Raw genomic sequence first — 109,997 nt, 5'->3', positions numbered from 1 at the left:
CTACTCAACCCAACGAGCTCTGCAATTGCTGCCTCGCGCGGGACTAGGGTAAGCTGGCGTCCAAGCCATACCCGTGCGACGGGCGGCTCAGAACAGGGAGGCACACAATGGCCAAGCAAAAGGCATCGAGGCCCGCATTGAAGACCGCGGTGAAGAAGCGGAGTGGCGCCAAGGCGGCGGCGCGATCCTCGGCGCGCAAGGCCGTGAAGGCGAAGGCGCGCACTGCTGCTGCGAAAAAGCCCGCACGTCCGAAGCAGCGCATCGCCGTCAGCCATCACCGCGAGGAAGACTTCAAGGCCGACGGCCTGCGCGCCTACGCGAAGTATCGCGATCTCGGCATCGGCGAGGCGACCCATGGCCTCGCGCAGGCGCATGTGATCCGCCTGCAAGGCCCCTGCAACCCGGCCGAGGTGTCCAAGCTCCACTATCACGACGTCGAATTCCAGATGGTCTACGTGCTCAAGGGCTGGGTGAAGACCTATATGGAAGGCCAGGGCGAGACCTTGATGCAGCAAGGCAGCGCCTGGACCCAGCCGCCGAAGATCAGGCACATGATCCTGGACTATTCGGACGACGTGGAGCTGCTGGAGGTGATCCTCCCCGCTGAGTTCAAGACGGTGGAGCTGAAGGCGTAAGCGACGCCTACCACCGCTCTCTATCGTCATGCCCGGGCTTGTCCCGAGCATCCACGTCTCGGCCGCAGCTAAGAACGTGGATGGCCGGGACGAGCCCGGCCATGACGGCAGCTTGTCAAGCCAACACCCCCACCACCGCTCCCATCAGACACGTCGTCAGCGTCCCCGACACGATCGACTTCAGACCCAGCGCGTTGATCTCCTCGCGCCGCTCCGGTGCCATCACCCCTAAGCCGCCGATCATGATGCCGAGGCTGGCGAAATTGGCGAAGCCGCACATCGCATAGAGCATGATCAGGCGTGAGCGCGGATCGAGCGTATCGGGCGGCAGCTTCGAGAAGTCGACATAGGCGATCAATTCGTTCAGCACGGTCTTGGTGCCCATCAGGCTGCCGGCAGTGATCGCCTGATCCCACGGCAGCCCCATCAGCCAGCACACCGGCGCCATGACGAGGCCGAGCAGCCGCTGCAGCGAGATCGCGGCCCCGCCGACGTGCGGGAGCAGGCCGAGCATTGCGTTGACGAGATAGACCAGCGCCACCAGCACCAGCAGCATCGCGACGATGTTGATCAGCAGCTCGATGCCCGCGCTGGTGCCTTTCACGATCGCGTCCATCGTGCTGGCGACCTCCATTTGCGGATCCTCCAGCGCGCCGCCGGTGCGCTTGTCGGAGGTTTCAGGGACCATGATCAGGCTGACCAGGATCGCCGCCGGCGCGCCGAGCACCGAGGCGATGACGAAATGTGCGGCGGCGTCGGGGATGAGCGGCGCCAACAGCGTCGCATAGAGCACCAGCACGGTGCCGGCGATGCCCGCCATGCCGCCGGTCATGACCAGGAACAATTCGCTGCGCGTCATCTGTGCCAGATACGGCCGCACGAACAGCGGCGCCTCGACCATGCCGAGGAAGATGTTGGCGGCCGTCGAAAGCCCGACCGCGCCGCCGACGCCCAGCGTGCGCTCCAAGAGCCAGGCCATGCCGCGGACGATCGGCGGCAGCACGCGCCAATAGAACAACAGCGTCGTGAGCACGCTCATGACCAGCACGATCGGCAGCGCCTGGAACGCCAGGATGAAGTCCGCGCCGGGCCTCTTCAGGTCGAAGGGGAGGGGTCCGCCGCCGATATAGCCGAACACGAAGGCGGAGCCCGCCCGCGAGGCCGCTGAGATCGCGCCGACCGCGTCGTTGATGGCGCCGAAGGCATGGGCGACGACCGGCAGCTTCAGCAGCACGAGGGCGGTGACGAAGGTCGCGGCTAGGCCGATCGCCGCCTGCCGCAGCGACACCGCGCGCCGATTCTCCGCCAGCGCGAAGGCGATCAGCAGCAATGCGAAAATGCCGAGTGCAGATTGCAGGCGCAGCATGATGTCCCAAGCCCCTCGATGATTATGGCTGCGCATGCGCTGCAAAGGCAATGCCGGGAGCAGCCGGGAACGACCAGTGTTGACAAGCGGGGTCACCTCGGCCACCCGGGGGCCTTCAATATCGAGGGAGCGGTCCGAGCGTGACAGAAGAGGCGATGCCAGAGCAGCCAATATCCGGACATCGACCGGTCACCGCCGGTGAGCTCCTCCGCCATCCCGCTTTCCTGTTCTTCCTGCTCTCGCGCAGCCTGTCGCGCTTCTCCAGCCAGATCGCGGCGGTCGCGATCGGTTGGCAGATCTACGATCTCACCGGCTCGGCGTTCGACCTCGGCATGGTTGGCCTCGTCCAGTTCCTGCCCACCGCGCTTCTGGTGTTCGTCGCCGGCCACGCCGCCGATCGCTACGAGCGCAAGCGCGTCGTCCAGCTATGCCAGCTGGTGGAGGCCGCGACCGCGCTCTATCTCGCTACAATTACCTATCTCGGCGCGGTCAGCGAGGTGCAGATCTTCATCGCGACTTTCCTGCTCGGGATCGCCGGCGCGTTCGAGAGCCCGACCACGGCGGCGCTGCTGCCGCTGATCGCGCCGCAGGGCTCGCTCCAGCGCGCCACTGCCGTCTCCAGCGGGGCGGCGCAGGTCGCGACCATCACGGGCCCCGCGCTCGGCGGCATCGCCTATGCGGTCGCCCCGCACCTTGCCTATGCCGTGATGGTCCTGTTCTGGGTCTTGGGGATGATCTTGACCGGCTTCATCCGCCCGCGCCCGCAGGCGATCGCGAGGGAGGGGATGGACTCCGACAACATCTTCGCCGGCGTCCGCTTCATTCGCAGCAACCCGGCGATCCTCGGCACCATCTCGCTCGATCTGTTCGCCGTGCTGTTCGGCGGCGTCACGGCGCTGCTGCCGATCTATGCCCGCGACATCCTCCAGACCGGCCCGGTCGGGTTAGGCGTGCTGCGCGCCGCGCCTGCGGTCGGTGCCTTGCTGATGACCATGGTGCTGGCGCGCCACGCCATCTCCCGGCATGTGGGCCTTCGCATGTTCCAGGCCGTGATCGTGTTCGGCCTCGCCACCATCGTGTTCGCGCTGTCGTCCTGGATGTGGCTGTCGGTGCTATCGCTCGCCGTTTTGGGGGCGGCCGATACGATCAGCGTCGTGATCCGCTTTTCGCTGGTGCAGCTGTCGACGCCCGACGAGATGCGCGGCCGGGTCGGCGCGGTGAACTTCCTGTTCATCAACGCCTCGAACCAGCTCGGCCAGTTCGAGAGCGGAGTGGCAGCCGCGCTGCTCGGCGCCATGCCTGCCGCCGTGCTCGGCGGCGTCGCCACCGTCGCAGTGGCGCTGCTCTGGATGAAGCTGTTTCCAGCCCTGCGCAAGGTGGAGAGCCTGGAGTAGGCCCTCCGCTCTCTCAACGTCATTGCGAGGTGCTCTTGCGACGAAGCAATCCAGAATCTCGCCGCATTTGGCAGCCTGGATTGCTTCGCTGCGCTCGCAATGACGATTGTTGAGATGGCGTGGAGACTTAACTTGCGTCACCCCCGCGGCCCGGCAGCAGCAGGCGCCTCTTGACGCCTACTGTGCATGGGGTTGTTTTCGCGCTTTTTGTTCAGCCCCGTCCGACGAACGGCATCTTGGTCGCCATCACCGTCATGGTCAGCACGTTGGCATCGAGCGGCAGGCTGGCCATGTAGGCGACGGCATCGCCGACCGCTTTCGCGTCCATGCGCGGCTCGTGCTTGGTGGTGCCGTCGGGCTGCAGCACGCCGGGGCCGTTGACCATGCGGTCGGTCATCGGGGTCGCGGCATTGCCGATGTCGACCTGGCCGACCGCGATGTCGTACATGCGGCCGTCGAGGTTGCTGGCCTTGGTGAGGCCGGTGATGGCGTGCTTGGTCGAGGTGTAGGCCGCCGAGAACGGCCGCGGCGCGTGCGCCGAGATCGAGCCGTTGTTGATGATGCGGCCGCCGCGCGGGGTCTGGTCCTTCATGATGCGGAAGGCGTGCTGGGTGCACAGGAACGGGCCGGTGAGGTTGGTGTTCACCACCGCCTGCCATTGCTCGAGGCTGAGGTCCTCGAAGTTGACGGCCGGCGCGCCCATGCCGGCATTGTTGAAGAGCACGTCGAGGCGGCCATAGGTCGCCTTCACCTTGTCGAACAGTGCGGCGATGGAGTCCGGCTTGGTCATGTCGGCGGTGACGCAGAGGCTTTTGCCCGCGGGGCCGAGCTTTGCCGTCTCCTCGAGCATGTCGAGCCGGCGGCCTGCGAGCACCACGGTGAAGCCGGTGTTCATCAGCGCCAGCGACGCCGCGCGGCCGACGCCGGTGCCGGCGCCCGTCACCAATGCGATCTTTTTCGCGTCACTCATCGTTTCCTGCCTTTTCTCTTCTGCTGTCAGGTTGTGGGTTCTTTGTCGTTCTTGTAGGGCGGGCGCGGAATGTTCTGATGCGCCGCGCGCAAGGCCGCCGACCAGCGCGAGCGCAGGTCGTGGAAATAGGGCTCGCCTGCCTCGATGCGATGGTTGAGATCGGCCTCGCAGGCTTCGTTGCGCACCACCAGCACGTCGATCGGCAGGCCGACGCCGAGATTCGAGCGCATCGTCGAGTCCATCGAGATCAGGCCGGTCTTCAGCGCCTCATAGAGCTCGACGTCGTAATGCATGGCACGGTCGAGCACCGGCTTGCCGTATTTGTGCTCGCCGATCTGCAGGTACGGCGTGTCGGTGGTGCACTCGATGAAATTGCCGGCGGTGTAGACCATGAACAGGCGCATCCGCGCGCCCTTGATCTGGCCGCCGAACAGGAAGGAGACGTCGAAGGACACGTCCTCGGATTTCAGCGCCGGTCCTTCGGTGGCATGCACCGCCCGGATCGCCCGGCCGATGCGCTGGGCGGCCTGGAACATGGTCGGCGCGTTCATCAGCGTCTCGATCTCGCCCGTATTGGGATCTTCGAGGCCCTCGGTCAGCGTCGACAGCACCGACTGGCTGATGGCGAGGTTGCCGGCACTGGCGATTGCCATGATGCGCTCGCCGGGCTTGGAGAAGATGTGCAGCTTGCGGAAGGTCGAGACGTTGTCGAGGCCGGCATTGGTGCGGGTATCGGCGATCATCACCAGACCGTCCCGAACCAGGATTCCGCAGCAATAGGTCATTTCCAGTCCCCGAACGCGTTTGCGCGGAATTACTAGCCAATTTCAGGGGCCGCTCCAACCCCCCGATTGGGTCCGTCATTCCGGGGCGCGCGCCAGCGCGAACCCGGAATCCATTGGGCCGCGGAGTTGGTGGATGAATGGATTCCGGGCTCGCGACTTCGTCGCGCCCCGGAATGACGAGGAAGCGGCTTAGCGCTCCGCTCCCACCTCAGTCCGCGGCATTCACCAGAAACGCCTCATCGACCGGCACGCCGAGCGCGGTGACCAGCCGGTTCGTCTCCGCGGCCATGCCGACGATGGCGAGCAGCTCGCCATATTCGGCCTCGCTCATGCCCTTGGCCCGTGCCGCAGCCGTGTGCGAGTGGATGCAATAGCTGCAGCCATGCGCGATCGACACCGCGACGTAGAGCATTTCCTTGACCTTCGGATCGAGCGCGCCGGGAGCCATCACCTCCTTGATGCTCTCCCAGGTCCGCCGCAGCGTCTTCGGATCATGCGCAAGCGCGCGCCAGAAATTGTTGACGAAGTCCGATTTCCGCACCCTGCGGATGTCGTCGAAAACGGCGCGCGCTTCAGTCGAGAGTTCATCGTCCGAAAGCAGTTTCACTGTCGCCATGGCTACCTCGCGGGTCTGATTTGACGCCGCAAATGTAGCACGCCGAATGTGTTCGGCTGGCGACTCCTAGCTCTGCCGCTGGGACTGCGATTGCGACTGCCCGCCGCGGCCGGCCTGTTCGACCTTCACCGCCACCGTCAGCGTTTCCGTGCCGCCGCCGTAGCGCGTGCCGCGCACCGGGGCCGCGCCGAGATAGTCGAGCCCGATCGCGAGGCGGACATGTGCGTCGGTGGCGCAGATGCTGTTGGCGGGATCGAAGCCGACCCAGCCGAGATCGGGCACGTAAGCCTCTGCCCAGGCATGGCCGGCGTCCTGGTGCACCGTGTCGTCCGCACGCAGGAAATGCCCGGAGACGAAGCGCGCCGGCACGCCGCCGGCGCGGGCGCAGGCGATGAAGATGTGCGCGTAATCCTGGCAGACCCCGCGCTTGAGCGTGAACGCCTCCGCTGCGGACGTGCCGCTGTTGGTCGGGTCCTCGTCGAACGTCATGTGATCGGCCACCTGCGTCATCAGCGTGTGCAGGAAGCCCAGCGTGTCGCTTTCGGCCTCGCTGCGCAACTGGCGCGCGACCGCCGTCATCGCCGGATTGACCGAGGTGAGGTCGGTGACGCGCAGGAACATGCCGGGGGGAAAACGCTCGTCGCTGCCGCGCAGCACGCCGCCGGTGTCGTGAGTCTCAATCAGCCCTTCGGCAATGATCTGGATGTCGCCGACCGGCCCGCAGGACAGCACGTGGGTGACGTTGCCGAACGCGTCCTCATGCATGTCGAGCTTGGTGTCGGTGGAGACGTCGATCTGCCATTCCGCGACGTATTGCCCGTCATGGCTGCCCGGCGTCATGCGCAGGATCTGGATCACGCTGGTGGCCGGCGGCTCGTAGCGATAGGTCGTGGTGTGCTGGATTCGCAGGCGCATGGTGGACCGTGTCGTTTGTTGTAAGGCGTGACTGCCGTCGCAAAGAAGCTCGTCGGGCGGGCTTGTCCCGGGCATCCACGTTCTTCCTCGTCGCGCAAAAGCAAGAACGTGGACGCCGGGACATCTAGCGCGAAGACGCGCTTCGCGCCCTTGCCCGGCCATGACAATATCCCCTGTCGTCAGTCGAGCGACATTAGATCAAATACTGCTTCGTGATGATTTCGCCCAGCCTGGAATTGTCCGCGATGAATTCCTGAATAAATTCATGCACGCCATGCTGGAAAATGTCGTTCATGTTGCTGTGTTCCAGCCGGTTGCGGATGCCGCGGGCGTGGCGCTGGGCCGGGCCCTGGCGGCCATAGGCGACGCCGATCTGGTCGAGGTTGCGCACGAGGTTGCCGTAGCAGCTGGCGAGCGAGCGCGGCAGCGTGTCGTTGAGGATCAACAGGTCCGCGATCAGCCAGGGCTTCAGCGTCTCGCGATAGACCCAATGATAGGCCGTCAGCGCCGAGACGGAGCGCAGGATCGAGCTCCACTGATAGAAATCGAGGGGCCCGCCGACATGCTCCTCCTCGGGCAGCAGCACGTGATACTTCACGTCGAGGATGCGCGCGGTGTTGTCGGCCCGCTCCAGGTGCACGCCCATGCGCGAGAACCAATAGGCGTCGTTGCGCAGCATGGTCCGATAGGCCGAGCCGTCGAAACGCAGCGAGGTCTCCTGCACGAAGCGCAGGAATTTTGCGAGGTCCTCGCGTGTCGAGGTGCCCTTGCTCCACACAGCCTGAAGCTCGATCCAGGCCGAGTTGATGGTGTCCCACATCTCGCTGGTGAGGGCCGTGCGCACCGAGCGCGAGTTCAGCCGCGCCGCTTCGATACAGTTTCGGATCGAGGACGGGTTGTTCTGGGAGAACGAGAGATACTCGACGACGTTGTGCTCGTTGGCTTCCTCATAGGCCTGATAGAAGCTCGCAGCGACCCCGGCCGTGAGCAGCGCCGAATCCCATTCATTGGTCTTGCCGATATAGGCGGCGGGAAGCGCGGTGACGCGCAGCGTCGCATCGATGGTGCGCGCGAGATATTCGGCCCGTTCGACGTAGCGGGCGAGCCAGTAGAGGTTTTCGGCGGTACGCGACAGCATCTCTCTACTCGTCCAGAATCCAGGTGTCCTTGGTGCCGCCGCCCTGGCTCGAGTTCACCACTAGGGAGCCTTCCTTGAGCGCGACGCGGGTGAGCCCGCCCGGCACGATGGTCGTGCTCTTGCTGCCCGTGAGCACGAAGGGGCGAAGATCGACGTGACGTGGAGCGAGGCCCGACGCCGTGCAGGTCGGGCAGGTCGAGAGCGCCAGGGTCGGCTGGGCGATGAAACCTTCCGGCTCGCGCTTGAGCTTGTCGCGGAACGCTTCGATCGTCGCCTTGGTCGCGGCGGGGCCGATCAGCATGCCGTAGCCGCCGGAGCCGTGCACTTCCTTGACGACGAGCTCGCTTAGATTGTCCAGCACATAAGCGAGGTCCTTTGGCTCGCGGCAGCGCCAGGTCGGCACGTTCTTCAGGATCGGCTGCTCGCCGAGATAGAATTTCACGATGTCGGGCATGTAGGAGTAGATCGCCTTGTCGTCGGCGATGCCGGTGCCGACGGCGTTGGCGAGCGTGATGTTGCCGGCCGCGTAGGCCGACATCAGTCCGGGCACGCCGAGCACCGAATCGGGACGGAAGGTGAGGGGATCGAGGAAGTCGTCGTCGACGCGCCGATAGATCACGTCGACCCGCTTCAGCCCTTCCGTCGTCCGCATGAACACTTCGTTGTTCTTGACGACGAGGTCGCGGCCTTCGACCAGCTCGATGCCGAGCTTGTCGGCGAGGAAGGAGTGCTCGTAATAGGCCGAATTGTAGACGCCCGGGGTGAGCAGGGCGACTGTCGGCTCGCCGGAGGCGCTTTGCGGCGCGACCGAGCGGAGCGCTGCGAGCAGCTCGTCCGGATAGCGCTCGACCGGCGCCACCCGGTGGCGGGCGAACAGATCCGGAAACAGCCGCATCATGATCTCGCGGTTTTCCAGCATGTAGGACACGCCCGACGGCGTGCGGGCGTTGTCCTCCAGCACGATGAAGTCCTCGGCGTCGACCCGGACGATGTCGATGCCGGCGATGTGCACGTAGACGTCGTGCGGCACCTGCTGGCCGTTCATCTCGGGCCGGAACACCGGGTTCTGGAAGATCAGATCGTCGGGCACGATGTCGGCGCGGAGGATGTCGCGGCCGTGATAGATGTCGCGCAGGAACATGTTGAGCGCGCGCACGCGTTGCTTCAGGCCCTTCTCCAGCCGCGCCCATTCCTTGCCGGACATGATCCGCGGAATCACATCGAAGGGGATCAGGCGCTCGGTGGACTCGGAATCGCCGTAGACCGCGAAGGTGATGCCGATCCGGCGAAACAGCAGCTCGGCTTCCTGGCGGCGATATTCGAGCGCCTCGGGAGGCGTCTCCTTGAGCCAGCGCGCCAGCTCCTGATAGGCGGGGCGGAGGTCCCCGCCGGGAATGTTCATTTCGTCAAACGCGACTGCCATAGATCCCGACTTGTCCCCCAGGCGTTGCGCCATGCGCCAGGTCGCGTCGGCCTTGATGAGACCGCAACGTCCTGTGGCCATGCGTCAACAGTGCATGACTTTCATGTGGTAGCAAGGGCCGGGCCAGCGCGATAAGCATGGAGAGGGGGCATTTGCCGGCGACGGCCGGCGGCGTGCCTGAAAAAATGGCTGAAGACTGCTTATTTCAGAAGCAAAACCGCGTGACTTCAACGCGTTACCTCGGCAAAGTCGGCGTCACAGGTGAGGGACTTAAGGCATGAGCGAGATCGTCACGGCGGGCATTCTGGTCATCGGAGACGAAATCCTGTCCGGCCGGACCAAGGACAAGAATATCGGCTTCATCGCCGAATACCTGACCAATATCGGCATCGACCTGAAGGAGGTCCGCATCGTCTCCGACGACGAGCCGGATATCATCGCTGCACTGGATGCATTGCGGCATCGCTACACCTACGTCTTCACCACGGGCGGCATCGGGCCGACCCATGACGACATCACCGCTGATGCCGTCGCCAAGGCGTTCGGCGTTGGCATCGATCATCATCCGGAAGTGGTCGCCCGCTTCCGCGAGCGCTGGAGCGAGCAGGACCTCAACGAGGCCCGGCTGCGCATGGCCCGCATCCCCGACGGCGCCGAGCTGATTCAGAGCGCGACCATCCTCGCCCCCGGCTTCAAGATCGGCAACGTCATCGTCATGGCCGGCGTGCCCTCGATCATGCAGGCGATGATGGACATCGTCTCGCCCAAGCTGAAGTCGGGCGTGCGCATGCTGTCGGACTCGGTCCGGGCCAATGCGCGCGAGGGCGACATCGGCGGGCCGCTGCGGGCGATCGCTGCCGCCCATCCCGACACCATCATCGGCAGCTATCCCTTCATGGACGAGGAGCAGAAGCCCAACACCAATCTGGTGGTGCGCTCGCGCGATCCCGAGAAGCTCGCGGCGGCAATGGCCGCGGTGAAGGAAATGCTGGCGGGATTGAACGTCAACCGCTAGCAGGGAATTGCCGGACGAGATTGCAGGAGACAGGCGATGGCTGGTGAAGCACCGGAACTGAGTGCGCAGGAGCGGGCGGGCAAGGCCTTCCCCGTCTCGTGGGACCAGTTCCACCGGGATTGCCGGGCGCTGACCTGGCGGCTCAACGAGGTCGGTCCGTTCCATGCGGTGATTGCGATCACCCGCGGCGGCCTGGTGCCCGCCGCGATCGTGGCGCGCGAGTTAGGGGTGCGCGTCATCGATACGGTCTGCGTCGCCAGCTACGACCACAACAAGCAGGGCGAGCTCCAGGTGCTCAAGGGCATTTCCGAGGCGACCATGACGCTCGGCGGCGGCACCGGGAAGGGCCTGTTGATCGTCGATGACCTCGTCGATACCGGCAAGACCGGCAGGATGGTGCGCGAGATGCTGCCCGATGCGCATTTCGCCACGGTCTATGCCAAGCCGATGGGACGCCCGCTGGTCGACACTTTCATCACGGAAGTGTCGCAGGACACCTGGATCTTCTTCCCCTGGGACACCGCGCTGTCCTACCACCCGCCGCTGCGCGACGGGGCGGCGTGACGGACACCGTCATTGCGAGCGAAGCGAAGCAACCCAGAAATGCATCCGCGGAGGCAGTCTGGATTGCTTCGTCGCGAAGGGCTCCTCGCAATGACGGGTTGAGACACCGATGCCCCTGCAAAACCGCGTCACACCCACCGGCGAGATCATCTCCACGCCGCATCGCGGTCTCTTCACCGGCAATCGGGGCATCATCCACGATCCCGCGACGAAGACGCTATTGAAGAAGCGCTGGTCGACGCCGGCCTGGATCACATGCCTGTGCGAATTCCGCGGCTGGCGGCGGCCGGTGATGGCGCGGCGGAGCTGGACCGAGCTGTTCTTTCTCGACGAAGCCACCGCCTTTGCTGCCGGACATCGCCCATGCTTCTTCTGCCGGCGTGACGATGCCAACCGGTTTCGCGCGGCATGGGAGAGGGGAAACGGCGCAAGCAAGGTGAGCGCAAAGTCGATGGACGCAAAGCTGCACCTGGAGCGTCTGGATCACGGCCGTAAGCGCCTGCACCCACTGCGAGGGCCGCTCGCGGACTTACCCGATGGCGTGATGGTGCAGCAGGGCGAGCAGAGCTATCTTGTGACGAAAGGCCGGCCGCTGCTTTGGTCGCCAGCCGGCTATGCCCGTACCGAGCACGAACTGTCGAGTGCGATGCTGCTGACGCCTCCATCCACATTACGGGCGTTCAGCGCCGGATATCGACCGGCGTTGCATCCGACCGCTCCGGACTAGCCGAGCGACCTGCGGATCACCGCCATCACCCCAGCCTCTCGCGCGCCAGCGCCGCGCCGGCGCCAAGCGCCACCAGCTTGGCCTCGGCGATCTCGCGCCGCATCGGCGCCATGCCGCAATTGGTGGTGGCGATGATGTTGCTCTTGGGCACGAATTGCGACACCGCCTCGATCACCTTCACGACGTCCTCGGCCGTCTCCACCGTGTCGCTGGCGACGTCGATGACACCGGCCTGCACGATCTTGTTCTTCAGCAGCGCGAGCAGGTCGAGCGGCACCTTGGAATTGCGGCACTCGATCGCGACCTGCTGGACCGGGCTCGCGTCGATGGCCGGAAAGATCTGCTCGTATTGCCGCCATTGGCTGCCGAGCGTCTCCTTCCAGTCCGTATTGGCCTTGATGCCGTAGCCGTAGCAGATGTGCACGGCGGTGGCGCAGGCGAGGCCCTGTGCGGCGCGCTCGAGCGCCTTGATGCCCCAATCGTTGACCTCGTCCATGTAGACGTTGAAGGCGGGCTCGTCGAACTGCACGAGATCGACGCCGTCGGCCTGCAAGGCCCTGGCTTCCTCGTTCAAGAGCTCGGCGAAGGCAAAGGCCATCTTGACCCTGTCGCCATAATAGCGGTCGGCAATGGTGTCGATGATCGTCATCGGGCCGGGCAGGGTGAATTTCAGCTGCTTCCTGGTGTGCGTGCGCGCGACGCGCGCCTCGAAGGCATGGACGCGGTCCTTCAGCCGCAGCGGGGCGACCACCTGCGGCACCATCGCCTTGTAGCGGTCTTTCCGGATGCCCATCTCGACCTTGTGGGCGAAATCGATGCCCTCGATCTTCTCCAGAAAGCCGTGCACGAAGTGCTGCCGGGCCTGCTCGCCTTCGGTGACGATGTCGATGCCGGCGTCCTCCTGGATCTTCAGCCAGATCAGCGTCGCGTCGCGCTTGGCGCGGAGCAACTCGTCCCCTTCAGACTTCCAGGGCGCCCAGAGCATGTTGGGCTCGGCGAGCCATTCCGGCTTCGGCAAGGAGCCGGCGATCGTGGTTGGAAACAGCATGGCGGCCCTCCCGGCGGGTTGTTGCGCCCCTTCCTGCCATGTCCTAACGTCGAGGTACAGAACAACAAAAGTCGTCATTGGCTGGCGGCAGCGATAGGGACGGCGCAAGGGAAGGCCCATGATCGACCTCTATTACGCGCCGACGCCGAACGGCTGGAAAATCTCGATCATGCTGGAGGAGCTCGAGCTTCCCTATCAGGTGATCCCCGTGAATATCCGCGCCGGCGAGCAGTTCAATCCTGAGTTCCTGGCGATCTCTCCGAACAACCGCATTCCCGCGATCGTTGATCACGAGCCCGCCGATGGCGGCGCGCCGTTCTCCGCGTTCGAGACCGGCGCGATCCTGATCTACCTCGCGGAGAAGACCGGACGCTTGCTGCCCGCCGATTGGCGCGGCCGCTCCAGCACGATCCAATGGGTGATGTGGCAGATGGCGGGCCTCGGGCCGATGCTCGGCCAGCACGGCCATTTCGCGCTCTATGCGGCCGAGAAGATCCCTTACGCAATCGAGCGCTATCGCGACGAGGCGGCGCGGCTCTACGGCGTGCTCGATCGCCAATTGGCCAGGACCGGCGCCTATGTCGCCGGCGACTATTCCATCGCCGACATCGCCTGCTTCCCCTGGACCATGACCCACAAGGCGCAGGGTTTTACGCTCGACGACTATCCCAATGTGAAACGCTGGTATGCCGAGGTCCGAGCAAGGCCGCAGGTGCAGGCGGGGCTAGCGATCGGAAAATTCGTGAAAGAGCCGTTCGACGAGGAATCACGCAAGATCATGTTCGGCCAGAGAGCTAAGGAAGTGTTGGGAAGGAAGTAGTGCCACATCCGTCATTCCGGGGCGCGACGAAGTCGCGAGCCCGGAATCCATCAGGCAGCGTAACGAGAGGCGAAATGGATTCCGGGCTCGCGCCCAAAGGCGGCGCGCCCCGGAATGACAGCAAAAAGGAACCCCCATGATCGAATTCTTCTTCGACTGCTCCAGCCCCTGGACCTATCTCGCCTTCCACAACATCCAGCCGCTCGCCAAGGAGTTCGGGGCCGACATCACCTGGCGGCCGATCCTGGTCGGCGGCATCTTCAACACGGTCAATCCGAGCGTTTACGCCCAGCGCGAGACGCCGGTGCCGCTGAAGGCGCGCTACATGAAGAAGGACCTCGCCGACTGGGCGCGTTCGGCGGGCCTTGCCATCAAGATGCCGCCGACGGTGTTTCCGGTGAACAGCGTCAAGGTGATGCGCGGCTGCCTCTGGCTCGGTCAGGACATGGTGCCGTTCGCGACATCAGTGTTCGAGGCCTATTGGGGCGAGGACAAGGACATCTCGCAGGACGCGGTGCTCGCGGAGATCTGCAGGAAGGTCGGCATCGACGAGCAAAAGTTCTTCGCCGGCATTGCCGAGCAGGGCATCAAGGACCAGCTCAAGGCCAACACCGAGGAGGTCATCGCACGCGGCGGCTTCGGCTCGCCGACGATCTTCGTGAACAAGAGCGACATGTATTTCGGCAATGATCGCCTGCCGCTGATCCGCGAAGCGCTTCAGCGCAGCAAGGCGAGCGCGGCCTGATGGTGCGCGCCGTCGTCTGCCGCGAGCTCGGCGCGCCCGAGCGTTTGCTGCTGGAGGAGTTTCCGCCCCGCGCGCTGAAGCCGGGCGAAGTGCGCGTCGCCATCCGCGCCGCCGGGCTGAACTTTCCCGACGTGCTGATGGCCGCCGGCGAATACCAGCTCAAGCCGGAGCTGCCGTTCACGCCGGGCATGGAAGCGGCCGGCGACGTCACCGAGGTGGCATCGGAGGCAAGCGGCGTTGCCGTCGGCGACAAGGTCATCGTGAAGATGCGCTTTGGTGCCTTCACGGATGAAGCGGTGGTCACGCCGTCGCAGCTCACTCCCATGCCGTCCACCTTCGACTATGCGGAGGCTGCGACCTATCTCGCCGGCCACGGCACGGCCTATCATGCGTTGATCGATCGCGGCCGGGTCACGCCCGGCGAGGTGCTGCTGGTCCACGGCGCCGGCGGCGGCGTCGGCCTTGCCGCCGTCGAGATCGGCAAGATGCTGGGCGCGACAGTGATTGCGACCGCCTCCAGCGACGAGAAGCTCGGAATCGCGAAATCGCGCGGCGCCGATCATCTCGTCCGCTACGACCGCGAGCCGTTCCGCGATGCCGTCAAGCGCATCACCGACGGCCGCGGCGCGGACGTCGTGTTCGATCCGGTCGGCGGCCAGGTTTTCGAAGATTCGATGCGCTGCATCGCCTGGGGCGCGCGGCTCCTGGTGATCGGCTTCACCGGCGGCATCGGCTCAGCCAAGACCAATCTCTTGCTCATCAAGGGCGCCAGCGTGCTCGGCGTACGCGCCGGCGAAGCGGTGCGGAAGAATCCTGCGCTCGGCGAGGTCCGCCTGAAGGCGCTGTTGCAATGGGCGGAGGAGGGCAAGCTGCGCCCCAACGTCTCGCACCGCCTGCCGCTTAAGGACTATGCGAAGGCGATGCGGTTGTTGCTCGACCGCAAGGCGATCGGACGCGTCGCGCTGGTGATGGAGTGACGGTGCCGTAGGGTGGGCAAAGGCGCCCTTGCGCCGTGCCCACCATCTCTCCCGATTGCAAAAAATGCGTGGGCACGCTTCGCTTTGCCCGCCCTACGAGAGCGCTATTTATACTCCCGCTCCGTCCACCAGGGGAAGTAATCCGGCATGTCGGTCGACACCTTGTTCTTGAAGTGCGCGGGACGCTTCTCCAGGAACGACACCACGCCCTCCTTGACGTCGTCCGAGCGGCCGCGGGCGTAGATGCCGCGGCTGTCGACCTTGTGGGCCTCCATGGGATCGTCGGCGCCCATCATGCGCCACATCATCTGGCGGATCAGCGCGACCGACACCGGCGCGGTCTTTGCCGCAAACTCCTTGGCGAGCGCTCGGGCGGTCGGCAGCAGATCATCGGGGGCCACGACCTTGCTGACGAGGCGGCCCGCAAGCGCTTCCTGCGCCGGGAAGACACGGCCAGAATAGCACCATTCCAGCGCCTGCGAGATGCCGACGATGCGCGGCAGGAACCAGCTCGAGGCCGCCTCGGGCACGATGCCGCGCTGGGAGAACACGAAGCCGAACCGCGCAGCCTCCGAGGCGATGCGGATATCCATTGCAAGCTGCATGGTGACGCCGATGCCGACGGCCGGGCCGTTCACCGCCGCGATCACGGGCTTGAGGCATTTGAAGATGCGCAACGTCACTTGGCCGCCGCCGTCACGCACCTGCGGGTCGCTATAGTCGACCTTGCCGTCGGCAAAACGCTTGACTGGCCCGCGCCGCGCGTCGCGATCGAACGTGTCGGCACCGGAGGAGAGATCGGCGCCCGCGCAAAAGCCGCGGCCGGCGCCGGTGACGATGATGGCGCGGACGTTATCATCCTTGTCGGCGGTGTCGAACGCGTCGATCAGTTCGGCTTGCATCTGCGCGTTGAAGGCGTTGAGCTTGTCGGGCCGGTTCAACGTGATGGTGAGGATCTGATCGGCGACCTCGTACTTGATCGTCTCATACGCCATGGTGGTTTCCTCTTCCTTGGTTCTTTGTCCGTCTGTCTAGCATGTCATTCCGGGGCGCGCGAAGCGCGAACCCGGAATCCATTTCTCCACACTCCTTGCGGATGAATGGATTCCGGGCTTGCGCCAAGAGGGCGCAACCCGGAATGACGACGGTGCGTTATTGGGCCGGCGGCGTCGGCCAGGGCCGCTGCGGGCCGCGCAGACCTTCGAAAGCCTTGGCCATGCCGAGCACGCCGATGTCGTCGAAGCGGCGGCCGACGATCTGCACGCCGATGGGGAAACCCTTGGCGTCGAAGCCGCCGTTGAGGGAGATCGCCGGGTTCTCCGACATATTCCACGGCACGGTATAGGCGATGTGCTCGAACGGCTTCATGGGATCGTTGGTCGGCGAGGCCCATTCCGCCGGGTAGTTCACGTTCGGCGCCGTCGGCGAGATCACATAGTCGAGCTCGCAGAACAACTTTGCCGCAGCCGCGCGGATCGCCATGGTCTGGTTGAAGCCGCGGATGACATCGACGCCCGAGAGCTTCGCCCCGGACTCGCCCCACTTGAAGATATAGGGCAGCACCTTGGCCTGCTCGGCCGGCGTCAGCTTGGACAGATCGTCCCACATCCGCGCGCGCCAGAAATTGTCGAGACCGTCGAGCATCTCGCGCGTGAGGATGCCCTCGACCTCGGTGACGACGCTGCCTGCGGACTCGAACGCCTTCGCGGCCTTCACCGCGACCTCGCGCACCGGCTTCTCCAGCGCCAGGCCGCAGCCGGGATCGAGCATCAACCCGATGCGCAGTTTTCGCGGAGATTTCTCCAGTCCCTTCCAGTTCAGCAGCTCGGCCGGCAGGCTCATGCCGTCGCGCCGGTCGGGCTTTGCGATCGCGCTCATCATCAGCGCGCAATCGTCGACCGTGCGGGTCATCGGGCCGGCGACACGGCCGACATAAGTGGGGTCGATCGGCACGCGGCCAAAACTCGGCTTCAGGCCGACGAGGCCGCACCAGCCGGCGGGCAGGCGGACCGAGCCGCCGATATCGGTGCCGAGATGCAACGGGCCATAGCCCGCTGCAGCCGCGGCCCCTGCGCCGGCACTGGAGCCGCCCGGGTTCTTGCTGAGATCCCACGGGTTGCGCGCGAGCGCATGGAACGAGGAGAGCCCGGAGGACAGCATGCCGTAATCGGGCATGGTGGTCTTGGCGAAGATGATGCTGCCGGCCTCACGCAGGCGCGCGGCGGGCGGCGCGTCCTTCTCGGCCGGCACGAGCTTGACGCTGGCTGCCCCCAGCGGCACCGGCACGCCCTTGGTCGCGATGTTGTCCTTCACCGTCACGGGCACGCCGTCGAGCGGGCCGGAGGGCTCGCCGCCGGTCCAGCGCGCGGTCGAGGCCTTTGCGGCCTCTCGCGCGCCGTCGGGGTCGAATGCATACAGCGCCTTCAGATGCGGTTCCCACGCCGCGACATGCGCGAGCACGTCCTCCAGCACCTCGCTCGGCGAGAACTGCTTGGCGCGATAGCCCGCGATCAGGTCGACCGCGGACAGATCGTGCAGCGAGGTGACCGCTTCCTCGACGCTCTTTTTATGCATTGCCACCCACCGGCATGCGCGTCTCGACGATGCGGGCGAACATGCTGGCGCCGATCGGCAGGATCTTGTCGTCGAGCACGAAGCCGGGATTGTGCACGGGCACCGAGCCGTCATGGCCGACCCAGAAGTAAGCGCCGGGGATCGTCTCCAGCATGTCGGCGAAATCCTCGCTGCCCATCTTCGGCTGGATGCGGGTGATCACGTTGGCGGGATCGACGATGGTGCGCGCGACCTCCTCGACCACCTTGGACTGCTCGACCTGGTTGACCAGAACGTTGAAGGTGTCGCGGATGTCGACGTCGATCACGCAACTATAGGCGCTTGCGATGCCGGCGCAGATGGTGCGGATGCGTTCGCTGACCAGGGCCCGAACCTCCTTCGAGAAGGTGCGGATGGTGCCGCACAGATGCGCGTCGCCCGGAATGACGTTGTAGGCGGAGCCCGCATGGATCTGGGTGATCGACACCACCGCGGCCTGCAGCGGCTCGACGTTGCGGCTGACGATGGTCTGGATCGCCTGCGCCAGCGTCGTTGCGATGACCACCGCGTCCTTGGAGCGCTCGGGCATCGCGCCATGTGCGCCGTAGCCGGTGATGCGCAGGTCGAAGAAGTCGGCACTGGCCATGGCCGGGCCGGGAAGGATCGCGATCTCGCCATGGTTGAGGTCGGGCGCGTTGTGCAGGCCGTAGAGCTCGTCGCAGGGAAATTTCTCGAACAACCCGTCCTTGATCATGGCGCGGGCGCCGCCGAGGCCTTCCTCGGCCGGCTGGAAGATCAGATGCACGGTGCCGTCGAAGTTCCGGGTCTCGGCGAGATAGCGCGCGGTGCCGAGCAGCATGGTGGTGTGGCCGTCATGGCCGCAGCCGTGGAAGCGGCCGGGGATCTTCGAGCTCCACTTCAGATTGGTGTTCTCTTCCATCGGCAGCGCGTCCATGTCGGCGCGCAGCCCGATGCGCTTGCTGCCGGTGCCCTTGCCCTTGATGACGCCGATCACGCCGGTGCCGCCGAGGCCGCGATGCACTTCGATGCCCCAGCTCTTCAGCTTGTCGGCGACGATGCCGGAGGTGCGCACTTCCTCGAAGCCGATCTCGGGATGGGCGTGGAGGTCGCGCCTGATTGCGGTGAGCTCGTCGGCGTAGCCGTCGATGCGATCGATCGTGGGCATTGTGGTCCTGTCCGGTTAGCGTGAGGGAGGCGTGAATACGGGGCCGTTCGGCTTGATGCGGATGCCCGGGCGCAGGCGCGTCCAGGGTAGCGAAGCGGTGTCGGCCGGCATCGCACCGGGCGCGGCACAGATCATCAGCTTCTCGGCGATCGGCTCGAAATCGGCGCGGAAATGCACCGAGCTCTTGTTGACCAGGATTTTCTGTTCGGTCGGCTCGATGCCGACATAGCGGTACATCGCCTGGTCGGCGAGCTGGGCCTTGTGCGAAGAGACGACGATGCGGACATCGCCGATGCGCAAGGCTGCGGACGGGCCCATCTCCATCTCGCGGCCGCCGTAATAGGGACCGGGCGCGATGAAGCGGCCGTCCGAGAGCTGCTCGACCACGAAGGTCTCGCGATAGGGCTCGTCGCCGGGGATGCCGGACTTGCCGCCGAGCGACAGCGTCACGGTGGCGCCGACGCCGGCTGCGTGCGCGGCCTTGGCCGATTCCGGATCGTAGATCGCGCCGGTTGCGGCACTCGCCTTGTTGCGCACCAGCGCGCGCAGCATGCCCGTGGTGTCGGAATCGCCGCCGGCGCCCGGATTGTCCTGGGTGTCGGCGATGATGATCGGCTTGCGCGCGCCCTTGGCAAGTTCCATGGCGTGGCGCACGCCGTCGTCGGGCGTCCAGATCTTGCCGTCGAAATCGTTCTCGTGGCTTTCGATCAGCTTCAGAAGCGCGTCGGCCGCACGATCGGCGTCGTGTTGCGTCTTGCCGTAGGCGAACACGCTGGGGCCGCAGTCGCGGAAATCGGCGGCGGGAAAGCCGGGCGCGAAAGAGAGGGTGGGAACGGCATCGCTCTCCAGCGCGGCGAGTCTTTCGTAGATGCCTTTGGTGGGCTGGTCGTTGGTGCATTGCCAGCTGATCGGGATCAGGAATGGCAATTGCCGGAAGGCCTTTGCGAAGCGCTGCTTCGTCTGCAGCAGCAGCGCGAGATGGCGCGCGCAGGCGCGGCCGGTCTCGGCCATGTCGACATGCGGATAGGTGCGGTAGGCGATCAGCGCGTCGGCATGCTCCATCATCTCGGGCGTGACGTTGGCGTGGAGATCGAGGCTGGTGACCAGCGGAACATCCTTACCGATGACGCGGCGCACGCGCGCCAAGATCTCGCCTTCGCCGTCGTCGAGATGCTCGGTCACCATCGCGCCGTGCAGGTCGAGATAGACGGCGTCGATCGGGCCGGCGGCGGCGATGCCGTCGACCATGACCTTCACGATGCGCTCGAATGCGTCTTCGGTGACATGCGCCGACGGGCTCGCGCCGCAGGCGATGGTCGGAATGAGTTCCCAGCGGTTCGCCTCGGCGCTGTCGACGAAACCGGCGAGCCCGACATTGATGCGGCGCATCACCTTCAACACGTCGGCACCTTCAGTCATCGCCGGCCAGCCGCCGCCATGCTGGAAGTCGGCGAATGTCGCCTTCGTCGGAGCGAAGGTGTTGGTCTCATGCAGGAAGCCGCCGACGGCAATACGTGTCATTCAGTTCAGGTCCAGCGTTGAAAAGTGCGCGACGTTAGCCTTGGCTCTGAGGAGAGGGCAAGGTGAGAGGCCATCGTGCCACGCATAGGGTCAGATCGATTTGGGAATGCTGCTCCGCCGTCATTCCGGGGCGCGCGTAGCGCGAGCCCGGAATCCATCGTGCGACAGAGTTCGCAGCCTGATGGATTCCGGGCTCATCGCTTCGCGATGCCCCGGAATGACGGCGGAGAGAGTTAAGCCGTGGCCCCCACGCCCTCGGCCACCGGCCTGAAGTTCGCAAAATCCCAACCCCGCCCGGGCGCCGCATCCAGCAGCGCCTTGGTGTAGGCCTCCTTAGGATGCGTCAGCACTTCGGCGGCCGGTCCCTGTTCGACGACGCGGCCGTGCTGCATCACCACGACCTCGTCGCAGATCTGGGCTGCGACGCGGAGGTCGTGGGTGATGAACAGGATGGCGATGCCGAGCCGCTTCTGGATCTCGTCGAGCAGCTCCAGCACCTGCGCCTGCACCGAGACGTCGAGCGCGGAGACCGCTTCATCCGCGACCAGCACGTCCGGATCGAGCGCGAGCGCCCGGGCGATCGCGATGCGCTGGCGCTGGCCGCCGGAGAATTGGTGCGGATAGCGCGACACCGCATCCGGCGGCAGGCCGACCAGCTCGAGCAACTCGCGCGCCCGCTTCATCGCGTCGGCGTGCGCCACGCCGTAATTGACCGGGCCTTCGGCGATGCTCTCGCCGACGGTGACGCGCGGATTGAGCGAACGATAGGGATCCTGGAATACGATCTGGATCTTCTGCCGATGCGGCTGCAACAGGCGGCGCGAGATGTCGGCGATCTCGCGGCCGGCGAGGCGCACGCCGCCGGAAGTCGGATCGATCAGGCGCACGATGCAGCGCGCAACCGTCGACTTGCCCGAGCCGCTTTCGCCGACGATGCCGAGCGTGCGGCCCTTGCGCAGGGTCAACGTGACCTTGTCGGCAGCGACGACCTCGCGGCCTTTGCCGAAGAAGGCGCGCTCCTTGTAGACCTTGCCGAGCTCGTTGGCCTCCAGCACCACGGGCTCGCGGGTTTCCTCGCGCGGCGGGCGCGGCACCAGGCTCGGCACCGAGGAGAGCAGGTTGCGGGTGTATTCCATGGTCGGATTGCGCAGCACGGTCTCGAGCGGACCGGTCTCGACCAGGCGGCCCTGCCGCATCACCGCGACGCGATCGGCAATCTCGGCCACCACGCCCATGTCGTGCGTGATGAACAGCACGGCGGTGCCGTGATCGCGCTGGAGCTCGCGGATCAGGGACAGGATCTGCTTCTGCGTGGTGACGTCGAGCGCGGTGGTCGGCTCGTCGGCAATGAGCAGCTTCGGCTCCAGCACCAGCGCCATCGCGATCATGATGCGCTGGCGTTGGCCGCCGGAGAGACGGTGCGGGTAGGAGGCGAAGATGCGCTCGACCTGGGGCAGGTGGACCTGCTCCATCATGTCGAGAATGCGCTTCCTGCGCGCTTTGGCATCGAGTTTGGTGTGTGCGCGGAGCACCTCGTCGATCTGGCGGCCGACCGGCACCACCGGATTGAGCGCGGTCATCGGCTCCTGGAAGATCATCGCCATCTTGGTCGCGCGGAGCTGGCGCAGGCGGCGGTCGGTGGCGGTGAGCAGCTCCTCGCCGACCAGCTTCACGCTGCCGCCGGTCGGCACCAGGGTGCCCTTCGGCAACAGGCCCATCGTGGTCAGCGAGGTCACCGACTTGCCCGAGCCGCTCTCGCCGACGAGGCACAGCGTCTCGCGCTCGCGCACCTGGATCGAGATGCCGTCGATGATGTTGGCGCCTTTCGGCTGCTTGCCGATGGAGACGACGAGATTGTTGATGTCGAGGATGGTGTCGGTCACGTCAATTCTCTCCGTCATTCCGGGGCGCGACAAAGTCGCGAGCCCGGAATCCATCGGGCCGCAGCACGCGTGGTGAAATGGATTCCGGGCTCGCGCTACGCGCGCCCCGGAATGACAACGCTACTCGCATCACTTCCCCTCCCGCTGCTTCATGCGCGGATCGAGGGCGTCGCGGGCGGCGTCGCCGATCAGGTTGATGCTGAGGATGGCGATGGAGAGCAGCAGGCCCGGCCAGAAGATCAGCGACGGCTTGATCTGGAAGTACTGGCGGCCCTCGGCCATGATGTTGCCCCAGGTCGGCGTCTCCGGCGAGATGCCGGCGCCGAGGAAGGAGAGGATCGCCTCGGTCAGGATGGCGCTGGCGCAGATATAGGTGCCCTGGACGATCAGCGGCGCGATCGTGTTCGGCATCAGGTGGCGCCACATGATCTTCGGCAGGCTCGAGCCGACCGAGATCGCGGCCTCGACGTAAGGCTCCTCGCGCGCCGACAGCACGACCGAGCGGACCAGGCGTGCAACGCGCGGAATCTCGGGGATCGTGATCGCGATCAGCACGGTCCAGAGGCTGGCGCCGGACAGCGACACCACGGCGATCGCGAGCAGGATGCTCGGCATTGCCATCAGGCCGTCCATGACGCGCATCATCACGGAATCGACCAGCTTGAAGAAGCCGGAGACGAGGCCGATCGCCAGCCCGATGGCGATCGACAGGATCGCCGCACCGATGCCGATCAGAAGCGAGATGCGGCCGCCATAGATCACGCGCGACAACACGTCGCGGCCGTAGGCGTCGGTGCCGAGCAGGAACTGTGCGGAAGATGGCTTGAGCCGCTGCGACGGGGCGAGCTGGATCGGATCATGCGGCGCGATCAGCGGCGCGAGGATCGAGACCACCACGATCAGCGCGAGCAGGCACGTCGCGGTGGCGATGATCGGGGTCGAGGTGAGGAATCCGAATCGCGGCCGCAGCGGCGACGTGATCGGAATGGAGGACTGGGGAAGGGTATCGACCGACATTTTGTTCTTGTCCTTGCCTCAGTACCGGATCCGGGGATCGAGCAGGGTGTAGGCGACGTCGATGAGAAGATTGACGACGACGTAGATCAGCGAGGTCAGCAGGATCATCGCCTGGATCACCGGATAGTCGCGCGCCAGCACCGCGTCGACGGTGAGACGCCCGATGCCGGGGATGTTGAACACGCTCTCGGTGACGACGACGCCGGAGATCAAGAGCGCAAAGCCGGTGCCGATCACGGTGATCACGGGCACGGCGGCGTTGCGCAGAGCATGGCGCATCATCACCGCAACCTCGTTGATGCCCTTCGCGCGCGCCGTTCGCACGTAGTCTTCGCCGAGCACGTCGAGCATCGCCGCACGCGTCATGCGCGCGATCAGTGCGACGTAGATGAAGGACAGCGCGCAGGTCGGCAGGATCATGCGCTCGAAGAACGGACCGAAGCCGTTGAAGATGCTACGGAAGCCCTGCACCGGCACCCAGCGCAGCTCGATCGCGAAGACCTGGATGAGGACATAGCCGACCACGAAAACCGGCACCGAGAAGCCGAGCACGGACAGACCCATCACGAAACGGTCGATCCAGGTGCCGTGCTTCCACGCCGCGATCACCCCCAAGGGAACTGCGACGATGACGGCGAGGATGATGGTGCACAGCGCGATCGAGATCGACGGCTCGACGCGCTGGCCGATCATCTTCATCACCGGCAAATTGGAGATCAGCGACGTCCCGAGGTCGCCGTGCAGCAGCTTGTTCACCCAGGTGACGAACTGCACGATCAGCGGCTCGTTGAGGCCGAGCGATTCGCGGATGCGCTCCAGCCGTTCCGGGGTCGCGTTGTCGCCGGCGAGGATCGCGGCGGGATCGCCGGGGGTGAGGCGGAGCAGGAGGAAAACGAACAGCGCGACCACGCCCATCACGGGCACGGCGGCGAGAATTCGGCGAAGGAGATATCCGAGCAAGTTGGATCCGTCAGTTTAGAGTCAAATTGGGCAGGCTCTTCGGCCAGCCTGCCATCAGCCTAACATTTCAGCAATTCCCGTGCCACGAGGGCCACAGTTTTTGCGGTGCAGCCAATCTTCGTAGGGTGGGCAAGGCGGAGCGTGCCCACCTGCTTTCGGTCGGGAAAACGGTGGGCACGGCGCTTTGCGCCTTTTGCCCACCTACGGGATCGCTTCGCGATCACTCCAGCGTCGCCAGCAGCCCCGCCATCAGCCGTCCTCGCTCAGCGAGACTCTCGACTTCGATATACTCTTCGAGCGTGTGGACATTGCCGCCGCGCACACCGAGGCCGTCGAGCGTGGGGATTCCCATCGCGCCGGTGAAGTTGCCGTCCGAGCCGCCGCCGGAGCTTGCATGCGGTAATTCCATGCCGAGAGATTTGGCAATGCCGCGGGCCTTCTCGTACAGTGCCATGGTGCCGGCATTGGGCTCCCAGACCGGCCGCGTCACGCCGCGCGTGACCTTGAAGCTGACGTCGTTGCTGGTGCCGGACAACGCCAGCATCCGCTCGACGCCGCGGTCGAGATCGGCCTGGCGCTTGGCCATGGAGAGCGCCTCGCCCGTCGCCGTGGTAGCAACGCAATTGACCCATTGGCCGCCATGCACGACGCCGACCGAGAAGGTGCAGTCCTCCGTCGTCATGGCGTCGATCGCGAGGATCTGTCGCGCCATCTCGCGGATCGCCGAGCGTCCCGAGGACAGCGTCGCGCCGGCGTGGCTCGGCCGGCCCGTCGCTTCGAGGTTGAAGCGTGCGATGGCGTAACGTCCGGTGGTGACGCCGTTGTCGGCGCGGCCGGGCTCCGGCACCAGCACGTATTTGTTGCGCGCGGCTTCCGCCTCGATGATGTCGCGCGTGGAGGGCGTGCCGACTTCCTCATCCGGCGTGAACAGCACGGTGATCGGCAATGGGGTCGTGAACGAGGCGCGTGCCAGCTGGCGGATGGCTTCCAGCGAGAGGTAGTTGCCGCCCTTCATGTCGTAGATGCCGGGGCCATAGCACTTGTTGCCCTCGCGCCGCCATTTCAGCTTCTCGATGGTGCCGACCGGGTGGACGGTATCCATGTGCCCGGCGATCAGGATGCCGGGCTCGCCCTGCTTCGGATGGGGGAAACGCGCGCGGATGACCCCGCCGAAGCCCTGGCGGCCGGCGATGCGCTCGATCGTCGCACCCATGATCGCCATATCTCGCGCTGCGATATCGAGCATGCGGTCCACGGCACCGGCATCCCAGGTGGGGCTTTCGCATTCGATCCAGCCGCGCAGGCCTTCGAGCATGGCCTCGGAATCAAAGGGAAGATTGGCAGGATTCATCTCAATGTCTCTCAAGCTTGGAAAGATGGAACGCGCATTGCATTGGCGCGGACGGGACAAGCGGAGGGTGTTGTAGAGCCAAACCGATCTTTGTGGAGCCCGTGCGCGCGCCGCAAGGGCTTGCACCGAAACCGGATTGACGCGCTTCACCCTGTCTGCAAGTCTCGAAAGACGAAGGCATTGCATGAGGTTAGTTCGCCCAACGAACGAACCTCATGCTCAACCAATAACCTGCCTTTGAACAGTTTCACGTCAGGAGAACTTTCTATGTTCCACTTCATGCGCCGGGGGCCTCGCGCGTTCGCCTCCACACTTGCGCTGTCGGTCGTCGCGCTTTCGACCGCGCTGGCCTCGCCGGTGCTCGCGGCCGGCAAGACTCTCACGGCGGTGCTGCATTCGGATTTGCGCATCATCGATCCGATCTTCACCACGGCCTACATCACGCGTGACCACGGCTACATGGTTTACGACACGCTGGTGGCCACCGACTCGAATTTCAAGGTCCAGCCGCAGATGGCGGACTGGAAGGTCTCCGACGACAAGCTCACCTACACGTTCACGCTGCGCGACGGCCTGAAGTGGCATGACGGTGCGCCGGTGACGGCGGAGGACTGCGTCGCTTCGCTGAAGCGCTGGGCTGCGGTCGACGGCATGGGACAGAAGCTCATGGACTTCACCGCCAGCATCGAGGCGACCGACCCCAAGACCATCACGCTGAAGCTGAAGGAGCCCTACGGCCTGGTGCTCGACTCCATCGGCAAGCCGTCCTCGCGCGTCGCCTTCATGATGCCGAAGCGCCTTGCGGAGACGCCGCCGGACAAGCAGATCCCCGAGCAGATCGGCTCTGGTCCGTTCAAGTTCGTGCAGGGCGAGTTCCAGCCCGGCGTGAAGGCGGTCTACGTCAAGAACACTGACTACGTGCCGCGCAAGGAGCCGGCGAGCTGGACCTCCGGCGGCAAGGTGGTGAAGGTGGACCGCGTCGAGTGGATCACCATGCCGGACTCGCAGACCGCGGTGAACGCGCTGCAGTCGGGCGACATCGATTTCATGGAGAACCTGCCGTTCGACATGCTGCCGGTGCTGGAAGGCAACAAGGAGCTCACCATCGAGGTCCTGAACAAGTTCGGCTTCCAGACGCTCGGCCGGATGAACTTCCTGCATCCGCCGTTCGACAACGTGAAGGTGCGGCGTGCTGCCTTGCTGGCCCTGAACCAGAAGGACGTGCTCGACGCGCTGGTCGGCAACGCCAAATATCAGAAGATCTGCGGCGCGTTCTTCATTTGCGACACGCCGCTCGCAACCGATGCGGGCTCCGAGACCCTGGTCAAGGGGAACGGCATGGCGCAAGCCAAGAAGGCGCTCGCCGAGTCCGGCTATGACGGCACGCCGATCGTCATCATGGCCCCTGGCGACGTCACGACGCTGAAGGCGCAGCCGATCGTTTCGGCCCAGCTGCTGCGCGAGGCCGGCTTCAAGGTCGACCTTCAGGCGACCGACTGGCAGACGGTGGTGAGCCGCCGCGCCAGCCAGAAGCCGCCGAAGGAAGGTGGCTGGAACATGTTCTTCACCAACTGGGTCGCGGCCGACGTGTCCAACCCGATCGCCAATCTCTCGATCGGCGGCCAGGGCAAGAAGGGCTGGTTCGGCTGGGCGGAGGACGCCAAGATCGAGCAGCTCAAGGACGCTTTCGTCCGCGCGGCCTCGGTCGACGATCAGAAGAAGATCGCCGCCGATATCCAGAAGCAGGCCTATGAGCAGGTGATCTACATTCCGCTGGGGCAGTATCTCATCCCGAGCGGCTGGCGCAAATCGCTGACGGGCGTGCTCGACGGCCCCGCGACGCCGGTGTTCTGGAACATCGACAAGAAGGAATAAAGCATGATCCGGAAAAGTGCGAAGCGGTTTTCCGGAAAGATCATGCGCAAACAACAACCTAAAGCGCGATGACGATCATCCGAATCTCATCGCGCTTTACGCGCCGCGCGCCTTGCATGTGAATACGAACGGCGCCGCAGTTTCCTGCGGCGCCGTTTTCTATGAGGCGGTCTGTGATCGCGCTCGTCTAGCAGTGGCTGTCGCGCAGCTGCTCGAGCCCTTCACTCACGAATGCCAAGCTCGAGTCCATTCGTTCATCGGAACGAGGCTGCGAAATCGGCTGTTCGATCTCGGACGCGGGCTGATCCGATCTGTTCTCTTGTTCCATCTCGCCAATCCTCTGAATTGCTGCAGTACAACATCGCGAGGGGCGGGAAGTTCCTAGCTGATCGGGCGATGATGCGGCCTGAACAGCCGCCCTTTCTCCACCACCAGCACGATCGCGAGCGCGGCGAGGGTGGATAGGAAAAAGCCGATCGAGAACGGCAGCAGCGTGCCGTCGAAGCTCTGCCCGATTGCCATGCCGACCACGATCCCGATCAGCGTGGTGATCGAGCCGTACAGCGAGGAGGCGGTGCCGGCGATGTGGCCCTGCGGTTCCATCGCCAGCGCGGTGAAGTTGGCGACCATCATGCCGAACGAGAACATCATCAGGGCCGACAGCACCATGAACAAGGCGAGCGGCAGCACGCCGAGGCTTTCCGTCAGCAGCATCACGCCGGCCACGGCCGTGTAGAGCGTCAGCGCGCCGTGCGAGATCACGCGCATGCCGAGCCGGCCGACCAGCCTCGCATTGAGGAAGCCGGCGATGGCTGTGCCGGCGGCAATCGCGGCGAAAGCCAGCGGGAAATATTGGCCGAGATGATAGATGCCGGTGAAGACCTGCTGGGCGCAGAAGACATAGGCGAACAGCGCGCCGATGACGCTGCCGGCGGCGGTGGCATAGCCGACGGTCTGGCGATGGGTCAGGGTCTGCCGGAATGCCGAGAGCACGTCGGAGGGCGCCAGCGACCTGCGCTTCGACTCGGGAAGCGTCTCGGGCAGCCGCAGCACGCACCATGCGAGCGCGAGCAGGCCGTAGAGCATCAGCACCACGAAGATGCCGCGCCACGCCGTCACCAGCAGCACCGCCTGTCCGAACGAGGGCGCGACCACGGGCACCGCGATGAAGATCATCATGGCGAGCGACATCACGCTCGCCATGCGGCGGCCGACATAGCAGTCGCGCACGATCGAGGTCGCGATCACGCGCGTCGCCGCGGTGCCGAGCCCCTGGAGCGCACGCGCCAGCAGCAGCGTCTCGAACGAGGGGGCAACGACCGCCAGCACGCTCGCCACCGCATAGACCGCCATGCCGCCGAGCAGCACCGGCCGGCGCCCAAAACGGTCCGACAGGGGACCCATGACGAACTGACCGGCGCCGAAGCCGATCAGGAAGGTCGACAGCACCAGTTGCAGATGGTTCTCGACGGGAATCTTGAAGGCGGCGCCGATATTGGGCAGCGCCGGCAGCATCATGTCCATCGCGAGCGGATTCAGCGCCATGATGGACGCGATCACGATGACGAATTCCGGAAAACCCATTGGGCGGTGTCCCGAGGACACCCAACCGTCGGCGTTGACGTCGGACAAGAAGCTTACCCCTGCAATCAAGCGAGTTATCTAGCCCCGATGCTGCGTTGCACAACCCATGTTTCGGGATGGCTGGCAGGCGGGGCAGGAGCGGTCAAAAACGGGTGAGGGCCCGTCGCCGGCCTGATGGCCATCCGCCGCGTCGCCGGAGGGCTGGGCCTGCAACCAGGGATTCACCATAAGATCGGGCGCGGCACGCCGGGGAGATGAATCGGCAACCCGTCCTGTCCATTGTGGTCGGACCGGCTGCCGCAACGGCGCCGCGAGAAGCCAAACAGGGTATCGCCCGTGTCCGACATATCAGGTGCAGCACGATGGTTGGCGCCTGCGGCCAAGGTTGCCAGGCGCAACGTCTGGCTTGCCGGCGTGGTCACGCTGACCGCGCTGCTGGTGCTCGGCAATCTCGCCAACGATGCCTCGCTCGACCTGCCGTATGGCTGGGACGTCCGGGTCAATTGCGCGGCGGTCGATGCACACGCCGAAGGGCTCGATCCCTACTTCGTCAAGAACCTCAAGGGCACCACTTATTCTTATCCCTATCTGCCGGTGACGCTGGACGCTTTCCGTCCCCTCTGCGCGGGCGGGGTTCTGCTCGATCATCACCGAAGCATCTTTCTCGTTCTCGCCGTGCTCTGCGCGCTGCTTCTGCCCGGCCTTGGCCGGACGCGTGCCAGCGCGCGCGATGCTGGCTTGAAGGTGCTCTGCGCGCTCGGCGCGTTCGTCGGTTTCGAATTCGTGGTGGCGTCGGGGAATTTTGCGCTGCTGAGCGGAGTGCTGACCGCGATCGCGCTGAAGCTCCTGCTTCGTCCGCTCGCGTCCGAACAGAATTCGAACTTTTCCTCGCGCCTCGCCGGTGCTGCGCTGCTCGGCCTCGTGACCTCGTTCAAGCTGGTGTTCGTCCCGGTGCTGGCGGCGCTCTATTTCCTGCCGCTGCCGCGTAGCCGCAAGCTGGCCTTGATCGCGGTGGCCGCGTTCGCCTTCGCGTTGCCGCTCGCGCTGTCGCGCTTGCTGTATCCCGATCTGTTCGCGAGCTGGCTGCTCGCGATCGCAGGACAAATTCCCGGTCAACATGCCGTCGGTCTCGTGGAGACCAATCCGTCGCTGTTGCTGCTGGCGCGCGACCTCATGGTCCAGGCCGGCTTCGGTGACGGCAAGCCGGCGATGTTGGCGGCCTATGCGTTCGCGGCGCTCGCGCTCGTGCTCGTGCCGTTCGCGCTGTCCGTCCTGCGCGCGGCCGCGAGCGGACCGGTGCGCGAAGGGGCATCGCTGCTGACGCAGCTCGATCGCTGGCTGATGGATCACCCGCGCACGGGCATGCGCATCACGGTGCTCGCCATGTTCGCGCTCTATCTCAGCTCGCCGCGTCTGAAGGAATATGCCTTCTTCGAGCTTGCGCTCTATGCCGCGATCCTCATCGTCGATCTTCCGCCCCTGGCGCTCGCCGCCTGTCTCGGCGTCGGCCTCGCCTTTCCGGCACTGGTCTCGCTTCTGGGCGCGCCGATCGAGGGCACCTTCATCCTCCTCGTCATCGCGCTGATCTGCTTCTGGATCGTGCTGCTCGATTTCCGCGCAGAGCCCGAGCGCCTCGAGCAAGGGTGATACAAGCTAGTGGTGCGGGCAGCCGGGGTCGAACCGGCACAGCGCTTGCGCACCGAGGGATTTTAAGTCCCTTGCGTCTACCAATTCCGCCATGCCCGCATGATCCAACGAGATCAAACACTTAAGTCCGTTCCGGCGGTCTGGAATTGGCGCGTTTCGCCGCCGGAGGGACGGTTCTTCCTTAAGCGAGCCGGGGGCACAAGGCAAAGCCTCAATCCGGACATCTGTTGCTGCTTTAGGCATTCTCAATCCACGGGGGCTATTCATTCGGCATGGCTGCTTCGTTTTCCTTTTCGCTGCGCGGCTTTGGCGCGCTGTTCGCGCTGCTTGCGGCTGGCCTCGCGCTGTCCGGCTGCGCCGGCGTGAGCGAGACGATCGCACCGGCTTTTGCCGATCCCGCCAAATACGAATTGTACGATTGCAAGCAGCTCGAGACCGAGCGCAAGGACCTCGCCAAGCGCACCGCCGATCTGCAGAGGCTGATGGAGAAGGCCGAGACCGGGGCCGGCGGCGCCGTCGTGTCCGAACTCGCTTATCGCAACGATTATATCGCCGTGCGCGGGCAGGTCCAATTGGCCGAGGATGCCTGGCGCCGCAACAGATGCCGGGAGACGCCGCCCGAGGCGCCGCCGCCTCCGGCATCGCCCGCGGCCAGCGCCAAATCCGCGTCGAAATCCGGCAAAGCGGCCCACTGAGGCATCCTGCCGGCGGCGCGCCGCATCAGGGCCGCCAGCCGTAGATCCAGTCCTGTCGCGCCAGCATGCGCTGCGGGCCGAGCGCGCGGATCGCAACATCGCGTGCGAGCGCGAGCGGCCCATTGAGATGATAGATGCGGCCCTGCTGCCGCGCGGTCCGCTGCACCCGCCGCACCCGCGCCTGCCGTGCCCGGCCGTATTGCGTCAGCGCGGCGGCAACCGCTTGGCTGCTCTCGGCGGCCTCCAGGCTCAAATGCCGGGCGAGCACGGCGGCATCCTCGATCGCCATGCCGGCCCCTTGGGCTGCGAACGGCAGCATCGCGTGCACGGCATCGCCGAGCAGCGCCACCGAACCCTTGCTCCAGGGGCAGCCGTCCGGCACGCCGAACAGCGCCCATTTGCGCCAGCTGTCGACCGCGGCGAGCAGCATCCGCGCCGCCGGCGGCCATCGTGGGCCGGCAAAGGCGTCCATCACCTCGCTGATATCGCCGGGCGTGCTCCAGCCCGGCCGGTTCCAGGTGCCCGGCAGCACCGCGACCACATTGATCTGGCGTCCGCCCGCAATGGGATAGGCGACCAGATGGGCGTTCGGTCCCATCCAGAGCTGCACCCGGCGCGCGGTATAGTCCTTCGGCAATTGCGTGGCATTGAGCGTGCCGCGCCAGGCGATCAGGCCGGAAAAGCGCGGCTGCACCTCGGGAAACAGATGCTGGCGCACCGTCGACCAGATGCCGTCGGCGCCGATCAGCGCGCTGGCGAGATCGCTGCGGCGGATCGTGCCGCTGCGATGGACTACGGTCAGGCCCTTGGCGTGAGGGGCGACGTCCTCGAAGGTCGCGCCCAGCTTCAGGTCGATGTCGGGATGCTCAGCGACGGCGCCGGCGAGGGCCGATTGCAGGTCGGCGCGGTGCACCACCCAATAGGGCGCCCCGGCGCGCAGCGAGGCGGCTTCGCCGAGCGGCATGCGCAGCAGCTCGCCGCCGGCGCGCGCGCTCATGATCGAGAGTGCTTCCGGGGTGACGGCGCGCAGCTTGAGGCGTTCGGTGAGGCCGAGCTCGACCAGCACGCGGCTGGCATTGGGCGAGAGCTGCAGGCCGGCGCCGACCTCCTCGAGGCGTTCGGCCTTCTCCAGCACGACGATGCGGAAGCCGCGGGCGGCGAGCGCGAGCGCGGCCGTCAGGCCACCGATGCCGGCACCGGCGACGACGATCGTTCGGGAGAGCGCCATCCCTTAACCGATGGACGCGGTCAGGCCACCTTGTCCTTCAGCACACATTCCGGCGGGCGGGCTTCGCCCGGCTTCAGGTCGGCCGCGAAGCGGTACAGCGTCGAGCAATAGGGGCAGATGATCTCGTTGTCGTTGCCGAGGTCGAGGAAGACGTGCGGATGGTCGAACGGAGGATTGGCGCCCACGCACATGAATTCTTGCGAGCCGATCTCGATGACGGGGACACCGGCATCGTTATGGAAGTGCGGGACGACATGGTCGGACATCGAAGTTCATCCTGGAGTGGCAATGGCGGCAGATACAATCACGAACTTACGCGGCATCTTTGAGGCGCTGCGGACCATACTGGCGGGTACAGGTGATTGCTAGTCCAGCGGAACCGAAAAGCTTCGCAAGCGCCCCATGCTCATCTGCTCATGCAAATTCGACACAATCTTGCGCCCCTAGAGAAGCCCTTCTTTCGTCGGGGACGTTGTGTCGCAATCTTGGCATACTATCTCTGTGGTTGCGTGAAACCGGGACGAAAGACGTAGTGTTCCGCGCAAGCGATCTCAGGGCATCCGGGCTTTTCCACATGAAGTGGCTGCGAATCAGTACGGCGTTGGCGGGAATGGCCGTGTGCGGCTTCGTGCTCGCGCAGGTGGCGCCGCATGCCCGCGAGGCCGGCGCGATCCTGGCCGCCCAGGATGATCCGGCCGCGCTCTCCGAGCTGAAGCTCGATGCACTGCTCCGGCACAACGACCGCCTGGTTCAGGACAATATCGAGGCCGCGCTCGCGGCCGGCGATGCCGATCTCGCCGACAGTTTCGTCACGCTGGCGCGCGAGCGCAACATCGCGCTCCCCGACGACCTCCTGAGCCGCGTCGCCGACGCGGTGAAAGCGGAGAATTCCACCGCGCATTTCGCCAAGCGCTTCGCCACGGGTCTCGTCACCGGCAACGCCGACGACGTCGCCAGCCTCTCTGGGACCGTGGCCGGCGATCTCTTCGTGTTCGGCGACATCAGGGACGTGGTGCGCGAGGGCAAGCATCTTGCCATGGGCGAGGACACCGACCGCCTCGTGCTCTCCCTTGCGGCGGCCGGCCTTGCGGTGACGGCGGCAACCTATGTCTCCGTCGGCGGTGCCGCGCCGGTGCGCGCAGGACTGACGCTGGTGAAGGATGCGCGCAAGCTCGGACGGCTCGGCGAGGGGCTCGCCGCATGGGCCGGCCGGTCCGCGCGCGAGGTGGTCGACGCGCCGATGCTGCGGAACGCGGTGGCATCGGGCTCGGTGCTGCGCCCTGGCCAGACCGTGAGCGCGATCAAGGCCGCGTTCCGGGCCGAGAAGGCCGGTGCGCTGGTCCGGCTCGGCAAGGACGTCACGCGCGTCGCCGGAAAGACCGGCACGCGCGGGGCCATGGATACGCTCCGCATCGCCGAGGGTCCCAAGGACGTCGCGCGCGCCGTGCGGCTTGCGGAAGCGCAAGGCGGCAAGACGCGCGCGATCATCAAGCTGCTCGGCCGCGGCGCGCTGCTGCTCGTCGGCGGCGCGTTCGATCTGGCGATGTGGCTGTTCGGCGCGGTCGTGACGCTGTTCGGCCTGCTCTCCTCCATCAAGGCGACCACCGAGCGCCTGACCCAGGCCTGGTGCGATCGCAGGCGGGCGCGGCGGCTGCGCCGCGCGCAGATGGCGGCCGACGCTGCTTTGGCTAACGCGGCCGCGACGGCCTGAGGCGCGATCCGCTTCGGGGAATTGTTTGAGCATGATGTTGCCGGAAAACCGCTGCACACTTTGCCGGATCGTGCTCTAAGATCGCGTCATTCCCCTCAACACCTCACGGAACTGCTGATGCCGAGCTTTCACAACGGCGCCGTTGAAATTGCCTATCTCGACGAAGGCGAGGGCGATCCGATCATCCTGGTGCACGGCTTTGCCTCCAGCAAGAACGTGAACTGGGTCTATCCGACCTGGGTATCGGAACTGCGCAAGAACGGACGCCGCGTCATCGCGCTCGACAATCGCGGCCACGGCGAGAGCGCAAAGCTCTACGAGCCCGCGCAATATTCTATACCCGTGATGGCGGGCGACGTGCTCGCACTGATGGATCATCTCGCCATTCCGCAGGCCGACATCATGGGCTATTCGATGGGCGGGCGGATGACGGCCTGGCTCTCCCTCAACGAGCCGCAGCGCCTGCGCTCGGCGATCCTCGGCGGCATCGGCATCGGCGGCCTGATCGAGGGCAGCGGTCCCGGCGAGAACGTCGCCAAAGCGCTGGAGGCGCCCGCGCTGGACGACGTCACCGATCCCGTCGGCCGCACCTTCCGCGCCTTTGCCGACCAGACCCGCTCCGACCGCCGCGCGCTCGCCGCGTGCCTGCGCGGCACGCGCGATCTCATGACAAGGCAAGAGGCCGCGCGCATCGAGGTGCCGGTGCTGATCGCAGTCGGCAGCGCCGACGATGTCGCAGGAAGTGCCAGCGCGCTCGGCGCGATCATACCGGGTTCCGAAGTGCTCGATATTCCCAATCGCGACCACATGCGCGCAGTCGGTGACAAGGTCTACAAGACCGGTGTGCTCGATTTTCTTTCACGCCGCGTCTGAGTCGGCAAATCCCTAGGACCTTTAGCTGAGTCTCTTGGCGCGCCTCAATGTCGGTGACGCCCGCTGCCTCACGCCACCTTGTCGCTGAACGCGGCGGGAAGCGTGTTGAGGAACGATATGACGCGCTGTGTGCGCAGGGGCGGGCGGCGGCCCGAGGTGCGCAGCATCCAAAGGGGTTCCCCAGGCGCGCGCCAGGGCGCCAGCACTTCGACCAGCCGGCCGGCGCGAAGGTCTTCGCCAACGAGCCACGATGGCCCCCAGCCGATCCCAAACCCATTCGCGATCAAGGCGAGCGAAGCGTGCGCGTCGTCGCAAATGTGCTTGGGTTTGGGCGTGACGCGAATGGGTCCTTTGCCGCGCGGATTGGCGAACCGCCAGGTCAGGATCTGACCGCTCGCGGGATTGCGGAAGCCGACGTGCTCGTGCGCGGAAAGCTCGAAGGGAGTGGCCGGCGCGCCGCGCGCCTTCAGATAAGCGGGCGAGGCGCAGGCGATCCAGGAGAACGTGCAAAGCCGCCGCGCCTGATGGCCGGGCGCGCGGTCGAGGGGCCCTGAGCGGATCGCGACGTCGACGCCTTCCGCCGCGAGATCGAGAATCTCGTTGCGGAATTTGACCTCGATCTCGATTTCCGGCCGTTCCCGCAGGAAGGCGGGCAGTCGCGGCAGGATGCAGGCGCGCGCGAACGAGGCGGGGGCGGTCACGCGCACCCGTCCGCCATCGTCGCGCGCGACTTCGCCGAGTGCGGATTGGACACGGGCGAGACTTTCGACCAACGCGCGTCCCGCCGTCATCAGCCTGTCGCCCTCTTCGGTCAGCGCCAACGAATGGGTGGAGCGATGCAAAAGCCGCAATCCGTGAGCCTGTTCGAAGCGGGCGACCGCCTTGGACATCGCCGATGTGGTCGTCCCCGCCCGCCGCGCGGCTTCGGCGAAGGAGCCCGCTTCGACGACGCGGACGAAGGCGAGGAGGCGCGAAAGGTCGGGAGGCAAAGTCGTTGTGGACATGAAGTCCACATAATCATGGCTATGAAGTCACTACAAGGGCCGGTCCCGAACGGCTAATTCGGAAGCGTCAGCACGCATTCTGCGGCGCTGGAAACGCGGGACGTCCGATGAACCCTATCGAAATCACCCTGCAAGCCCTCGACGCCGCCGAGCGTGCGATTCCGCCCGGCCAGCCGGTTTACATGCTCAATTTGCTGCGCTACCGCGCGCAGGCGCGTTACGAGGACGCCTTTGACGCCGCGCCCTGCTCGGGCCGCGAAGCCTTTCATGAACGCTACAGGCCGGCATTCCGGCGCCTTGCGGCCGGCAAGCCGATCGCGCCGATGTTTTCCGGGCCGATCCTCGCGAGCCTCGTCGGCTCGCCGGGCGAACGCTGGGACGAAGCGGCGCTCAATGAGTACGGTGACTTCGCCACCTTCCGCTCGATCGTCGACACCGAGACTTACAGGCGCGAAGTGGCGCCCCACCGGCACGCGGCGCTTGAGGATTTCCGGCTGTTCGCGCTCGCCAAGGCGATGTGAAACTATGGCGACAGTGCCAGGCGCCGTCGCTCAACGGCGTCACCGATCTCGGGCCCTATTGTTTCGGTGCTCTGATTTCCCGGACGGTGATTTCGGCCAGAGCGACAGCGTCAGTCACGCCGCGCATGTGAATGTCGATCATCCTCTTGGCGAGAAGATCACAGATCGGATCGCTTCGATCCACCACGTCGAGCTTGCGCAAGGCATGGTTGAAGGCGAGTTCAAGAACATGTTCCTGTTCGCGGGTGAGATCGACATTCGCAATCAGCCGTAGAATCGGCATGACGCTGCTCCCTGTTGGAGTAGGGCGGGAGCACAACCGGTCTCTCTGTCACCGATTGAAGCCACGGACCGGGCGGTGATGGAACACACTGTTCCTCAACGGCTTGGCAGTCAATGCCATCAGAGTGCCAAGCAAGCGATATTGCAACTAATCAGCAGGGCTGCGCTTTTGAGCTTCGAGGTAGTCGGCGCGCAAACGGTATTCTTCGGCGATCTCTAGCAGCGCAGCCTTGGTACGCCCGTCAGCCGACAGTGCTGCTTGCTCGCGGGCGGCATGTTCGAGGCGGCGGAATTCTCGGTCCATGCGAACAGCCTACCTGACCGAGACGGCTGCCGCATTAAACTGTGCAAATGTGTACACATCGTCCACTCCCTCAGGAGATTGGGAGCGATGAGGCTTCACCCCGATCTCATCCCGCCTTGCTGTCCTCGCCAAACCGCCGCGCCGCGGCCATCAGCACCACGAAGGTCGCGACCCACACCATGCGCGCGCCGTAGCGGTCGTGGGGGCCGGAGATCACGCCGCAGATGAACGCGTTGCCGAGCAGCGCCAGCGTCACGGTTGCCGCCAGCAGCGTCAGGTCGTCCAGCCGGCCGCTCGCCAGCGCATGGCCGAGCAGCGCCACCAGCGCCAGCATCGAGGCCAGCGCGACGGGGACATGCAGCCAGTTGAGATAATCGAAATCGACACCCCAGTTCTGCTGCCGCGCCGCGCGCATCGGCGCGGCCTGTGCGGGGATGTAGCGCTCGATGATGCCGCGGGTGTGCGGGATCCAGCCGTTGGTGCCTTCGCCGGTCGCCACGTGCAGCAATTGCTGGCCCATCGCGCGGAGTGCCGCGCCCGCCTGCCAGGCCGGATAATCCTTCAGCGACTGCACGACGATGGTGCCCATCTCCTCATTCATGCCTGCGAAACGGCCGAGCGTGTTGAACACGCTCTTGCCCCACAGGAATTCGTCGGCGCTCGCCGGCAGCTCGTTGCGGTAGGGACAAAGCTTGTAACGTTCGCGCGGGCAACGGTCGTTGAGATATTGCGCAACGATGCCGTCCTGCATCATGCGGCCGAAGGCGACGCCGTAGCCGCCGGGCGTCCAGGCCAGCTTGCCGGACAGCGCATAATTCGCCGACACCAGCATCAGGCCGCCCGCAACGATGGTGAGGCTCGCCTGCGCCAATCCCGCAATGGGCAGCCGTTTGCCCACGAACGGCCGCGCCATCCAACCCGCTGCGCAAAGTCCGAGCAGCACGCCGAGCGTCGCGCTGTGGGTCGCTGCGGCAAAGGCGGTGAAGACGAACAGCGAGATCTTCTCGAGCGCCGAGGTGCGGCTTGCGCCGATCACCAGCAGGAACAGCGACAGCACCGAGAGGCCGGCAAAGATGTCGGTGAGCAGCATGCTCGCAAGCCAGGGCAGCGCGGTCGACAGCATCAGGGAGAGACTGATCGCGACGAAGCGGAAGGTCTGCATCAAACCCAGCACGCGAAGCGTGAGCTGCAGCAGCCACAGCGTCGCCAGCGACTGGACCGCGAGGTTGATCCAGAAGCCGAAACCCTCGCCATAATGCAGATAGAGGCCGAACACCGTGGAGCGGCTGGGAACGAGATAGCCCTCGTACCAGCGCGCCAGATAGCCGCCGGTATCCCATTGCAACAGCGGATAGCCGTTCCAGAACGCCGGCGCGATCATCAGGAGGGGCAGGGCCACCGCCGCCAGGCGCAGCCAAAATGAGCCTGCGGCGCGCGCGCGCAGTTGATCGGTGGTGATGGTCAAATCGGCTCTGCCCCCGTTCGGATCATGCCCGCAATAACGGTTGGGGGCGAATTCACCAATAGTTTGACGCGGCCCGGCTTGAATTTGGCGAAACTCTGACCACCTTGAGCCGACCTTGCCGCTCGGGGCGTCAGAAGAAAGTCTTGTTTATCAATGCTTTGGCTTGCTCTCCGGGGCAAGGCACTGTTCACTCTCAGGCAAGCCCGTCAGGACTTTGTCGCCTAGACTGTGCTATAGAGCCAACAAAATCAGCCAATTCGAAAGAGCAGATCCCATGGCAGTGCATCAGGTCAATCCGGGAGGAAAGCTCGCATCGCTCGATCCGATCTGGGACCGGATCCGCAGCGAAGCGGAGGACATCGTCCGCCGCGAGCCGGAGCTTGCGACCTTCATCTATTCGTCGGTGCTGCATCACGGCCGACTGGAGGATTCGGTGGTCCACCGCGTCGCCGAGCGGCTCGATCATTCCGCGCTGTCGGGCGACCTGGTGCGTCAGGCCTATATGGACGCGCTGCGCGACGACCCCGATCTCGGCAACGCCTTCCGCGCCGACCTCGTGGCCGTCTACGACCGCGATCCCGCGACCTCGCGCTTCATCGATCCCTTGCTCTACTTCAAGGGCTTTCACGCCATCCAGACCCATCGCCTCGCGCACTGGCTCTATCTGAAGGGCCGCAAGGATTTTGCCTATTACCTTCAGAGCCGGTCCTCGGCGGTGTTCCAGACCGACATCAATCCCGCCGCGCGCATCGGCCGCGGCATCTTCCTCGACCACGCCACCGGTTTCGTCTGCGGCGAGACGGCTGTGATCGAGGACGACGTCTCGATCCTGCACGGCGTCACGCTCGGCGGCACCGGCAAGGAGAACGAGGACCGTCACCCCAAGATCCGCCACGGCGTCTTGATCGGCGCCGGCGCAAAAATCCTCGGCAATATCGAGATCGGCCATTGCGCGCGCATTGCCGCAGGCTCGGTCGTGGTCAAGCCAGTGCCGCACAACGTCACGGTCGCGGGCGTGCCGGCCAAGATCGTCGGCGAGGCCGGCTGCGCCGAGCCGTCGCGCACCATGGATCAGATGATCAACGCGATGGGGCTCTGAGAAGGCCTTGATGCTGCGAAGGGCCGGATTTTTCCGGCCCTTTTCCTCGCCAAATTCTTTGACAATTCGTGCTGGCGGTTCGCCGCATCTCGTCCTAAAACCCGCCGACCATTTTCGATCGGAGACTTGCCGTGGACGTCAAAGAAGTCAGAAAGTTAGATGCGTATCTGAAGCGCGTATTCGGCAATCCCAAGATCCGCGTCGTGCCGCGGCCGAAGAAGGACGATTCCGCCGAGGTCTATATCGGCGAGGAATTCATCGGCGTGCTCTTCGTCGACGACGAGGACGACGATCGCTCGTTCCAATTCCAGATGGCGATCCTCGAGGACGACCTGGTCGATCAGGAATAATTGTTGGCACGCCAGCGTCGCGAGCAAAGTGGAGCTTCGTAGCGTGTTGCGCTCTTCGTGTCTCGGACGCGCTGCAACGCTCTTAGCGTTGCAGCGCAGCGCCGGGACCCACAAGCTGCACACCGCAATCTCTGCACCATGGGCCCCGGCGCAGCAGCGCACCGTCGAAGAGACGCTGCGCCCCGTCCGGGGCACGCAGCGGAGCGTCCCAGAGGAGGACTGCCTGCCATGCGTCTTCAATTGCAGACTTCAACACTTCTGTAGCCGCTGCCACTGCTTGTTGTTTCAAGGCGACAGCCAGATCGAACCGGACGACAGATTCCACTGGTACAGACCATTTGACCAGACGACTGCGGCTTCGCAGGTGCAGCTTCGGTTTGCTTGCGCTCCGTGTCTCGCTTTTTGGCATCCTCGCGGGTCGCGACCGGCTTCTTGTCCTGCGCCTTCTCGCATTCATTGTCGTCGTTGATGCGATAGCCGGCGCGGCAGGTGATCTTCACGCAAGTATCGCCGTCCGCCTTGAAGCCGTGATTGCACACGAGCGGGCAGACGCGCCCCGGCTTGGCCTTGATGGCATCGAGCGCTTCGAAGCTCGCGAATTTGGCGTCGAACTTCGTGCCGGCATATTTGTTGAAGAGGCTGAGCGAACGCTGCGAGGTCGCATTCCAGTCGCCGTCCGCATTGCTCGCGAGGCATCCGACTCGACGGAGTTCTGACTGCACGAGTTTGGCCGTCTCCTGCGGCGACAGACTCGGCGCCGATTGAGCAGGGACCAGGGCCGCGACCTTCTGCTCAGCGTCACGCTGAGCCTTCTCTTTGGCGGCTAGCTCAGCCGCTGCCTTTTCGCTGGCGATTCTCTCGGCCAGCGCCTTCTCGGCAGCCTGCTTGTCGGCCAGCGCCTTGGCAGCTGCTTCTGCATCCTTCCTGCGCTGCTCGGCGGCCGCCGCTTTGGCCTCTTCGATCTGCTTGGCCTTCTCCGCGGCGATCCGAGCATCTTCGGCAGCCTTGGCCGCTGCTGCGGCTTTCTCCTGCTCGGCCTTCTTGGCCCGTTCGGCGGCAAGCTTTGCCTTCTCCTCCTCGGCCGCCCGCGCCTTCTCGGCCGCTGCAGCGCGGGCGTCTTCGGCGGAGATCCGGTTGAGTTGGGCCTTGGCGAGGTCGGTATAGAAGCCGCTCGGATAACGATTGAGGAACGCGGTCCAAACATCGCGCGTGCCGAGCTGGAGCGCCAGTTCGTAGTCGCGCCGGATGTCGCTGTCCGGGTTCGCCTGCGGTCCGGTCGCGACCGGCTTGGCCGGAACCAGGGCCACATCGTCGCCGCCGAGCGAGCCGTACACAAACGGCTCCTGCTTGTAGCCGGTATTCTTGAGCACGTCGTCGCGCACGAAGCCGAACGCCTTGCGCAGATCGAGCCCGGGCGTTGGCAGACGTTCGACGAGAGCCGCCGCGAACGGGCTGTTCTTGGAGTCGCCGTCGGACGCCGTCGAGCCCGCTTTCGCCGCGAACGCGATCATAGTGTTTGGGCTGGTCGGCTCGACCTTGGCGAGGCCGCGGCCGATGGCACGCGAGGCGATGGTACGCTTCATCGTCTTGGCAAACGGGTTGTCGCGACATGCATCGAGGATGATCAGGCGCAGCTGCTTTGCAGGTTCGACGGCGAACAGCGCGCGGTCCAGCGCGATCGTTTCGTCCAGCACGTCGCTGTCGGTCTCGAGCGTCGCGTCGGTCGGGATCAGATAGTTGACGCCGTCCAGTTCAATGCCATGACCGGCGTAATAAACCACCGCGACCCCAGCATCCCGCGCCTTGCCGCCGAAGTCACGCAGCGCCCGGCGCATCTCCGAACCGTTGAGGTCGAGCTTGATGTCGACGGTATCGAACCCGGCCTTCCTGAACATGCCGCCGACCAGGGTGGCATCGTTCGCGGGGTTCGCCAGCCGCGCCACGTTCTTGTAGGCCGAGTTGCCCATCACCAGCGCAACGCGCTTCTCGGCCAGCGCCGGGCCCGCTCCAGCCCAGATCGCAGCAATCAACAAAACAAACAGCCGAAGCCGCATTCCAGCCCCCGAATGCAATAGCGTCAGATTATTCGCAGCATGGCCAATCGCAATCTGTGCTCAGTGATATCAGTCACACATCCATGCGCCATCCGGGCAACCCCGTGCCACGCATCACGGTCATCATGCCCTGTTTTGGCCCGATGGGTCAATCATTATTCGAAAAAAACGAAAAGACTCGATGCTGCCCACGCTTGGCTACTGTGCATGGGGTTGTTTTCGACGTTTTGTTTTTGGAGGCTCCAGCCGACCCCGCTCAGCCCCGCGGCCCGCGCAGCTGCGCGGTCAGCCTCTCCATCACCTCCGCCACGTCGCGCCACTGCGACAGCCAGCTGCGTGGAAAGCGGAAGGTGAGGTCGGCGCCGCCGACGCGGCGCTCGGAGAGGCACATGCCGGGGGTGGCGGCATCGCGCGTGCAGCGCGCGGTGAGCGCGGGGCTCGCAGCCGAATAGAGGTCCTCGCTGCCGTAGGGCGTGTCGGTGCGGAACATGCGCATCGTCAGGCCGTCCGCTGGGCTTGCCGCGGCCGGGTCGAGATAGCGCGGATAGATCGTGGCCGTGCGCTGCTCGGGCGAGAGCGCATCGTGATGGGCCGCGATCGACAGGAAGATGCGGTCGATCGACTGCAGCGCCGCTTCCGCCGTGTCGGAGGTGACATGCTTGGGCGCGCCGGGCGGCTCCAGCGAGGGATAGAGGAAGTCGAGATCGATGCGCTCCTGCGGCCCCGAGTGCCGCTGGATCTTCATTCGGATCGCGGTTACCGGCAGGTTGAACAACGTGCCGCCGACGCTCACCGGCAGCTTGTCCGGCGCGTTCGCGCCCCGGCTGCCCCAGGTCGGCCACAGCAGATAGGCGACGAGCGCGACCGCAGCGACCGCCGCCACGCCGCCGAGCACGATCGGGACGACATGCGCCCGGGTGCGCGTGCGGGGGGACCTGAGGGGAGCTGCCGAGAACAATGTCATGAACTGCGCGAGGTCGACCGGAGGTCGGCCGATGGCCGACGAATCAGCGCGAATATGCCATGCGACGGCGCTTTCGCGCAGCGTTCCCGGCCGCTTGGATCGGGGACGGCCCCTGCACGGGACGGCCGGCCGCGTTAACCTTTCCTTAAGGATAATGTAGCGTTAACGGGCTCTGTTTGTCACAGGAAGGCACGCGCGTTGTGTAAGGGCGGAGCACTTCCGATGACACCTGAAGCTCTCAACACCTTCTTCTCGATCGGCATCGGTTTCGCGCTCGCGGGCGCGCTCGTGAACGGATACCAGGCGCTGGCGCAGCGGCCAGCCGGCTTCGGCCTGCTGCAGGACGGCGTGGCCCCGAAAACCTTCGCGGCGGTTCCCTTCCTGGTGTTCGCCGCGCCCTTCATCATCATGCGCAACACGCTGCGCGGCGTGCGGGTGGAAAGCCGCCGCATGGAATTCGTGATGATGGCAACCGTCATCGCCGCCTTTTGGAGCATGATGAGCGGCACCTTCTTCCTGATGACGCTGCGCGCCGCCGGCCTTCTGGTCTGATCCGAAGCACCTCGAGCGCGGCCGGCCCTTTGCGTCGCGGCTGCCGTTTGGCTATGCCAGTCGTCAACGCGACAGGAGACAGCCAATGGCCATCTACGAGCTCGACGGGCAGGCGCCCGACCTTCCCGCCGACGGCAATTATTTCATCGCCGAGACCGCGACCGTGATCGGCCGGGTGCGCTTGAAGCCGGGCGCGAGCGTCTGGTTCGGCGCGGTGCTGCGCGGCGACAATGAGTGGATCGAGGTCGGCGAGGGCGCCAACGTGCAGGACGGCTCGACCTGCCACACCGATCTCGGCTTTCCGCTTGTCATCGGCAGGAACTGCACGGTCGGCCACAACGTCATCCTGCACGGCTGCACCATTGAGGAGGGCGCGCTGATCGGCATGGGCTCGATCGTGATGAACGGGGCAAAGATCGGCCGCAACAGCATCGTCGGCGCGGGCTCCGTCATCACCGAGGGCAAGGAGTTCCCCGAACGCTCGCTGATCATCGGCTCGCCGGCCCGCGTGATCCGCACGCTCGACGACGCCCAGGTGCAGAAGATGGGGAGCGCGGCCCGGTTCTACGTGGCCAACGGTCCGCGCTTCAAGCAGGGCCTGAAGCGGATCGGCTGAACCTGCGCCCCGACGCCTCCAGCGAGGGGACTTCCCCATACCGTAAAAATACAGCCTGACGCTTTAATCCTCTGCTAGCGCGATCACGCTTATCATCCAGCGTTTTCAACCAAGAGGAGCGGCGCCATGGGAGCTGTGGCGCTGGAATCCGGTCTTGGGGCCGGAACCGAATTCTTGAAGAAATTGGTCCGTTTCGTGCGCGGCGCCGACACGCTGACCGTTGCGGAGAAGGTCTATAGCATTGCCGCCTTCCTCGCGATTGTCACCACTTTCCTGCTGGTGATGTCGGTCCAGTCGGTGCGCCTGCAGACGACGTATCGCCACCTGCATGCCACCTCCGCCGACGCGGCGGTCGGCGTCGGGCGCATCAACGCCCTGATCTACGCCGTCGTGATGGAATCGCGCGGCATCTACATGTCCGCCGATCGTGCCGCGATGAAGCAGTTCGCGGACGGGCTGGTGCGGCGCAACCGCGAGCTCGCCGAGGCCGTGAAGAGCATGGAGCGCACGGTGGGCGACGACGACGCCGAGCTGTTCTCGTCCTTCCGCCAGCGCATCCAGCAGTTCATCGACTTCCGCCAGGAGCTGGTGCGCCGCGGCGTCGAGATCAGCCCGGCCGCGGCCCGCGAGTGGGGCGACAACGACGCCAACCGCACCTTGCGCAGCAAGCTCAACAGCGATCTCGAAGCGCTCGAGCGCATCTACGAACAGCGCGCCAGCGAGGCGGACGAGCTCGCCGACAGCCACCGCTACGCAGCCGCCTATCTGTTCGCGCTGGGGCTCGCGGCGCTGATGCTGGCGGCGTTGAACGTCGTCGTCATGCGGAACTCGGTGGTCGGCGCGCTCGCCGATATCACGCAGGCCACCGACCGGATCGCGCAGGGCGACGTCAAGAGCGAGGTGCCGCATCTGCGCCGTCACGACGAGATCGGGCGCCTTGCACGCGCGGTACAGAATTTCCGTGACGCGGTGGCGCGCATCTTCGAGCTCGAGGAGCTCGAGCTCGGCACTGCGCAGGCGCGCGACGCGGCGATGACCGAGCGCGACAAGTTCAACGACAAGTACCAGGCCAAGAAGTGGCAGCTTTCGGCAGCGATCAACAACATGCCGCAGGGGCTGATCATGCTCGACGGCAAGGCCAATGTGGTCGCGATGAACGCCAATTACCGCAGGATCTACAATCTGCCTGAAACGATCCAGACCGGGTCGAGTCTCGAGGAGATCCTCCAGCACAGGGTCGAGAGCGGATTGTTCAGCGGCGACATCACGAAATACGTCGCGGCGGTGCTCGACCGCATCGCCAAACGCCAGCCGACGTCGTACGAGATCGCGCTGAACGACGGCCGCATTATCAAGATCTACGAGCGGCCGATGGACGGCGGCGGCTGGGTCTCGGTGCAGGAGGACGTCACGGAACAGCGCCACCGCGAACGCATTCTCGAACGGATGGAGCGCTTTCTCGCCACTATCATCGAGAACGTGGCCGAGGGCATCATCGCCAAGGACGCGCGCAATCTGCGCTACGTCTTCGTCAACAGGGCCGCCGAGAAGATGATCGGCATGTCGCGCGGCGAGATCATCGGCAAGACGGCACGGGAATTGTTCTCCGTGGAGGCTGCCGAATTGATCGAGCGGCGCGACCAGCAGTTGCTCGCACAGCGGCAGTAGCTCGAGCCGATCATCGACACCATCGACAATCCCGTCCGCGGGCGCCGCGTCATCTGCGCCCGCCGCATCCAGGTGGGGGGCGCCGGTGAGGAGTCCCACATGTTCGTGACCATGGTCGAGGATCGGACCGAACGGCCGGCGGCGGCGGCATAGCGGCCGGCGGCAGCTCGCATCTGCCGCGGGCTGCCGATGCTCGCGCGGAAGTGAGACAGTGTGGCTGTCACGAATGACCGACTGACGGTAGCTTGGTCCTGCTTTGAAGCGTGGAGCAACCTCCACGCGGAGGATCGAGTGATGTTACGCAGGATGATGATGACGGCGCTGGCCGTGGCGGCGGTCGGGCTGTCGGCGCCACAAAAGGCCGAGGCGGGCGGCGGTTTCGGACGTGGTGGAGGTTTTCACGGCGGTGGCTTCCATGGTGGCGGCTTCCATGGCTGGGGGCACCGTCATTGGCATGGCGGCGGCTTCTGGCCAGGGGTTGGGATCGGGGTAGGTCTCGCCGGCGCCGGCTACTACGGCGGTTATTACGGCTACGGCTACCCCTATTACGGCGGCCCCACCTATTATGGCGTCGGCTACAACGACGGTTATGGCGGCTGCTACGTCGTGCGCAAGCGCGTCATGACCCCGTCGGGATGGCGCTACCGCCAAGTCGACGTCTGCGAGTGAGGCGGAATAGCTGTTAAAAAACAAGGTCGTTGACGCAGTATACCGTCAACGACCTTGCCAGCCCCGGATATTGAAATCGGCTCACGCCATCCGGTAACGGCGAGCATCGCGCGGAATCATACCGGCGAATGTGATCCAGTTCACAAGTGGCGAAAATAAAGTTCCCGCACCGTGACCGGCTCAGCCGCCCGAGCGCTTGCGTGCGCTGGCGTGGCGGTGCCGCGCCGGTTTCCTGCGGGTAACCGATGGAGTCTCGACCTCGGTCGCCCGTGCACTGGCAAAGGACTGCCGCAAGCCGTCGATGGATTCGTTCAAGGCCGTGACCTGCTCCGACAGGCGCTTGGTGTCGGCCTGTTGCGCCGCCAGCAGCCGCTTCATCGTCTGAAGCTGGTCCTGCACCACCTGGAGCTGGTCGATCGATTCCTGCTGGGTCGCCTCCAGCCCCTTGGTCTTCTCGACCAGCTGCTCGGAGGCCTGGGCGGTGCGGGCCTGAAGCTGCCGCGAGGCCACCACCCGGTCACTCTCGGGGGCGGCGCCGGTATAGGCCCGCCAGATTGCGATCGACGTCACGCCCGCGATCAGCAGCAGGAGGGCTGCAGCAGTCAGCGCGATCGGCTGGGCGCCAAGGCGAAGGAGGGTGTTGGACGGCCTGTCCTGGGCGAGATCGATCATCGCTGACAAAACCCAAATTGAAACTTGGTGAGTGGCGAAGACCGGCAACCCAGAGGGGCCACCGGGGCGTCCCGAAAGCCTTACGTTTCGGCAAGGAATGGGACCAAAAAGAGGCTGAGCGGCAAAAAACCAGTGATCAGCGGCCCTTGCAGCCCGGGAGCGCCGCGCAGGGGGCAGGGATCAAGGCTGAAATTGCGAGAACGGCCCGGAATAGCTCTTTGCGCGCGGTGCCGCATAGGGCCCGAGCCGGGAGGTCTTCAGTCCAAGGCGCACCAGTGATTCCGTCAGCGTCACGGCGGCGGCGACGCCGTCGACCACGGGAAGGCCGTGCGCGGCGGCGAGCTCGCCTGCGAGATCGGCCATGCCGGCGCAGCCGAGCACGATCGCTTCTGCCCGGTCGTCACGGATGGCGGCGGTGATCTCCGCCGAGATCTTGCCGAGCGCATCAATGTTGCGCTCTTCCAGCGCCAGCACCGGGACCTCGGCGGCACGGACGCCGGCGCAGCGTTCGGCCAGGCCGTACTTCCGCAGATTGTGCTCAATCGGCACGATGGAGACGCCGAGCGTGGTCACCACGGCAAAGCGCGCCGCGATCAGGCTCGCGAGGTGGAAGCCGGCCTCGCCGATGCCGATCACCGGCGCTTTGGCGGCGGCACGCGCGGCATCCAGGCCGGTGTCGTCGAAGCAGGCGATGATGTGCGCGTCCGCGCCGTCGCGATCTGCCTCGCGGATGCAGCCGAGCATGCCGGGCACCGCGAAAGCTTCGTCGTAAAACCCCTCGATCGAGACCGGGCCCATCGCCGGCTGACGCGCATCGATCACGGTGCCCGCGAGGGCAACGCTGCGCGCGGCAGCGGCGATCTTCGCCGTCATCGACGCGGTTGTGTTGGGATTGACGACGTGAAGCCGCATCAGAACAGACGAGTCCTTATCTCAGACGAGTCCCTTGCCGGCGTCCGAGCCCTTGGCCGCCTGCCGCTTGTTGAGCACGTGAATGGTGCCGAGCGCAAGCGTGATGACCGTGAACGAGACCGCCGAGATCACGGTGCCGAGCGCGTAGATGTCGGGGTTGGTCACGGTGGTGGTGAGGCCTTGAAGATCCAGCGGCAACGTGTTCACGGCGCCGATCGCCTGGCTCGAGCGTGCGAGCTCGTCCCAGGACAGCGTGAAGCCGAACAGGCCGATGCCGATCACCGAGGGCAGGATGATCGGCAGCACGACATGGCGGAACGTCTGCCACGGTGTCGCGCCGAGATCGCGCGCGGCCTCTTCCAGCCGCGGATCGAAGCGGTTGAAGATCGCGAACATGATGAGCAGCCCGAACGGCAGTGTCCAGGTCAGGTGCGCGCCGAGCCCGGACGTCAGCAGGCCCATCGAGGTCTCGAAATTCTCGTTCCAATGCGCCTTGATCAGGTCGTCGATGATGCGGAACTCGAGCGAGATGCCGAGCGAGGTGATGATCGAGGGCACGATGAGGCTGGCGATCGCCGAGTAGAACAGGATGCTCTGCGCCTTGAACTTGCGTCGGAACGCCATGCCGGCGGCGACCGACAGCACGACGGTGACGATCATCACGACGATGCCGAGCAGCAGCGAGCGGCGGAAGGCGGCGCCGAGATCGACGATGCCGGTGCCCTGGAACAATTTCGCGATCCAGAAGGTCGATACGCCGTTCATCGGGAAGGTGAGGCCGCCCTGCGGCCCCTGGAACGACAGCACGTAGATCGCGATCATCGGCCCATAGAGAAACAGCACATAGGTCGCGAAGAAGATCGCGAGCACGTAGAACGAGCGGGGGCGTCCTTCCTTCATGCTCTAGAGCTCCTTCTTGATGTCGACGATGCGCGACATCATGGTGATGATCAGGAAGGTGATCGCGAGCAGGATCACGGCATTGGCCGCGGCGGCGGGGAATTGCAGCGCGTTGACCCGTGTCTCGATGATCTTGCCGGCGGCGGCGATCTGCTGGCCGCCCATCACGCCGATGGTGATGAAGTCGCCCATCACGATGGTGATGACGAAGATCGAGCCGATCACGATGCCGGGCTTGGCCAGCGGAATGATGACGTTGACGAGGGTCTGGAAACCGCTGGCGCCGGCATCATAGGCGGCCTCGATCAGCGACTTGTCGATGCGCACCATCGAGTTGAAGATCGGCACCACCATGAAGAAGGTGAAGAGGTGCACCAGTGCCAGCACCACGGAGAATTCGGAGAACAGCAGCCATTCCACGGGATGGTTGATCAGGCCCGTCTTCATCAGGCCGGTGTTCACGAGGCCGTTGCGGCCGAGCAGCGGGATCCAGGCGATCATGCGGATCACGTTGGAGGTCCAGAACGGGATCGTGCACAGCAGCGACAAGCCCATCTGCCAGGTCTTGGACTTGACGTGGAAGGCGAGGAAGTAGGCGACCCAGAAGCCGACGAAGAGGGTGATGGCCCAGACCAGGAAGCAGAGCTTCAGCGTCTTCAGATAGGTCTTGGCGATGGTGCAGAGCTCAGGGAGCTGCGCGATGCAGCCTTCGAACGTGTCGGTGTAGCCGCGGCCGGAGAAAGCCGGCAGCAGCTGGTATTCGTTATAGTCCCAGAACGAGACGATGACGACGAAGACGAGCGGAATGAGGAAGAACGCGAGAAGCACCAGCATCATCGGCCCGGCTTGGAGCCAGGAGATGAAGGACGGCGACAGGCGCGTCGGCTTTGCGGCGCGCGCTGTGCCCGACCCCGGGATCAAGCCCGGGGCTGCCTGTTGCAGGACTTCTTCCGACATGTCCGTTACGCCGCGATGAACTCGTTCCACTTGCGGACCATGTAGTCGTTCTCGTCCATCACGGCGTTCCAGCACGCGACCCCGCCCATGCGATCCTCGTAGGAGCCGCCGTCACGCACCGCGCCGGCCTTTTCCAGCAGCGATCCGTCGGGCGCCTTGATGTCCTTCTCGGCCGGCTTGCCTTCCATCCAGTAGGCCCATTCGTAGGGCTCCATGTGGGCCTTCGCGGTGGAGAGCACGGCGGAGTAATAGCCCTGGCGGTTGAGATAGGCGCCGGCAAAGCCCGACAGGAACCAGTTCACGAATTCATAGGCCCATTCGAGCTTGGCACCCGAGACGCCCTTGGATACGCAGAAGCCGGAAGCCCAGGACCGATACCCTTCCTTCAGCGGCTGGAAGGTGCAGGGGATGCCCATCGAGCGCACCTTGGTGACCGCCGGCGACCACATCGACTGAATCACGGTCTCGCCCGAGGCCATCAGGTTGACGCTCTCGTTGAAGTCCTTCCAGAAGGCGCGGAACTGGCCGGCCTTCTTGGCCTCGGTCATCACCTTCATGGTGAGATCGATCTCTTCCTTGGTCATGTTGCCCTTGTCGGCATATTTGTACTTGCCGGAGGCTTCCACGACCATGGCGGCATCCATGATGCCGATCGAGGGGATGTTGAGGATTGAAGCCTTGCCCTTGAATTCGGGGTTGAGCAGCTCGGCCCAGGTGCTGATCGGACGCTTGATCAGGTCGGGGCGGATGCCGAGCGTGTCCGCGTTGTAGACGGTCGGGATCAGCGTGACGAATTCGGTCGCCGACGTCGCGAACTTCTTGGAGTCCTTGCCTTCGAGATAGAGCACCTTCCAGGGCGCGGTGCCCTGGCCGCCGATCTTCTTGCCGCCGGGCGTCTCGCCCTTGGTGAAGACGGGCGTGATGTTGCCGAACTCCTTGATCTTCTTGGCGTCGAGCGCAAGGATGTTGCCCGACGGCACCAGCTTCTTCAGCGAGAAATATTCGGTATCCAGCACGTCGAAGGAATTCGGCTGGGTCATCACGCGTTTGGTGACGTCGTCCGTGGTTGCGGTGATGTATTCGATCTTGATGCCGGTGTCCTTCAGGCACTGCTTGGCGATGTCGTCGCCCTCGTTCACGGCCGTGCCGAGATAGCGCAGCACCTTCGCATCGGCCGACTTCACGTAGGGAAAGCCGGTGATCGCGCCGGAGCCGGCGGCGAGGCCGGCGAGACCCGCGGTGCCCTTCAATAGCGTGCGGCGGCTGACGCCGGTCTTCCTGGTCGTCTCGGTCATTTCGCTCACTCCTCTGTGTTGCGCATTTCCGTGGTGAAGGGTGCTATTGCAGGCGTTGCGCCTTGGCGGGATCCCAAGTCGCCAGCACGCGATCGCCCGGGCGGAACGGATGCACGTCGAAGGCGGCCTCGGGAACGTGGGAGAACAGGGCGGTGCCGTCGTCGAGCGTGAGCGATACGGCGATGTAGGAGCCCTGGTACTCGGTCTGGGTCAGCAGCGCCGGCGCGCCGAAGGCGCCGTCGACGAACGGCACGATGCCGAGCTGATCGGCGCGAACGGCGATGAGATTGCCGGCGTCGCTGAGCACGTTGTGGCCGCCGATGAATCGGGCCACGAATTCGGTGCGGGGACGATGGAAGATGTCGCGCGCCGTGCCCTGCTGCTCGATCCTGCCGTGGTTCATCACCACGATGTGGTCGGCGAGGGCCATCGCCTCTTCCTGGCCGTGGGTAACCTGGATGAAGCTGATGCCGAGCTCGCGCTGCAGCCGCTTCAGCTCGCCGCGCATCTTGACGCGCAGGAACGGATCGAGCGCCGAGAGCGGCTCGTCGAGCAGGAGGATCTGCGGCTCGGTGATCAGCGCGCGCGCGAGCGCTACGCGCTGCTGCTGGCCGCCCGAGAGCTGCGCCGGAAGACGGCCTGCATATTGGCTCATCGCGACCAGCTCGAGCAATTCGCCGGCGCGCTTGTGCCGCGTCGGCTTGTCGATGCCGCGCATCTTCAGGGCGAAGGCGACGTTGTCGAGCACGGTCAGGTGCGGAAACAGAGCGTAGGACTGGAACATCATCGCGGTGCCGCGCTTGGCGGGCTCGAGGTCAGTGACGTTCTGCGCGCCGAGGATGATGTCGCCTTCGCTGACCGCCTCGTGACCTGCGATCATGCGCAGCGTCGAGGTCTTGCCGCAGCCGGAGGGGCCGAGCAGGCAGCAATAGGTGCCGGCCGGGATCTTCAGGTTGACGTTGTCAACGGCCAGCGTGGCGTCGTAGCGCTTGGTGACGGCGACCAGTTCGAGAGCGGCGGGAATGGCCATGGCGTATCCGAGGAGGGGCGTTGCGTCCCGCCTCTCTCCGCAAGGTCCGTGCCAACAGCCCGCGACGATGCGAATCTTAAAAACTGTGCAGCGGAGTCAGATCGTTAGATCGATTCGGTCCCAATTTATCGGGCCGTCACCCGTGCAGCCAGCTGCACACAAAACGGGCGAAGATTGTATAAAGTTTCGCCTGTGATTGGATACAGCTCGTCGACTAACATTGCAGGCCGAACGTTCGTCGATCGAGCCCTCACAATCATGGCCGCCAAGACCCGCCAGAAATCCGATGCGCCAGATGCAAGCGATCGCGTCAGCCGTATCCGGGAGGGTGTGACTGCCGCGATCCTCGAGCATCGCCTGCTGCCCGGCACCAAGCTTGGGGAGGACGAGATCGGCGACATCTACGGCGCAAGCCGGACGCTGGTGCGCTCAGCGCTGCAGCAGCTTGCGCATGAGGGCATCGTCAACATCGAGAAGAATCGCGGCGCTTTCGTTGCGCGCCCGACGCCGGCTGATGCCCGCGAGGTGTTCGAGGCGCGGCGTCTGATCGAGCCCAGCATCGTGGACCGCGCCATTGACGCGGTCTCGCCGGCCTGGCTCGATCGCCTGCAGCACCATCTCACGGAAGAACGCGAGGCCGAGTTGCGCGGCGATGCCCGCGCCTCCGTCCGTCTGTCCGGCGAGTTTCATCGTCTCGTCGCCGAGATGAGCGGCCACAGCATCTATCTCGGCTTCCTGAAGGAGCTGATTGCGCGCTCCTCGCTCATCATCCTGCTCTACCGCCGTCACGACACGCCCGCGTGCGGCACCGATCACCACGCGGGGATCGCCGCCGCGATCCGCAAGCGCGACAAGGCGCGCGCCGGCGCCTTGATGCTGTCGCACCTGAACGAGATCGAGGCGGAGCTGTTCCTGAAGGATCCCGCCGCTGACGAACTGCGGCTGGCGGACGTGCTGGGGGCGTGAGAAGGGCGTCGCCAGCGCACGGGATCGGCGGGTCCGGACGCTATTGTGGCTCCAATCCGAGATTCTTGATCGACTCCAGCCAGACCGGCCCTTCTTTTTCGTAGAGGGCGACCGAGGATGCGCGGTCCATTGCCGGCGCATCGACCCCGAAGGCCTCCAGCAGCTTCTGGACACGCTCGGTCTTGCCGCCTTCGACCATGAGCTTGGCGAGCAGCTCGATCCGGTCGGGCGGCGTCGCAGCGGGCGCCACCAGGGTCGTGAAGCTGGTCAGCTGGAAGACCTTGCCGGTGACCCCCTGCTCGGTGAACGTCTTGGTGTCCGGCAGCTTCTTCATGCGAACCAGTGACGGAACAGCGATCGCGCGGCCAACGCCGGTATCAAGGACCGGAAGCGCGGCTTGGTAGCTGCCGGTCGCGGCCTGGATGACGCCGGCCGCCAAGTCCTGCCACATCGGCGCTTCGCCGCGGTAGTGCACGATGGAGATGTCGAGGTTATATTGGCGGTTGAGTTCGGCGATCGCGATGTGCGCGAACGAACCGATCCCATACGAGCCTGCCGTGACCTTGTTGCGGCGCGCATAGGCGACGAAATCTTCGATGGACTTTGCGCCGGTGGCGGAATGGACGACCAGCGGCAGATGACCCGATGGTGTCATCGCGACGATCGTGAAATCCTTGTCCGGATCGTAGGCGAGCGACTTCAGCAGCAGCCGGTTTCCGAGCAGGGTGGACGAGATCGTGTACATCAGCGTGTAACCGTCCGCCGGCGATTCCTTGACCGATTGCGCTGCCAGCGCGCCGCTCGCTCCCGTCTTGTTTTCGACGACGACCGGCTGTCCGAGCTTCTGAGAGATGTAATCGCCATAGGCGCGGGCGAACGCATCGGTGATGCCGCCGGCGGGCGTCGAGACGACGATCTTGATGGCTTTGGTCGGCCAGGCTTCGGCCGCGGACACGTCAGCCGTGGCCAGCACCAGGCCTGCAATTGCAGCGCCCAGCATTGCGACGAATGTCCTCACTTGCCCCTCCCGTTTTGTTGCGTCTTTGGGCGCCCTTTGGCCGCCGGGCAGAGACGTCACACGACCAGAGCCAAATAGAAACAACATTTCATTATGTGAAATGGCTAGCTCTTGGCGGCCGCGGACGGGCCGGCCGCAGCAAGCCTGGCGCTGAGCGTCTCGGCCAGTGCGGAGGCGACTTTCTTCATCTGAGGCACGAAGCGCCGGAGACCTTCCTCGGTGCTGACGGCCTCGCGCAGCATCATCACGTTCATGCTTGCGAACAGGCGGTTCGGAACAGCGACGGGAACGCCGATCGCCCAGACGGCGCCGCCGAAGATGCGGCGGCTGTAGCTCTCGTCCATCACTGCGAATCCGGCTTTCCGGATCGCGCGCAGCACCTTGGTGAGTTTGGCGGGATTGCGGGCGAGGTCGTTCCAGGGCTCCGGGCTGAGGGCAAGGCGCGCCGCGATGCGCTCCTGCTCGGCCGGTTCACAAAACGCCAAATAGGCGCGCCCCATCGAGGTGCCCAGCACGGGAAAGCGAAAACCCGGCGGACGGTAGAAGAGCAGCGAACCGCCGATCCGGGTCGTATGCGCGATCACCATGGATTCCTCGTCGAGCACGGCCACGTCCGAGGGCCACTGAATCTGTTGGCGAAACTTGTTGAGCATCGGTTCGGCGATACCGCCGATCCAATTGGGTTCGTCGTAGCCGGCGCTGAGCAGGAGCGCCCGTCCGGTCGGGGCATAGCTGGGCGGCTCGGCGCGCCGCACCACATATCCTTCATGCTCCAGCGTTTCGAGCATGCGGACGATTGTTGCCTTGTTGAGGCCCGTCGCCTTATGCAGCGAGCCTACGGTCGATTGCCGTTCCTGGTTGATGACGCGCAGGACCTCGAGGCCTCTCGACAACGCGATAACGGGACGGAACGAGGGCATGGCAGCTCTTTGTGAGGACCGTTCCGCTAGTCAATGATGCAATCGCCGGATCAGTCAACAGGCCCGACTCCCGGCCGGGAATTGGACGGTGCCGCATCGGCTCCTCAGCGACCGAGTTCGCTTTCGGCGGCAAGCTGCCCCTCTGCCGTGATCTCGTATTCGCCGTCGTGCTTGGTCATCCATCCTGACCTGACCATCTCTCGTGCAAGCTGTATCGAGCAGATCGGATGATTGCCGCCCGGGTGATACAGCCTATCGTTGCGGACGAGCAGGTGCCCGTACAATCGCGCCTGGCGCAGCGCCCTGCGCATCCCCGGTGATGGACTTTTCATGCCGGTTCAAGCGCGAGCGCGATGAAGGTTCCTAATGAATGCGGCCATCTCATCGGCGTTTCGTTCGATAGCGCACATAGGAACCGTCATTCTGCTGCATCGTTTGTTCTTCCGAGGAGTAGCGCCATGAATGTACGGGATGAGCACACGTGGTCCCTCTGGATGGACGTATCTGTCGCCGAAGCTCCGGTGCTGTCGAGTACGGTCGGCGTGGACGTTGCCGTGGTCGGCTCCGGAATAGCCGGGCTTTCGGTCGCATATGAACTTGCTTGCCATGGACGTTCGGTCGCAGTCTTCGATCGCGGCCGCATCGGCAGCGGGATGACGGCGCGCACCACGGCGCATCTGGCGACCGCGCTTGATGATGGTTATGATGCGTTTGTGCGAGTCCGCGGCCCTGACTGTGCGCGGCGTTACTATCAGAGCGTCGCTGCCGCGATCGATCGCGTCGAGGCCATCCAAGGCGCCGAGCACATCGATTGCGGTTTTAAGCGCGTCGATGGCTATTGGGTACTGGCATCCGAAACGTCCGCATCCGAGCTGGATAGTGAATTGGACTGCTGTCGCAAGCTGCAGATTCCTGTCGAAAATTGCATTAATCCGACACCATTCCATGACAGGGGTCAGACGCGTTCGCTGCGCTTTCCGCGCCAGGCGCGCCTGCATCCGACTAAATATCTCGCCGGTCTGGCGAGCGCACTGCAGCGCCGGGGCGCCCAGCTCTATGCTGACACCTGCGTCGAGAGCATCCAGCAACGCCAGGGTAGCATGGTCGTCACCACCGCCTCAGGCTACGAGGTTCACGCCGCCGACGTGGTGGTTGCGACCAACTCGCCCGTCAATGTTCAGGTGGCAATCCACACCAAGCAGGCGCCTTACCGCACTTATGCACTCGCCGCGAAGATTGCGGCCGGCGCCGTGGAGGATGCGCTCTACTGGGACACGCTCGATCCTTATCATTATGTCCGCCTCCACCCGTTGTCTGCCGACGAGGACATCGTGATCATCGGCGGCGAAGATCACAAGTCGGGTGAAGCGAATGATGGCGCACAGCGCCTTGACGCGCTTGAGCGCTGGGCGCGCGAGCGGTTGCCGGATTTGCGCGAGGTCACCCATCGGTGGTCGGGTCAGGTGCTGGAGCCGGTCGATTTCGCCGGCTTCATCGGCCGCAGCCCCGACGAGGAGCATGTATTCGTTGTCAGCGGCGACTCCGGGCAGGGGATCACCAACGGGCTCGTGGCCGGCATGCTGATCGCGGATCTCATCACCAGCGGCGCAAGTGCCTGGGAGGACGTCTACGCTCCGTCGCGGAAGATTCAAAGGAACATCGGCGAGTTCATCAGCGAGAACATCACCCCTATCAAGAATTTCGCGGAGTATCTCACCGCAAGTGAAATCGCGAGCGCTGAACAACTGCGGCCCGGCGAGGGGCGCCTCTTCCGAAGTGGCCTGAAGAAGATCGCGGCGTGCCGGGACCGAAGCGGACATTTGCATTTGCATTCGGCGAGCTGCACCCATTTGGGCTGCGTCGTGCACTGGAACTCGCTCGAGCAGTGCTGGGATTGCCCATGTCACGGATCGCAGTTTGCCCCCGATGGCACCGCGCTCAACGGCCCGGCGATTTCCCCGCTCGGCGAGGCTGAAAAGCCGGCCAATCTTGAAGCGGCAGAATGACCGGCATCGGTCGGCGTGTTGTGGTCAGGCTTTAACGGGGCTTGCCCTGACGGCTGCAGCTTATACGTGACGAGCTGCATGTGAATCATGACGCGCGGCGATCTGATGTGACTAGTCCTCGCAAACTGTACAGGCTATATCCTGTCGCCTTCTCATTGAACTGTCATGTTACCGCAAATGCTGAAGTCAGATGCTGCGCCGGCTCGCAAGACTCCGGGCGCGCCGGAAGCCAATTCTGCTGTTGGGAACACCAAGAGAACGCAGCTCCTCACCGGCTTCCCGGGGCAACGCGAGGAAGTCAGCGTGGAACCCGCGACGGTCGAGGAGCGCGCTGCCATTGAGCAGACGCCATCGCAGGACGTGACGCCCGCGCCGAGCCCAACCCAGCCCGCATCTCCCGTTGGCGAAATCGAGCTCAAGCTGCTCGTCGGTGCCGATCGCATGGCGCATTTCGGCGCAGCGCCCGTGATCGCGGCGAACGCACGCAACAAGGGCACGCGCAAACGTCTCAAATCCGTCTACTACGACACGCCCGAGCGGGCGCTTCGTCGTGCCGGCCTGAGCTTGCGCGTCCGCCAGAGCGGCACGCGTTTCGTGCAGACCGTGAAGACCGAGGTTGCGGACGATCCGTTGCGTCGCGGCGAATGGGAAGCAAGCGTGCCTTCGCTTGCGCCCGATCTCGCTTTGGCGATGCCGTTCATTCCGGAGAAGCTTCGCGAGCGACTCAAAGCGCAGCCGCTCGAAGCGGTGTTCACGGCCGATGTGCATCGGCACACGCGCATCATCGACTTGCCATCCGGCACGGTCGAGGTCGCCTGCGACCAGGGCGAGCTGACGGCCGGCGACCGGTCGGTTCCTGTCAGCGAGATCGAGCTGGAGCTGAAGAGCGGCAGCACGAGCGTGATCTACGAGATCGCCCTGCGCCTTGCGGAGCACGGAACGGTGAAGCCGTCCATCCGCAGCAAGTCGGCGCGCGGCTTCGATCTTGCCGCGGACCTGCCGCCGTCGGCTCGCCGGCCGCGCAAGCTTCGTCTCGATCCCTCCGTGACGCTCGACGAAGCCTTCGCGACCATCTTGCGCGCCTGCTTCCTTCACCTGCTGCAATCGCTGCCGGCGGCCGAGGACGGCCGCAATCCGGAAGGCGTGCATCAGCTGCGCGTCTCGCTGCGCCGGCTGCGATCCGCGCTCGATCTGATGCGATCGGTCGGCGCGCTCAGCAACCTCGAGGCGCTGCGCTCGGAGGCCAAATGGCTGGCGCAAGGCCTGTCTGCCGCGCGCGACTGGGACGTGTTCCTGCTCGCCACCTTGCCGGCGATCGCAAAAGCCTGTCCGTCGGTCGCGGGTTTCGATGCGCTTGGGCGGGCCGCGGCTCAGCGTCAGGCGGAAGCCTATCGCAGCGCCCGCCACGCGCTCGATGATCGCCGTTGCGCGCTCTTCCTGATCGGTCTTGGCGGTTGGATCGAGACGCGCGGCTGGCGCAACGGCGTTGCGCCGGAAGATCTCGGCCGGCTCGCCGAGCCCGCCATCAATTTCGCGCAGCGCGTCCTGTCGGAACAGCACGCGAAGGTGCTCAAGCGCGGCCGCCGCTTCAAGTCGCTGACGGTCGACGAACTGCACCGCGTGCGGCTCGCCACCAAGCGGCTGCGCTATCTCAGCGAGTTCCTGCTGCCGCTCTACGAGGATCGCAAGTCCGCACGAAAATTCGCGCGCCGGCTCGCCGGCTTGCAGGAGGAGCTCGGCGTCTTCAACGACATGGCGGTGACGGCCTCGTTGCTCGACGGGCTCGGCGCTGACGATCGCGACAGCACCATTGCGGCGGCCGCGATCGCCGGCTGGCAGGCGCGGGCATCGATCGGCATGCAGCAGGGCTTGCAGGATAGCTGGCGGGATTTCACCGCCGCGCGCGTGCCCTGGTCGCGCCAGGGCGAGCAGAGCTGATCGCGCTTTCCCAAAAAGTTGCGGCCAGCCATTGGGGGATGGCTGGCCGCGCGCGAACCGGTCTGGGACGGGGAGGGGTGGGGATGTGACCGGGTCGCGTAACCTGTTGTCTCGTTCCTATTGATCTTTCGCGCTGGCGGTGGAGACCGCCGGCTTGGTATCGCCCAGCGAGACCCAGACGTTGGAATCGCTCTGCGACTGGCGCTTGACGAAGCGGTAGCCGGTCTCCGTCCAGGCCAGGACGTTCTCGTTCTGATTGTCGAGAACAAACTCGCCCTTGTCGGTCTTCACCGTCAGCACCGCGTGCCCTTCGCCCTTCTTGTCGCGCACGACGGTGATGAGCAGGGCCTGGCGCGGCCAGCCGGCATCCATCAACATCTTGCGCTTCAACAGCACGTAGTCTTCACAGTCGCCGTAACCGTCCGTCGGCAGCGACCACTTCTCGATCACGCCCCAGTGCTCCTGGTCGGTCAAAGGCTTGACGGTCTCGTTGACCCAGCGATTGACCTTGACGAGGTCGCGCCATGCGGCCTGCGACATCACGATGTCGCGCGGCTGCAGCGGTGCGCCCTGGCACTGGGCAGCATTGTCCGCGCAGAACTCGACCCAGCCGATCGGCGCACGCGTGGTGTCGCCGAGGCTCGCGTAGAGCAGACGGCCTTCGCCGGCCTGCGCTGCCGCGCTGATCCCGAAGAGCATGGCGGCCAGCGCCAGTCCCTTCCCCCGTCCCCTGAAGTCAAACATTGCGGCCCCCGTTTCTTGTTGGGACCACATTTCGCACGGAGCTTTTGAGTTGCCGCTAAGTCGACCAAGTCAAGTCGAGACGAATGCAAGTAAAAGGCGCGGCAAATTCGATCTATACTTGAATAGAATTCGCGTAAAATTCGATATGACTGCAATTGATTCAAATTTTATCCATTAACGCGGAAACGCCGGGAGAAGCGTTGTTTGTGCTCATCTGCAGCCCCTCCGTTAACCGCTGGCCATTCGCCGCAGGACATGAAAAAGGCGGCGTCCGCATCGCGGAAGCCGCCTTCGAGCCTGGAAATATGGAGGTTTTCGCGTCTTTGCGCTTTACCGCGCGGTAACGCTCTCTTCGAGTGTCTCCGCCGGCTGCTCGTGCATGAACTCCAGCGCGAAGCCGTCCTCGAGGTTTCGGACCACGCGGCCCTGGACCCGGCCGAGCAGAACCGTCGATTTCAGCGGCGGACGGTTCTCGGCAGCGATCGCCGCGCCCGACAGCGAGAGGTCGATGATGCGGCAGGTCATCTTGGTGCCGTCCTCGAGCGTCAGCACCGCGATCGGGTTGCGCGGCACGATACGGTCGTGGCGGCGGTCCTCCGGCAGATTGAGGATGTCGCGGTTGGCGAGCCAGGTCAGCTGCGCGGCGAGCTTGTCGCGCTTGCGCGGCGTCGCACCGATGGTCATGGCGAAGCCGTTGTCGATGATCCGGGTGATCTTGCCCTCGACGCGGCCGATATGGTCGAGATAGGCGACCACGCGGTCGCCGACATTGCCGATGCCGGGGGCGAGCAAAGCGAGGCCGCCCGGCGACATGTTGATCACCTGGCAGGGGAATTCCCGGCGGTCCGGCAGCATGTAGCGGCCGAGTAGGTGCACCTTCACCCGCTGGAAGCGTCTGCGCTCCTCGGCGGCCGGAAGAAATTTTTTGTTCGCCAACGCCATTTCCAACACCCGACCCCCCGCCCGGGCGGAGTCCTTGCGACCCTAAGGTGCACAGGGTTAATGCCGCGTTAGGATCGGGCGCGCTGGACACGGACAGACGCGATGCGCTCGAAAAGCCACACCTTCAGGGGGGCTCGGCTTCCTCGCGGCGCGCCCATAAAGCAGGCACAGCAGCGCCAGCAGCACGGCGGCCGAGAGCCCGAGCGACCAGTGGATGCCGATCGCCGCGCCTGCGACCCCGACCGTGATGCCGCTGAAGGCCCGCATGCCGAGCCCGGCCATGTTGTAGAGGCCGACGACGCGGCCGCGGATGTCGTGCGGCGCATTGAGCTGCACCAGCGCCTGCGCCATGGTGTTGAAGGAGAGCTCGAAGAAGCCCGCGAAGAACAAGAGCGCGATCGCGACCGGATAGACCGGCACGAGCGCGAAGCCGAGCAGCGCTGCGCCCCACAGCATCGCGAGCAGGATGGCTGTGCGCGGCGTGCCCTTCAATCGTCCCCAGGATTCCAGCGCGATGGCGGCGAGCACTGCGCCGGCGGCGTCCGCCGCGAGCAGCACGCTGTAGGAGACGCCAGGATCGCCATGGCCGAGATCCCCGGCATAGCCCGGCATCTGGGCGTGATAGGCGTTGCCGATCATAAAGGAGGTGAGGCCGGCGAGCCACGTCATCGCCGACAGCACGGGCTGGGTGCCGATCGCGCGGATGGTGAGCACGATGTCGGCAAGCCCGCGCACGGCGAAGCGCCGCACTGCCACGCTCTTGTCCCGCACCGGGGCCCAGAACAGCCAGAGCAGCATCGGCAGATAGAACAGCGTGTTGAAGATGATGCCGTGCGAGGGACCGAGCGTCAGCATGATGAGCCCGCCGACCGCAGGTCCGACCAGGATGCCGAGATAGCGCGCCATCGCGTTCAGCCGCACCGCGCTCGGCAGATCGGCCGGGCCGACCAGGTCATAGAGCAGGAGCTGGTTCGGGGTCTGCCAGAGCACGCCGGCGCAGCCATGGATCACCAGAAGCAGCATCGCGTGCCACATCTGGATCGTGTCGGTCAGGAAGAAGAAGCCCCAACCGGCGGAGGCGACGATGAACAGCAGCATGCCGCACTGGATGATGCGGCGCGGATCGAACCGGTCGGCGAGGCCACCGACCGCGACGGAGAACAGCAGGAACGGCAGCCAGTGCGACAGCACGGCAAACCCGCCCAGCGTCGGCGAATGGAATTTCTGGAATACCACCCAATAGCTGATCACATGCTCGATATTGTCCGCCATCATCGCCAGCACGTAAGAGGCGAACTGGACACGGTAGGGCACGGACCTCATCGCCGCGAACGATCCGGACGCGGCCACGGGATTTTGGGGTAGGGGATTCACGGGATGACCTGAGGTGAGACTCGTGGCGAGTTACACGCTCGCCGGCCGGCGCTCAAGACAATTGGGCGTGCTGGAACAGCAGCCATGCACTCTTGCCACGAGGCCCGCGTTATCTGAGGTGCGAGCCTCGCGACTTCCGGCCTGCTCTCGTCGAGCCGCAGCAGTCGCCCCATGCAGGTGACGAAATTATTCGCTACGATCGTCTCCATGGTACAGAACAGTCTCTACGATCGGCCGGATCTCTATGACCTGATGGCTCCGCCAGATCCGATCCTAGAACGCTTCTATGTCGACATCGCGCGCGAACGCGGTGGCCGCATTCTCGATCTTGCCTGTGGGAGCGGTCGCCTGACCTTTCCATTGGCGCAGGCGGGTCTTGATGTCATTGGAGGCGATCTGTCTTCCGCGATGCTGGAGCGGGCGCGAGATCACGCCAGGGCGAACGCGGTTGAGCCCGGCTTCGTCGAATTGGACATGCGCGATTTCGATCTCGGCGGGCGGACTTTCGACACCATCATTGTCGCGATGAACTCGGTGCTGCATCTGCATAGCCCCGACGACTTCAAAGGCTTCTTCGGGTCGGTCGGCAGACACCTGTCGCCGCAGGGCCGTCTGGTGTTCGACGCCTTCCTGCCCAATATCGCCATGCTCAACACTGATCCCAACAAGCGCGAGTTGATCGGCACGGTGATCCACGATGGCCTTGGCGCGATCACCGTCGAGGAGACTGCGAGGTACGACCCGCTTACCCAGATCAGGCACGTGGATTGGTACTGGTCGAGCAAGACGGAGAAGGACTTTTGGCAAGCCGCCTTGCCGATGCGCAACGTCTTCCCGCAGGAGATGCCGTTGCTCGTGGCCTCGGGCGGCTTGCGCCTCATCGAGCGCTTCGGTGATTTCGATCGCAGTCAGCTGACGGCAGAAAGCATGCGGCAGATATGCGTCTGCGGTCTTTAGTCCTGTAGCCCGGATGGCGCCAACGGGTCGGCGCGAAGCGCCGCCCGATGACAGGCTCCGCGAAATCCGGGGGCCGCTTCCCCGTATTCCGCTACGCTCCATACGGGCTGCAAGGCCGCACCTTGGCACGAGCGCGCGTCTCACATACGCTTCGCCTCAGCCCGCACACAAATCATAACAAGCGGGCAGCGAGGAAACAGCCATGCAACAGATCCGCGTCTGCACCCACGCAGGGCCCGGCAGCGAGCCCGTCATCCGCACGGTGCCATGGCCGAAGATCGGCCGGAAAGCCGCGCTGATCAAGGTCGGCGCCTGCGGGGTTTGCGGCACCGATCTCCATATCCTCAAGGGGCACTGGCCGAAGCCGCTGCCCTGGCCGTTCACGCTGGGACACGAGCTCGGCGGCGTCATCGTCGAATGCGGCGACGAGTTCACCGAGGATTTCATGAGCAAGCCGCTCAAAGTTGGATCGAAAGTGATGATCCCGCCCTTGATGCCGTGCGGCCGCTGCTACTATTGCATCCACTATCCGCAAACCGCGAACAAATGCCTGACGCCGGTCTATTACGGCCGCTATCTCGGCTTCGACAAGGCGCCGCATTTGTGGGGCGGCTGGGCCGAATATGTCTATGTCGATCTCGACATGCTGCCGGGCACCAAGATCTACAAGCTGCCGGACGACATGTCGTTGCGCCTGGGTGCGCTGTCGGAGCCGCTGACGTCCTGCATTCGGGCCTTCAATCGTGCGACCCGCGCCGGCGGATTCAGCTGGGGCGACACTGTCGTGATCCAGGGCTCCGGCCCGATCGGCATTCTGGCGGTCGCGGCCGCCAGGGAGATGGGAGCAGGGCGCGTGATCTGCGTCGGCGCGCCGGAGGAGCCGCGGCTCAAGCTGGCGCGTGAGTTCGGCGCGGAGGCGACCGTGAACATCGAGGAGCTGAAGTCACCGCCGCATCGCATCGATCGCGTGCGAAAGATCGTCGGCGGCTTCGGCGCCGATCTCGTGATGGACTGCTCGGGACATCCGACCGCCGGCCCCGAAGGCATCGAGATGCTGCGCGACGGCGGCACCTATGTCGAGATGGGCCAGTTCACCGACACCGGCTCGATCGACACCTCCTGGCACCGCATCTGCACCAAGGATCTCAACGTGCTGGGATCCTGGGGCTTCACCGGCAATGATCTCCCGCTCGGCGTCGACATGCTCTACCGCACGCGTGACAAATATCCTTGGGCGAAGATGCAGACGATCTACCCGTTCACGGAAGCGGGCGTCGCGCAGGCGGTGAAGGACGCGATGGCGATGAAGACGGTGAAGTCGACCATCGTGCCGTGGCCGGAGCTGATGGAGTAGACGATGCCGTCCGCGCCTCACGATCTCGCGGCGTTCCTGGTCGAAGCCAAACGCCGCACCTATGCGGGTCTCGATGACGATGCGACCGTTGCTGCGCCGCTGCTTACCGGCTCCAAGCAGCTCGAGCATCACGTGCCGCCTTATGCCTATCGCGATATCTATTTCGGGATGGGCTTCTTCGTCGGGCAGGAGACCGTGTCGCGGGATGAACGCGTCATCTGGTCGATGAGCTACAGCGGCGGCGTTCGTGCGGAGATCACGGAGCGGGAGATCTTCCTCGCCATCTACAAATTCCTGCGCCAGGCGTTGCTGCGCGTCGGCGTCGAAGAGCCTTACCGGGGACCTCGCCTGTTCGAGCTGGACGGCATGGCGTACCGCAACGAGATCAAAGGGCGGTATCGATCGCTTCCACGGTGTGGAGACGATTGCCCGGCAGGATGGTACACCGCTTTATGAGCTGCGCTATGGTGGCGGCCTGCTGCGATAGATAAAATCCGTAGCCCGGGTGGAGCCGAGCGTAATCCGGGGACGCCCGTCCCGCATTCCGCTTTGCTCCATGCGGGCTAAAAGTCGGAGCCCGGAACGAGCGACGAAATGACCGACGAAAAGACACCCGAACCAGCCCGGCAATCGCCCTTCAACGCCATCCGCGCGATCGACTACACCGTCGTCTTCGTGCGCGACATGGCGGCGATGCGGCGCTTCTACGAGGACGTCCTCGCCTTTCCACTCTCGCGCGAGCTGTCGCCGAATTGGATCGAGTACAGCATCGGCAGCAACACGCTGGCGCTGGCAAGGCCGAGCCGCACCGCCGGCGATGCACCGACGCCAACGGGCAGCGCCTCGCTGCAGCTGGCCTTCAAGGTCTCTGCGGCCGAGGTCGACGCGTGCGCCGATGAACTCGTGCGGCAAGGCGTGGCGCTGCTGTCGCCGCCGACGAACCAGCCCTTCGGCCATCGCACGCTGTTCTTCCGCGATCCCGACGGCAATCTGCTGGAGATCTACGCGGAGATCTGAGAGATTCTATTTGACGTATCCGGACAACATGGCGTGCGCCCAGTCCGGGCGGTTGTTGGCTAGCGCGCGCGCCGAGGCGGCCTCCCAATCGTATTCGAGCGCCAGGAGCTCAACCTGCCAGCCCCTTTTGCCCTTGGTGAGGATCGCGTAGCGGGCGTGAGGCGAGCGGTGTTCCAGTTTCGCGGCAAAGGGAATGTCGGCGAAGACCGGGCATCCGACGCTGCCGGGATTGAGCACCAGACATTCGCGCGGTCCGTGAACGACGGCCGGGCGGTGGCTATGGCCACACAGCACCACGCGTGCCGCCGGCTCGCTCGCAAGGCGTGCCTCCAGCACGTCGCGGCGTGCCGGCACGAAGCGGCCGTCGTCGAGCGCGTCCTCCAGCAGGCACGCCGTATCGCTCTCGGGCGTGCCATGGCAGGCCAGGATGCCGTCGTCCAGCCGCAGCTGGGAGGGCAGGTTGTGAAGCGCGCGGCGCTGCTCCGCAGTCAATGCGTTGCGCGCAAACAGACCTGCCGGCGAGAGCTTGTCATCCGGAAACTCCTCGATCCAGCGATCATGATTTCCACGAACCGTCGGCAACGCCAGCGATTGGAGGAATTCGAACGTTTCCCTCGGCCACAACGGGCTGGTGACGCAGTCGCCGAGGTTGACTATCCGATCGACGCCCCGCGTCTTGATATCCGCCAGCACCGCCTCCAGCGCGGCGAGATTGCCGTGGATGTCGGAAATGACCGCCAATCGCATCTTTATTCCCCATATCGCCAGACGTGAGCGTGGCTCGGCTATAGGCCGATCCCACCGCGCCAAGGTTAATCGAGCTGGCCGCAAAAATCCGCTGCAAGCTTCAGGCGCGGCTCGCCGTCAAGCCATGCATCACGGCTATGGTGATTTCCGGGCGCTTGGCGTAAAGAGCGCCCAGATCAAATCAGCGTGCGGTCGGGCCGTTTGCCGCGCACGCAGCTCGGGGCGCCGGTTCACCGTTTGCGCGCCTGAATCAAACAAGGTTTCCCATCTCGTGTCTCTTCCGGCCCTGACCCCGCCGCTCGCCCGCGCTTTGGCCGAGCGGAACTATGATTCACTGACGCCCGTCCAGCTCGCGGTGCTCGCCCATGAAGCCACCGGCCGCGACCTCCTGGTCTCGGCCCAGACCGGTTCCGGCAAGACCGTCGCTTACGGCTTGGCCATCGCAAAGAACATCCTCGATGACGCCGAGCAGTTCGCACCAGCGGCCGCGCCGCTCGCCTTGATCGTGGCGCCGACCCGCGAACTCGCGCTCCAGGTTCAGCGCGAGCTGGCCTGGCTCTATGGGCATGCCGGCGGGCGTGTCGTCTCTTGCGTTGGCGGCATGGATCCGCGGCGCGAGCAGCGCGAGCTCGCCGCCGGCGCGCATATCGTCGTCGGCACCCCCGGGCGTCTGTGCGATCATCTGCGGCGCGGCCGTCTCGACATTTCCGAGCTCGCCGCGGTTGTGCTCGACGAAGCCGACGAGATGCTCAATCTCGGCTTTCGCGAGGACATGGAATTCATCCTCGAGACCACGCCGCAGACGCGCCGCACCTTGCTGTTCTCGGCGACGTTTCCGCGCGGCATCGTCGCGCTGGCGCGGCAATATCAGCGCGACGCCTTCCGGATCGAGGTCGCCGGCGACGAGGGCGGCCACGCCGATATCGAATACCGCGCGATCCGCATCGCGCCCGCCGACGTCGAGCATGCCGTCGTCAACGTGCTGCGCTTCTACGAGGCGCCGAGCGCGCTGGTGTTCTGCAGCACGCGCGATGCCGTCAGGCATTTGCAAGCCGCGCTCCTGGAGCGCGGCTTCTCTGTGGTCGCGCTGTCGGGTGAATTGACGCAGAACGAACGCACCCTGGCGCTGCAGTCGCTACGCGACGGCCGCGCCCGCGTCTGCGTCGCGACCGACGTTGCCGCCCGCGGCATCGACCTGCCGAGCCTCGACCTCGTCATTCATGCCGATTTGCCCAACGACGCCGAGGTCCTGCAGCATCGCTCGGGCCGCACCGGGCGTGCGGGCCGGAAGGGGACGAGCGTCCTGCTGGTGCCGCCCGCGCGGCGGCGGCGCGCCGAGCTGCTGCTCGATCTCGCAGGGGTCGACGCGGTCTGGGGCACGGCGCCGCAGGCGGAAGACATCCGCAAGCTCGATCATGCGCGCATGAAGGACGTGCTGTTCACGGAGGAGACTGGTCCTGACGATCTGGCTTTGGCGCAATCGCTATTGGCCGAGCGCTCGGCCGAGGACATCGCCGCCGCGCTCGCGCGGCTTTATCGCGCGCGGCTGCCGTCGCCCGAGGACATCATCGATCCCGGCGAGCGAAGCGGCAGGCCGGAACGCGGGCGTGATAGGTCCGAACAGGGCGAGGACCGCGCCAAGCCGCGGTCGAAGGCTGGGAAATCCTCGAAGCACGTCATGGCGGATGGCAGCGTCTGGTTTCGCGCCGCCATCGGGCGCCGCAAGAACGCGGAAGCGCGCTGGCTGCTGCCGATGATCTGTCGCCGCGGCGGCATCGACAAGCGCGACATCGGCGCCATCAGGATCATGGACACCACCACCGAGTTCGAGATTTCCCAGCGGGTCGCCGAATCCTTTGCGGCAAAGATCAAGCGTCCCGACAAGGAAGACAGCATCCGGATCGAGCCGATGACGGATGCGCCTCACCGGCAAGAAGCTCCTCAGGAGCGCCCCCGCGCGCCGCAGCGCGAGGCCGGCGCTCATCATGAACGGCGCGAGGATCGCCCGCGCGAGGCAGCCGGATTCAAGCCGCGCAGCAAGCCTCACGGCGAGCGCGCGCCGAAACTCGGCGATGCGCGTTCTTTCGCAAAGAAAAAGAAGCATAAGAACAAGCCCGGCCATGCAGAGCCTTCGGTCACGCCGTGGCCTGCGAAGGGCGCGCCCGGAAAAAATGCGAAGAAGAAGCGTCGGGGCTGATCTGCCGCTTTCCGGCCCCGGCCAGACTAACGCCGCCGAAGGCTCGCGCGGTGCGCTATGGCGCAACAAAGCGGCAAGAGCGGCGCCTGCGGCGAGTCGTCGCTTGAATCGAATTTAATCGAGTCGAGAGTCTGAAAGCGAACTGAAGGTCCGATCCTGGTTGGTCATAGTTGGCATCGGCAGGGGGGCGAGAGCAGCTCATCAGCAGCATCCCTCCATTTTGAGAGTAGGGGCACTGGTTTCCCGGTGCGGCCCGCACCCGGGAGCTTTTGAGAGTCTTCAATCCAACATCTGGTTTCGCGTGAAAGGATGGAATGACGATGCATGATGCCAATGTGAAAGCCGAGGCGAATGCCACTCCCGCGGGTGGGAATGGTGGTGCAAGGCTCAAGTTCGACGTGCCGTTTTTCAATATCCAGGAGATCTTCGGCGATCTTGCCGAGCAGGGCGCCGCGCGGGCCAAGGCAAATCTCGAGCAGATGAAGGCGGCTTCCGAGGAGATCACCGACGCTTTCCACGAAGCCTGTGCGACCAATGCCATGCGTGCCGCCGACTACGGCACCAAGGTCATCGAAATATCGAAAGTCAATACCAGCTCCACCCTGGAATTCCTGTCCCAGCTCGCCGATGCGAGATCGTTTGCGGATGTCGTGAACCTCTCCACCACCCACAGCCGCAGGACCTTTGAAATGGCTTCCGGGCATAACCGGGAGCTTTGGGACCTTGCCCAGAAGGTTGCGACCGAGACGGCCGAGCCGATCAAGAAGAGCTTCAACCGGGTTCTGCACAGGGCAGCTTGAATCGAGGCTATCGGCCGCGTGAATCGGCGGACGAGCGTCTTCGCCAGAAGAGACGCCGTCCGGCTGATGGCGGCGACGCCTTTCCGTGAAGGGATGCCGAGCTGGAGGAAATCAGATGGGTATGGTGATGATCAAGTGCCCGGAAACCGGCCGAGCCATTTCGACCGGCATCGAGATGGACCGCGAACGATTTCGGTGCAGTGCAGTGTTCTTCTCTCGCACCTATTGCGGGATGTGTGCGGCAACGCACGAGTGGTTTGCCAAGGAGGCCTGGGTCTGCGAAACGGGAAGTCCGGGGGCAGGCAGTCGTTCCGCGCGGGAGCGGCGTGAAGCCGCCTGACGGCGTCCTGCGAAGCAATCCGATCAATTTTGCCCGGGGACGGGCATTACGTCGCGGCGAGGTCGCGCAGCATGTAGGTCGCGCCGTCGCCGTAGGATGCGAGCTTTGCGTGCAACTCGGCGTCCGCCGTCACGGTCCGAAAGCCGACGCGTTCCCATAGCGGCGGCGTGCCGTAGACCGAGACCAGCGCGAGCGTTCTGATGCGTGATGCACGCGCCAGCTTCTCGATATCGGCGACATAAGCGCGCACGCCGCCGCCGCGGAACCCCGGCAATACGGCGACGTCGTGGATGTAGAGACAGTCGGCGCGATCGGGCAATGCTTGCAGAAAGCCGTCGAGCGGCGGAATCTGGTGCCGCATCCAGGGATGCGCCAGCCCGTAGCCGGCGATGCCCTGGTCCGTATCGAGCACGCTGCAGCCGTCCGGGCAAAGCCTGATCTTCTCCGCCAGCACCTCTTCGCGTTCGGGCAACGCCGGATGGATGCGTGCCGCAATCGCGCTGATCGCAGGAAGGTCGGAGGCGCGCGCGGGACGCCAATGCGGCTTGCTCATGTCGATCCGTCATTCGTGGTGTCCTTCCAGTCTATTCCGCCGCGGCGATGCGCGCAGCGGGAAAGATCCTGGCGGTCGTTATCGCGGATATTCCAGCTGCATCGCCACGAAGTCGGCCGTGCGTGCTCCGTAGCGCGTCTCGATCGCGCGCAGCGTTTCGTCCAGCGCCCGCGCCGGCGGCGAGGCGCCGGAATCCGGCACGGCCTGCTCCGCCGGCCAGCTCCCGGCAATGCGGTCCGGCAGGATGCGAAGACCGCTGCGGCTGGTCCGCGCCTCTGCCGTGGCGGCGAAGGTGAGGGCGCGCGAGCGGTAGGTGCGCGACCACGCATCGGCGATCAGGGCGAGCGAGACCTCGTCGACATCAGGCGTCAACGCGATGCCGAGTTGCTCGCGCTTCCAGAATGCGAGCGTGTTTGCGATCGCCGTCAGCGCGAAGGGGCGCGTGAAGCTGAACGCGTCGCTGCGGTGGCGTGCGTCCCATCGCGCAAGGCCGATGTCGCCGGCGACCGCCTCGGCCTTGGCGCGGCCGGCGATCGCCTCGATCAAGGTGAGGGCCATCGGCATGGATGCGGTGATGCCAGTGGTCGTCGCGACGCCCTGGTCGACGACCAGCCTGCGGTCCGCCGCGTAGCGGATCGTCGAATGCTTCTTCAGATCGCCCACGGAATACCAATGCGTCGTGGCCCGCTTGCCGTCGAGCAGCCCGGTGTTGGCAACAACCGTGGCACCGACGCACACGCCGATCACGATCGCGCCCTTGCCGGCTTGGCTCCTGATCCAGTGCAAGACCGTTGCGTCGTCGTCGCGGCTCATCGCCGGCACGATGACGTAGTCGGCGCCGTCGGGGTGCGCGGCATCGAACTCGGCGATGGTCGCATGCGGCTGCACCTTGAGGGCGGGATAGAGCGTGACGGGCCCTGGCTGCGTCGACAAGGTGAGGACGTCGGCAATGTCGGCGCGGGCGAGAATGCCGTAGGGCATCAGGTAATCGGTGGTCTCGCTCATGTCGTTGATGCCGACGATGGCGATTAAGGGGCGCTTGCGTTTCGGCGGTTTCAGCGCCGCCAGGGTCGATTCGGTTTCGTCTCTGGAAATCGCAGGCGCGGGTCCCGAGGCTGGCGCGGCGGGCAGCAGGAGCAGCCAGGTCGCGCCGATCCCTGCCAGCAATGTCATGCCGCCGAGGGCAGTCCACGCCAGATTGCGCCAGCTCATCATGATGTCACCCGCTCGTCTCACGCGGCGCGGAAGCTATCCGGTCGCATCGACATCAGGAATGACGCAAATCCGGCAAAAACGGTCATGCCGCGCGGCGATCCATCGCAGGATCGCCGCACGTCTGCAGGGGCTCTATCGCAGCCCCTCATACACCATCAGCCCGCGCGCGATCTGCAATTTGCGGATGGCGCGCGGCAGGAGTTTCTCCGGCTGGTGCAGGTAGCGCCAGGAAGTGAGGGTGAAGGCGGACAACGTGCCGCATTCGTCGTCGAACGGCGCGAGCACGCCGGTGACGCTGACCGGCGTATGCGGGCGGGCGTTGAAGGGCAGCAGCAGGAGCTCGAGATGCGCCTTGCTGCCGTCCTCGCGCGCGGCGGTGACGCCGGCGATCGCGCCCAGCGTCTCGTCGGCGACGATCGTCGTGATTTCCTCGATCTCGCTGCGGCTTGCTTCTGTGAACAGCGCCGCAAAGCTGCGGTCCTTGAGGTCGGTTCCTGCGAGCGCGCAGACGCGCGTGCCGGCGACGCGGAACGGGAAGCCGAGGTTCGGCTCGCAGGACAGCACGAAGATGTCGCCGAGCAGGCCGCGGACCGCGGCCGGGTCGATGTCGGCCCGGTCAGGAGCCCGTGCAGTGCCGCGCTTCTTGTCCCAATACGCGAAGAACGCGCGGCTCGACGGATGTTTCATGACTGAACGCTCGCCCCGGGGGTGCAACCTCGAAGGGACAGACTTGTCCCGCTTCAGTGCACCCGCGATCCCTTCTGTTGTTGTGCAGGAGGGGATTTGCAGCGTCCATGCCGCCGGCGCGTTTTCAGGCTTCTTGGGCCGGCCTTTACGTCGTTAACGTTAAATTAACTATGCGCTTCGTGCCGGCCGCACGCCTGCTATGGTGACCGCGGTCGCAAGCCTCGCCGCTTTTCTCCAGGTTCTCGGCGGGGCCTGTACAGGGCGTCAAACAGTTTGGTCACGGGCCGCGGGGAGGGGTGGGGATACGCCTTATCTCTCCGGCCACCGGAAGACCGACACGGACAGGCAGGGCTTCGGCCCTGCCTTTTCCTTTTGTGCACTTGCGCAGGGACGGCAAAGGCGCCTATCTCCAAGTCTGTCGCCCCGATGTCGCCCGAAAGCGAAGCTGCCTTGGATTCCCCGCAAGATTCGTCGCCGCAAGGTCCTGAGCCGGGCCGGCCGGCCGTCGTGGAGGCTCCGCACGAGCCGATCCTGACGCTGCCTCCGGCGCTGACCGCCTATATCCTGCTGCTGGCGGTGATCCATCTGCACGTGCTGCTACCGCCCGAGCTCGAGAACTGGACCATCGACGTCTTCGGCTTCATCCCGAAGCGCTACGATTCCTCGCTGCTCAATCTGCAGATCCCGGGCGGGGCGGGGGCGAAGGTCTGGACCTTCGTCACCTATTCGCTGCTGCACGCCAATCTCACCCATCTCGGCTTCAACGTGCTGTGGCTCTTGCCGTTCGGCAGCGCGTTGGCGCGGCGTTTCGGCATCGTCAGGTTCTTCGTCTTCCTGGCCGTGACGGCGGCGGCCGGCGCGCTCGCCCATCTCATCACCCATGAGCATGCGGTGGCGCCGATGATCGGCGCCTCGGCCTCAGTGTCGGGCGCGATGGCAGCCGCAATCCGCTTTGCCTTCGTCCGCGGCAGCTTCCTGTCGTTCAGCCGATCGGATGCCGATACCGCCGCGAAAGTTCCGGCGCTGCCGCTGTCCCGCGCGCTCCGCGACGGGCGGGTGGTCGGCTTCCTCGCCGTGTGGTTCGGCATCAACATCATCTTCGGCGTGGGCGCGATCGGGGTCGATGCGGAAACCACGAGCGTGGCCTGGCAGGCGCATATCGGCGGCTTCTTCGCCGGCCTGTTGTTGTTCGCGCTGTTCGATCCCGTGCCGCGCGTGCGAAGCGATGCTGCGGATGCGTCATCACGGGACGTTTCAGATCGTATCTGAAGCGGCGCTTGCGACGCGGCCCGAATTCATCCATCATTCCCGCGAAGAATGTTCCGAAGCGACACGTCCTTAGCGACGATGCTTCGCAAAGCGCACGAGCGTGAAACCGGCGCTGTAACTGTTAGTTGAAGACTCGCGAACAAGTCCGAACCGCCAAAGGCGGACGGCTCGGATTCAGGGAGGCGACGATGACGGTACGTTCCATTCTGAACACCAAGGGCCACCAGATCATGAGCGTCGAGCCCGATGCCAAGCTGGCGGACGCGATCAAGCTGCTCGGCGAGAAGAAGATCGGCGCGGTGCTGGTGATGAGTCAGAGCCGGCTCGAGGGCATCCTGTCGGAGCGCGACATTGTGCGCGTGCTCGGCGAGCGCGGCGCCGGCGTGCTGGAGGCGCCGGTCTCGGAGGTGATGACCCGCAAGGTCGTGACCTGCAAGGAGACCGACACCGTCGCCGAGCTCATGGAGATGATGACGACCGGCAAGTTCCGTCATCTGCCCGTGATCGACAACGGCAAGGTGGTCGGCCTGATCTCGATCGGCGACATCGTCAAGCGCCGCGTCCAGGAATACGAGAGCGAGCAGGAAGCCCTGCGCGACTACATCAAGACTGCCTGATCAGGCCAAGTCTCCCGCTTTCGGCTCGTCCGCTTTCGGCGCGATGCCCGCGGGCGCCGGCGCCAGCACGTGGATCGCCTCCTGGATGGACTCCAGTGCACGCTCCGCAGCGCGCGTGCCATGTGCGATCAGGTCTTCGGAGCGGTGGAAGTCGAACCAGCCGAACTGACCGACCCGCGGCGTGATCAGCATGTCGGGCGGATCGCCGGCGAGACGGGCGCGGGTGATGCGGTCCTGCATGATGTTGAAGGCGTCCACCATCACCGAGGAGATGCCGGGCCGGCCGTTACCGCCGAAGAACTCGCGCTTCATCGTCTTCTCGGGCGAGAACAGGCGCGGGAAGCGCCGCTTCGCCGTCGGCTCCTCGGCCACCGGTACGACCGGGGCGGGCACTGCGCCGTGCGAATAGATCGTGGTGGAATGGGTGAAGATGTCGCTGGAAAGATTTGCGGCGATGACGATTTCGGCGCCGAGCGCGCGGGCGGCCGAGACCGGTACCGGGTTCACCAGCGCGCCGTCGACCAGCCAACGGTCGCCGATCAGCACGGGCGCGAAGATGCCGGGCAGGGCGTAGGACGCGCGCATGGCATCGACCACGCGGCCGCGCGTCAGCCAGATCTCGTGGCCGGTGCGAACTTCGGTCGCGACGCTCGCGAACTTGATGGGCAGATCCTCGATCAGGATCTGCCCGATCGCCTCCTCGAGCCGGGTCGCGAGCTTCTCGCCACCGAGCAGGCCGGAACCGTTGAGACGGATATCGAGATAGCCGAGAATGTTGCGCATCCCTTGCAGGCTGCGTCCCCATTCCTCGAACGTATCGAGCCGGCCGGCCGCGTGGAGGCCGCCGACCACGGCGCCGATGGACGTGCCGACCACGACATCGGGCACGATTCCATTGGCAATCAGGGTCCTCAGGATTCCGATATGGGCAAAGCCGCGCGCCGCGCCGCCGCCGAGGGCAAGGCCGATCACCGGCCGGCGGATGCTGCCCAGGCCAACTTTTTCGCCGACTTTTTCGCCCACTTTCTCGCCGTTCGAGCCGTTCGCGCCCCGGCCTTTCAATCTGTCCAGCACCGAAACTCTCCTACGCCGGGCCAGCCCGCATCGTCAGACTAGGCATCGCACTTGCGCTTCGCCATATCAGGCGCGAAGCATGGTTTATGCCGCTTTGGAAAGGGCACGGGGCAGGAATATGGCGAGGGCCGGTTGCCACGGGACTAATCACGCAGCCGTCTGCCGGTTCCACCGAAGGTCCAGGGCCGTATTTCCTGGGGTTTCAGAGGCTTGAATTTGCCGCGTTTTCGGTGAAAAGCAGGAAGCATGACACGCGGGGGTGACGGCATCGGCGGATGGCGGCGCAGCGGCAGGCTGCTGCCGGCGCTCGTCCTTGCCGTATGCCTCTTTACTTCCGGCCGAAATGCCGCCCAGGCGCAGCTTTTCTCGGATCGTCCGCCGCCGGTACCGCCGGCCTCGGTGCCCGACCCAGGCAACGCTGTCAGCCTGGCGCCGCCCTCCGGGCTGGGCGCGGGACCGCCAAGCCTGCCGCCGACCCTGATGCAGCCGGCGACCCCGAGCATGCCACCGCCCGCTGTCTCGACCGTGCCGCCCGCCGCCCCGCTGAATGCGGCCGTGCCCGGACAGGGCGTGCTGTCGCTGACGGCGAAGTACGGCAAGGACTCGGCCCCGATCACCAGCGGCCTGGTCTGGCGCGTGTTTGCCGACCGGCCCGACGAGAACGGCACCTTCAAGCTGATCCGCGAGGACCGCAGCGGGACGCCGAACATCGTGCTGCCGCCCGGCAATTATGTCGTCCACGTCGCCTTCGGCCTCGTCAGCGCGGTGCGCACCGTCAGCCTGAAGTCCGAGACCAATCGCGAATCCTTCGTGCTGCCGGCCGGCGGCCTGCGCATCGAGGGCCGCGTCGGCACCAGCCGCATTCCGCAGAACCAGATTTCATTCGCGATCTACAAGGGCAGCCAATTCGAATCCGGCGAGCGCGCTTCCCTGGTGCCGAACGTCGCCGCCGGCGACGTCGTGCTGATCCCGGAGGGCACCTATTACATCGTCTCCAACTACGGCGATGCCAATTCGGTGGTGCGCTCGGACATCCGCGTCCAGGCCGGCAAGCTCACCGACGTCACCATCACCCACCGCGCCGCCGTCATCACGCTCAAGCTGGTCAGCGACAGGGGCGGCGAGGCGCTCGCCAACACCGCCTGGTCGGTGCTGACCCCCGGCGGCGACGTCATCAAGGAATCGATCGGCGCGTTCCCGCGCGTCGTGCTGTCCGAAGGCGAGTACCGCGCCATCGCCAAGAATGAGGGCAAGGTCTACGAGCGCGGATTCAACGTCGTCAACGGCGTCGACGGCGAAGTCGAGGTCATCGCGCGCTAAGGGCAGCCGGCGGCGAGAGGCTCCGGCACGACGATTCTCATCGCGCGCACGGATGTGCATCTTCTGTTACCGTCACCGTCAGTGGGTTTCTGCCAGGTAACCTCGGACCCATCTCTGTGTTCTGTTGTGACCACCGGTAGCGTCATCATTACGTGCAGGGGCCAGCAAACACCGGCGGCATCGGCTTATTCCAGCAGCAGCGCGTCTTGCTTACGATCGTGGACGGTACGTATTTCCGATAATCAATTTTATTCTCTTTCCATCCTGCTGCGCTATATGTCTGGCGTCCGTCCAATGGGGGAAGCCGGAGCAGGCTCATGCCTTGCAGGACCGGCATGGAGCAGGGGACCAGGCTTGTCGACATGTTCGAAGTGATCCTCACCAGGCGCAAGCGGTTCGGCTGGCGGTGGCAGGTGTGCGACCAGTCCGGCAAGATATTTGCCGACGGCTTCGAGCGCACGCGCCCGTCCGCCAAATATCAGGGCGAACGCGCGTTGTTCTTCCTGCTGTCCCAGGCCTATTTGCGCAACCGCTCGGCGGCCTCCAGCGAGGATTAGCGGGGTAGGCCACCATCCCTTGCGTTGCCCGACGGGCAAAACACGCGAGTGCTAGGTCAACGCACGCAACCGAAAATATTCCGCTTTACCGAAATTCGGAAATCGCGTATGTGTCGCGCAACCTGGCCCAAGGAAGAGGGACGTATCGCGATCGTCACGAACGCGGGCCGGGGGGCGGTGGACGCTGATGGCGTTGGCGCGAAAGGGTTTGCAGGGCGGAGAGCCGTGAGCAAAGACCTCGCGCATACGACCAGTGTCATCGGCGTACCGCAAAATCGTGTGGTCCTGGCGCCCGGGGTCTGTGCGCCAAGTCTTGTGGTGATGTGGTTGCCCGACCGGGCCCACGCGTCAGCCATCCGCAAGGCGACGGGGGCAATAGTGCATCGCTCCCCGGGGAGAGCACGACATAAGCCGTAAAGCCACTGCGCAGCGAAGGCCGGATGTTTGGCTTCACCTGTATGCCGCTGTGCAAATTCTTCGTTGCCACCTTTCGCACAGTGGACCGTGGGTGCCCGGCCGGCACCCGGTCTTCCCTGCGCCCTCTTTCAATTGAGGCTGAGCGAGAAGCAAAGCTCGGGCGAGAAATGCCGCGAGGATGCGGAAGCGTGTCTGCAAGCGAAATGCGAATTGAAGAACGGCGCTGCCCACCACACACTCCGTCATTGCGAGAGCAGCGAAGCAATCCAGGAAGGCATCCGCGGAAAGATTCTGGATTGCTTCGCTGCGCTCACGGTGTTGAGGCAGGTGCGCGCCAAAGCTCCGCTCTCGGGCCCGGCTCTGCGCCGCATCGCTTGCGCGCCGCGCTGTGTCCGGGACACGAGAGCAGCTTCGCGCAACCGTCACAGTCTCTAACGCCCACTAACCAACACCTGACTTAAAACTGTCATAATCGCTGAATGGAACCCGCGCCTGCGCGCTTTTTACACGTCGTTAAGCGCGCCTGCATTGGATGCGGCGGGAAAGTGCGTTGGGGACTGCAATGACTGCCGCGAAGAAGATGCCGGGAAAACCGGCCGCCGAAATGTTCGACGACATCCCGGTGCTTCAGCGCAAATGGCGTGCGGCGTTGAAGCCGGGCGAGCGGTTGCCGCGTTACGAGGACGTCATGCTCGGCAGTCTCGGACGGCTCGCCGACCACATCGCGCTCTTGAAGAACGATGGCGTGCTCGAACTGTCGCGCAGCGGACGCTACGTGCAGAAATGGCTCGGCGAGGAGCGCTGGGACATTCCCCTAGCCGAGCTGTCGCCCGATTGCGCCACGGCGCTGTCGGAAGCGGCGGCGAGCGCGCTGGCGGCCGGACGGCCGCACCGGGCGAGCGCGCATTGCGTGCGCGACGGCATGGTCAGGACCTACGACGTGCTGGCGCTGCCGACGTCCTCGCGCTGGGGCGCGACGCTGATCGGCGCCTATGTCAACGAGCGCGGCGCGCAATACAATCTCCTCGACGCCATCTTTTCCGCGACCGACGACGCCGTGGTCTCGCTGGCGACGCTGCGCGATGCCGCCGGCAAGCCGTTCGACCTTCAGGTCGTGCACCACAACAAGAGCGCGGGTGAGCTGCTGAAGGTTGCAGGCGCAAGCCTGTTGTGGCGGCGGATCGGCGAAGGCGGCACGCTGCTGGCTTTCCCCGAGGTGATGGAATTCCTGCTCAAGGCCGTCTCGGGCAGCCGCTGCGAGCAGCTCGAGCTGGAGAGCGAGGGACGCTACCTCAGGCTCAGCGCCACGGCCTTTGCCGACGTGGTCTCGCTGACCATCTCCGATGTCACCGTCCTGAAGCGGCGCGATGCCTCGTTCCGCCTCCTGTTCGACAACAATCCAATGCCGATGTGGGTGTTCGACGCAGAGACCAAGGAGTTCCTCAGCGTCAACGACGCCGCGGTCCAGCATTACGGCTACAGCCGCGCGACCTTCCTGCGCATGAAGCTGCACGAGATATGGCCGGAGGACGAGTGGGACAGCCACGCCGCGGCGCTGGAGCGCCTCGGCGACGCCTACCACTCCTCGCGCAATTGGCGACACTTGCGCGCCGACGGGAGCGAGATCGAGGTGCTCACCTTCGGCCGTCGCGTCGCCTTCGACGAGCGCGACGGCTATCTGGTGGCGGTGGTCGACATCACCGAACGACGGCAAGGCCGAAGCGCGCATCGCCTATATGGCCCATCATGACGGGCTCACCGACCTGCCGAACCGCGAGCACTTCCAGGAGCGCCTGAAGCAGGCGCTGGACCAGGCCGCGGGAAAACGGGTCGGCGTGCTCTACATCGACCTCGACCTGTTCAAGAACATCAACGATTCCTTCGGTCATCCGGTGGGCGATCGCCTGTTGAAGCAGGTCGCAGAGCGCCTGACCATAGCGGTCCGCGGCACCAATCTCGCCGCGCGGCTCGGCGGCGATGAGTTCGCCGTCATCTTGGCTGCCGACGTCTCGCCGAACGAGGCCAGCGCCTGTGCCTCCCTGCTGATCGACATGCTCAAGGCGCCTTACGACGTCGACGGACAGGAGATGGTGATCGGCGCCAGCGTCGGCATCGCGCTGTCGCCGGGCGATGGCACCACGCCGGAAGAGTTGATGCGCAATGCCGACATGGCGCTGTACCGGGCCAAGGCCGACGGCGGCGGCGTGCACCACTTCTTCGAGCGTGAGATGGACCTCCAGGCGCAGAGGCGCCGCGACATGGAGCTGGATCTGCGCCGGGCATTCGCCAACGGCGAGTTCGAGCTGCACTATCAACCGCTGGTGTCGATCGCCTCCGACCGCATCTCCGGCTTCGAGTCGCTGCTGCGCTGGCGTCATCCGGACAAGGGCATGATCTCGCCCGCGGAGTTCATCCCCGTCGCCGAAGACATCGGCCTGATCACCCAGCTCGGCGAATGGGTGCTGCGCGAAGCCTGCACCGAGGCGGTGAAATGGCCCGTCGACGTCAAGGTCGCCGTTAACCTGTCGCCGGCACAATTCCGCAGCCGCAACCTGGTCCAGGTCGTGATCTCGGCCCTAGCGCAGTCCGGCCTGTCGCCGAAGCGGCTCGAGCTCGAGATCACTGAGTCGATTTTCCTGGCCGAGACCGACGCCAATGTCGCCACCTTGCACCAGTTGCGCGAGCTCGGCGTCGGCATTTCCATGGACGATTTCGGCACCGGCTATTCCAGCCTGAGCTATCTCCGCAGCTTTCCCTTCGACAAGATCAAGATCGACCGCTCCTTCGTCAAGGATCTGGCTGAGCGGCCCGACTGCGGTGCGATCGTGCGCGCGATCTCGGGTTTGGGGCGCAGCCTCAACATCACCACGACCGCGGAAGGCGTCGAGACTGAGGATCAGCTCGACTGGCTGCGCGCGGAAGGCTGCAACGAGGTGCAGGGATTTCTGTTCAGCGCCGCGCGGCCGGCGGCCGAGATCGGAAAGCTCCTCGCCGATTTCGGCCAGCGCACCTCACGGGCGGCGTAATGCGGGCGGATAGCAATCGTAGACCAGCGCCTTGAACGCGGGGGTGATGCGGCCGCGCTCGTTCTGGGTCTGCTGCATCATGACGTAGACCATGTCGAGCTTGGGATCGACGCCGAAATAGGTGCCGCTCCCCGAGTCCCATTTCAATTCGCCGAGCGAGCCCGGCGGCGGCGGTTTTGCATTGCCGGGATCGGTGCGCACCGCAAGGCCGTAGCCGTAGCCGAAGCCGTCGCCTGGAAAATAGAAATAGTCGCGTCCGACGCCGGAGCCCGGCCCGATCTGATCGGTCGTCATGGCCTTGAACGCGGCGGGGCTGAGATAGCGTCTGCCATCGAGCTCGCCGCCGTTGAGCAGCATCTGCGAGAAGCGCTGATAGTCGGTGATGGTCGAGAGCAGGCCGCCGCCGCCCGACTGCCATTCTGGATGGTCCAGGCGGTCGCGCTCGCCGGCGAGCAGGATTGAGTCGCTCGGCAGCGGCCGCGCCATCCGCGCCAGCTCGTCCTCGGTCGCGAGCGTAAATTTGGTGCTGTTCATGCCGAGCGGATCGAAGACGCGTGCTTTCAGGAAGTCGTACAGCGTCTGGCCCGAGATGATCTCGATGACGCTGCCGAGCACGTCGGTGGAATGGCCGTAGCGCCACAGCGTTCCGGGCTGCCGCGCCAGCGGCAGCTTGGCGATGCGATCGGCGAATTCCCTGTTGTCGAAATGGCCCGCGAAAATGTTGGCCATCTTGTAGGCGTGCTCGACCCATTCGCTGCCGATGTAATCGTAGCTGATGCCCGAAGTATGCCGCAGCAGATCCTCGATGTTGACGGGGCGGTCCGGTGGGTCGAGGTCCAGCTCGACCGTGCCGCCGGGCAGGGTCACCTCGCGGCCCACCTTGGTCTCGGCGAACAGCGGGACGTATTTCGACACGGGGTCGGTCAGCGCAAGCTTGCCGTCGTCGATCAGCATCATCGCGCCAAGGCACGTGATCGGCTTGGTCATGGAGTGGATGGCAAAGATCGTGTCCGGCGTCATCGCGACGCCGCTCCTGGTGTCGCGCACACCGAAGCACTTCAGGTAGACCGGCTTGCCGTGCTGCTGAACGAGGATCACCGCGCCCGGCAGCCGGCCGCTTGCCACCTCATTGTCGAAGTACGCCGTGATGCGGTCAAGGCCGTCGGGCGAGGGGGCGGGGATGTCCGCGGCCCGGCTTCGCGCCATCGTGCCGGCGAGCATCGCGGCCCCGACCAGAAATTCACGGCGTCTCATCCGCACCTTCCTCCCTCGGCGGGATCAAAGCCGCAAGAGGCTCGATGCGTCAACACAACATCGATTAAAATCGCGTCACGACGTCCGAAAGTGACGGGCGCGGACGGTCCTCGTTCGGCTTGGTCGGCGTGCCGATATGAATGAAGCCGGCGAGCTTCTCATCCGGCTTGAGGCCGAGGCCGTCGAGCACGTCGCGGTCGAAAGAGAACCAGCCGGTCAGCCAGCAGGCGCCGTAGCCGAGTGCGGTGGCGGCGGTGACGATGTTCATGGCGCTGGCGCCCGCCGACAATTCCTGCTCGAACGCCGGCACCTTCGGATGCGGCTTGGTGAAGCTGACGATGCCGATCACCAATGGCGCGTCCATCAGGCGCTTGCGCTCGGTCTCGACGTCGGCCGCCGGCGCGCCCGGATTCTTCCTGGCGAAGACCCGCGCGATCACCTCGCCGGCACGTAGCCGGGCCTCGCCCTCGAAGATGATGAAGCGCCAGGGCGCGAGCTTGCCGTGATCCGGCACGCGCGCCCCAATGGTGAGGATGGTCTCGAGCTCGGCCGCCGACGGGCCGGGCCCCGTCATCTCGCGCGGCTTGACCGAGCGGCGGGTCTTCAGGAGTTCGATGGCATCGGGCACTGCGATATCCTCTTCAAATGGTCGGCGGGCGTGCCATGCCGAGATAAGCATGCACGCCCGCAACCGGAAGCGAATTTAGATCGATTTCAGGGCTCAGACGGCGCCGCGCGCCCGCTTCACGTCCGGCGGCGTCGCCTCGTCGACCAGGGCGGCGATCGCCTCGGCCGTGGTCATCACTTTCTGGCCGTCGCTGCCGAGCCGGCGGACCGAGACGGAGTGCGTCTCGGCCTCTTTCTTGCCGACCACGAGCAGGGCCGGGATCTTGGCCAGCGAGTGCTCACGGACCTTGTAGTTGATCTTTTCGTTGCGCAGGTCGATCTCGACCCGAAGCCCGGCGCGGCGCGCCTGCTCAAGCACCACCTTGGCGTATTCGTCGCCTTCCGAGGTGATGGTCGTGACCAGCGCCTGCACCGGCGCGAGCCAGAGCGGGAAATTGCCGGCATAGTGTTCGATCAGGATGCCGATATAGCGCTCCATCGAGCCGCAGATCGCGCGGTGCACCATCACCGGCGGTTTCTTGCCGCCGTCATGGTCGATGTAGAACGCGCCGAACCGCTCCGGCAGGTTGAAGTCGACCTGTGTGGTGCCGCACTGCCAGTCGCGGCCGATGGCATCGCGCAGAACGTATTCGAACTTCGGCCCATAGAACGCGCCTTCGCCCGGATTGATCTCGGTCTTGATGTGATTGTTCTGCGACTGGATCTCGCGCAGCACCGTCGCCATCACGCGCTCGGCGTGATCCCACATCGCATCGGTGCCGACGCGTTTCTCCGGCCGGGTCGAGAGCTTCACCGTGAGGTCGCCGGTGAAGCCGAAATCGGCATAGGTCGACAGGATCAGATCGTTGATCTTCAGGCATTCCTCGGCGAGCTGATCCTCGGTGCAGAAGATGTGCGCGTCGTCCTGGGTGAAGCCGCGCACGCGCATCAGGCCGTGCATGGCGCCGGAGGGCTCGTAGCGGTGCACCACGCCGAACTCGGCGAGGCGCAAGGGCAGGTCGCGGTAGCTCTTCAGGCCGTGCTTGAAGATCTGGACGTGACCGGGGCAGTTCATCGGCTTGAGCGCGAACCAGCGCTTGTCCTCGGCCTCGTCGCCGGCCGATTGCGCCGCGAACATGTTCTCGCGATACCAGCCCCAATGGCCCGAGGTCTCCCACAGCACCTTGTCGAGGATCTGCGGCGCGTTGACCTCGTTGTAGTCGCCGGAGAGGCGCCGGCGCATATAGGCGATCAGCTGCTGGAAGATGGTCCAGCCCTTCGGATGCCAGAACACGACGCCCGGACCTTCCTCCTGGAAGTGGAAGAGGTCGAGCTCGCGCCCGAGCTTGCGATGGTCGCGCTTCTCGGCTTCCTCGATCTGCTTCAGGTAAGCGTCGAGGTCCTCCTGCTTGGCGAAGGCTGTGCCGTAAATGCGCGTCAGCATCGGGTTGTTGGAATCGCCGCGCCAATAAGCGCCGGCCACCTTCATCAGCTTGAAGGCGCCTCCGACCTTGCCGGTCGAGGTCATGTGCGGACCGCGGCACAGGTCGAACCAGTCGCCCTGGTAGTAGATCTTGATCGGCTCGGTGCCGGGAATGGCGTCGACCAGTTCGACCTTGAAGGCCTCGCCCTTGTCGCGGAACACCTGCTTGGTCTTTTCGCGGTCCCAGACTTCCTTGGTGAAAGGCTTGTCGCGCGCGATGATCTCGCGCATCTTCTTCTCGATCGCGGCAAAGTCTTCCGGCGTGAACGGCTCGTTGCGGAAGAAGTCGTAATAGAAGCCGTTCTCGATCACGGGGCCGATCGTGACCTGGGTTCCCGGCCACAGCGTCTGCACCGCTTCCGCCAGCACGTGTGCGCAGTCGTGCCGGATCAATTCGAGCGCGCGCGGGTCGTCGCGATTGACGAGCTCGATTCCAGCGTCGGCCTCGATCGGATCGTTGAGATCGGCAAGCGTGCCGTCGAGCGCCATGGCGACCGTGCGCTTGGCCAGCGACGGCGAGATGCCCTTGGCGATATCGAGGCCGGTGATGCCCTTGTCGAACTGGCGCTTGGCGCCGTCGGGGAAGGTGAGGGTGACTTTGGCAGCGGGGGTCACGGGCTTCAAATTGGAGAGGCTGTACTGGAAGCCGGACTCGGATTTGGGCTGGTCGGACATTGCTTTTCTCCTGGGGCTCACTCCTGCGAACGAGCGCAGGTAAGCGGGAACGAGCGATATATCAGGCGATTCGGCCTGCGCAATCCGGCATTTCCAAGAAAGTGGCGCGCAAAACCGGGGGCGGAGCCCGCAACTATTTGACGTTGTACCCTTTAACCGGTCGCAGGCCGCCGCTACATGCGTTTGCATGAAAAGCGCCCCAGCCGCCGGCCGTTTCGCGCCAACCGCCCTGATGCTCGGCAATCTCGTGACCGGCTGCTCGGTCTTGGCACCGGCGGGCATGCTGCCGGAATTGTCGGCAGGGCTTGGGATCAGCATCCACGCGGCCGGGCTCCTGATCACCTTCGGCGCGGTGACGCTGTGCGTCGGCTCGCCGCTGACGGCGTGGCTGACCAGCCGCATCGAACGGCGGATCCTGCTCGCCACGACGCTGGCGGTGCTCGCACTCGGCAATCTCGCCTCCGCGTTTGCGCCCGATTACACCAGCCTGCTGATCATTCGGCTCGCGATGCTCGCAGTCGGCTCGCTCTATACGCCGCAGGCGGCCGGCACGGCTGCGCTGATCGTGCCGGCGGAACGGCGCGGCAGCACAATTGCGTACCTCTTCCTCGGCTGGTCGCTCGCAGCCGCCGTCGGCCTGCCGCTCATCACCTTTATCGCCAGCCGCTACGGCTGGCGCGCGGCCTATGGCGGGGTCGGCGCGCTCGGCTGCGTCAGCTTGCTGCTGTTGCTGCTGCGTCTGCCGGCGGGCCTGCAGGGCGCACCGGTCGATCTGAAGACATGGGCCGCCGTCGGCCGAAGCAGGACGATCCTGCTGCTGCTTGCGATCACGATGCTGCAAATGTCGGGGCAGTTCGTCATATTCACCTATATGGCGCCGCTGCTCAACAAGCTCACTGGCGCCGGTCCCGATGCGATCGGCTTGGTCTTCGCGCTGTACGGGATCTGCGGCTTCCTCGGCGTCGTCGTCGCCACCCGCATCGTCGACACTGCGGGGCCCTATCGCACCTCGTTGCTGTTCACCTGCCTGCTGCTTGCCGGGATGAGCGGGTGGGCGCTCGGCGCCGGCTCGCTCGTCATGATGGCGGGCGCGGTGACGATCTGGGGCCTTGGCTTCGCCTCGACCAACTCGATGCAGCAGGTGCGGCTGGTCGCGGCTGCGCCGCCGCTGGCATCGGCCACCGTCGCGCTCAACACGTCGGTTCTCTATATCGGCCAGGCGGTCGGCTCCGCCGTCGGCGGGCTGCTGTTTGCCCGCGAACTTCTGCACGCGCTCGGCTTCGTCGCGGTCGGTTTCGTCGTGCTGGCACTGATCCTGGTGGTCGTGACCCGGCCCCGGCGGGCGGCTGCCGCCACCGCCTGAACGCAGCAGGTCGTGCGCGCAAGGCGCTTGGCAAACCTCGCGCGGGAGCGGTAGAAGGCCGGCGTGGGGATCAAAGAGAGTTGACTGAGATGAGGATGATTCTGGCGGTTGCCGCGGTGCTCTATTCAGCCTCCGCATTTGCGCAGACCGAGAAGCCACCCATGGTGGGGGACAAGCCGCTGGTGCAGGTCAAGCCGAAAGGCGCCAAGGAGGCTGTCGCCGCTCCAAAGGGCAAGCCGCAATCGATCGCGATCCGCCTCCAGGCCTGCCTCGAAATCGACGACGGCACCAAGGATCGCCTCAACTGCTACGACGCGGTGATCCCGCCGGCGCCGAAGCCGAAGCCGGCCAAGGCCAAGGGCTATGCCGACTGCCGCTTCTTCAAGGAAGAGGACGAGCGGCTGGCCTGCTTCAACGGCTTTGCCGAGAGCATTCCGAAGCTGCCCAGGAACTGATATTGGGAACTGATATCTAGACCTGATATCGGCCGGGCTAGGGATTTGTGGAGGCGACGCGCGTCAGCGCGAGCGACGGCGTCGCCGCCATCTTCACCAGCACGTCCTTGAGCGGATCGCGCGTCCAAGCGCGGGTGACATAGTCGCGATGGGTGATGCCCTCGCCGGTCTCCACGAATACCACGCTGCCGGGTCGTAGCGGCCCATCCATGTCCTCGGCGACGCTGATGCCCTTCTGGCGGAGCATGCTCATCAGCTCGCGGTCGCGCCGCGCGGTGTGGCGGGTGTAGGCGCTGACGAAGAAGCCGGAACGGTGGCTCTCGATCCAGGACGCGAATTTGTCCATCTCGCCATAGACGGCATCGAGCAGCACCACGCCGCGCACGCGGTCGCTGATGCCGCCGACCTCGAGGCTCCACGCCGTCGGCAGGAAGCCGCCGCTATAGCCGACGATCACGATCGGCATGTTGGCGAAGGCGCGCGCGCTGTTGGGATCGCCGGTGAGGCGCGCAAGATGGTCGGCCGATTCCGCCATGAAGCGCTTGAAGCCACCCGGCTGCCAGAATTTTCCGGCGCTGGAATCGGCGGCGTCGACCGCCATCTGCGGCGCAAGCAGGATCGCATTGGCGCCGGAATCGGTGACCTGTTTCGGCACCATTTGCCGGTCGCGGACGTCGCGCTCGAGCGTTGCGCCATTGCCGTGGAAGAACACCACGATCACGCCCGGCTTGCGCAGGTCGAAATGCTCGGGCACGTGCACCAGCACGCGGCTGTCGCTGTAGGTCTCGTCCTGCCAGTAGACGCGGCCGGAATAGCTGCGGTGGCCGCGGCGGTCGCCTTTGGAAATGTTGAGGAAGGGCGCATCGGAGGCGGGGTTGTTGCCGAAATAGGGAAAGGCCGACGACTTCATGCTGACGAGTGTCGTCAGATCCTCGCGGGCGGGGCGCTTGTACGGGACTTGCGGCTCGAGCGAGGCCACCTTGTAGGGCGCCTGCTCCGGTATTGGTCGCTGGACCGCGCTCTTGGGCGAGAAGTCCGACATCTGCCGTTGTAGGAAGCTTTCACTCGCCGAGGGAAAGCGTTCCTTGAACTGCGGGGCAGGGAAGCGGTCCTCGAAGGTGTCGCCGCTTGCCACGCGCGCGTTCGAGCTCTGCGAATTGGTCTTGGCGACCACCTGGACATTCGCCTGGGAGTTCGCCGCCAGCGCCGCCGGATCCGGCGCCTTGCCGCATTGAACCAGCGTCAGCGACAACGGCACCATGACTGAGATCAGACCGGCCCGGAGCGCACGATCATGCCGACCGGACATTGTCCGATCGGCACGATCATCAGCTCTCAGTTTAGGAGCGGCCCCGGCCATCCACCCATGACCCCAAAGTCACGACCCAAGTCTTACGTCCCAGGTCACACGTCCAAGTCACACGTCCATCGGCAAAGTTGAAACAATTGAGCCGACTGGCGTTTAGGCGACGTTAAGCGTCCGGAGAAACTTCCCCACATCCGGAACGCTCGAAAGGACCATGCAATCGTGTCCTGATTGTGGGGGAGCGGAACGGACAATCCCGGGTGCATCCAGAGACATCGTCCAAGGAAGCGCCTAGGCGGTGGTTTGGTACCTACCTCCGTTGCCTCATTTAACCCTTGTTAACCCTGCTTGAATTGACTGGGCCAAAGTGCACCATGGGCCCATTAGGCGAAGCGCCTGAGATTAAGGACCCCGATGACGGCATCAGATGCGGGTACCCCGCCCTGGACGGACCGGCTGACCGGGAGGGGGGCCGGGGTCTCCGTTCCGGTCGCCACCGCCATCGTCGTCGCCGACATGATCGGGGTCGGCGTCTTCACCAGCCTCGGCTTCCAGGTCAAGGACATCCCGTCCGGCTTCTCGATCCTGCTGCTCTGGACGGTCGGCGGCGTCGTCGCGCTGTGCGGTGTGTTCGCGTACAGCGAGTTGGGCGCGATGTTTCCGCGCTCGAGCGGCGAGTACAATTTCCTCGGCCGCGCCTATCACCCGGCCTTCGGCTTCCTCGCCGGCTGGGTGTCGGCCACGGTCGGCTTCGCGGCGCCGGTCGCGCTCGCCGCGATGGCGTTCGGGGAATATGCCAAGTCGGTCGTACCCGATCTGCCGGCGATTCCGCTCGCCATCGGCGTGGTGTGGCTGGTTTCGCTGGTGCAACTGACCGGCGTCAGGCACTCATCCACGTTCCAGTTGATCTCGACCGTTCTCAAGGTCGTGCTGATCGTCGCCTTCCTGGTCGCCGGCTTCGTCATCGCCGTGCCGCAGCCGATCAGCTTCACGCCGCAGCCCGGCGATATCGCCCATATCGTCAGTGCGCCGTTCGCCATCGGGCTCGTCTTCGTGATGTATTCGTTCTCGGGCTGGAATGCCGCCACCTACATCATCGGCGAGATGAAGACGCCGCAGCGGAACCTGCCGCGTGCGCTGCTCGCGGGCACGCTGATCGTGCTCGTGCTGTATGTCGCGCTGAACGCGGTATTTCTCCATTCGACGCCGGTCAGCGCGCTCGCCGGCCAGCTCGACGTCGCCAGTGTCGCCGGCACCGCCATCTTCGGCAGTCTCGGCGGTCGGATCGTCGGCGCCATGATTTGCTTCGGTCTGATCTCTTCGATCAGTGCGATGATGTGGATCGGCCCGCGCGTGATGATGACGATGGGAGAGGACATTCCCGCCTTGCGCGTTTTCTCCAAGCGGTCGGTGAGCGGCGCGCCGGCCTATGCCATCCTGTTCCAACTGGCCATCGCCAATCTTCTGCTGTTCACGCGCAGCTTCGAGGCGGTGCTCGATTTCATCCAGTTCGCGCTGTTGTTCTGCTCGTTCTTCACGGTCGCCGGCGTCATCAAGCTGCGGATCACCGATCCCGATCTGCCGCGGCCCTATCGCGCCTGGGGATACCCGTTCACGCCGCTCGTGTTTCTGCTCGTGACCGCGTTCATGATGTACTACCTTCTGACGGAGCGGCCGCTTCAGTCGCTGTCGGGAATGCTCGTCATGCTCTCCGGCCTTTTGATTTACGCTGTTTTCCGCAGGCGGCCCGTCGTCGCTGCCGCATCACCGCATCGCGAATAGACATGCTCCGCCCCCTGAGAATTGCGGCCGTCGCTTTCGTCCTCCTGGCTGCGGCCGTCTCGTCCGCGCGTGCCGCAGACGTCACCTTCGATGACACGGCGCGCTTCCTTGCGGGCATGCAGCCTTCGGCGGACTCGCCGCTGGTGCCGCTCACCAGGGACCCGGCCTGGCAGCGTCACGCCAAATTCTTGGACGGCGCCTTCGCTCAGCTCGAGCAGCGTCAGCTCTCGAAGATCCGCAGCTGGGCCGACCTCAATCTGGCCGCGCCCCGACCGACCATGTTCTATTTGTTCAGCGGCCCCGATTTCCTCTACGCCAACGCCTTCCATTCCAAGGCCAGCACCTACGTGCTCGGCGCGCTGGAGCCGGTCGGCGCGGTGCCCGATTTGACGCGGCTGCCGCGCGGTTCGGTCGGCGCTGCGCTCTATAACGTCGAACGCGCGCTTGGCTCGATCCTGAGCTTCTCGTTCTTCATCACCAAGCAGATGAAGGTCGACCTGAGCGCCAACCAGGTCAACGGCACCCTGCCGATCCTCTATGTCTTCCTCGCCCGCTCCGGCAAGACCATCCGCAACGTCGAGATGGTCGCGCTCGACGACAAGGGCGGGCTACATGTCGGTGGCGACAATCCCGGACGGAACGTGACGCGCGGCGTCCGCATCAGCTTTGCCGGCAGCGACGGGGAAGCGCGTACGCTGTATTATTTCGCAACCGACCTCTCAAATTCCGGCGCACGTGCCACGGGCTTCCTGAAATTCTGCGAGACGCTCGGGCCCGGCAACAGCCTGCTCAAGAGTGCGTCCTACCTGTTGCACTCCGGCAATTTCACCGTCGCACGCGACTGGTTGCTCGCCAACAGCGCCACCATCATCCAGGACGATTCCGGCATTCCGCTTGCGAACTACAATGCGCGGCAATGGCGGTTCTTCCCGTTCGGCCGCTATCTCGGCCCCATCGACGAATTCCCCGGCCGCTACCAGGAGCGCTACGCCGAGCTGTTCACGCGCGCCCAGCCGATCGATTTCGGCGTGGGCTATCGCTGGCGCATGCGTGAATCGAATTTGCTGCTGGCGGTGAAGGTGCCGGGCAGCGAGGCCGCACCGGCTGCAGAGACCACTTCGGCCGCCGAGCCGGCGCCAAAGCCGCCGCGCCCGAAGCGGCTACGACCGCCGGAGTCGATCCCTCCGTCACAGGGACGGTTCTACTGGTTCCGGTGACTACCAATGCACGCTCTGGCTCGGCACGATGAACGTCGTCGTGCTCGGCTGTGTTGCAAGGCTCCTCTCAAGATACCAGCCTGAGCCGAGGACGAGCGCAAGCAAAGCGATGATGGCGAGCAGGTCGATGGTTCTTGGATCGTGTGCCCTGTGATCGAGATTCGGACCGGGCTTGATGTGAAAATGCGGGCTGATTTTCCAGCGCATTGTTGTTTCCTCCCGTGGGGAGCATCAAAACAACGCGGGCGGAAAGTCTAAGGTTCCGGTCAGGGCGGCGCTGTTCAGAGCACCGCAGGTCAGGACGCGTTAACTCCGCGCCAGCGGCCATAGCGCCATGGGAGATACCAGCGTGCGCCTTTGGGCGCCGTGAGAGGCACGTTGTCGATGCCGGACGTGCCGAAGGGATGGCAACGGAGCAGGCGCGCGAGCGTCATCCAGCCGCCGGCCCACAGCCCGAACCGTTCGATTGCCTCATCGCCATAGACGGAGCAGGTCGGCAGGTGCCGGCAATTGTAACCGACCAGAGGTGACAGCGTGTGGCGATACAGCCAGATCAGTGCACGGCCGAATCTGCGCGGCAGCCGGAGCACACCATCGACGGAACTGGAACAATGCTCGCAAGCTGAATGCTTCATGTGCGTTGTGCTGCGAGGTTGAGCGAAGCTTTGCCCGGTTCCGGTGCAGGGAACCATAAGTTGTTGTTTCCACGCCATATTTTGCGTGTTTTTTGGGAGCAGTGCAGCAAGTATCTGTGGACGATCTGTATTCGCCCGGATACCATTTTTATGACGGTCGTGTGTAGAAACATACGCCTGTATGATGGACTCAGGTAGCGCCACCGGGGATTGTTTGGGGACCTTGGGGCTTTGGGGCTTGGGGAAGGAACCAGATTGAGACTTCTGAACTCCCTTAAACTTCGCGGCTGGTTGCTGGTGGGAACCGCCGTCTGCGGAGTCGCGCTGGCTGGCGCCGTCGCAACATTCGGATCGTCGGCTCGCGCCGGCGCTGCCCTCGAAGAGCGCAAGCTGCCGATGAAGTTCAGCTGGGTCGCCTGCGAACCGAATTGCCGCGGCTGGATCAGCGCGGTCGGCATCATCACCGCCGATACGCCCAAAGAATTCGAAGAGTTTTCGCGCGGCCGCCAGCTCGGCGGCGCCACCGTAGTGCTCGATTCCAGCGGCGGCTCCGTCAATGACGCGATCACGCTCGGCCGGCGCTTCCGCAATCTCGGGCTTTTGACCACGGTCGGCGTGAGCCTCCGCGGCGGGCCGTCGACACGACCGGCCGTCGCGCCGGAAGCGTATTGCGAATCCATGTGCGCGTTCCTGCTGCTGGCCGGCAAGAAGCGTTACGTGCCGAAAGCCGCTCATGTCCGGGTTCACCAGATCTGGATGGGCGACCGCGCCGATGATGCCAAGGCGGCGAGTTATAGCGCGCAGGACCTGATGATCGTGGAGCGCGACATCGGCCGCCTCGCCAAATACACCTTCGATATGGGTGGCGCCGGGGATCTGTTGTCGCTTGCGCTCAGCGTCCCGCCTTGGGAGGACCTGCACGAACTCGATGCCGGCGAGCTCAAGCTCACCAATCTGGTTACGACCGATCTCGTGGCTGACGTGCTCCCGCACGTGGATATCTCGGCGCCGGCAATGGCGGAGCTTGCACCGAAGACGCAGGCGAGGTTCGGCGCGGAACCGGAGCAGGCTTCCAAGTCGACCAAGACGGCGGAAGCCCTAGTGCCGACCGGTAGTGTTGCCACACCGGCTGCTGCGGCGGCGCCGAAGTAAGCTCTTAAATCTCGGCAGTCATCCCGGGGCGCGCGTCAGCGCGAACCTTGGTGAGCAAGTACGTACCTGGGGTGCGCAAGTTCGCCCCGGAATGACGGAGAGGGGGTCAGCCTTGCGCTGCGGCCGGCTGCTTGGTTCTGGCCTCGATCTGGCCGATGGCATCAACCACGGCATCGAAGGTGAGAAGCGTCGAGGCATGGCGCGCCTTGTAGTCGCGGACCGGCTCGAGGAACTTGATCTCCTCCCATTTTCCTTGAGGAGGCGCACCATTCTCCTTCAGCATCTTGCGAACGGTTTCGCGTAACTCACGGAGTTCGCTCGCAGTCGAGCCGACCACGTGACTTGCCATGATGGATGAAGAGGCCTGGCCCAAGGCGCAGGCCTTCACGTCATGGGCGAAGTCGGTGACGGTATCCCCGTTCATCTTGAGATCGACCTTCACGGTCGAGCCGCACAGCTTGGAATGGGCGGTGGCGGAGGCATCGGGGTCCGCCAACCGTCCGAGCCGCGGAATATTCCCGGCCAGCTCGATGATCCGCTTGTTGTAAATGTCGTTCAGCATTTGATGGAGTCCAACGCGTCCACACCCGCTTCCAGGCCGGATCGGCCTTGGCGGGCGCCGCCCACGGTCCTATATAGGGGCGGAACTGGTGGAAAAACAGTCCAGCGGAGCGGTGGCGGTGATCCAGATCTGCGCTGCCGGCGTTGTGACCTTGGGACTTTTGCACCGAAACTGTTCTGTTCAGGCGTCCGGCGGCTTGGCCGCCCCGTCTGCCGGTGACACTCCGGCCGTTAGGCCGTCGAACGGAGAAGATATGGACGCTGCAATCAAATCCATCCGCCCGGGCAAGCCCTCCGACCGGCAGCCCGAGAGCCGCCCGGCCGAGCTTGATCCTGCCGAATTCCTCGCGGCCGCCGTCCGCGCCGACCAGCCGCGCCCCGCGCGCGCCGAGGCGGAAGCGGCGGTGAAGACGCTGCTCGCCTATATCGGCGAGAATACCGAGCGCGAGGGCCTGCTCGACACGCCGCGCCGCGTCGTCGAGGCTTTCGACGAGCTCTATCAGGGCTACCACCAGTGCCCGGCCGAGGTGCTCGACCGCACCTTCGGCGAGACGGCGGGCTATGACGATTTCGTCCTGGTGCGCGACATCGAGTTCACCTCGCAATGCGAGCACCACATGATGCCGTTCTACGGCAAGGCGCACATCGCCTATACGCCGGTGGAGCGCGTCGTCGGCCTGTCCAAGCTCGCCCGCCTGACCGACATTTTCGCCCGCCGGCTCCAGACCCAGGAGCACCTGACCGCGCAGATCGCCGCCGCGATCGACGAGGTCCTCAAGCCTCGCGGCGTTGCCGTGCTGATCGAGGCCGAGCATACCTGCATGTCGGTGCGCGGCGTCGCCAAGCATGGCGCCTCTACTTTCACCAGCCGCTTCACCGGCATGTTCCGCGACAATCCGGCGGAGCAGGCCCGTTTCCTGTCCCTGGTGCGAGGCACGACGCGCTGACCTCGCGACAAACCGGCGAGAGTTGCTGTGTCCGCTCATTCCCATGAGATCGAGGAGGGCCTCGCCTTCCTGCCCAGATTTGATGCCGCTGGCCTCGTGACGGTCGTCGCCACCGACGTCGCCACCGGCGACGTGCTGATGGTCGCGCACATGAACGAGGAGGCGCTGCGCAAGACCATTGCGACCGGCGAAGCCTGGTATTTCAGCCGCTCGCGCAATGCGTTGTGGCGAAAAGGTGAGACGTCGGGTCAGACCCAGCGCGTGGTCGAGATGCGCACCGATTGCGATCAGGATGCGGTCTGGATCCGCATCGAGCAGATCGGCGCGGCCTGCCATACCGGCCGGCGGTCGTGCTTCTACCGCAAGGTCGAGGCCGAGGGCGGGGGAGCGAGATTGGTCTTCACTGAGGCGGACCGGCTGTTCGATCCGAACGACGTTTACAGGAAGTAGCAGCCTGTCATTCCGGGTTCGCGCTGTCGCATGCCCCGGAATGACGCGGAGCGTCAGTTAACCCCGCCTTAACCATACCTGTCCCACGGTGAGACGATGGGCGCCGAATTGCCGGCGTCGCTCAGCGCCGCGCGGGGCGGGCCCTCCACCATGTCGATCGACAGTTTCAGTGCCACGCAGACGGCCGGCCTTGATCCGTCGCGCGCGCGTGTCGCCGGTGCGATCAAGCAGGCCTCGAACGTCACAGGCGTCAGCTTCCAGTACATGCTGACCACGGCCAAGATGGAATCGGACTTCAATCCGACGGCCGCCGCCACCACCTCGTCCGCGCAGGGGCTCTACCAGTTCATCGACCAGACCTGGCTCGGCACGGTGAAGGAAGCGGGTGCCCAACTCGGCTATGGCAGCTACGCCGACGCCATCACCAGGACGTCATCGGGGACCTACACCGTCGACGATCCCGTCAAGAAGCGGTCGATCATGAAGCTGCGCGACGATCCCGAAGCCGCTTCCGCCATGGCCGCAGCGCTGACGCAGTCGAACAGCTTCAAGCTCACCGGCCTGCTCGGGCGCAGGCCGAGCGACAGCGAACTCTACATGGCCCATTTCATGGGCGTCCGCGGCGCGGCGAAATTGATCGCCAATGCCGAGGACAATCCGCAAGCCGTCGGCGCGCGGCTGTTTCCCAACGCGGCGGCCGCCAACCGCCCGATCTTCTACGCCAAGGACGGCCGCGCCCGCAGCGTCTCGGAGGTCTATTCAGTCCTGGACAGCCGCTATGCCAGCGCGGCCAATTCAAAGGTAACCCGCAGCGCGATGGCGATGTATGGCGCCACGCCTTCGACCACGCAGGTCGCGAGTGCCAATGCAGTGGTGCCCACTGCGCCTGTCGTGGACAACGCCGCCTATCTCCAGACCTTCCCGAATGCCCGCACAGTGACGCCCGTCAGCGCGACGTCGTCGACACATGTCGCGGACAATCCGACGGGCACGCCGGTGTTTCGTTCGATCTATCAACCCGGCGATGCCACGCAGCCGGTCTCGACCACGGTGCAGAAACTATGGGGCAACAATGCCTCGCTCACCTCGGTCGCAGCGGCGACGCCGGACGTGCGGCCGCCGCAACCGCTCGATCTCTTCAGTGATCGCAGCGGCACGTTCTCGAGCTAGCCGAGATCTCGTGTCCCGGACGCGCTGCGGCGCAGAGCCAGGACCCATGCAACAAAGCTGCTCTCGATCATCTGGGCCCCGGCTCAGCAGCGCATCACTTGCGTGCTGCGCTACGTCCGGGGCACTCCTGCCAAGCGGCTTGGTTCCCTTAACAAATCATCAACAAAACCAGCCAGTTATGGTGAACGCTTTGTTAAGCGTCGTGGTTTATTTTGTATTGCAGGTGACGAGCCGTCATCATTTTCGTTTGTTGTGTAGCCCGAAGCAGCATGATTGTTCGGCAGTTCATTCATTGGATCAGGACGGCACCCGCGGGCGAGCGGGCCGAGGCAACACGGGCGCTGGCCCGGGCCTGGCTGATCTCGGACCTTTCTGCAGACGATCGCATCGCCGCCGAAGGCGCGCTTCTGATGCTGCTCGACGATGCCTCGCCGCTGGTGCGGCAGGCGATGGCCGAAGCTTTTGCCCGCAGCCTCGATGCGCCGGCCGCAATCGTGCGGGCGCTGTCAGCCGATCAGCCGACGGTCGCGCTGCCGGTGCTCGAACATTCCCCGCTCTTGATCGACGCCGATCTCGTCGACATCGTCGCGACCGGCGGCGAGGAGGTGCAATGCGCAGTCGCCCGCCGCATCGCATTGCCGGTGTCGGTGTGCGCCGCGATCGCCGAAGTCGGCTGCGCGGCTGCCGCGCTGGAGCTGATCGAGAATCCCCATGCCGAGCTCGCCCCGTTCTCCTGGGACCGGATCGTCGAGCGTCACGGTCATCTCGCCGCGATCCGCGAGGCGATGCTGGTGCTGGAGGATCTGCCGGCCGCAACGCGTGCTGCACTGGTGGCAAAGCTCTCCGAGACGCTGGCGCAATTCGTCGTGGCACGGAATTGGCTGAGCGCCGAGCGCGCGGACCGCATCACCATCGAGGCGCGCGATCGCTCCACCATGAACATCGCGGCGCGCTCGCGCGGCGATGACATGCAGGGCCTGGTCCGGCATTTGCGCGTCACCGGCCAGCTGACCGCGGGCCTGATCCTGCGCGCACTACTGTCCGGCAATCTGGGCTTGTTCGATGCGGCACTCGCCGAGCTCGCCGATCTGCCGCTCGCGCGCGTCTCGGCGCTGCTGCACGAGCGCGGCGGCAACAGCGTGCACGCGCTGCTCCGTCGCGCCGGGCTTCCGGAGGCGACATTTGCGGCGTTCCAGGTCGCGCTCGATGCCTGCCACGAGCAGGGCTTCGTCGACAGCGACGACGGCGCGGTGCGGCTGCGCCGGCGCATGGTCGAACGCGTGCTCACCCATTGCGAATCCGATCGCGGCGCCACCGAGCCGCTGATGGTCCTGCTGCGCCGCTTCGCTACCGAGTCCGCGCGCGAAGAGGCACGACTGTTCTGCGACGAGCTCGTCGCGGATGATGTGGTCGATCCGCTCTATGACGATCTGATTGCGGCGTAGTTCGAAGCTCGCGACAAGGCGGGCCGGAAGAGACAGGCTCCGACATTGCGAGCGCAGCGAAGCAATCCAGAATCCCTCCGCGGGGACAGTCTGGATTGCTTCGCTGCGCTCGCAATGACGAGAGATAGTGAAGCCTTATTCCCCCGGCGCGATGCTCGGCGCCAGGATCACCTCGAGATGCTCGGGGCGGTCGCGGTTGACGTGGGCAAGATAATCGTCGGCGACCTTGCGCAGGCGGCGGCTGAGCTCGGCCGAGACGCTGATCCTGTCCAGCCTGGTGTTCTCGTGTACGATGGCGAGAATGGCGTTGATGTGGTGCGTGAACAGCTCGGCCGGCACCTTGTCCAGGTCAGGCGCGTGCTCGATGACGCGGCACAGGCTTTCGGCGATGCCTGCGGCTGAAGGAAAGCCGAATGTCGCCGCATCGCCCTTGATGTCATGCGCGGCGTGAAACAGCTCGTCGCGCAGTTTCTTCGTGAAGCCGTCGTTCTGCACGGCGGTCCAGGCGGCGGACAGTCGCTGGACCTCGATCACCATCCAGTCCTTGAACTCGCCGGAGAGGCGCGCGAGCGCCTGCTCGGCGCGGCCGACCGGGTCGTCCAGGTCTTTTTCCTCGACGCGGCGCAGGACCTTGCGCAGCGGATTGGGCTGCGTGATGACCTGGTGCGTGGCGAAGGCCTTGACCTCGATGTCCTTTGCGCTGTTCTTCGCCATGATGCCTGCCTCGTCTGAAGCGGTTGCGCTAGATGGTGGAGCGGGCCTTGTCGAGCAGCGAGGGCTGCTGCAGCACCTCGTGCTTTTCGCCGACGCGGCGCTCCGGGCCCATATAGGCGGAGTTGGTGTTGCGGCGCCGGTCGGGGCCGAAATAGGTCTTGGTCTTGATGAAGGGGCGGGGATTGGCGACGACGTTGAGGATGCGCTGATAGAGCCCCTTGGCCGAGATCGGCTTGGCCAGAAATTCGGTGACGCCGGCATCGCGCGCGACCGTGACGCGACGTTTCTCCGAATGTCCGGTCAGCATGATGATCGGTGCATAGGGATTGCCCTTGGATTCCGGCTGCCGGATCATCTGCGCGAGCTCGAGCCCGTCGAAGATCGGCATGGCCCAGTCGGTGATGACGATGTCGGGCACGTAATGGCTGTACATTTCGAGCGCCGTGGCGCCGTCCTCGGCCTCATAGACCTCGCGCGCGCCGAACGAATGCAGCAGCGTCCGCAGGATGCGGCGCATGTGCGGATTGTCGTCGCAGACGAGGAAGCGCAGCTTGTTGAAGTCGATACGGAACATGACGCCCGGGCCAAAAGCGGGTCAACCTTCGTTAACCATATCGTGCCGGGAGTTAACGAAGGGTTGCGGCCCGGGGGTGGGGCGGCAGGACGCTCAGTAGCCGAACTGCTCCCGCAGGATACGCTCTTCCAGGCTGTGGCCAGGGTCGAACAGCATCCGCATCGAGATGCTCTTGTCCGAAAGCACTTCGACGCGCCGGACCCTGCGCACCTCCTCGTGGTCGGCGACCGCTGCGACGGGGCGCTTGTCGTCTTCCAGCACCTCGATCACGACATAGGCGGTATTGGGCAGGAGGGCGCCGCGCCAGCGCCGCGGCCGGAAGGCGCTGATTGGCGTCAGCGCCAGCAGGGCGGCGTTGATTGGGAGGATGGGTCCTTGGGCGGAGAGGTTATAGGCCGTCGAGCCTGCCGGCGTCGCGACGATAATGCCATCGGCGATCAGCTCCGGCATGCGTTCGCGCTCGTCGATAAGTATCCGCAAGCGCGCCGCCTGGGAGGTCTGGCGGAACAGGTAGACCTCGTTGATGGCATGGTGCAGGTGAACGCGGTCGTTGACGTCGGTCGCGCGCATCAGGAGCGGATTGATCTCGGATTCATGCGCCGTCTCGAGCCGTTGGCGCAGATCGTGCGTCGAGTACTCGTTCATCAGGAAGCCGACCGTGCCGCGGTGCATGCCGTAGATCGGCTTTCCCGTACGCATATGGTGGTGCAGGGTCTGGAGCATCAGCCCGTCGCCGCCGAGTGCGACGACCACGTCGGCCTCGTCAGGATCGCAATTGCCATAGTCCCTGGTCAGCTGGCCAAAGGCGGCCTGCGCCTCGTTGCTCGGGCTGGCGACGAAGGCGATCCGGTCGTATCGCGCAGGCTTGGTCATGGCTTCTCGGCAGGGCCGCTGGGTCGAGGAAGGTTCCGCCGGGCTCGTCTATACGAGGTAGGCCCGTATTGTCGAGGATGACCGCCCACCAAAGCTAATGGGGACGGTCCAACCGGACTTAAGCACAGAACCGGGCAATTTGAACCCGGCCGGCCGCTTCAGGGCCCGCACCGCCAATGATTCCCCAAACCGTCGTAATTTGGCGCTAGCTTTCTGACTCCCCGGCGGTCACGGCCGGACACGGAGGATGATCATGGTCACGACTTTGCCGGCGCTCCGCCTCGCGGGCCTGGTGTTGGCGGTGTCGGCTTTCGCGTTCGCCGGCCTTGCACACGCAGATGATGCGCCGCAGCCGCGCTCCGAGGCGGCCGCGCCGGCCGGACAGAAGGGTGGGCGCGGCGGTGCCGCGCAAGGCGCGCCGCAGACGTCGTCGTCCGCGGCCGAGCCGCACCGTCTGCCGCCGGATTCGACCACGAAGCAGACGCTCGATCTGCCCGGCCGGACCCTCAACTTCACGGCCACCGCCGGGTCGATCCGCGTGTTCGATGGCAAAGGCGAGCCGTTGGCCGACATCGCCTATACGTCCTACCAGCTCGACAGTGCCGAGCGCGCCACGCGTCCGGTGACGTTCCTGTTCAACGGCGGGCCCGGTGCGTCCTCGGCCTGGCTTCAGTTCGGCGCGGCCGGGCCATGGCGGTTGCCGCTCGATGGCGAGGCCCTGTCGCCGTCGGCCTCGCCCGAGGTGAAGCCGAACGCGGAGACCTGGCTCGACTTCACCGATCTCGTCTTCATCGACCCCGTCAGCACCGGCTACAGCCGCTTCGTGGCGAGCGGCGAGGATGCCCGCAAATCGTTCTACTCCGTCGATGGCGACGCCAACTCGATCGCGCTCGTGATCCGCCGCTGGCTCGAAAAGCACGAGCGGCTGACTTCGCCGAAATACGTCGCCGGCGAAAGCTATGGCGGCATTCGCGGCCCCAAGGTCTTGCGCCAGTTGCAGCTCCAGCACGGCGTCGGCGTCAGGGGCTTGATCCTGGTCTCGCCGCTCTTGGATTTCCGCGAGTTCACCGGCACGAGCCTCCTGCAGTATGTCGCGACGCTGCCGAGCTACGTGGCAGTGGCGCGCGAAGCCAAACGTCCGGTCAAGCGCGCCGACCTCGCCGACGTCGAGGCTTATGCGCGCGGCGAATTCCTGACCGATCTCGTCAGGGGCGAGGCGGACAAGGAGGCAACGACGCGTCTGGCCGACAAGGTCGCCGAACTCACCGGCATCGACCAGGCGGTGAGCCGCCGCCTCGCCGGCCGCTTCGACGTCGGTGAATTCCGCCGCGAGTTCGACCGCAAGAACGGCAAGGTGACCGGACGCTACGATGCCTCGGTGCGCGGCTTCGATCCCTATCCGGATTCGAGCAGCTCGCGCTTCGGCGATCCCTCCGGCGATGCGCTCCAGGCACCGCTGACGAGCGCCGCGGTCGACGTGCTCTCGCGCAAGCTCAACTGGCGGCCCGGCGGCTCATATGAAGTCCTGAACGGTGCTGTCGAAGGGCAATGGGATTTCGGCCGCGGCATCAACCCGCCGCAATCGGTCTCCGATCTGCGCCAGATCCTCGCCACCGATGCGAAGCTGAACGTGCTGGTCACGCACGGCCTGTTCGATCTCGCCACGCCCTATTTCGCAACGAGGCGGGTGCTCGACCAGTTGCCGGCCTTCGTGACGCAGCGCGTGAAGTTCGTGGTCTATCCCGGCGGCCACATGTTCTATTCGCGCGACGGATCGCGGCAGGCGTTCCGAAGCGAGGTCGAGGCGCTCATTCGGGAGTAGGCCGGCGCTTGCGCGGCGGATACCGGCGCGCGATCTCGCGTGCGACGACTTTTTTTGGCTTCACGTTCGCGCCGGCAATCCAGATGTCGCTGACCTTGCCGCGCTTGTCACGGACCCGGCGCACCGGCTCGCCGTGGCTGGAATAGCCGGCAGCCCAGGCGAGCTTGCCGGTGTCGCGGCCGGTCACTTCGATTTCGGCGGCATCCATAAACGGGTTGTTGAACTGCGGGTTGGCGACGAGCACGCGGTTGCCGGCGGGGACGAGATCGGTCGCGCCCCAGATCGTCCACCAGCGCCCGGTCCAGTCGCGCACGCGCCGGTCGGGGGCGCCGCGGGTCTGGAAGACGCGCAGGATCTGCATCGCGCCGTCCATCCAGAACGGCGCCGCGCCGTCGATCGAGTTGCTGAGGATGCTGATTGCAAGCTCGCAAGCGGGAATGGAGCAGGTCCGCGAGATATAGCCCTGGAAGCCGCCGCCATGGCCGAACCAGTCCCAGCCGTCGGTCTTGCCGGCATTGACGCCCAAGCCGTAATAGGCCTCGAAGCTCTGCGGGATGCGCCAATGGTTTCGCGTCATCTCGCGGCGGCTGGCGACCGACAGCACGCTCTTCTTCGCGTTGGGCGCCAGCTGCGCGAAGAAGCGGGCGGTGTCGGCGGCGGTGGCGACGAAGCCTGCGGCAGATGCCATTGCATGGGCGGGATTGTCACCCGGGATCACGCAGCGCTCGCCAAACGGCACTCTTCGCGTGTGGCCGCGCGCGAAGGCTGCGCCCTTGGGAAGCGGTGCGTCCGGCTCGGTCTCGCGCAGGCCGGCCGGCGCAATGATCTCGCGCTTGATCCAGACGGAGTAGGGCTCCTTCGCAACAGCCTCGATCACGAGGCCGAGCAGGCCAAAGCCGTGATTAGAATATTTGAAGCGTGTGCCGGGGTCGATCGCGGTCGGCAGCTTCAATTCTGCAAGCAGCTCCTTGGCATCGAGATAGGGGCGGCTGTCGATGAACTGGCCGGAATCGGCGCCGTCTCGCGTCAGCCCCGCGCTGTGCGACAGCACTTGCGCGATCGTGGTCTCGGCGACGCGCGGATCGAGGCCGCCGACATATCGGCCGACATGGTCGTCGAGCCGGAGCTTGCCCTGCTCGCGCAGCTTCATGATGCCAGCCGAGGTGAAGCTCTTGGAGTGCGAGGCGATGCGGAAGCGATGGCGCGGGGTGAGCTTCTCGCCCGTGTCGAGATTGGCGAGGCCGAACGCATGCTCGGCGACGACCTCGCCGCGATGGGCGAAAGCCACGATGAGGCCCGGCTGCTGGATCGTCGTCAGCTGGTATTCGATCCAGGAGCCGATGTAGTCGATCGCGGATCGCAGCCACGTGTCCATTGCGCTACCGGTTTGCGAGGGAGGTCGGTGCGAAAGGCTAGCCGAGAAAGCAGAACGGGCACAACCTGAAAGGTTGTGCCCGTTTGCGTCGTTCGAAGATGCGATGACTCCAGTCTATGCCTTCAGTAGACGAGCGTCGCGCCGGTCGGCTTGTCGAGCGCTTCGGCCAGCGAGCGATATTCCGAGCTGCCGGTGCCGGCGAGCGAGGCGATCTTGTCGAGGTGGTATTGCGCCTGCTCGCGGTTGCCCTGCTCGAGCTGCCAGAGGCCGTAATATTGCCAGGTGCGGACGTGGTTCGGATCGTCCTTCAGCGCCAGCTCATAATAGGCCTTCGACGACTGGTAGTCGCCGAGCTTGCGATAGGAGTAGCCGATCAGGTTGGCGACGTCCGCGACGTCGTTGCGCTTGAGCGACTTCAGCTGGCCGATCGCGCCCCTGTAATCGTGCTTGTCGTAGATCGCGGCGTAGGCGGTGCGGTAGGCCGCGAGGAATTTGGGGTCGCTGACGGAAGAGCTCTTCTTCTTGCCCTTCTTGGTCGAGGTGTCCGATTTCGGCGGCGACGAAGGGTCGTCGCCGGCGGCGGCATACGCGCTGGACAGCACCGGCGCGGCCGCCAGTGTCATGGCGACGAGTCCCGGCACAACGAGCATTGAGAGTTTGCGCATCTAAGTTCTCCGGTATGGAACGTGGCGATCCTACACGATTGCCCGAAGACCGGAACACCTCTCGGGCAAAAACATTCCCGCGTCGCACGATCTATTCGCCCGGCCGTGGATGACAAACGTGTCATCGAGGTGAACGGAAGCCTGCAAAGGGCTTCAGACTGGGTTCAGTGCCCCCCGCTTATGTTCCTTCCCACGATCGATGGGGGCGAGAGGGCGCCGCCTGATGATCCTTCCAAGAGGAGACCACCATGTTGAAGACCATTTCTGCAGCCTTGCTCGCAACCTCCGTGATCGCAGCCCCGGCGTTCGCCGCCGAGGCCGGCAAGACCACCACAGCCGCGCCGGTGATCAAGGCCGACCAGAGCCAGACCAAGGCGGCGACCACTGCCGCAAAACCGGAAGCCGGCGTCAAGGCCGACGCCAAGACGGACGCCAAGACCGACGCCAAGACGGACGTGAAGACGACGGACTCGAAGGCTTCCGATGTCAAGACGGACGCCAAGGTGGATGGCAAGTCGAAGGCAATGGACGCCAATGCCGCGGTCACCACCGACGAGCACAAGAGCGTGAGCAAGCATCGCCATCACGACAAGCGGGTCACGGCCAAGGAGTCGCAGAAGGCGCAGCCGGATGTGACCAAGCCCGCGACGTCTGATAAGCGCAACTGACGACTGATCCCGCGCGGCGGCATCCCTGGTATTGCCCGCCGCCGCGCGCGGACGTCAGGCCTGGCCCGTTGCCACGCCTCGGGCGGAAGCCCGAGATGTCGGCGGCTGGCCGGTGCGCTGTTTGCGCCGCTGCAAGCGAATTCCCTTCATCCCGGCTTGGGGCTAGAACGTCTCCTGATCTGTTCGAGCGGAGAGCGGGGCCTGTGGGGCGATTGGCGAGATGTGCGGTGATCCTGGCGTTGCCGCTGGCGCTTGCGGCATGTTTCGGCAGCGACAGTGACCGTCCGACTTTCATGGGCGGGACCCAGGCCGGCGGGCCGCAGCCGTTTCCCGAAAATTTCCGGAACGACACGGTGGCGTTGATGCGGGCCTATCTCAACAATCCGGTCGGCGTGCGCAATGCCGCCATGGCCGAGCCGGTACAGCGCGAGGTCGGCGGCCGGCAGTTCTATGTGAGCTGCCTGCACTTCACCCCGCGCGAGACGGATGGGAGCTACAAGGGCATGCGCGAGCGGGCCGTTATCTTCGTCAACGGCCGGGCGGACCGCGTGGTCGACCAGACCAGCGATCTCTGCGCCGGTGCGGTTTACGCACCGTTTCCGGAACTGGAAAAGATGACGCGGTAGCGCAAAGGCAGCCTTCATCGCCCAGTGTTAGGCAGAAGCAGCCGGAGCCGCGGGATCACATTTCGGCGAGCTTTGAACGGGGTGGTTTAGACTTGCGACAAATCGTGGCGGCGGCCTTGCGCAGCCGAATTGACGGAACAAATTCGTGTTGTTGCCACGCCGTCACAGTCACGAACGATCAACGTTCCGGCATTGCCGCGAAGCAACCCAATTCACGCCACGTTGTTTCCCGAGTGTCGTAATGAAAGAACGGGGATGATCATGAAGTCGATCTTGCTGGGTGCAGCAGCTCTGCTGGCGCTGGTTGCGCCGGCCGCAGCGGCCGACATGCAGCCGCGCGCCTACACCAAGGCTCCGGTCACGCCGCCGCAGGTGATCTATAACTGGACCGGTTTCTATATCGGCGGCCATGTCGGCGGCGCGTTTGCGGGCGACAACACCTTCCAGTCGAGCGACGCGCGTTTCCTGGGCGGCGTGCAGGGCGGCTTCGACTACCAGTTCGCGCCCAACTGGGTGGTGGGTATCGAGGCCCAGTATTCTTGGCTGCCGACCAACAACAATGGCGCCATCTTCCCGCTGGGCACGCAGGTGACATCCAACACCGACCAGATCGGGTCGGTGACCGGTCGCATCGGTTACACCTGGGGACCGACGCTGCTTTACGCCAAGGGCGGTTATGCCTGGCGGAATAACGGCCTTGGCGTGAACATCGCCGGGGTGCCGCAGGCCTTCACCACCACCGGCAACAACAAGGACGGCTATACGGTCGGCGCCGGCCTCGAATACATGTTCGCGCCAAACTGGTCGGCCAAGGCCGAGTACCAGTATTACAATTTCGGCAGCACCACCTTCACCTCCGGCCCGGCTGACATCGTTGGCGTTCGTGGCCGGGAGGACGAGCATACCGTCAAGGCCGGGGTGAACTATCGCTTCGGCTGGGGCGGCCCGGCCGCCTCGCGGTACTGACGGTCAGCGCCGACCCAAGACCTGAAGATCCAAGACCTTAAAATCGAAGACCTGACAAAGGCCGGCTCCGCCGGCCTTTCGTCTGCCGGCCTCCCGCCTCCGGCGCCTGTTTCTTTGCATTCCGTGAACCATTTGGCGCGTCATTTGCTTGCAAACGATGCTGGCGCGCCTTCTCACGCGCGTCATGGGGCTGGCGTAAAGCAAAAATAATTTTTGCGGTTTACGGAACTCGCGCTCCGGAACGCGTTATATGACAATTACCGGGCAGGTGGGACGACGGACATGCGTATCTTGGTGTCGGCAGTGGTGCTCTCGTGCTTCGGCTGCCTGCCGTGCTCTGCACAGACAATCCTCAGATCCGAGCCTCTGATGTTGGCACCGTACGAAGTTGCCTTCGTCAAGGACGCTTCATGTCCGTCGGGCAAGGTCATGAAGGTCACCGGCGCCATCCGCGGGCTGCACCGCCGCAAGGCCTGCGTGACTATGCCGGGCGAGCAGGCCTCGCTTGTGGCGGCCACCCCCTGAGCTTTCGCTCCGGCTCCGTGCCGGAGCTCAGGAATTCAGCTCGAGCTCCATTCTGGATTGCCGATCGGCCTCCGCCTTGTTCTTGGCGGGGTCCTCGCCTTGAGCTGCCTGGCACGGCTCGATCTTGTAATCGTTGTCGAGCACCCGGCGCGGTCCCGGCCGCTCATCGTCCGCCGTCACGTCCACGACGAGACCACTCCGCTCGGCGAGCTTCCAGACGTCGGCCTCGCTTGGATAGGACTTGCTGATTTGGGCGTCATTGCAGAAGAGGGCGTAGGGCATGCATCCCGACTCCAGGAATGCCCGTTAACGAGCTTACGGGGGGAGGGTTCCGGCCACCCGCCCGATCACGCGCCCGTGATCGTCGTGGACGGCCCTTGAGTCCTTAACGAGTCCTGAATCCCGGAAAAAAGAATCCTTGGGACTCTTCGGCCGGAATCAGCGGATGTTTTCGGCCATGACGAGCGACCTGAACACATCCTGCGGGCACATGCTCCTGCCGCTCACGCTGGCGCTGTTCGGCGCCTGCGCGGCCAATCTCTGGCTGGTCTGGTCGTGGTTGTAGGGTCCTGGCTGTAGGTCCCTGGCCGGGCCTTATTTTTCGGCCGGTGGACCTGAAGCGTCGCGGATGGCTGCACGCAATTTGGTCAGGGTCGCCGCGCAATATTCCTCACGTTCGCGCTCGAAGCGCTCCTGGTGCTTGCGGAAATTGGCGATGCGGGCCTGCATCTCGGCACGGAATTCGCCGCTCGTCCGCGTCGGCAGAGGCGCGGGCCGCGGCGGAAGGGGGGCTTGCGGCGGTTCGATCTCGACGGTGACCGCCTCCACGGTGACGATCTCCATCGCGACGGCCGGGCCGGATGCGGGCGCCTCCGGCTGAAGGACGTCATCCTTCCTGCCGGTCACCGATTGGACGAAAGCCAGCGTCTGCGCGATCAGTGCGTCGCGCTCCCTGATCCATTTCATGATCCACCTCACCCGCGCGTATTCCAGCAAAGCGGCTGCTTCGAATCAAGGCTGTTTGCAAGGGTTGCATATTTTTCCCGGTAGCCCACACTGGGCAGATGGATGCATCGAAAGAAAGACCGAACGAGGCGGAGGGCCTGAGGCTCATCCGCGCGTTCCTGACGCTGCCGCCCGACAAGCGGGCGGAGGTGATCGCGTTTGTCGAGGAATTGGCGCGTGTCCACGGCCGACCCGAGGAGGGCGCCAAGGCCTCGCCGAGGTGAGCAAGGCCTCGCCGAGGTAAGCAAGACCTCGTCGAGGTGAGCGCTACCGCTCGCGCGGATTGACGTTGGGCTCGAACGGCGCGCCGACCACCCGAACCGGGATCTGAGCTGGCGTGCGCGGAGTGGGCTCGATCACGGCCCTATCGGCGACCAGCTTATCGGGCGTCCGTACAGGCGCCGGCTCGAACAGCGCCAACGTCCCGGCCACGGCGCTACAGCACAGCGTCACCGTCGCCAGCAGAATCATGTTTCGGTTTTCTTCCCGGATCCGCATGCGCTGACAACGGCTGGCGCCGGAGCCGGTTCCGGGCCGGCGATTTTCGATGCGAAAACGGGGGGCTTTAGATCGCGCCTAGTGCGACAGCACCAAGCCGAGCGCGAGCACGAACAGCATGGCCGTCGCGACGACGGCCGTAAGCGCGCCGGCGACGATCTTGGCCTTCTCTTTGGGCGTGGTGGAGCGCATGGTCTCGACGAGACGAATGACGTGCGTAGGTTCGCTGCCAGGGAATTTCGAACAGTTCGGCCGGATTGTATAGTGTACCCGCGCCGCAAAAGGCTCGCCCAATGACCGTCGGTCGTCCTCCCGTGCTTGCGCACGAACGCTTCGTTGCCGACCGTGACAATTTCTCAGGGCTGGATCTCGCCGCGCGGTTCGCGCGGATCGAGCGGACCAACCTCTGGGGCGCGGCCACTTCGGTGTCCGGCCTCGGCTCGGAGGATGTCGCCACAGCCGCAATCCAGGAGGCGCTGCCTGCATTGCTGCAACGGCTCGGCGCGCGCTCGCTGCTCGATGCGCCCTGCGGCGATGCAGGTTGGATCTGCCGGCTCGAGCTCGATATCGATTACACCGGCATCGACATCGTACCGGCGCTGATCGAGGCAAACCGCTGGCGTGTCGCAGCTGACGGTTCGTCCGGTCGGTTTCTCGTTGCTGACATCACGCGCGATGCGCTGCCGCACGCCGACGTCATTCTCTGCCGGGATTGCCTGGTGCATCTGAGCTTTGCGAACATCTATCGCGCCCTCGTGCAATTTCGGATGAGCGGCGCGCGCTTCCTGCTCGTCACGACCTTTCCGGAGTGGGACGACAATCACGATTGCGAGGATGGCGACTGGCGCGCGCTCAACATGGAGAAAGCGCCGTTCGGCTGGCCGGCACCTCAGGCACTGATCGACGAGCGTTGCGAGGAGGGCGGTGGCGGCTGGCGCGACAAGAGCCTCGGGCTCTGGCGGCTGGATGAGCTGCCGGAGAATAGCTTCGCGTCAGAAGCTGGTGCCGGCTGAGGGGATTGAACCCCCGACCTTCGGTTTACAAAACCGCTGCTCTACCGCTGAGCTAAGCCGGCGATGCCTCAAGAGGCAGGGCAGAGCTCGGCTCGCGCCGGGCCCCGTCTACCCGTGCGCGCCGCAATACCAGACTTGATCGGAAAGTGCCAGAACCGGCAGGTCGTCGTCGCAGGACGTGAATCGGGCGGCCGCGCGGGCCGCCCGATGTGTCGCGTTCGGCTCAAGCCGGCTTACTGGCAGAGCTGCCGGCGGCCGTCTGCGCCCTTGAAGTACGTGCCGGGCGTACAGACGAAACCGTTGCGCTGGGCATAGGTGCGCCTGTCCCAGCTACGATTGTCCCAGCCGCGGTCCCACGAATTGTCATAGGCGTAGGAATTGTCCCAACCTCGGAATGGTGCGGTGGCAATCGCGCCGGCGGTCCCGATCGCCGCGCCTGCGACGCCGGCCGCCGTCCCGACGGCGCCCGCCGCAACGTCGGTCGGCCAGAAGCCGGTGGGGCTCCTGTTCCAGTCGTTATTCCAGTCGCGGTTGGCCTGACGATAGGCCGCGCGGCGATGGCGATAGCCGCTCTCGGTGGTGGCCTGTCCCGGTCCGAAGGTCTGGCAATTGGCGTTTGGGAATTGCGCCGAGCAACGGCCCTGCCTGTCGACGACGGTCTGCGCCATAGCAGAGCCTGCCAGCATGGTCGCTGCGATCGCCGTGGCCCCGAGAAGCTTGATGGTCATGGTTGTTCGCTCCCATTTTGTTGACAGGAGCTAAACGCCGACGGCGCAGGACGTTCCGATGCAACCTTGGGATTTTTCGGATGCGAGCCGTCAAACCGATGTGAGCAGCATGCGTTGTTCCAGCCGCCCGGTTCCGCGCCGTTAACGCTTCGCTAGCTCGCCGTGCAGCATTTGAGCGGCGCGCAATCCTTGCACGTTAGGCTTACCGGAATTTGGTGAGCAGGCCTTAACTCTCTCTGCGTCGCGATCGGTTAGGTTGCGCCCGGATAACCGGGGTCTCCTCATGCGTGCCGTGGCGCTCGCCGCCTTTCTGATCGGACTGCCTGCAACCGCGTTTGCAGCCGGCTTCGAGATCGTCGTTCCCGGCCGTCCCGGCGTGCCTGTCATCATCAACAACATCGATGCGTCCTACGCCGTCGTCGAGGGCACCTGGGGCCTCGGCAAGGGCCAGCAGGTGCAGCCCACGATCTATGGCGGACGCTATATCGCCGAGCGGCAGCCCGACGACGTCGGCCATTATTATCCGACGCTGGGCCTGCGGCCGGGCTACGGCCGGCTGGAGGTCGAGCCGCCGGCGAACCGCAAATTGCCCAAGCCCGCCGAGAGCTACCACCAGAGCTGGGGTGCCTCGTCCGCGCCGCTGCCGGCGCAGATGGATCCGCCCGTCGATCCGCCGCCGGTGATCTATGCGCCCGAGATCAACGACCGTCCTCGGCCGCCTCGGCCGCGGCCGCGCACAGAGATACCCGGCAGGCCGCCGGGTTGAAAAACGTGAAAACCAAAAACGGAAATCAACAGGAGAGAGTAATGCGTCAAATGATTTCGGGACTGGTCGCGGCAACTGCCGTGATGT

General features: G+C 65.0%; 109 protein-coding genes, 2 tRNA genes and 1 pseudogene (1 of these 112 running past the window's edge). 53 read left to right on the top strand and 59 right to left on the bottom strand.

All coding sequences use genetic code 11. From position 1 onward, the window contains the following. Positions 1 to 107 precede the first annotated feature (107 nt). Positions 108 to 635: a cupin domain-containing protein gene (locus I6F17_RS12010; RefSeq protein ID WP_225130835.1), complete on the top strand. Its 528-nt coding sequence runs from the start codon at positions 108 to 110 to the stop codon at positions 633 to 635. Between the two features lie 115 nt (positions 636 to 750). Here I6F17_RS12010 and I6F17_RS12005 read toward each other — a convergent pair whose 3' ends face one another. After that, complete coding sequence (locus tag I6F17_RS12005) at positions 751 to 2,001, bottom strand: nucleoside transporter C-terminal domain-containing protein (protein ID WP_225130836.1); 1,251 nt, start codon at positions 1,999 to 2,001, stop codon at positions 751 to 753. Positions 2,002 to 2,156: 155 nt separating this feature from the next. Here I6F17_RS12005 and I6F17_RS12000 point away from each other — a divergent pair, with 155 nt between their 5' ends. Beyond that, positions 2,157 to 3,395, top strand: a complete 1,239-nt coding sequence (locus I6F17_RS12000; RefSeq protein ID WP_225130837.1) for an MFS transporter — start codon at positions 2,157 to 2,159, stop codon at positions 3,393 to 3,395. 211 nt (positions 3,396 to 3,606) lie between these two features. Here I6F17_RS12000 and I6F17_RS11995 read toward each other — a convergent pair whose 3' ends face one another. The 6 genes from I6F17_RS11995 to I6F17_RS11970 all read right to left on the bottom strand — a co-directional run bounded on the left by I6F17_RS11995 (position 3,607) and on the right by I6F17_RS11970 (position 9,242). After that, positions 3,607 to 4,365 carry an SDR family oxidoreductase gene (locus I6F17_RS11995; protein WP_172783042.1) on the bottom strand — a complete coding sequence of 253 codons (759 nt, stop codon included), beginning with the start codon at positions 4,363 to 4,365 and terminating at the stop codon, positions 3,607 to 3,609. A gap of 26 nt (positions 4,366 to 4,391) precedes the next feature. After that, positions 4,392 to 5,150, bottom strand: coding sequence for a proteasome-type protease (locus I6F17_RS11990; RefSeq protein ID WP_225130839.1), 759 nt, complete (start codon positions 5,148 to 5,150; stop codon positions 4,392 to 4,394). A 208-nt stretch (positions 5,151 to 5,358) separates the two neighbouring features. Beyond that, a complete protein-coding gene (locus tag I6F17_RS11985) occupies positions 5,359 to 5,766 on the bottom strand; it encodes a carboxymuconolactone decarboxylase family protein (protein WP_036046218.1) in 408 nt (135 codons plus the stop codon). 66 nt (positions 5,767 to 5,832) lie between these two features. Further along, a complete protein-coding gene (locus I6F17_RS11980) occupies positions 5,833 to 6,681 on the bottom strand; it encodes a transglutaminase family protein (RefSeq protein ID WP_036029799.1) in 849 nt (282 codons plus the stop codon). Positions 6,682 to 6,874: 193 nt separating this feature from the next. Then, positions 6,875 to 7,819 carry an alpha-E domain-containing protein gene (locus I6F17_RS11975; protein ID WP_036015356.1) on the bottom strand — a complete coding sequence of 315 codons (945 nt, stop codon included), beginning with the start codon at positions 7,817 to 7,819 and terminating at the stop codon, positions 6,875 to 6,877. A gap of 4 nt (positions 7,820 to 7,823) precedes the next feature. After that, entirely contained in the window at positions 7,824 to 9,242 is a 1,419-nt protein-coding gene (locus I6F17_RS11970; protein WP_225130841.1) for a circularly permuted type 2 ATP-grasp protein, read from the bottom strand. Positions 9,243 to 9,519: 277 nt separating this feature from the next. Here I6F17_RS11970 and I6F17_RS11965 point away from each other — a divergent pair, with 277 nt between their 5' ends. From I6F17_RS11965 to I6F17_RS11955, 3 genes are all read left to right on the top strand, one after another. Then, on the top strand, positions 9,520 to 10,257 hold the full coding sequence (locus I6F17_RS11965; RefSeq protein WP_036046217.1) for a molybdopterin-binding protein: 738 nt from the start codon (positions 9,520 to 9,522) through the stop codon (positions 10,255 to 10,257). Between the two features lie 36 nt (positions 10,258 to 10,293). Beyond that, entirely contained in the window at positions 10,294 to 10,821 is a 528-nt protein-coding gene (gene gpt / locus I6F17_RS11960; protein WP_036015348.1) for a xanthine phosphoribosyltransferase, read from the top strand. Positions 10,822 to 10,930: 109 nt separating this feature from the next. Beyond that, positions 10,931 to 11,548 (top strand): hypothetical protein, encoded by a 618-nt coding sequence (locus I6F17_RS11955; RefSeq protein WP_225130844.1) that lies wholly within the window; start codon positions 10,931 to 10,933, stop codon positions 11,546 to 11,548. A gap of 25 nt (positions 11,549 to 11,573) precedes the next feature. Here I6F17_RS11955 and I6F17_RS11950 read toward each other — a convergent pair whose 3' ends face one another. Further along, positions 11,574 to 12,596 carry a methionine synthase gene (locus I6F17_RS11950; RefSeq protein ID WP_225130845.1) on the bottom strand — a complete coding sequence of 341 codons (1,023 nt, stop codon included), beginning with the start codon at positions 12,594 to 12,596 and terminating at the stop codon, positions 11,574 to 11,576. A 118-nt stretch (positions 12,597 to 12,714) separates the two neighbouring features. Between I6F17_RS11950 and I6F17_RS11945 the strand changes: the two genes are divergently transcribed. From I6F17_RS11945 to I6F17_RS11935, 3 genes are all read left to right on the top strand, one after another. After that, positions 12,715 to 13,416: a glutathione binding-like protein gene (locus I6F17_RS11945; protein ID WP_225130846.1), complete on the top strand. Its 702-nt coding sequence runs from the start codon at positions 12,715 to 12,717 to the stop codon at positions 13,414 to 13,416. A gap of 136 nt (positions 13,417 to 13,552) precedes the next feature. Beyond that, on the top strand, positions 13,553 to 14,161 hold the full coding sequence (locus I6F17_RS11940; RefSeq protein WP_225130847.1) for a 2-hydroxychromene-2-carboxylate isomerase: 609 nt from the start codon (positions 13,553 to 13,555) through the stop codon (positions 14,159 to 14,161). After that, positions 14,161 to 15,138, top strand: coding sequence for an NADPH:quinone oxidoreductase family protein (locus I6F17_RS11935; RefSeq protein ID WP_225130848.1), 978 nt, complete (start codon positions 14,161 to 14,163; stop codon positions 15,136 to 15,138). Before I6F17_RS11940 ends, I6F17_RS11935 begins: the two co-directional genes overlap by 1 nt. Before the next feature lie 104 nt (positions 15,139 to 15,242). On the opposite strand, the gene I6F17_RS11930 is transcribed toward I6F17_RS11935, so the two are convergent. From I6F17_RS11930 to I6F17_RS11895, 8 genes are all read right to left on the bottom strand, one after another. After that, positions 15,243 to 16,133: a crotonase/enoyl-CoA hydratase family protein gene (locus tag I6F17_RS11930; RefSeq protein WP_036045899.1), complete on the bottom strand. Its 891-nt coding sequence runs from the start codon at positions 16,131 to 16,133 to the stop codon at positions 15,243 to 15,245. A 157-nt stretch (positions 16,134 to 16,290) separates the two neighbouring features. Then, positions 16,291 to 17,712, bottom strand: a complete 1,422-nt coding sequence (locus I6F17_RS11925; protein ID WP_225130849.1) for an amidase — start codon at positions 17,710 to 17,712, stop codon at positions 16,291 to 16,293. Further along, entirely contained in the window at positions 17,705 to 18,877 is a 1,173-nt protein-coding gene (locus I6F17_RS11920) for a M20 aminoacylase family protein (RefSeq protein ID WP_036045895.1), read from the bottom strand. Before I6F17_RS11920 ends, I6F17_RS11925 begins: the two co-directional genes overlap by 8 nt. Positions 18,878 to 18,892: 15 nt before the next feature. Beyond that, the gene (locus I6F17_RS11915) at positions 18,893 to 20,398 is read right to left on the bottom strand and encodes a M81 family metallopeptidase (RefSeq protein ID WP_036045893.1); all 1,506 of its coding nucleotides are present in this window, start codon (positions 20,396 to 20,398) and stop codon (positions 18,893 to 18,895) included. Between the two features lie 233 nt (positions 20,399 to 20,631). Continuing rightward, positions 20,632 to 22,281 (bottom strand): dipeptide ABC transporter ATP-binding protein, encoded by a 1,650-nt coding sequence (locus I6F17_RS11910; protein WP_057029706.1) that lies wholly within the window; start codon positions 22,279 to 22,281, stop codon positions 20,632 to 20,634. A gap of 129 nt (positions 22,282 to 22,410) precedes the next feature. Then, positions 22,411 to 23,298 (bottom strand): ABC transporter permease, encoded by an 888-nt coding sequence (locus tag I6F17_RS11905; protein ID WP_036029754.1) that lies wholly within the window; start codon positions 23,296 to 23,298, stop codon positions 22,411 to 22,413. 18 nt (positions 23,299 to 23,316) lie between these two features. Then, positions 23,317 to 24,258: an ABC transporter permease gene (locus I6F17_RS11900; RefSeq protein WP_036029753.1), complete on the bottom strand. Its 942-nt coding sequence runs from the start codon at positions 24,256 to 24,258 to the stop codon at positions 23,317 to 23,319. 220 nt (positions 24,259 to 24,478) lie between these two features. Beyond that, on the bottom strand, positions 24,479 to 25,609 hold the full coding sequence (locus I6F17_RS11895; RefSeq protein ID WP_036015323.1) for a M20/M25/M40 family metallo-hydrolase: 1,131 nt from the start codon (positions 25,607 to 25,609) through the stop codon (positions 24,479 to 24,481). Positions 25,610 to 25,876: 267 nt separating this feature from the next. On the opposite strand from I6F17_RS11895, the gene I6F17_RS11890 reads away from it, so the two are divergent. Then, a complete protein-coding gene (locus tag I6F17_RS11890) occupies positions 25,877 to 27,484 on the top strand; it encodes an ABC transporter substrate-binding protein (RefSeq protein ID WP_036015319.1) in 1,608 nt (535 codons plus the stop codon). A gap of 381 nt (positions 27,485 to 27,865) precedes the next feature. Here the strand turns inward: I6F17_RS11890 and I6F17_RS11885 are convergent, their stop codons facing one another. Next, the gene (locus tag I6F17_RS11885; protein ID WP_036045887.1) at positions 27,866 to 29,116 is read right to left on the bottom strand and encodes a multidrug effflux MFS transporter; all 1,251 of its coding nucleotides are present in this window, start codon (positions 29,114 to 29,116) and stop codon (positions 27,866 to 27,868) included. Between the two features lie 288 nt (positions 29,117 to 29,404). Here I6F17_RS11885 and I6F17_RS11880 point away from each other — a divergent pair, with 288 nt between their 5' ends. Continuing rightward, positions 29,405 to 30,715 (top strand): hypothetical protein, encoded by a 1,311-nt coding sequence (locus I6F17_RS11880; protein ID WP_036045900.1) that lies wholly within the window; start codon positions 29,405 to 29,407, stop codon positions 30,713 to 30,715. A gap of 10 nt (positions 30,716 to 30,725) precedes the next feature. Here the strand turns inward: I6F17_RS11880 and I6F17_RS11875 are convergent. Continuing rightward, positions 30,726 to 30,814: transfer RNA gene (locus I6F17_RS11875), tRNA-Leu, on the bottom strand. 173 nt (positions 30,815 to 30,987) lie between these two features. On the opposite strand from I6F17_RS11875, the gene I6F17_RS11870 reads away from it, so the two are divergent. Beyond that, the gene (locus tag I6F17_RS11870; RefSeq protein WP_036045885.1) at positions 30,988 to 31,410 is read left to right on the top strand and encodes a hypothetical protein; all 423 of its coding nucleotides are present in this window, start codon (positions 30,988 to 30,990) and stop codon (positions 31,408 to 31,410) included. Positions 31,411 to 31,435: 25 nt separating this feature from the next. Here the strand turns inward: I6F17_RS11870 and I6F17_RS11865 are convergent, their stop codons facing one another. Continuing rightward, positions 31,436 to 32,638, bottom strand: coding sequence for an FAD-dependent monooxygenase (locus tag I6F17_RS11865; RefSeq protein WP_225130850.1), 1,203 nt, complete (start codon positions 32,636 to 32,638; stop codon positions 31,436 to 31,438). 20 nt (positions 32,639 to 32,658) lie between these two features. Continuing rightward, on the bottom strand, positions 32,659 to 32,904 hold the full coding sequence (locus I6F17_RS11860) for a zinc-finger domain-containing protein (RefSeq protein ID WP_008562814.1): 246 nt from the start codon (positions 32,902 to 32,904) through the stop codon (positions 32,659 to 32,661). A gap of 308 nt (positions 32,905 to 33,212) precedes the next feature. On the opposite strand from I6F17_RS11860, the gene I6F17_RS11855 reads away from it, so the two are divergent. Further along, positions 33,213 to 34,349 carry a hypothetical protein gene (locus I6F17_RS11855; protein WP_225130851.1) on the top strand — a complete coding sequence of 379 codons (1,137 nt, stop codon included), beginning with the start codon at positions 33,213 to 33,215 and terminating at the stop codon, positions 34,347 to 34,349. Between the two features lie 117 nt (positions 34,350 to 34,466). Continuing rightward, positions 34,467 to 35,222 carry an alpha/beta hydrolase gene (locus I6F17_RS11850; protein WP_225130852.1) on the top strand — a complete coding sequence of 252 codons (756 nt, stop codon included), beginning with the start codon at positions 34,467 to 34,469 and terminating at the stop codon, positions 35,220 to 35,222. Positions 35,223 to 35,290: 68 nt separating this feature from the next. On the opposite strand, the gene I6F17_RS11845 is transcribed toward I6F17_RS11850, so the two are convergent. After that, positions 35,291 to 36,226 (bottom strand): LysR family transcriptional regulator, encoded by a 936-nt coding sequence (locus tag I6F17_RS11845; RefSeq protein WP_225130854.1) that lies wholly within the window; start codon positions 36,224 to 36,226, stop codon positions 35,291 to 35,293. A gap of 107 nt (positions 36,227 to 36,333) precedes the next feature. Between I6F17_RS11845 and I6F17_RS11840 the strand changes: the two genes are divergently transcribed. Further along, positions 36,334 to 36,747 (top strand): hypothetical protein, encoded by a 414-nt coding sequence (locus I6F17_RS11840; RefSeq protein WP_225130856.1) that lies wholly within the window; start codon positions 36,334 to 36,336, stop codon positions 36,745 to 36,747. A gap of 55 nt (positions 36,748 to 36,802) precedes the next feature. On the opposite strand, the gene I6F17_RS11835 is transcribed toward I6F17_RS11840, so the two are convergent. The 3 genes from I6F17_RS11835 to I6F17_RS11825 form a co-directional block, all read right to left on the bottom strand. Beyond that, positions 36,803 to 37,030 (bottom strand): hypothetical protein, encoded by a 228-nt coding sequence (locus I6F17_RS11835; RefSeq protein WP_225130858.1) that lies wholly within the window; start codon positions 37,028 to 37,030, stop codon positions 36,803 to 36,805. A gap of 147 nt (positions 37,031 to 37,177) precedes the next feature. After that, complete coding sequence (locus I6F17_RS11830) at positions 37,178 to 37,333, bottom strand: hypothetical protein (RefSeq protein WP_156447197.1); 156 nt, start codon at positions 37,331 to 37,333, stop codon at positions 37,178 to 37,180. A 106-nt stretch (positions 37,334 to 37,439) separates the two neighbouring features. Then, entirely contained in the window at positions 37,440 to 38,798 is a 1,359-nt protein-coding gene (locus I6F17_RS11825) for a hypothetical protein (RefSeq protein WP_225130860.1), read from the bottom strand. A 274-nt stretch (positions 38,799 to 39,072) separates the two neighbouring features. Here I6F17_RS11825 and cysE point away from each other — a divergent pair, with 274 nt between their 5' ends. Together cysE and I6F17_RS11815 are read left to right on the top strand one after the other, a co-directional pair. Continuing rightward, positions 39,073 to 39,897 (top strand): serine O-acetyltransferase, encoded by an 825-nt coding sequence (gene cysE, locus I6F17_RS11820; RefSeq protein ID WP_036029708.1) that lies wholly within the window; start codon positions 39,073 to 39,075, stop codon positions 39,895 to 39,897. A gap of 131 nt (positions 39,898 to 40,028) precedes the next feature. Then, positions 40,029 to 40,247: a DUF3126 family protein gene (locus I6F17_RS11815; RefSeq protein ID WP_007602550.1), complete on the top strand. Its 219-nt coding sequence runs from the start codon at positions 40,029 to 40,031 to the stop codon at positions 40,245 to 40,247. 236 nt (positions 40,248 to 40,483) lie between these two features. Here the strand turns inward: I6F17_RS11815 and I6F17_RS11810 are convergent, their stop codons facing one another. Together I6F17_RS11810 and I6F17_RS11805 are read right to left on the bottom strand one after the other, a co-directional pair. Further along, positions 40,484 to 42,301: a caspase family protein gene (locus I6F17_RS11810; protein ID WP_225130862.1), complete on the bottom strand. Its 1,818-nt coding sequence runs from the start codon at positions 42,299 to 42,301 to the stop codon at positions 40,484 to 40,486. 256 nt (positions 42,302 to 42,557) lie between these two features. Then, a complete protein-coding gene (locus I6F17_RS11805; RefSeq protein WP_225130864.1) occupies positions 42,558 to 43,265 on the bottom strand; it encodes a hypothetical protein in 708 nt (235 codons plus the stop codon). A 222-nt stretch (positions 43,266 to 43,487) separates the two neighbouring features. Here I6F17_RS11805 and I6F17_RS11800 point away from each other — a divergent pair, with 222 nt between their 5' ends. From I6F17_RS11800 to I6F17_RS11785, 4 genes are all read left to right on the top strand, one after another. Then, positions 43,488 to 43,817, top strand: coding sequence for a hypothetical protein (locus I6F17_RS11800; RefSeq protein ID WP_036015295.1), 330 nt, complete (start codon positions 43,488 to 43,490; stop codon positions 43,815 to 43,817). An 85-nt stretch (positions 43,818 to 43,902) separates the two neighbouring features. Continuing rightward, positions 43,903 to 44,433, top strand: coding sequence for a gamma carbonic anhydrase family protein (locus tag I6F17_RS11795; RefSeq protein WP_036044000.1), 531 nt, complete (start codon positions 43,903 to 43,905; stop codon positions 44,431 to 44,433). Positions 44,434 to 44,559: 126 nt separating this feature from the next. Continuing rightward, positions 44,560 to 46,101, top strand: a complete 1,542-nt coding sequence (locus I6F17_RS11790) for a PAS-domain containing protein (protein ID WP_225130865.1) — start codon at positions 44,560 to 44,562, stop codon at positions 46,099 to 46,101. Positions 46,102 to 46,395: 294 nt separating this feature from the next. Further along, positions 46,396 to 46,770 carry a hypothetical protein gene (locus tag I6F17_RS11785; protein WP_036044002.1) on the top strand — a complete coding sequence of 125 codons (375 nt, stop codon included), beginning with the start codon at positions 46,396 to 46,398 and terminating at the stop codon, positions 46,768 to 46,770. A gap of 180 nt (positions 46,771 to 46,950) precedes the next feature. Here I6F17_RS11785 and I6F17_RS11780 read toward each other — a convergent pair whose 3' ends face one another. The 6 genes from I6F17_RS11780 to I6F17_RS11755 form a co-directional block, all read right to left on the bottom strand. After that, positions 46,951 to 47,442: a hypothetical protein gene (locus tag I6F17_RS11780; protein WP_036015282.1), complete on the bottom strand. Its 492-nt coding sequence runs from the start codon at positions 47,440 to 47,442 to the stop codon at positions 46,951 to 46,953. Positions 47,443 to 47,622: 180 nt separating this feature from the next. Next, complete coding sequence (locus tag I6F17_RS11775; protein WP_225130866.1) at positions 47,623 to 48,354, bottom strand: aspartate/glutamate racemase family protein; 732 nt, start codon at positions 48,352 to 48,354, stop codon at positions 47,623 to 47,625. Between the two features lie 21 nt (positions 48,355 to 48,375). Continuing rightward, entirely contained in the window at positions 48,376 to 49,254 is an 879-nt protein-coding gene (locus I6F17_RS11770; protein WP_225130867.1) for an ABC transporter permease, read from the bottom strand. Positions 49,255 to 49,257: 3 nt separating this feature from the next. Next, positions 49,258 to 50,211 carry an ABC transporter permease gene (locus I6F17_RS11765; RefSeq protein ID WP_225130868.1) on the bottom strand — a complete coding sequence of 318 codons (954 nt, stop codon included), beginning with the start codon at positions 50,209 to 50,211 and terminating at the stop codon, positions 49,258 to 49,260. A 5-nt stretch (positions 50,212 to 50,216) separates the two neighbouring features. After that, positions 50,217 to 51,506, bottom strand: a complete 1,290-nt coding sequence (locus tag I6F17_RS11760) for a PotD/PotF family extracellular solute-binding protein (RefSeq protein ID WP_036044006.1) — start codon at positions 51,504 to 51,506, stop codon at positions 50,217 to 50,219. Between the two features lie 43 nt (positions 51,507 to 51,549). Further along, a complete protein-coding gene (locus tag I6F17_RS11755; RefSeq protein WP_036044007.1) occupies positions 51,550 to 52,536 on the bottom strand; it encodes an ABC transporter ATP-binding protein in 987 nt (328 codons plus the stop codon). A gap of 258 nt (positions 52,537 to 52,794) precedes the next feature. Between I6F17_RS11755 and I6F17_RS11750 the strand changes: the two genes are divergently transcribed. Then, positions 52,795 to 53,502 (top strand): GntR family transcriptional regulator, encoded by a 708-nt coding sequence (locus I6F17_RS11750; protein ID WP_036044008.1) that lies wholly within the window; start codon positions 52,795 to 52,797, stop codon positions 53,500 to 53,502. Between the two features lie 40 nt (positions 53,503 to 53,542). Here the strand turns inward: I6F17_RS11750 and I6F17_RS11745 are convergent, their stop codons facing one another. Next, a complete protein-coding gene (locus I6F17_RS11745) occupies positions 53,543 to 54,520 on the bottom strand; it encodes a tripartite tricarboxylate transporter substrate binding protein (RefSeq protein WP_225130869.1) in 978 nt (325 codons plus the stop codon). 104 nt (positions 54,521 to 54,624) lie between these two features. Further along, positions 54,625 to 55,440: a helix-turn-helix domain-containing protein gene (locus I6F17_RS11740; protein WP_036015272.1), complete on the bottom strand. Its 816-nt coding sequence runs from the start codon at positions 55,438 to 55,440 to the stop codon at positions 54,625 to 54,627. Positions 55,441 to 55,898: 458 nt separating this feature from the next. On the opposite strand from I6F17_RS11740, the gene I6F17_RS11735 reads away from it, so the two are divergent. Together I6F17_RS11735 and I6F17_RS11730 are read left to right on the top strand one after the other, a co-directional pair. Beyond that, on the top strand, positions 55,899 to 57,446 hold the full coding sequence (locus I6F17_RS11735; RefSeq protein ID WP_225130871.1) for an FAD-dependent oxidoreductase: 1,548 nt from the start codon (positions 55,899 to 55,901) through the stop codon (positions 57,444 to 57,446). Between the two features lie 177 nt (positions 57,447 to 57,623). After that, positions 57,624 to 59,384, top strand: a complete 1,761-nt coding sequence (locus I6F17_RS11730; RefSeq protein ID WP_225130872.1) for a CYTH and CHAD domain-containing protein — start codon at positions 57,624 to 57,626, stop codon at positions 59,382 to 59,384. Positions 59,385 to 59,501: 117 nt separating this feature from the next. On the opposite strand, the gene I6F17_RS11725 is transcribed toward I6F17_RS11730, so the two are convergent. The 3 genes from I6F17_RS11725 to I6F17_RS11715 form a co-directional block, all read right to left on the bottom strand. After that, positions 59,502 to 60,128, bottom strand: coding sequence for a transglutaminase-like cysteine peptidase (locus I6F17_RS11725; protein ID WP_225131760.1), 627 nt, complete (start codon positions 60,126 to 60,128; stop codon positions 59,502 to 59,504). Between the two features lie 330 nt (positions 60,129 to 60,458). Then, positions 60,459 to 61,070: a PilZ domain-containing protein gene (locus I6F17_RS11720; RefSeq protein WP_026312634.1), complete on the bottom strand. Its 612-nt coding sequence runs from the start codon at positions 61,068 to 61,070 to the stop codon at positions 60,459 to 60,461. A 57-nt stretch (positions 61,071 to 61,127) separates the two neighbouring features. Further along, on the bottom strand, positions 61,128 to 62,444 hold the full coding sequence (locus tag I6F17_RS11715) for an MFS transporter (protein WP_346657049.1): 1,317 nt from the start codon (positions 62,442 to 62,444) through the stop codon (positions 61,128 to 61,130). Between the two features lie 207 nt (positions 62,445 to 62,651). Here I6F17_RS11715 and I6F17_RS11710 point away from each other — a divergent pair, with 207 nt between their 5' ends. The 4 genes from I6F17_RS11710 to I6F17_RS11695 all read left to right on the top strand — a co-directional run bounded on the left by I6F17_RS11710 (position 62,652) and on the right by I6F17_RS11695 (position 65,772). Further along, on the top strand, positions 62,652 to 63,401 hold the full coding sequence (locus I6F17_RS11710; protein ID WP_225131758.1) for a class I SAM-dependent methyltransferase: 750 nt from the start codon (positions 62,652 to 62,654) through the stop codon (positions 63,399 to 63,401). Between the two features lie 202 nt (positions 63,402 to 63,603). Next, positions 63,604 to 64,755 carry a zinc-binding dehydrogenase gene (locus tag I6F17_RS11705; protein WP_225131757.1) on the top strand — a complete coding sequence of 384 codons (1,152 nt, stop codon included), beginning with the start codon at positions 63,604 to 63,606 and terminating at the stop codon, positions 64,753 to 64,755. Between the two features lie 3 nt (positions 64,756 to 64,758). After that, entirely contained in the window at positions 64,759 to 65,211 is a 453-nt protein-coding gene (locus I6F17_RS11700; protein WP_225131756.1) for a DUF5680 domain-containing protein, read from the top strand. Between the two features lie 138 nt (positions 65,212 to 65,349). Further along, positions 65,350 to 65,772 carry a VOC family protein gene (locus I6F17_RS11695; protein ID WP_036044017.1) on the top strand — a complete coding sequence of 141 codons (423 nt, stop codon included), beginning with the start codon at positions 65,350 to 65,352 and terminating at the stop codon, positions 65,770 to 65,772. Positions 65,773 to 65,778: 6 nt separating this feature from the next. On the opposite strand, the gene I6F17_RS11690 is transcribed toward I6F17_RS11695, so the two are convergent. After that, on the bottom strand, positions 65,779 to 66,519 hold the full coding sequence (locus I6F17_RS11690) for a metallophosphoesterase family protein (RefSeq protein WP_225131755.1): 741 nt from the start codon (positions 66,517 to 66,519) through the stop codon (positions 65,779 to 65,781). 271 nt (positions 66,520 to 66,790) lie between these two features. Here I6F17_RS11690 and I6F17_RS11685 point away from each other — a divergent pair, with 271 nt between their 5' ends. The 3 genes from I6F17_RS11685 to I6F17_RS11675 all read left to right on the top strand — a co-directional run bounded on the left by I6F17_RS11685 (position 66,791) and on the right by I6F17_RS11675 (position 69,856). Then, complete coding sequence (locus I6F17_RS11685) at positions 66,791 to 68,716, top strand: DEAD/DEAH box helicase (protein ID WP_225131754.1); 1,926 nt, start codon at positions 66,791 to 66,793, stop codon at positions 68,714 to 68,716. Between the two features lie 314 nt (positions 68,717 to 69,030). After that, positions 69,031 to 69,516, top strand: a complete 486-nt coding sequence (locus I6F17_RS11680) for a phasin (protein ID WP_225131753.1) — start codon at positions 69,031 to 69,033, stop codon at positions 69,514 to 69,516. 115 nt (positions 69,517 to 69,631) lie between these two features. Further along, positions 69,632 to 69,856: a hypothetical protein gene (locus I6F17_RS11675; RefSeq protein WP_081493898.1), complete on the top strand. Its 225-nt coding sequence runs from the start codon at positions 69,632 to 69,634 to the stop codon at positions 69,854 to 69,856. A gap of 46 nt (positions 69,857 to 69,902) precedes the next feature. Here I6F17_RS11675 and I6F17_RS11670 read toward each other — a convergent pair whose 3' ends face one another. The 3 genes from I6F17_RS11670 to I6F17_RS11660 form a co-directional block, all read right to left on the bottom strand. Beyond that, the gene (locus tag I6F17_RS11670; protein WP_225131752.1) at positions 69,903 to 70,409 is read right to left on the bottom strand and encodes a GNAT family N-acetyltransferase; all 507 of its coding nucleotides are present in this window, start codon (positions 70,407 to 70,409) and stop codon (positions 69,903 to 69,905) included. A 78-nt stretch (positions 70,410 to 70,487) separates the two neighbouring features. Continuing rightward, on the bottom strand, positions 70,488 to 71,621 hold the full coding sequence (locus I6F17_RS11665; protein ID WP_225115095.1) for a DJ-1/PfpI family protein: 1,134 nt from the start codon (positions 71,619 to 71,621) through the stop codon (positions 70,488 to 70,490). A 135-nt stretch (positions 71,622 to 71,756) separates the two neighbouring features. Then, complete coding sequence (locus tag I6F17_RS11660) at positions 71,757 to 72,311, bottom strand: PAS domain-containing protein (RefSeq protein ID WP_036029643.1); 555 nt, start codon at positions 72,309 to 72,311, stop codon at positions 71,757 to 71,759. Between the two features lie 450 nt (positions 72,312 to 72,761). Between I6F17_RS11660 and I6F17_RS11655 the strand changes: the two genes are divergently transcribed. Then, positions 72,762 to 73,580, top strand: coding sequence for a rhomboid family intramembrane serine protease (locus I6F17_RS11655; protein WP_225131751.1), 819 nt, complete (start codon positions 72,762 to 72,764; stop codon positions 73,578 to 73,580). Between the two features lie 188 nt (positions 73,581 to 73,768). Next, a complete protein-coding gene (locus I6F17_RS11650) occupies positions 73,769 to 74,197 on the top strand; it encodes a CBS domain-containing protein (RefSeq protein WP_036015240.1) in 429 nt (142 codons plus the stop codon). Here the strand turns inward: I6F17_RS11650 and I6F17_RS11645 are convergent, their stop codons facing one another. Then, on the bottom strand, positions 74,198 to 75,271 hold the full coding sequence (locus I6F17_RS11645) for a patatin-like phospholipase family protein (protein WP_036015237.1): 1,074 nt from the start codon (positions 75,269 to 75,271) through the stop codon (positions 74,198 to 74,200). 246 nt (positions 75,272 to 75,517) lie between these two features. Between I6F17_RS11645 and I6F17_RS11640 the strand changes: the two genes are divergently transcribed. From I6F17_RS11640 to I6F17_RS11630, 3 genes and pseudogenes are all read left to right on the top strand, one after another. Next, positions 75,518 to 76,591, top strand: a complete 1,074-nt coding sequence (locus I6F17_RS11640; protein WP_036044021.1) for a hypothetical protein — start codon at positions 75,518 to 75,520, stop codon at positions 76,589 to 76,591. A gap of 317 nt (positions 76,592 to 76,908) precedes the next feature. Then, positions 76,909 to 77,148 carry a hypothetical protein gene (locus I6F17_RS11635; RefSeq protein ID WP_225115011.1) on the top strand — a complete coding sequence of 80 codons (240 nt, stop codon included), beginning with the start codon at positions 76,909 to 76,911 and terminating at the stop codon, positions 77,146 to 77,148. A 979-nt stretch (positions 77,149 to 78,127) separates the two neighbouring features. Continuing rightward, a pseudogene (locus I6F17_RS11630) lies at positions 78,128 to 80,591 on the top strand (EAL domain-containing protein). On the opposite strand, the gene I6F17_RS11625 reads toward I6F17_RS11630, so the two are convergent. From I6F17_RS11625 to thrS, 3 genes are all read right to left on the bottom strand, one after another. Continuing rightward, on the bottom strand, positions 80,577 to 81,845 hold the full coding sequence (locus I6F17_RS11625) for a serine hydrolase domain-containing protein (protein WP_036044023.1): 1,269 nt from the start codon (positions 81,843 to 81,845) through the stop codon (positions 80,577 to 80,579). The pseudogene I6F17_RS11630 and the gene I6F17_RS11625 overlap by 15 nt on opposite strands. A gap of 64 nt (positions 81,846 to 81,909) precedes the next feature. After that, on the bottom strand, positions 81,910 to 82,473 hold the full coding sequence (locus I6F17_RS11620; protein ID WP_225131750.1) for a nitroreductase: 564 nt from the start codon (positions 82,471 to 82,473) through the stop codon (positions 81,910 to 81,912). Between the two features lie 93 nt (positions 82,474 to 82,566). Further along, positions 82,567 to 84,609 (bottom strand): threonine--tRNA ligase, encoded by a 2,043-nt coding sequence (gene thrS / locus I6F17_RS11615; RefSeq protein ID WP_050991985.1) that lies wholly within the window; start codon positions 84,607 to 84,609, stop codon positions 82,567 to 82,569. A 187-nt stretch (positions 84,610 to 84,796) separates the two neighbouring features. Between thrS and I6F17_RS11610 the strand changes: the two genes are divergently transcribed. Next, the gene (locus I6F17_RS11610) at positions 84,797 to 85,972 is read left to right on the top strand and encodes an MFS transporter (RefSeq protein ID WP_225131749.1); all 1,176 of its coding nucleotides are present in this window, start codon (positions 84,797 to 84,799) and stop codon (positions 85,970 to 85,972) included. An 89-nt stretch (positions 85,973 to 86,061) separates the two neighbouring features. Beyond that, positions 86,062 to 86,427: a hypothetical protein gene (locus I6F17_RS11605; protein ID WP_225131748.1), complete on the top strand. Its 366-nt coding sequence runs from the start codon at positions 86,062 to 86,064 to the stop codon at positions 86,425 to 86,427. Between the two features lie 37 nt (positions 86,428 to 86,464). On the opposite strand, the gene I6F17_RS11600 is transcribed toward I6F17_RS11605, so the two are convergent. Continuing rightward, positions 86,465 to 87,787: an alpha/beta hydrolase gene (locus tag I6F17_RS11600; protein WP_225131747.1), complete on the bottom strand. Its 1,323-nt coding sequence runs from the start codon at positions 87,785 to 87,787 to the stop codon at positions 86,465 to 86,467. A 360-nt stretch (positions 87,788 to 88,147) separates the two neighbouring features. Here I6F17_RS11600 and I6F17_RS11595 point away from each other — a divergent pair, with 360 nt between their 5' ends. Further along, on the top strand, positions 88,148 to 89,515 hold the full coding sequence (locus tag I6F17_RS11595; RefSeq protein ID WP_036044034.1) for an amino acid permease: 1,368 nt from the start codon (positions 88,148 to 88,150) through the stop codon (positions 89,513 to 89,515). Between the two features lie 2 nt (positions 89,516 to 89,517). Next, on the top strand, positions 89,518 to 90,732 hold the full coding sequence (locus I6F17_RS11590) for a hypothetical protein (protein ID WP_225131746.1): 1,215 nt from the start codon (positions 89,518 to 89,520) through the stop codon (positions 90,730 to 90,732). On the opposite strand, the gene I6F17_RS11585 is transcribed toward I6F17_RS11590, so the two are convergent. Then, the gene (locus I6F17_RS11585; protein WP_225131745.1) at positions 90,733 to 90,939 is read right to left on the bottom strand and encodes a hypothetical protein; all 207 of its coding nucleotides are present in this window, start codon (positions 90,937 to 90,939) and stop codon (positions 90,733 to 90,735) included. Positions 90,940 to 91,028: 89 nt separating this feature from the next. After that, positions 91,029 to 91,367 carry a membrane protein insertion efficiency factor YidD gene (gene yidD / locus I6F17_RS11580; protein WP_036027721.1) on the bottom strand — a complete coding sequence of 113 codons (339 nt, stop codon included), beginning with the start codon at positions 91,365 to 91,367 and terminating at the stop codon, positions 91,029 to 91,031. A 255-nt stretch (positions 91,368 to 91,622) separates the two neighbouring features. On the opposite strand from yidD, the gene I6F17_RS11575 reads away from it, so the two are divergent. Further along, a complete protein-coding gene (locus I6F17_RS11575; protein ID WP_036044036.1) occupies positions 91,623 to 92,519 on the top strand; it encodes a hypothetical protein in 897 nt (298 codons plus the stop codon). A 106-nt stretch (positions 92,520 to 92,625) separates the two neighbouring features. On the opposite strand, the gene I6F17_RS11570 is transcribed toward I6F17_RS11575, so the two are convergent. Beyond that, complete coding sequence (locus I6F17_RS11570) at positions 92,626 to 93,081, bottom strand: iron-sulfur cluster assembly scaffold protein (RefSeq protein WP_036044037.1); 456 nt, start codon at positions 93,079 to 93,081, stop codon at positions 92,626 to 92,628. A gap of 253 nt (positions 93,082 to 93,334) precedes the next feature. Here I6F17_RS11570 and folE point away from each other — a divergent pair, with 253 nt between their 5' ends. The 4 genes from folE to I6F17_RS11550 all read left to right on the top strand — a co-directional run bounded on the left by folE (position 93,335) and on the right by I6F17_RS11550 (position 97,092). Beyond that, the gene (folE, locus tag I6F17_RS11565) at positions 93,335 to 94,027 is read left to right on the top strand and encodes a GTP cyclohydrolase I FolE (protein WP_036010520.1); all 693 of its coding nucleotides are present in this window, start codon (positions 93,335 to 93,337) and stop codon (positions 94,025 to 94,027) included. Between the two features lie 27 nt (positions 94,028 to 94,054). Next, entirely contained in the window at positions 94,055 to 94,477 is a 423-nt protein-coding gene (gene hisI, locus I6F17_RS11560; protein WP_128264665.1) for a phosphoribosyl-AMP cyclohydrolase, read from the top strand. 96 nt (positions 94,478 to 94,573) lie between these two features. Further along, on the top strand, positions 94,574 to 95,647 hold the full coding sequence (locus tag I6F17_RS11555; protein WP_225124856.1) for a transglycosylase SLT domain-containing protein: 1,074 nt from the start codon (positions 94,574 to 94,576) through the stop codon (positions 95,645 to 95,647). A gap of 269 nt (positions 95,648 to 95,916) precedes the next feature. Then, entirely contained in the window at positions 95,917 to 97,092 is a 1,176-nt protein-coding gene (locus I6F17_RS11550) for a DUF2336 domain-containing protein (RefSeq protein ID WP_225128253.1), read from the top strand. Between the two features lie 135 nt (positions 97,093 to 97,227). On the opposite strand, the gene I6F17_RS11545 is transcribed toward I6F17_RS11550, so the two are convergent. The 3 genes from I6F17_RS11545 to I6F17_RS11535 form a co-directional block, all read right to left on the bottom strand. Beyond that, the gene (locus I6F17_RS11545; protein WP_225128251.1) at positions 97,228 to 97,806 is read right to left on the bottom strand and encodes an Hpt domain-containing protein; all 579 of its coding nucleotides are present in this window, start codon (positions 97,804 to 97,806) and stop codon (positions 97,228 to 97,230) included. Between the two features lie 28 nt (positions 97,807 to 97,834). Then, positions 97,835 to 98,380 (bottom strand): response regulator, encoded by a 546-nt coding sequence (locus I6F17_RS11540; RefSeq protein WP_011088265.1) that lies wholly within the window; start codon positions 98,378 to 98,380, stop codon positions 97,835 to 97,837. A 93-nt stretch (positions 98,381 to 98,473) separates the two neighbouring features. Further along, on the bottom strand, positions 98,474 to 99,253 hold the full coding sequence (locus I6F17_RS11535; RefSeq protein ID WP_036010536.1) for an NAD kinase: 780 nt from the start codon (positions 99,251 to 99,253) through the stop codon (positions 98,474 to 98,476). 253 nt (positions 99,254 to 99,506) lie between these two features. Here I6F17_RS11535 and I6F17_RS11530 point away from each other — a divergent pair, with 253 nt between their 5' ends. Beyond that, positions 99,507 to 101,075, top strand: coding sequence for a peptidase S10 (locus tag I6F17_RS11530; protein WP_225128241.1), 1,569 nt, complete (start codon positions 99,507 to 99,509; stop codon positions 101,073 to 101,075). On the opposite strand, the gene I6F17_RS11525 is transcribed toward I6F17_RS11530, so the two are convergent. Both I6F17_RS11525 and I6F17_RS11520 read right to left on the bottom strand, forming a co-directional pair. Then, positions 101,062 to 102,450 carry a serine hydrolase domain-containing protein gene (locus tag I6F17_RS11525; protein WP_036044043.1) on the bottom strand — a complete coding sequence of 463 codons (1,389 nt, stop codon included), beginning with the start codon at positions 102,448 to 102,450 and terminating at the stop codon, positions 101,062 to 101,064. The two genes, I6F17_RS11530 and I6F17_RS11525, sit on opposite strands and share 14 nt — an antisense overlap. Positions 102,451 to 102,572: 122 nt before the next feature. Next, entirely contained in the window at positions 102,573 to 103,115 is a 543-nt protein-coding gene (locus I6F17_RS11520; protein WP_036044044.1) for a tetratricopeptide repeat protein, read from the bottom strand. A gap of 248 nt (positions 103,116 to 103,363) precedes the next feature. On the opposite strand from I6F17_RS11520, the gene I6F17_RS11515 reads away from it, so the two are divergent. The 4 genes from I6F17_RS11515 (at position 103,364) to I6F17_RS37930 (ending at position 105,900) form a co-directional block, all read left to right on the top strand. Then, positions 103,364 to 103,783: a hypothetical protein gene (locus I6F17_RS11515; RefSeq protein ID WP_225128240.1), complete on the top strand. Its 420-nt coding sequence runs from the start codon at positions 103,364 to 103,366 to the stop codon at positions 103,781 to 103,783. A gap of 230 nt (positions 103,784 to 104,013) precedes the next feature. Beyond that, positions 104,014 to 104,409 carry a hypothetical protein gene (locus I6F17_RS11510; protein ID WP_225128259.1) on the top strand — a complete coding sequence of 132 codons (396 nt, stop codon included), beginning with the start codon at positions 104,014 to 104,016 and terminating at the stop codon, positions 104,407 to 104,409. A 261-nt stretch (positions 104,410 to 104,670) separates the two neighbouring features. Then, positions 104,671 to 105,375, top strand: coding sequence for an outer membrane protein (locus I6F17_RS11505; protein ID WP_036044066.1), 705 nt, complete (start codon positions 104,671 to 104,673; stop codon positions 105,373 to 105,375). Between the two features lie 282 nt (positions 105,376 to 105,657). Then, a complete protein-coding gene (locus tag I6F17_RS37930) occupies positions 105,658 to 105,900 on the top strand; it encodes a DUF6719 family protein (RefSeq protein ID WP_157280607.1) in 243 nt (80 codons plus the stop codon). 27 nt (positions 105,901 to 105,927) lie between these two features. On the opposite strand, the gene I6F17_RS11495 is transcribed toward I6F17_RS37930, so the two are convergent. Beyond that, positions 105,928 to 106,182, bottom strand: coding sequence for a hypothetical protein (locus tag I6F17_RS11495; protein ID WP_036010552.1), 255 nt, complete (start codon positions 106,180 to 106,182; stop codon positions 105,928 to 105,930). Positions 106,183 to 106,494: 312 nt separating this feature from the next. Next, positions 106,495 to 106,866, bottom strand: a complete 372-nt coding sequence (locus I6F17_RS11490) for a hypothetical protein (protein WP_128264674.1) — start codon at positions 106,864 to 106,866, stop codon at positions 106,495 to 106,497. A 98-nt stretch (positions 106,867 to 106,964) separates the two neighbouring features. Between I6F17_RS11490 and I6F17_RS11485 the strand changes: the two genes are divergently transcribed. Next, on the top strand, positions 106,965 to 107,129 hold the full coding sequence (locus I6F17_RS11485) for a hypothetical protein (protein ID WP_167361680.1): 165 nt from the start codon (positions 106,965 to 106,967) through the stop codon (positions 107,127 to 107,129). Between the two features lie 43 nt (positions 107,130 to 107,172). Here the strand turns inward: I6F17_RS11485 and I6F17_RS11480 are convergent, their stop codons facing one another. Further along, the gene (locus tag I6F17_RS11480) at positions 107,173 to 107,376 is read right to left on the bottom strand and encodes a hypothetical protein (RefSeq protein ID WP_225124864.1); all 204 of its coding nucleotides are present in this window, start codon (positions 107,374 to 107,376) and stop codon (positions 107,173 to 107,175) included. A 320-nt stretch (positions 107,377 to 107,696) separates the two neighbouring features. Here I6F17_RS11480 and I6F17_RS11475 point away from each other — a divergent pair, with 320 nt between their 5' ends. Continuing rightward, entirely contained in the window at positions 107,697 to 108,416 is a 720-nt protein-coding gene (locus I6F17_RS11475; protein ID WP_225128237.1) for a class I SAM-dependent methyltransferase, read from the top strand. Here the strand turns inward: I6F17_RS11475 and I6F17_RS11470 are convergent. Further along, a tRNA-Thr gene (locus I6F17_RS11470) sits at positions 108,404 to 108,478 on the bottom strand. The two genes, I6F17_RS11475 and I6F17_RS11470, sit on opposite strands and share 13 nt — an antisense overlap. A gap of 171 nt (positions 108,479 to 108,649) precedes the next feature. Continuing rightward, the gene (locus tag I6F17_RS11465) at positions 108,650 to 109,144 is read right to left on the bottom strand and encodes a hypothetical protein (protein ID WP_225128235.1); all 495 of its coding nucleotides are present in this window, start codon (positions 109,142 to 109,144) and stop codon (positions 108,650 to 108,652) included. A gap of 283 nt (positions 109,145 to 109,427) precedes the next feature. Between I6F17_RS11465 and I6F17_RS11460 the strand changes: the two genes are divergently transcribed. Beyond that, positions 109,428 to 109,910, top strand: coding sequence for a hypothetical protein (locus I6F17_RS11460; protein WP_225128232.1), 483 nt, complete (start codon positions 109,428 to 109,430; stop codon positions 109,908 to 109,910). 41 nt (positions 109,911 to 109,951) lie between these two features. Next, positions 109,952 to 109,997 carry the 5' end (the start) of a hypothetical protein gene (locus I6F17_RS11455; RefSeq protein ID WP_225128231.1) on the top strand. 461 nt of this gene lie beyond the right edge of the window, so only the first 46 of its 507 coding nucleotides appear in the window; its start codon is at positions 109,952 to 109,954; its stop codon lies off the right edge, out of view.

Origin of the sequence: Bradyrhizobium sp. NBAIM18 (assembly GCF_020193825.1) — a bacterium.
GTDB classification, from domain to species: Bacteria; Pseudomonadota; Alphaproteobacteria; order Rhizobiales; family Xanthobacteraceae; genus Bradyrhizobium; species Bradyrhizobium yuanmingense.
This window is presented reverse-complemented; position numbering and strand designations above follow the sequence as displayed.

What these genes read in the sequence shown, in the direction of transcription:
- I6F17_RS11610 (WP_225131749.1), top strand. Translation starts at nt 84,797, where the DNA reads ATGAAAAGCGCCCCAGCCGCCGGCCGTTTCGCGCCAACCGCCCTGATG.
- I6F17_RS11675 (WP_081493898.1), top strand. Translation starts at nt 69,632, where the DNA reads ATGGGTATGGTGATGATCAAGTGCCCGGAAACCGGCCGAGCCATTTCG.
- I6F17_RS11765 (WP_225130868.1), bottom strand. Translation starts at nt 50,211, where the DNA reads ATGTCGGAAGAAGTCCTGCAACAGGCAGCCCCGGGCTTGATCCCGGGG.
- I6F17_RS11710 (WP_225131758.1), top strand. Translation starts at nt 62,652, where the DNA reads ATGGTACAGAACAGTCTCTACGATCGGCCGGATCTCTATGACCTGATG.
- I6F17_RS11845 (WP_225130854.1), bottom strand. Translation starts at nt 36,226, where the DNA reads ATGTCCACAACGACTTTGCCTCCCGACCTTTCGCGCCTCCTCGCCTTC.
- I6F17_RS11720 (WP_026312634.1), bottom strand. Translation starts at nt 61,070, where the DNA reads ATGGCGTTGGCGAACAAAAAATTTCTTCCGGCCGCCGAGGAGCGCAGA.
- folE (WP_036010520.1), top strand. Translation starts at nt 93,335, where the DNA reads ATGGACGCTGCAATCAAATCCATCCGCCCGGGCAAGCCCTCCGACCGG.
- I6F17_RS37930 (WP_157280607.1), top strand. Translation starts at nt 105,658, where the DNA reads ATGCGTATCTTGGTGTCGGCAGTGGTGCTCTCGTGCTTCGGCTGCCTG.
- I6F17_RS11625 (WP_036044023.1), bottom strand. Translation starts at nt 81,845, where the DNA reads ATGAGACGCCGTGAATTTCTGGTCGGGGCCGCGATGCTCGCCGGCACG.
- I6F17_RS11925 (WP_225130849.1), bottom strand. Translation starts at nt 17,712, where the DNA reads ATGCATAAAAAGAGCGTCGAGGAAGCGGTCACCTCGCTGCACGATCTG.
- I6F17_RS11870 (WP_036045885.1), top strand. Translation starts at nt 30,988, where the DNA reads ATGGCTGCTTCGTTTTCCTTTTCGCTGCGCGGCTTTGGCGCGCTGTTC.
- I6F17_RS11570 (WP_036044037.1), bottom strand. Translation starts at nt 93,081, where the DNA reads ATGCTGAACGACATTTACAACAAGCGGATCATCGAGCTGGCCGGGAAT.
- I6F17_RS11460 (WP_225128232.1), top strand. Translation starts at nt 109,428, where the DNA reads ATGCGTGCCGTGGCGCTCGCCGCCTTTCTGATCGGACTGCCTGCAACC.
- I6F17_RS11850 (WP_225130852.1), top strand. Translation starts at nt 34,467, where the DNA reads ATGCCGAGCTTTCACAACGGCGCCGTTGAAATTGCCTATCTCGACGAA.
- I6F17_RS11890 (WP_036015319.1), top strand. Translation starts at nt 25,877, where the DNA reads ATGTTCCACTTCATGCGCCGGGGGCCTCGCGCGTTCGCCTCCACACTT.
- I6F17_RS11600 (WP_225131747.1), bottom strand. Translation starts at nt 87,787, where the DNA reads ATGGCCGGGGCCGCTCCTAAACTGAGAGCTGATGATCGTGCCGATCGG.
- I6F17_RS11780 (WP_036015282.1), bottom strand. Translation starts at nt 47,442, where the DNA reads ATGATCGATCTCGCCCAGGACAGGCCGTCCAACACCCTCCTTCGCCTT.
- I6F17_RS11790 (WP_225130865.1), top strand. Translation starts at nt 44,560, where the DNA reads ATGGGAGCTGTGGCGCTGGAATCCGGTCTTGGGGCCGGAACCGAATTC.
- I6F17_RS11640 (WP_036044021.1), top strand. Translation starts at nt 75,518, where the DNA reads ATGACACGCGGGGGTGACGGCATCGGCGGATGGCGGCGCAGCGGCAGG.
- I6F17_RS11530 (WP_225128241.1), top strand. Translation starts at nt 99,507, where the DNA reads ATGGTCACGACTTTGCCGGCGCTCCGCCTCGCGGGCCTGGTGTTGGCG.
- I6F17_RS11950 (WP_225130845.1), bottom strand. Translation starts at nt 12,596, where the DNA reads ATGCTGTTTCCAACCACGATCGCCGGCTCCTTGCCGAAGCCGGAATGG.
- I6F17_RS11905 (WP_036029754.1), bottom strand. Translation starts at nt 23,298, where the DNA reads ATGTCGGTCGATACCCTTCCCCAGTCCTCCATTCCGATCACGTCGCCG.
- thrS (WP_050991985.1), bottom strand. Translation starts at nt 84,609, where the DNA reads ATGTCCGACCAGCCCAAATCCGAGTCCGGCTTCCAGTACAGCCTCTCC.
- yidD (WP_036027721.1), bottom strand. Translation starts at nt 91,367, where the DNA reads ATGAAGCATTCAGCTTGCGAGCATTGTTCCAGTTCCGTCGATGGTGTG.
- I6F17_RS11755 (WP_036044007.1), bottom strand. Translation starts at nt 52,536, where the DNA reads ATGGCCATTCCCGCCGCTCTCGAACTGGTCGCCGTCACCAAGCGCTAC.
- I6F17_RS11690 (WP_225131755.1), bottom strand. Translation starts at nt 66,519, where the DNA reads ATGCGATTGGCGGTCATTTCCGACATCCACGGCAATCTCGCCGCGCTG.
- I6F17_RS11595 (WP_036044034.1), top strand. Translation starts at nt 88,148, where the DNA reads ATGACGGCATCAGATGCGGGTACCCCGCCCTGGACGGACCGGCTGACC.
- I6F17_RS11650 (WP_036015240.1), top strand. Translation starts at nt 73,769, where the DNA reads ATGACGGTACGTTCCATTCTGAACACCAAGGGCCACCAGATCATGAGC.
- I6F17_RS11760 (WP_036044006.1), bottom strand. Translation starts at nt 51,506, where the DNA reads ATGACCGAGACGACCAGGAAGACCGGCGTCAGCCGCCGCACGCTATTG.
- I6F17_RS11735 (WP_225130871.1), top strand. Translation starts at nt 55,899, where the DNA reads ATGAATGTACGGGATGAGCACACGTGGTCCCTCTGGATGGACGTATCT.
- I6F17_RS11930 (WP_036045899.1), bottom strand. Translation starts at nt 16,133, where the DNA reads ATGGCGTATGAGACGATCAAGTACGAGGTCGCCGATCAGATCCTCACC.
- I6F17_RS11955 (WP_225130844.1), top strand. Translation starts at nt 10,931, where the DNA reads ATGCCCCTGCAAAACCGCGTCACACCCACCGGCGAGATCATCTCCACG.
- I6F17_RS11750 (WP_036044008.1), top strand. Translation starts at nt 52,795, where the DNA reads ATGGCCGCCAAGACCCGCCAGAAATCCGATGCGCCAGATGCAAGCGAT.
- I6F17_RS11465 (WP_225128235.1), bottom strand. Translation starts at nt 109,144, where the DNA reads ATGACCATCAAGCTTCTCGGGGCCACGGCGATCGCAGCGACCATGCTG.
- I6F17_RS11740 (WP_036015272.1), bottom strand. Translation starts at nt 55,440, where the DNA reads ATGCCCTCGTTCCGTCCCGTTATCGCGTTGTCGAGAGGCCTCGAGGTC.
- I6F17_RS11475 (WP_225128237.1), top strand. Translation starts at nt 107,697, where the DNA reads ATGACCGTCGGTCGTCCTCCCGTGCTTGCGCACGAACGCTTCGTTGCC.
- I6F17_RS11770 (WP_225130867.1), bottom strand. Translation starts at nt 49,254, where the DNA reads ATGAAGGAAGGACGCCCCCGCTCGTTCTACGTGCTCGCGATCTTCTTC.
- I6F17_RS11775 (WP_225130866.1), bottom strand. Translation starts at nt 48,354, where the DNA reads ATGCGGCTTCACGTCGTCAATCCCAACACAACCGCGTCGATGACGGCG.
- I6F17_RS12010 (WP_225130835.1), top strand. Translation starts at nt 108, where the DNA reads ATGGCCAAGCAAAAGGCATCGAGGCCCGCATTGAAGACCGCGGTGAAG.
- I6F17_RS11980 (WP_036029799.1), bottom strand. Translation starts at nt 6,681, where the DNA reads ATGCGCCTGCGAATCCAGCACACCACGACCTATCGCTACGAGCCGCCG.
- I6F17_RS11605 (WP_225131748.1), top strand. Translation starts at nt 86,062, where the DNA reads ATGAGGATGATTCTGGCGGTTGCCGCGGTGCTCTATTCAGCCTCCGCA.
- cysE (WP_036029708.1), top strand. Translation starts at nt 39,073, where the DNA reads ATGGCAGTGCATCAGGTCAATCCGGGAGGAAAGCTCGCATCGCTCGAT.
- I6F17_RS11520 (WP_036044044.1), bottom strand. Translation starts at nt 103,115, where the DNA reads ATGCGCAAACTCTCAATGCTCGTTGTGCCGGGACTCGTCGCCATGACA.
- I6F17_RS11670 (WP_225131752.1), bottom strand. Translation starts at nt 70,409, where the DNA reads ATGAGCAAGCCGCATTGGCGTCCCGCGCGCGCCTCCGACCTTCCTGCG.
- I6F17_RS11490 (WP_128264674.1), bottom strand. Translation starts at nt 106,866, where the DNA reads ATGAAATGGATCAGGGAGCGCGACGCACTGATCGCGCAGACGCTGGCT.
- I6F17_RS11695 (WP_036044017.1), top strand. Translation starts at nt 65,350, where the DNA reads ATGACCGACGAAAAGACACCCGAACCAGCCCGGCAATCGCCCTTCAAC.
- I6F17_RS12000 (WP_225130837.1), top strand. Translation starts at nt 2,157, where the DNA reads ATGCCAGAGCAGCCAATATCCGGACATCGACCGGTCACCGCCGGTGAG.
- I6F17_RS11485 (WP_167361680.1), top strand. Translation starts at nt 106,965, where the DNA reads ATGGATGCATCGAAAGAAAGACCGAACGAGGCGGAGGGCCTGAGGCTC.
- I6F17_RS11915 (WP_036045893.1), bottom strand. Translation starts at nt 20,398, where the DNA reads ATGACACGTATTGCCGTCGGCGGCTTCCTGCATGAGACCAACACCTTC.
- I6F17_RS11965 (WP_036046217.1), top strand. Translation starts at nt 9,520, where the DNA reads ATGAGCGAGATCGTCACGGCGGGCATTCTGGTCATCGGAGACGAAATC.
- I6F17_RS11830 (WP_156447197.1), bottom strand. Translation starts at nt 37,333, where the DNA reads ATGGACCGAGAATTCCGCCGCCTCGAACATGCCGCCCGCGAGCAAGCA.
- I6F17_RS11860 (WP_008562814.1), bottom strand. Translation starts at nt 32,904, where the DNA reads ATGTCCGACCATGTCGTCCCGCACTTCCATAACGATGCCGGTGTCCCC.
- I6F17_RS11940 (WP_225130847.1), top strand. Translation starts at nt 13,553, where the DNA reads ATGATCGAATTCTTCTTCGACTGCTCCAGCCCCTGGACCTATCTCGCC.
- I6F17_RS11535 (WP_036010536.1), bottom strand. Translation starts at nt 99,253, where the DNA reads ATGACCAAGCCTGCGCGATACGACCGGATCGCCTTCGTCGCCAGCCCG.
- I6F17_RS11800 (WP_036015295.1), top strand. Translation starts at nt 43,488, where the DNA reads ATGACACCTGAAGCTCTCAACACCTTCTTCTCGATCGGCATCGGTTTC.
- I6F17_RS11665 (WP_225115095.1), bottom strand. Translation starts at nt 71,621, where the DNA reads ATGAGCTGGCGCAATCTGGCGTGGACTGCCCTCGGCGGCATGACATTG.
- I6F17_RS11480 (WP_225124864.1), bottom strand. Translation starts at nt 107,376, where the DNA reads ATGATTCTGCTGGCGACGGTGACGCTGTGCTGTAGCGCCGTGGCCGGG.
- I6F17_RS11835 (WP_225130858.1), bottom strand. Translation starts at nt 37,030, where the DNA reads ATGCCGATTCTACGGCTGATTGCGAATGTCGATCTCACCCGCGAACAG.
- I6F17_RS11540 (WP_011088265.1), bottom strand. Translation starts at nt 98,380, where the DNA reads ATGTTCCGTATCGACTTCAACAAGCTGCGCTTCCTCGTCTGCGACGAC.
- I6F17_RS11525 (WP_036044043.1), bottom strand. Translation starts at nt 102,450, where the DNA reads ATGGACACGTGGCTGCGATCCGCGATCGACTACATCGGCTCCTGGATC.
- I6F17_RS11680 (WP_225131753.1), top strand. Translation starts at nt 69,031, where the DNA reads ATGACGATGCATGATGCCAATGTGAAAGCCGAGGCGAATGCCACTCCC.
- I6F17_RS11515 (WP_225128240.1), top strand. Translation starts at nt 103,364, where the DNA reads ATGTTGAAGACCATTTCTGCAGCCTTGCTCGCAACCTCCGTGATCGCA.
- I6F17_RS11945 (WP_225130846.1), top strand. Translation starts at nt 12,715, where the DNA reads ATGATCGACCTCTATTACGCGCCGACGCCGAACGGCTGGAAAATCTCG.
- I6F17_RS11585 (WP_225131745.1), bottom strand. Translation starts at nt 90,939, where the DNA reads ATGCGCTGGAAAATCAGCCCGCATTTTCACATCAAGCCCGGTCCGAAT.
- I6F17_RS11895 (WP_036015323.1), bottom strand. Translation starts at nt 25,609, where the DNA reads ATGAATCCTGCCAATCTTCCCTTTGATTCCGAGGCCATGCTCGAAGGC.
- I6F17_RS11855 (WP_225130851.1), top strand. Translation starts at nt 33,213, where the DNA reads ATGAAGTGGCTGCGAATCAGTACGGCGTTGGCGGGAATGGCCGTGTGC.
- gpt (WP_036015348.1), top strand. Translation starts at nt 10,294, where the DNA reads ATGGCTGGTGAAGCACCGGAACTGAGTGCGCAGGAGCGGGCGGGCAAG.
- I6F17_RS11990 (WP_225130839.1), bottom strand. Translation starts at nt 5,150, where the DNA reads ATGACCTATTGCTGCGGAATCCTGGTTCGGGACGGTCTGGTGATGATC.
- I6F17_RS11785 (WP_036044002.1), top strand. Translation starts at nt 46,396, where the DNA reads ATGTTACGCAGGATGATGATGACGGCGCTGGCCGTGGCGGCGGTCGGG.
- I6F17_RS11840 (WP_225130856.1), top strand. Translation starts at nt 36,334, where the DNA reads ATGAACCCTATCGAAATCACCCTGCAAGCCCTCGACGCCGCCGAGCGT.
- I6F17_RS11730 (WP_225130872.1), top strand. Translation starts at nt 57,624, where the DNA reads ATGCTGAAGTCAGATGCTGCGCCGGCTCGCAAGACTCCGGGCGCGCCG.
- I6F17_RS11505 (WP_036044066.1), top strand. Translation starts at nt 104,671, where the DNA reads ATGAAGTCGATCTTGCTGGGTGCAGCAGCTCTGCTGGCGCTGGTTGCG.
- I6F17_RS11555 (WP_225124856.1), top strand. Translation starts at nt 94,574, where the DNA reads ATGGGCGCCGAATTGCCGGCGTCGCTCAGCGCCGCGCGGGGCGGGCCC.
- I6F17_RS11545 (WP_225128251.1), bottom strand. Translation starts at nt 97,806, where the DNA reads ATGGCGAAGAACAGCGCAAAGGACATCGAGGTCAAGGCCTTCGCCACG.
- I6F17_RS11635 (WP_225115011.1), top strand. Translation starts at nt 76,909, where the DNA reads ATGCCTTGCAGGACCGGCATGGAGCAGGGGACCAGGCTTGTCGACATG.
- I6F17_RS11975 (WP_036015356.1), bottom strand. Translation starts at nt 7,819, where the DNA reads ATGCTGTCGCGTACCGCCGAAAACCTCTACTGGCTCGCCCGCTACGTC.
- I6F17_RS11700 (WP_225131756.1), top strand. Translation starts at nt 64,759, where the DNA reads ATGCCGTCCGCGCCTCACGATCTCGCGGCGTTCCTGGTCGAAGCCAAA.
- I6F17_RS11920 (WP_036045895.1), bottom strand. Translation starts at nt 18,877, where the DNA reads ATGCCCACGATCGATCGCATCGACGGCTACGCCGACGAGCTCACCGCA.
- I6F17_RS11590 (WP_225131746.1), top strand. Translation starts at nt 89,518, where the DNA reads ATGCTCCGCCCCCTGAGAATTGCGGCCGTCGCTTTCGTCCTCCTGGCT.
- I6F17_RS11805 (WP_225130864.1), bottom strand. Translation starts at nt 43,265, where the DNA reads ATGACATTGTTCTCGGCAGCTCCCCTCAGGTCCCCCCGCACGCGCACC.
- I6F17_RS11985 (WP_036046218.1), bottom strand. Translation starts at nt 5,766, where the DNA reads ATGGCGACAGTGAAACTGCTTTCGGACGATGAACTCTCGACTGAAGCG.
- I6F17_RS11995 (WP_172783042.1), bottom strand. Translation starts at nt 4,365, where the DNA reads ATGAGTGACGCGAAAAAGATCGCATTGGTGACGGGCGCCGGCACCGGC.
- I6F17_RS11865 (WP_225130850.1), bottom strand. Translation starts at nt 32,638, where the DNA reads ATGGCGCTCTCCCGAACGATCGTCGTCGCCGGTGCCGGCATCGGTGGC.
- I6F17_RS11935 (WP_225130848.1), top strand. Translation starts at nt 14,161, where the DNA reads ATGGTGCGCGCCGTCGTCTGCCGCGAGCTCGGCGCGCCCGAGCGTTTG.
- I6F17_RS11550 (WP_225128253.1), top strand. Translation starts at nt 95,917, where the DNA reads ATGATTGTTCGGCAGTTCATTCATTGGATCAGGACGGCACCCGCGGGC.
- I6F17_RS11970 (WP_225130841.1), bottom strand. Translation starts at nt 9,242, where the DNA reads ATGGCAGTCGCGTTTGACGAAATGAACATTCCCGGCGGGGACCTCCGC.
- I6F17_RS11495 (WP_036010552.1), bottom strand. Translation starts at nt 106,182, where the DNA reads ATGCCCTACGCCCTCTTCTGCAATGACGCCCAAATCAGCAAGTCCTAT.
- I6F17_RS11795 (WP_036044000.1), top strand. Translation starts at nt 43,903, where the DNA reads ATGGCCATCTACGAGCTCGACGGGCAGGCGCCCGACCTTCCCGCCGAC.
- I6F17_RS11810 (WP_225130862.1), bottom strand. Translation starts at nt 42,301, where the DNA reads ATGCGGCTTCGGCTGTTTGTTTTGTTGATTGCTGCGATCTGGGCTGGA.
- I6F17_RS11725 (WP_225131760.1), bottom strand. Translation starts at nt 60,128, where the DNA reads ATGTTTGACTTCAGGGGACGGGGGAAGGGACTGGCGCTGGCCGCCATG.
- I6F17_RS11660 (WP_036029643.1), bottom strand. Translation starts at nt 72,311, where the DNA reads ATGAAACATCCGTCGAGCCGCGCGTTCTTCGCGTATTGGGACAAGAAG.
- I6F17_RS12005 (WP_225130836.1), bottom strand. Translation starts at nt 2,001, where the DNA reads ATGCTGCGCCTGCAATCTGCACTCGGCATTTTCGCATTGCTGCTGATC.
- I6F17_RS11705 (WP_225131757.1), top strand. Translation starts at nt 63,604, where the DNA reads ATGCAACAGATCCGCGTCTGCACCCACGCAGGGCCCGGCAGCGAGCCC.